98 protein-coding genes and 4 pseudogenes (1 of these 102 running past the window's edge) are annotated in these 114,303 nt (G+C 62.6%); 48 read left to right on the top strand and 54 right to left on the bottom strand.

All coding sequences use genetic code 11. The annotated features are described in order from the left end of the window. Window positions 1–622 carry the 3' portion of a CaiB/BaiF CoA transferase family protein gene (locus DM872_RS29275; RefSeq protein WP_179062664.1) on the top strand. The gene continues 566 nt to the left of window position 1, outside the view, so the window shows 622 of its 1,188 coding nt (coding positions 567–1,188); its start codon lies beyond the left edge, outside the window; it ends in the stop codon at window positions 620–622. Window positions 623–726: 104 nt separating this feature from the next. Here the strand turns inward: DM872_RS29275 and DM872_RS29270 are convergent, their stop codons facing one another. From DM872_RS29270 to DM872_RS29255, 4 genes are all read right to left on the bottom strand, one after another. Then, entirely contained in the window at window positions 727–1,362 is a 636-nt protein-coding gene (locus DM872_RS29270) for a TetR/AcrR family transcriptional regulator (protein ID WP_179062663.1), read from the bottom strand. Window positions 1,363–1,431: 69 nt separating this feature from the next. Beyond that, window positions 1,432–2,247, bottom strand: coding sequence for an SDR family oxidoreductase (locus tag DM872_RS29265; protein ID WP_179062662.1), 816 nt, complete (start codon window positions 2,245–2,247; stop codon window positions 1,432–1,434). A 91-nt stretch (window positions 2,248–2,338) separates the two neighbouring features. After that, window positions 2,339–3,094: an SDR family oxidoreductase gene (locus DM872_RS29260; protein WP_179062661.1), complete on the bottom strand. Its 756-nt coding sequence runs from the start codon at window positions 3,092–3,094 to the stop codon at window positions 2,339–2,341. Window positions 3,095–3,126: 32 nt separating this feature from the next. Next, window positions 3,127–4,347, bottom strand: coding sequence for a cytochrome P450 (locus tag DM872_RS29255; protein WP_179062660.1), 1,221 nt, complete (start codon window positions 4,345–4,347; stop codon window positions 3,127–3,129). A 184-nt stretch (window positions 4,348–4,531) separates the two neighbouring features. On the opposite strand from DM872_RS29255, the gene DM872_RS29250 reads away from it, so the two are divergent. After that, window positions 4,532–4,852, top strand: coding sequence for a 2Fe-2S iron-sulfur cluster-binding protein (locus DM872_RS29250; protein WP_179062659.1), 321 nt, complete (start codon window positions 4,532–4,534; stop codon window positions 4,850–4,852). Window positions 4,853–4,921: 69 nt separating this feature from the next. On the opposite strand, the gene DM872_RS29245 is transcribed toward DM872_RS29250, so the two are convergent. From DM872_RS29245 to DM872_RS29235, 3 genes are read right to left on the bottom strand one after another with little or no spacing between them, the layout of a single operon-like run. After that, window positions 4,922–5,752: an SDR family NAD(P)-dependent oxidoreductase gene (locus DM872_RS29245; RefSeq protein ID WP_179062658.1), complete on the bottom strand. Its 831-nt coding sequence runs from the start codon at window positions 5,750–5,752 to the stop codon at window positions 4,922–4,924. Window positions 5,753–5,769: 17 nt separating this feature from the next. Further along, the gene (locus DM872_RS29240) at window positions 5,770–6,630 is read right to left on the bottom strand and encodes a MaoC/PaaZ C-terminal domain-containing protein (protein WP_179062657.1); all 861 of its coding nucleotides are present in this window, start codon (window positions 6,628–6,630) and stop codon (window positions 5,770–5,772) included. A gap of 19 nt (window positions 6,631–6,649) precedes the next feature. Beyond that, entirely contained in the window at window positions 6,650–7,546 is an 897-nt protein-coding gene (locus tag DM872_RS29235) for an alpha/beta fold hydrolase (protein WP_179062656.1), read from the bottom strand. 173 nt (window positions 7,547–7,719) lie between these two features. Here DM872_RS29235 and DM872_RS29230 point away from each other — a divergent pair, with 173 nt between their 5' ends. The 4 genes from DM872_RS29230 (at window position 7,720) to DM872_RS29215 (ending at window position 11,901) form a co-directional block, all read left to right on the top strand. Beyond that, a complete protein-coding gene (locus DM872_RS29230) occupies window positions 7,720–8,871 on the top strand; it encodes a thiolase (protein ID WP_179062655.1) in 1,152 nt (383 codons plus the stop codon). A 52-nt stretch (window positions 8,872–8,923) separates the two neighbouring features. Next, window positions 8,924–9,742, top strand: a complete 819-nt coding sequence (locus DM872_RS29225; RefSeq protein ID WP_077523195.1) for an enoyl-CoA hydratase-related protein — start codon at window positions 8,924–8,926, stop codon at window positions 9,740–9,742. Between the two features lie 56 nt (window positions 9,743–9,798). After that, window positions 9,799–10,932 carry an epoxide hydrolase family protein gene (locus DM872_RS29220; protein WP_179062654.1) on the top strand — a complete coding sequence of 378 codons (1,134 nt, stop codon included), beginning with the start codon at window positions 9,799–9,801 and terminating at the stop codon, window positions 10,930–10,932. A 162-nt stretch (window positions 10,933–11,094) separates the two neighbouring features. Next, on the top strand, window positions 11,095–11,901 hold the full coding sequence (locus tag DM872_RS29215) for a metal-dependent hydrolase (protein ID WP_077523191.1): 807 nt from the start codon (window positions 11,095–11,097) through the stop codon (window positions 11,899–11,901). Window positions 11,902–11,958: 57 nt separating this feature from the next. Here DM872_RS29215 and DM872_RS29210 read toward each other — a convergent pair whose 3' ends face one another. Further along, on the bottom strand, window positions 11,959–13,044 hold the full coding sequence (locus DM872_RS29210) for a glycerol dehydrogenase (RefSeq protein ID WP_077523189.1): 1,086 nt from the start codon (window positions 13,042–13,044) through the stop codon (window positions 11,959–11,961). A 234-nt stretch (window positions 13,045–13,278) separates the two neighbouring features. On the opposite strand from DM872_RS29210, the gene DM872_RS29205 reads away from it, so the two are divergent. The 4 genes from DM872_RS29205 (at window position 13,279) to DM872_RS29190 (ending at window position 16,953) form a co-directional block, all read left to right on the top strand. Beyond that, on the top strand, window positions 13,279–14,073 hold the full coding sequence (locus tag DM872_RS29205; RefSeq protein WP_077523187.1) for an enoyl-CoA hydratase/isomerase family protein: 795 nt from the start codon (window positions 13,279–13,281) through the stop codon (window positions 14,071–14,073). A 6-nt stretch (window positions 14,074–14,079) separates the two neighbouring features. After that, on the top strand, window positions 14,080–14,976 hold the full coding sequence (locus DM872_RS29200; protein WP_077523184.1) for an alpha/beta fold hydrolase: 897 nt from the start codon (window positions 14,080–14,082) through the stop codon (window positions 14,974–14,976). After that, the gene (locus DM872_RS29195) at window positions 14,969–15,748 is read left to right on the top strand and encodes an enoyl-CoA hydratase/isomerase family protein (protein WP_077523182.1); all 780 of its coding nucleotides are present in this window, start codon (window positions 14,969–14,971) and stop codon (window positions 15,746–15,748) included. Before DM872_RS29200 ends, DM872_RS29195 begins: the two co-directional genes overlap by 8 nt. Window positions 15,749–15,888: 140 nt before the next feature. Beyond that, window positions 15,889–16,953, top strand: coding sequence for a dihydrodipicolinate reductase (locus tag DM872_RS29190; RefSeq protein ID WP_077523180.1), 1,065 nt, complete (start codon window positions 15,889–15,891; stop codon window positions 16,951–16,953). Window positions 16,954–17,110: 157 nt separating this feature from the next. Here DM872_RS29190 and DM872_RS29185 read toward each other — a convergent pair whose 3' ends face one another. From DM872_RS29185 to DM872_RS29170, 4 genes are all read right to left on the bottom strand, one after another. Then, window positions 17,111–17,605 (bottom strand): nuclear transport factor 2 family protein, encoded by a 495-nt coding sequence (locus tag DM872_RS29185; protein ID WP_077523178.1) that lies wholly within the window; start codon window positions 17,603–17,605, stop codon window positions 17,111–17,113. A gap of 69 nt (window positions 17,606–17,674) precedes the next feature. Then, a complete protein-coding gene (locus DM872_RS29180) occupies window positions 17,675–18,175 on the bottom strand; it encodes a hypothetical protein (RefSeq protein WP_077523176.1) in 501 nt (166 codons plus the stop codon). Between the two features lie 53 nt (window positions 18,176–18,228). After that, window positions 18,229–19,248, bottom strand: coding sequence for a Rieske 2Fe-2S domain-containing protein (locus DM872_RS29175; protein ID WP_077523174.1), 1,020 nt, complete (start codon window positions 19,246–19,248; stop codon window positions 18,229–18,231). Window positions 19,249–19,324: 76 nt separating this feature from the next. Then, the gene (locus tag DM872_RS29170) at window positions 19,325–20,605 is read right to left on the bottom strand and encodes an MFS transporter (protein WP_077523172.1); all 1,281 of its coding nucleotides are present in this window, start codon (window positions 20,603–20,605) and stop codon (window positions 19,325–19,327) included. A gap of 353 nt (window positions 20,606–20,958) precedes the next feature. Here DM872_RS29170 and DM872_RS29165 point away from each other — a divergent pair, with 353 nt between their 5' ends. The 3 genes from DM872_RS29165 (at window position 20,959) to DM872_RS29155 (ending at window position 25,667) form a co-directional block, all read left to right on the top strand. Then, complete coding sequence (locus tag DM872_RS29165; protein WP_371579079.1) at window positions 20,959–22,605, top strand: DUF1302 domain-containing protein; 1,647 nt, start codon at window positions 20,959–20,961, stop codon at window positions 22,603–22,605. 61 nt (window positions 22,606–22,666) lie between these two features. Then, window positions 22,667–24,016 carry a DUF1329 domain-containing protein gene (locus DM872_RS29160; RefSeq protein WP_158713770.1) on the top strand — a complete coding sequence of 450 codons (1,350 nt, stop codon included), beginning with the start codon at window positions 22,667–22,669 and terminating at the stop codon, window positions 24,014–24,016. A 94-nt stretch (window positions 24,017–24,110) separates the two neighbouring features. Beyond that, the gene (locus DM872_RS29155; protein WP_234358201.1) at window positions 24,111–25,667 is read left to right on the top strand and encodes an AMP-binding protein; all 1,557 of its coding nucleotides are present in this window, start codon (window positions 24,111–24,113) and stop codon (window positions 25,665–25,667) included. A 186-nt stretch (window positions 25,668–25,853) separates the two neighbouring features. Here DM872_RS29155 and DM872_RS29150 read toward each other — a convergent pair. The 8 genes and pseudogenes from DM872_RS29150 to DM872_RS29115 all read right to left on the bottom strand — a co-directional run. After that, window positions 25,854–26,024: pseudogene (locus DM872_RS29150) on the bottom strand (IS5/IS1182 family transposase); the annotation flags it as partial. Between the two features lie 6 nt (window positions 26,025–26,030). Next, window positions 26,031–26,864 (bottom strand): metalloregulator ArsR/SmtB family transcription factor, encoded by an 834-nt coding sequence (locus tag DM872_RS29145; RefSeq protein WP_077523166.1) that lies wholly within the window; start codon window positions 26,862–26,864, stop codon window positions 26,031–26,033. Between the two features lie 34 nt (window positions 26,865–26,898). Continuing rightward, the gene (locus tag DM872_RS29140) at window positions 26,899–29,106 is read right to left on the bottom strand and encodes an acyl-CoA dehydrogenase (RefSeq protein ID WP_077523164.1); all 2,208 of its coding nucleotides are present in this window, start codon (window positions 29,104–29,106) and stop codon (window positions 26,899–26,901) included. A 25-nt stretch (window positions 29,107–29,131) separates the two neighbouring features. Next, window positions 29,132–30,151, bottom strand: a complete 1,020-nt coding sequence (locus DM872_RS29135) for a Rieske 2Fe-2S domain-containing protein (protein WP_077523162.1) — start codon at window positions 30,149–30,151, stop codon at window positions 29,132–29,134. A 46-nt stretch (window positions 30,152–30,197) separates the two neighbouring features. Continuing rightward, window positions 30,198–31,751, bottom strand: a complete 1,554-nt coding sequence (locus DM872_RS29130) for a class I adenylate-forming enzyme family protein (RefSeq protein WP_077523160.1) — start codon at window positions 31,749–31,751, stop codon at window positions 30,198–30,200. Next, complete coding sequence (locus tag DM872_RS29125; RefSeq protein WP_077523158.1) at window positions 31,744–32,910, bottom strand: acyl-CoA dehydrogenase family protein; 1,167 nt, start codon at window positions 32,908–32,910, stop codon at window positions 31,744–31,746. The genes DM872_RS29130 and DM872_RS29125 overlap by 8 nt, the downstream gene beginning before the upstream one ends. Window positions 32,911–32,912: 2 nt before the next feature. Then, on the bottom strand, window positions 32,913–34,115 hold the full coding sequence (locus tag DM872_RS29120) for an acyl-CoA dehydrogenase family protein (protein ID WP_179062653.1): 1,203 nt from the start codon (window positions 34,113–34,115) through the stop codon (window positions 32,913–32,915). 33 nt (window positions 34,116–34,148) lie between these two features. Then, window positions 34,149–36,161 carry an oxidoreductase gene (locus tag DM872_RS29115; RefSeq protein ID WP_077523154.1) on the bottom strand — a complete coding sequence of 671 codons (2,013 nt, stop codon included), beginning with the start codon at window positions 36,159–36,161 and terminating at the stop codon, window positions 34,149–34,151. A gap of 472 nt (window positions 36,162–36,633) precedes the next feature. Here DM872_RS29115 and DM872_RS29110 point away from each other — a divergent pair, with 472 nt between their 5' ends. The 6 genes from DM872_RS29110 (at window position 36,634) to DM872_RS29085 (ending at window position 46,062) form a co-directional block, all read left to right on the top strand. Next, on the top strand, window positions 36,634–38,487 hold the full coding sequence (locus tag DM872_RS29110) for a DUF1302 domain-containing protein (RefSeq protein ID WP_373273750.1): 1,854 nt from the start codon (window positions 36,634–36,636) through the stop codon (window positions 38,485–38,487). A gap of 39 nt (window positions 38,488–38,526) precedes the next feature. Then, window positions 38,527–39,906, top strand: coding sequence for a DUF1329 domain-containing protein (locus DM872_RS29105; RefSeq protein ID WP_179062651.1), 1,380 nt, complete (start codon window positions 38,527–38,529; stop codon window positions 39,904–39,906). A 105-nt stretch (window positions 39,907–40,011) separates the two neighbouring features. Then, complete coding sequence (locus DM872_RS29100) at window positions 40,012–41,076, top strand: WD40/YVTN/BNR-like repeat-containing protein (protein WP_179062650.1); 1,065 nt, start codon at window positions 40,012–40,014, stop codon at window positions 41,074–41,076. A 35-nt stretch (window positions 41,077–41,111) separates the two neighbouring features. After that, the gene (locus tag DM872_RS29095; protein WP_179062649.1) at window positions 41,112–43,616 is read left to right on the top strand and encodes an efflux RND transporter permease subunit; all 2,505 of its coding nucleotides are present in this window, start codon (window positions 41,112–41,114) and stop codon (window positions 43,614–43,616) included. A 104-nt stretch (window positions 43,617–43,720) separates the two neighbouring features. Next, entirely contained in the window at window positions 43,721–44,515 is a 795-nt protein-coding gene (locus DM872_RS29090; protein ID WP_179062648.1) for an SDR family oxidoreductase, read from the top strand. Window positions 44,516–44,520: 5 nt separating this feature from the next. Then, a complete protein-coding gene (locus DM872_RS29085; RefSeq protein ID WP_179062647.1) occupies window positions 44,521–46,062 on the top strand; it encodes an AMP-binding protein in 1,542 nt (513 codons plus the stop codon). A 102-nt stretch (window positions 46,063–46,164) separates the two neighbouring features. Here DM872_RS29085 and DM872_RS29080 read toward each other — a convergent pair whose 3' ends face one another. After that, window positions 46,165–46,776, bottom strand: a complete 612-nt coding sequence (locus DM872_RS29080) for a cysteine hydrolase family protein (RefSeq protein WP_179062646.1) — start codon at window positions 46,774–46,776, stop codon at window positions 46,165–46,167. Window positions 46,777–46,896: 120 nt separating this feature from the next. Here DM872_RS29080 and DM872_RS30775 point away from each other — a divergent pair, with 120 nt between their 5' ends. From DM872_RS30775 to DM872_RS29065, 3 genes are all read left to right on the top strand, one after another. After that, window positions 46,897–49,239: an acyl-CoA dehydrogenase gene (locus DM872_RS30775; protein WP_179062645.1), complete on the top strand. Its 2,343-nt coding sequence runs from the start codon at window positions 46,897–46,899 to the stop codon at window positions 49,237–49,239. 21 nt (window positions 49,240–49,260) lie between these two features. Beyond that, entirely contained in the window at window positions 49,261–50,448 is a 1,188-nt protein-coding gene (locus DM872_RS29070) for an acetyl-CoA C-acyltransferase (protein WP_179062644.1), read from the top strand. 78 nt (window positions 50,449–50,526) lie between these two features. Then, a complete protein-coding gene (locus DM872_RS29065; protein ID WP_179062643.1) occupies window positions 50,527–51,261 on the top strand; it encodes an alpha/beta fold hydrolase in 735 nt (244 codons plus the stop codon). Window positions 51,262–51,445: 184 nt separating this feature from the next. Here the strand turns inward: DM872_RS29065 and DM872_RS29060 are convergent, their stop codons facing one another. The 5 genes from DM872_RS29060 to DM872_RS29040 all read right to left on the bottom strand — a co-directional run bounded on the left by DM872_RS29060 (window position 51,446) and on the right by DM872_RS29040 (window position 56,628). Further along, window positions 51,446–52,588, bottom strand: coding sequence for an acyl-CoA dehydrogenase family protein (locus tag DM872_RS29060; RefSeq protein ID WP_179062642.1), 1,143 nt, complete (start codon window positions 52,586–52,588; stop codon window positions 51,446–51,448). A 3-nt stretch (window positions 52,589–52,591) separates the two neighbouring features. After that, a complete protein-coding gene (locus DM872_RS29055) occupies window positions 52,592–53,791 on the bottom strand; it encodes an acyl-CoA dehydrogenase family protein (RefSeq protein ID WP_179062641.1) in 1,200 nt (399 codons plus the stop codon). Between the two features lie 104 nt (window positions 53,792–53,895). After that, window positions 53,896–55,098, bottom strand: coding sequence for an acyl-CoA dehydrogenase family protein (locus DM872_RS29050; protein ID WP_179062640.1), 1,203 nt, complete (start codon window positions 55,096–55,098; stop codon window positions 53,896–53,898). Between the two features lie 5 nt (window positions 55,099–55,103). After that, entirely contained in the window at window positions 55,104–56,210 is a 1,107-nt protein-coding gene (locus DM872_RS29045; RefSeq protein WP_179062639.1) for an acyl-CoA dehydrogenase family protein, read from the bottom strand. A gap of 10 nt (window positions 56,211–56,220) precedes the next feature. After that, window positions 56,221–56,628 carry a Zn-ribbon domain-containing OB-fold protein gene (locus DM872_RS29040; RefSeq protein ID WP_179062638.1) on the bottom strand — a complete coding sequence of 136 codons (408 nt, stop codon included), beginning with the start codon at window positions 56,626–56,628 and terminating at the stop codon, window positions 56,221–56,223. Between the two features lie 253 nt (window positions 56,629–56,881). Here DM872_RS29040 and DM872_RS29035 point away from each other — a divergent pair, with 253 nt between their 5' ends. Genes DM872_RS29035 through DM872_RS29025 form a run of 3 tightly spaced genes read left to right on the top strand, consistent with a single transcriptional unit; the run spans window position 56,882 to window position 59,098 of the window. Continuing rightward, window positions 56,882–57,577 carry an SDR family NAD(P)-dependent oxidoreductase gene (locus tag DM872_RS29035; RefSeq protein WP_179062637.1) on the top strand — a complete coding sequence of 232 codons (696 nt, stop codon included), beginning with the start codon at window positions 56,882–56,884 and terminating at the stop codon, window positions 57,575–57,577. Further along, window positions 57,577–58,320, top strand: a complete 744-nt coding sequence (locus tag DM872_RS29030) for an enoyl-CoA hydratase-related protein (RefSeq protein ID WP_179062636.1) — start codon at window positions 57,577–57,579, stop codon at window positions 58,318–58,320. Before DM872_RS29035 ends, DM872_RS29030 begins: the two co-directional genes overlap by 1 nt. A 10-nt stretch (window positions 58,321–58,330) precedes the next feature. Beyond that, window positions 58,331–59,098, top strand: a complete 768-nt coding sequence (locus DM872_RS29025; protein WP_179062635.1) for an enoyl-CoA hydratase-related protein — start codon at window positions 58,331–58,333, stop codon at window positions 59,096–59,098. Window positions 59,099–59,651: 553 nt separating this feature from the next. On the opposite strand, the gene DM872_RS29020 is transcribed toward DM872_RS29025, so the two are convergent. From DM872_RS29020 to DM872_RS29010, 4 genes and pseudogenes are all read right to left on the bottom strand, one after another. Continuing rightward, window positions 59,652–61,082: an IS1182 family transposase gene (locus DM872_RS29020; protein ID WP_179062634.1), complete on the bottom strand. Its 1,431-nt coding sequence runs from the start codon at window positions 61,080–61,082 to the stop codon at window positions 59,652–59,654. Window positions 61,083–61,454: 372 nt separating this feature from the next. Continuing rightward, window positions 61,455–62,262, bottom strand: a pseudogene (locus DM872_RS29015) (inositol monophosphatase family protein). Window positions 62,263–62,398: 136 nt separating this feature from the next. Next, the gene (locus tag DM872_RS30770) at window positions 62,399–62,701 is read right to left on the bottom strand and encodes a BPSL0761 family protein (protein WP_306296703.1); all 303 of its coding nucleotides are present in this window, start codon (window positions 62,699–62,701) and stop codon (window positions 62,399–62,401) included. 465 nt (window positions 62,702–63,166) lie between these two features. Then, entirely contained in the window at window positions 63,167–63,604 is a 438-nt protein-coding gene (locus DM872_RS29010; RefSeq protein ID WP_179062633.1) for a hypothetical protein, read from the bottom strand. A gap of 86 nt (window positions 63,605–63,690) precedes the next feature. Here DM872_RS29010 and DM872_RS29005 point away from each other — a divergent pair, with 86 nt between their 5' ends. Together DM872_RS29005 and greB are read left to right on the top strand one after the other, a co-directional pair. After that, a complete protein-coding gene (locus tag DM872_RS29005) occupies window positions 63,691–63,978 on the top strand; it encodes a helix-turn-helix domain-containing protein (RefSeq protein ID WP_179062632.1) in 288 nt (95 codons plus the stop codon). A gap of 150 nt (window positions 63,979–64,128) precedes the next feature. Beyond that, complete coding sequence (gene greB / locus DM872_RS29000) at window positions 64,129–64,602, top strand: transcription elongation factor GreB (RefSeq protein ID WP_179062631.1); 474 nt, start codon at window positions 64,129–64,131, stop codon at window positions 64,600–64,602. Between the two features lie 91 nt (window positions 64,603–64,693). On the opposite strand, the pseudogene DM872_RS28995 reads toward greB, so the two are convergent. The 3 genes and pseudogenes from DM872_RS28995 to DM872_RS28985 form a co-directional block, all read right to left on the bottom strand. Then, window positions 64,694–64,861: pseudogene (locus DM872_RS28995) on the bottom strand (transcription elongation factor GreB); the annotation flags it as partial. 34 nt (window positions 64,862–64,895) lie between these two features. Then, entirely contained in the window at window positions 64,896–67,400 is a 2,505-nt protein-coding gene (locus DM872_RS28990) for an ABC transporter permease (RefSeq protein ID WP_179062630.1), read from the bottom strand. Next, window positions 67,400–68,083, bottom strand: a complete 684-nt coding sequence (locus DM872_RS28985) for an ABC transporter ATP-binding protein (protein WP_179062629.1) — start codon at window positions 68,081–68,083, stop codon at window positions 67,400–67,402. Before DM872_RS28985 ends, DM872_RS28990 begins: the two co-directional genes overlap by 1 nt. A gap of 10 nt (window positions 68,084–68,093) precedes the next feature. Here DM872_RS28985 and DM872_RS28980 point away from each other — a divergent pair, with 10 nt between their 5' ends. The 3 genes from DM872_RS28980 (at window position 68,094) to DM872_RS28970 (ending at window position 70,073) form a co-directional block, all read left to right on the top strand. After that, complete coding sequence (locus DM872_RS28980; RefSeq protein ID WP_179062628.1) at window positions 68,094–68,699, top strand: arylesterase; 606 nt, start codon at window positions 68,094–68,096, stop codon at window positions 68,697–68,699. Window positions 68,700–68,755: 56 nt separating this feature from the next. After that, the gene (locus DM872_RS28975; RefSeq protein ID WP_077522992.1) at window positions 68,756–69,037 is read left to right on the top strand and encodes a hypothetical protein; all 282 of its coding nucleotides are present in this window, start codon (window positions 68,756–68,758) and stop codon (window positions 69,035–69,037) included. A gap of 73 nt (window positions 69,038–69,110) precedes the next feature. Continuing rightward, window positions 69,111–70,073, top strand: coding sequence for a L,D-transpeptidase family protein (locus DM872_RS28970; protein WP_179062627.1), 963 nt, complete (start codon window positions 69,111–69,113; stop codon window positions 70,071–70,073). A gap of 172 nt (window positions 70,074–70,245) precedes the next feature. Here the strand turns inward: DM872_RS28970 and oprI are convergent, their stop codons facing one another. Beyond that, a complete protein-coding gene (oprI, locus tag DM872_RS28965) occupies window positions 70,246–70,497 on the bottom strand; it encodes an outer membrane lipoprotei OprI (protein WP_003448337.1) in 252 nt (83 codons plus the stop codon). Between the two features lie 451 nt (window positions 70,498–70,948). On the opposite strand from oprI, the gene DM872_RS28960 reads away from it, so the two are divergent. Continuing rightward, window positions 70,949–72,223: a hypothetical protein gene (locus DM872_RS28960; RefSeq protein WP_179062626.1), complete on the top strand. Its 1,275-nt coding sequence runs from the start codon at window positions 70,949–70,951 to the stop codon at window positions 72,221–72,223. An 18-nt stretch (window positions 72,224–72,241) separates the two neighbouring features. Continuing rightward, window positions 72,242–72,526 carry a GNAT family N-acetyltransferase gene (locus DM872_RS28955; RefSeq protein ID WP_077522986.1) on the top strand — a complete coding sequence of 95 codons (285 nt, stop codon included), beginning with the start codon at window positions 72,242–72,244 and terminating at the stop codon, window positions 72,524–72,526. 59 nt (window positions 72,527–72,585) lie between these two features. Here DM872_RS28955 and DM872_RS28950 read toward each other — a convergent pair whose 3' ends face one another. After that, entirely contained in the window at window positions 72,586–73,659 is a 1,074-nt protein-coding gene (locus DM872_RS28950; RefSeq protein ID WP_179062625.1) for a 3-deoxy-7-phosphoheptulonate synthase, read from the bottom strand. Window positions 73,660–73,826: 167 nt separating this feature from the next. Further along, the gene (locus tag DM872_RS28945; protein ID WP_179062624.1) at window positions 73,827–74,237 is read right to left on the bottom strand and encodes a PilZ domain-containing protein; all 411 of its coding nucleotides are present in this window, start codon (window positions 74,235–74,237) and stop codon (window positions 73,827–73,829) included. Between DM872_RS28945 and DM872_RS28940 the strand changes: the two genes are divergently transcribed. The 5 genes from DM872_RS28940 to cysB all read left to right on the top strand — a co-directional run bounded on the left by DM872_RS28940 (window position 74,236) and on the right by cysB (window position 78,277). Continuing rightward, on the top strand, window positions 74,236–74,622 hold the full coding sequence (locus tag DM872_RS28940) for a thioredoxin (RefSeq protein WP_077522948.1): 387 nt from the start codon (window positions 74,236–74,238) through the stop codon (window positions 74,620–74,622). The two genes, DM872_RS28945 and DM872_RS28940, sit on opposite strands and share 2 nt — an antisense overlap. Beyond that, a complete protein-coding gene (locus DM872_RS28935; RefSeq protein WP_179062623.1) occupies window positions 74,623–75,576 on the top strand; it encodes a putative 2-dehydropantoate 2-reductase in 954 nt (317 codons plus the stop codon). 12 nt (window positions 75,577–75,588) lie between these two features. Continuing rightward, window positions 75,589–76,494, top strand: a complete 906-nt coding sequence (locus tag DM872_RS28930; RefSeq protein WP_179062622.1) for a 5'-nucleotidase — start codon at window positions 75,589–75,591, stop codon at window positions 76,492–76,494. A gap of 188 nt (window positions 76,495–76,682) precedes the next feature. Beyond that, a complete protein-coding gene (locus DM872_RS28925) occupies window positions 76,683–77,183 on the top strand; it encodes a universal stress protein (protein WP_077522945.1) in 501 nt (166 codons plus the stop codon). A 119-nt stretch (window positions 77,184–77,302) separates the two neighbouring features. Next, window positions 77,303–78,277, top strand: a complete 975-nt coding sequence (cysB, locus tag DM872_RS28920; RefSeq protein ID WP_077522944.1) for an HTH-type transcriptional regulator CysB — start codon at window positions 77,303–77,305, stop codon at window positions 78,275–78,277. 173 nt (window positions 78,278–78,450) lie between these two features. Here the strand turns inward: cysB and DM872_RS28915 are convergent, their stop codons facing one another. Both DM872_RS28915 and DM872_RS28910 read right to left on the bottom strand, forming a co-directional pair. Continuing rightward, window positions 78,451–78,744: a hypothetical protein gene (locus tag DM872_RS28915; protein WP_179062621.1), complete on the bottom strand. Its 294-nt coding sequence runs from the start codon at window positions 78,742–78,744 to the stop codon at window positions 78,451–78,453. A 3-nt stretch (window positions 78,745–78,747) separates the two neighbouring features. Next, window positions 78,748–79,482, bottom strand: a complete 735-nt coding sequence (locus DM872_RS28910; RefSeq protein WP_179062620.1) for a phosphoadenylyl-sulfate reductase — start codon at window positions 79,480–79,482, stop codon at window positions 78,748–78,750. Between the two features lie 192 nt (window positions 79,483–79,674). Between DM872_RS28910 and thrH the strand changes: the two genes are divergently transcribed. Next, window positions 79,675–80,292 (top strand): bifunctional phosphoserine phosphatase/homoserine phosphotransferase ThrH, encoded by a 618-nt coding sequence (gene thrH / locus DM872_RS28905; RefSeq protein WP_179062619.1) that lies wholly within the window; start codon window positions 79,675–79,677, stop codon window positions 80,290–80,292. A 178-nt stretch (window positions 80,293–80,470) separates the two neighbouring features. Here thrH and pabB read toward each other — a convergent pair whose 3' ends face one another. After that, window positions 80,471–81,820 carry an aminodeoxychorismate synthase component I gene (gene pabB, locus DM872_RS28900; RefSeq protein WP_179062618.1) on the bottom strand — a complete coding sequence of 450 codons (1,350 nt, stop codon included), beginning with the start codon at window positions 81,818–81,820 and terminating at the stop codon, window positions 80,471–80,473. A 165-nt stretch (window positions 81,821–81,985) separates the two neighbouring features. Between pabB and DM872_RS28895 the strand changes: the two genes are divergently transcribed. The 8 genes from DM872_RS28895 (at window position 81,986) to DM872_RS28860 (ending at window position 93,770) form a co-directional block, all read left to right on the top strand. Further along, entirely contained in the window at window positions 81,986–84,703 is a 2,718-nt protein-coding gene (locus tag DM872_RS28895; RefSeq protein ID WP_373273749.1) for a LuxR C-terminal-related transcriptional regulator, read from the top strand. Continuing rightward, window positions 84,700–87,411, top strand: a complete 2,712-nt coding sequence (locus tag DM872_RS28890; RefSeq protein WP_179062616.1) for a helix-turn-helix transcriptional regulator — start codon at window positions 84,700–84,702, stop codon at window positions 87,409–87,411. The genes DM872_RS28895 and DM872_RS28890 overlap by 4 nt, the downstream gene beginning before the upstream one ends. Before the next feature lie 230 nt (window positions 87,412–87,641). Then, window positions 87,642–88,094: a DUF6160 family protein gene (locus DM872_RS28885; RefSeq protein WP_077526271.1), complete on the top strand. Its 453-nt coding sequence runs from the start codon at window positions 87,642–87,644 to the stop codon at window positions 88,092–88,094. Between the two features lie 90 nt (window positions 88,095–88,184). After that, complete coding sequence (locus DM872_RS28880; RefSeq protein ID WP_077526270.1) at window positions 88,185–88,946, top strand: C39 family peptidase; 762 nt, start codon at window positions 88,185–88,187, stop codon at window positions 88,944–88,946. A gap of 37 nt (window positions 88,947–88,983) precedes the next feature. Then, on the top strand, window positions 88,984–89,988 hold the full coding sequence (locus DM872_RS28875; RefSeq protein ID WP_179062615.1) for a transporter: 1,005 nt from the start codon (window positions 88,984–88,986) through the stop codon (window positions 89,986–89,988). 18 nt (window positions 89,989–90,006) lie between these two features. After that, window positions 90,007–91,599, top strand: coding sequence for an outer membrane protein transport protein (locus DM872_RS28870; RefSeq protein ID WP_179062614.1), 1,593 nt, complete (start codon window positions 90,007–90,009; stop codon window positions 91,597–91,599). Beyond that, complete coding sequence (locus DM872_RS28865) at window positions 91,599–92,756, top strand: MalM family protein (RefSeq protein WP_179062613.1); 1,158 nt, start codon at window positions 91,599–91,601, stop codon at window positions 92,754–92,756. Before DM872_RS28870 ends, DM872_RS28865 begins: the two co-directional genes overlap by 1 nt. Window positions 92,757–93,020: 264 nt before the next feature. Further along, window positions 93,021–93,770 carry a class I SAM-dependent methyltransferase gene (locus tag DM872_RS28860; protein WP_179062612.1) on the top strand — a complete coding sequence of 250 codons (750 nt, stop codon included), beginning with the start codon at window positions 93,021–93,023 and terminating at the stop codon, window positions 93,768–93,770. A 136-nt stretch (window positions 93,771–93,906) separates the two neighbouring features. On the opposite strand, the gene DM872_RS28855 is transcribed toward DM872_RS28860, so the two are convergent. Beyond that, window positions 93,907–94,575, bottom strand: coding sequence for an SCO family protein (locus DM872_RS28855; protein ID WP_179062611.1), 669 nt, complete (start codon window positions 94,573–94,575; stop codon window positions 93,907–93,909). Between the two features lie 36 nt (window positions 94,576–94,611). Then, window positions 94,612–96,492 carry a multicopper oxidase family protein gene (locus DM872_RS28850; protein WP_179062610.1) on the bottom strand — a complete coding sequence of 627 codons (1,881 nt, stop codon included), beginning with the start codon at window positions 96,490–96,492 and terminating at the stop codon, window positions 94,612–94,614. A 324-nt stretch (window positions 96,493–96,816) separates the two neighbouring features. On the opposite strand from DM872_RS28850, the gene DM872_RS28845 reads away from it, so the two are divergent. Beyond that, window positions 96,817–97,527 (top strand): lipoate--protein ligase family protein, encoded by a 711-nt coding sequence (locus tag DM872_RS28845; protein WP_179062609.1) that lies wholly within the window; start codon window positions 96,817–96,819, stop codon window positions 97,525–97,527. A gap of 743 nt (window positions 97,528–98,270) precedes the next feature. On the opposite strand, the gene DM872_RS28840 is transcribed toward DM872_RS28845, so the two are convergent. The 13 genes and pseudogenes from DM872_RS28840 to paaA form a co-directional block, all read right to left on the bottom strand. Then, window positions 98,271–99,500, bottom strand: coding sequence for a DUF3422 domain-containing protein (locus DM872_RS28840; RefSeq protein ID WP_179062608.1), 1,230 nt, complete (start codon window positions 99,498–99,500; stop codon window positions 98,271–98,273). Between the two features lie 180 nt (window positions 99,501–99,680). Next, window positions 99,681–100,436 carry a methyl-accepting chemotaxis protein gene (locus DM872_RS31010; protein ID WP_373273756.1) on the bottom strand — a complete coding sequence of 252 codons (756 nt, stop codon included), beginning with the start codon at window positions 100,434–100,436 and terminating at the stop codon, window positions 99,681–99,683. A gap of 102 nt (window positions 100,437–100,538) precedes the next feature. Further along, window positions 100,539–100,697, bottom strand: a pseudogene (locus DM872_RS31005) (HAMP domain-containing protein); the annotation flags it as partial. Between the two features lie 1,173 nt (window positions 100,698–101,870). Then, complete coding sequence (locus DM872_RS28830; protein ID WP_179062606.1) at window positions 101,871–103,196, bottom strand: hypothetical protein; 1,326 nt, start codon at window positions 103,194–103,196, stop codon at window positions 101,871–101,873. Between the two features lie 474 nt (window positions 103,197–103,670). Then, window positions 103,671–105,731 carry a phenylacetic acid degradation bifunctional protein PaaZ gene (paaZ, locus tag DM872_RS28825; RefSeq protein WP_179062605.1) on the bottom strand — a complete coding sequence of 687 codons (2,061 nt, stop codon included), beginning with the start codon at window positions 105,729–105,731 and terminating at the stop codon, window positions 103,671–103,673. 122 nt (window positions 105,732–105,853) lie between these two features. Then, window positions 105,854–107,089, bottom strand: a complete 1,236-nt coding sequence (locus tag DM872_RS28820) for an OprD family porin (RefSeq protein WP_179062604.1) — start codon at window positions 107,087–107,089, stop codon at window positions 105,854–105,856. 33 nt (window positions 107,090–107,122) lie between these two features. Further along, on the bottom strand, window positions 107,123–108,769 hold the full coding sequence (locus tag DM872_RS28815) for a cation acetate symporter (RefSeq protein ID WP_179062603.1): 1,647 nt from the start codon (window positions 108,767–108,769) through the stop codon (window positions 107,123–107,125). Next, entirely contained in the window at window positions 108,766–109,071 is a 306-nt protein-coding gene (locus tag DM872_RS28810; protein WP_179062602.1) for a DUF485 domain-containing protein, read from the bottom strand. Before DM872_RS28810 ends, DM872_RS28815 begins: the two co-directional genes overlap by 4 nt. Before the next feature lie 166 nt (window positions 109,072–109,237). Next, window positions 109,238–110,314, bottom strand: a complete 1,077-nt coding sequence (gene paaE / locus DM872_RS28805) for a 1,2-phenylacetyl-CoA epoxidase subunit PaaE (RefSeq protein ID WP_179062601.1) — start codon at window positions 110,312–110,314, stop codon at window positions 109,238–109,240. A gap of 167 nt (window positions 110,315–110,481) precedes the next feature. Beyond that, window positions 110,482–111,015 (bottom strand): 1,2-phenylacetyl-CoA epoxidase subunit PaaD, encoded by a 534-nt coding sequence (gene paaD, locus DM872_RS28800; protein ID WP_179062600.1) that lies wholly within the window; start codon window positions 111,013–111,015, stop codon window positions 110,482–110,484. Next, complete coding sequence (gene paaC, locus DM872_RS28795; protein ID WP_179062599.1) at window positions 111,002–111,763, bottom strand: 1,2-phenylacetyl-CoA epoxidase subunit PaaC; 762 nt, start codon at window positions 111,761–111,763, stop codon at window positions 111,002–111,004. The genes paaD and paaC overlap by 14 nt, the downstream gene beginning before the upstream one ends. Window positions 111,764–111,773: 10 nt before the next feature. After that, window positions 111,774–112,055: a 1,2-phenylacetyl-CoA epoxidase subunit PaaB gene (gene paaB / locus DM872_RS28790; protein ID WP_016493150.1), complete on the bottom strand. Its 282-nt coding sequence runs from the start codon at window positions 112,053–112,055 to the stop codon at window positions 111,774–111,776. Between the two features lie 23 nt (window positions 112,056–112,078). Further along, window positions 112,079–113,071 (bottom strand): 1,2-phenylacetyl-CoA epoxidase subunit PaaA, encoded by a 993-nt coding sequence (paaA, locus tag DM872_RS28785; RefSeq protein WP_179062598.1) that lies wholly within the window; start codon window positions 113,069–113,071, stop codon window positions 112,079–112,081. Window positions 113,072–113,485: 414 nt separating this feature from the next. Here paaA and DM872_RS28780 point away from each other — a divergent pair, with 414 nt between their 5' ends. Then, window positions 113,486–113,881, top strand: a complete 396-nt coding sequence (locus DM872_RS28780; RefSeq protein ID WP_179062597.1) for a DUF4280 domain-containing protein — start codon at window positions 113,486–113,488, stop codon at window positions 113,879–113,881. The last annotated feature ends 422 nt before the right edge of the window (window positions 113,882–114,303 follow it).

Below are 114,303 nucleotides of genomic sequence, written 5' to 3'. Positions count from 1 at the left end.
TGAACGAACAGGGCAGGGCGCTGTAGTGGACAACTCTCTGTACATGGTGGGTACCTACCTGATGTCGCAATCCTTGCTGGCCATCAGTATCGGCGCACCGACCATCCCCGTGCAGGCCCAGGCGGACTGCGACTTTGCCTTGGCCAACAACTACCGGACCCGCGATGGGCGCTGGATCAGCCTGTGTCTGCTGATGGACAAGTGGTGGCCGGACTTCGTCGCCCACATCGAGCGTCCGGACCTTCTGCAAGATCCGCGCTTCGCGGATATCCAGGCGCGGCACGTGAATTCGCGGGCGCTGATCGCCGTCCTCAACCAGGTATTCGCCAGTCGCGATTACGCCGACTGGTGCGCTCGCCTGGCGACCCTGGAAGGCGTCTGGGCACCAGTTCAGAACCCGGCAGAAGTTCTGGCCGATGCCCAGGCGCTGGAGAATGGCTTCATCGCCCCAGTGGCGGACCGTTACATGACGGGCGTATCACCCGCTCAATTCGATGAACGGCCCGTGGGCGAACTCCGCATGGGGCCAGGATTCGGCCAGCACACGGATGAAGTGCTTCGCGAGATCGGGATAGGGGAGAGCAAGCTGATGGCGCTGCGCAAGCTAGGGGCGGTCAAGTAGCACGGCCCATCCCTGCCGGCTGCAAGCAATACGAAGCGGAGAGAAGCCCAACGAACGATAATCCAGGGGCGTTTGTTGGGCTTTGCGGCAACCCGGTTGCAGGACTACTTCCGAGATTTACCTGGTTTCCGAGACTTACCTGGTGCATAACCAGCAAGGAAGAACCGAACCAGTTCACGCAGGTGGGGTTCAACTTTCTCCTCGGGTATGACTACGCCCATCAGCCGTTCATGGGGCCGCCCGGTGAGGGTGGTGAAAATGATTGCGGCGTCCAGGGTGTCCCGAATGCGCACCACACCCTGATCGTTGAGCCACTGGAAGTAAGCGGTCAGAGGCCCCATGAAGCCCTTCATCACCTCGGCCCGGAAGGCCAGGATCAGTTCAGGAAAGCGATTGCTAATGAAGGCGCTCAACCGCGTCATGGACACCACCTTGGTGGTACTCAACTTCTCGTGGAACAGCAGCGCGAGGTCGTAGAGGGCATCCTCGACGGGCCGCGTATGGTCGAGAAAGCCCAGGTCCAGTTCGAAGTCCTTCGCCAGGTGGGAGAGGGTGGCCTCGAACAGCGCTTCCTTGCTCGGGTAGCGGCGGTACAGCGCCGGTTTGGTGGTGTTGCCCGCGGCGGCGATGCGTTCGATGTTGGCGTCGGTATAGCCATGTTCGAGGAACTCGGCTGCTGCGGCCTCTAGCAGGGCGACGTCGAGCTCCTTGCGGGGTCGCCCTCTGGTTTTGACGGACATGAAATGCCTTCTTCTTCTGAGAAATGTTACGTGGCGTACGACATTCTGCCAGCAAAGTACCACGGGTGCTCATCGCTCGGAGGCCCAGCGCAGCGCCGCGATGGTGCCACCGTCAATGAGCAGGTCGGTACCGGTGACGAAGCCCGCGGCGGGGCTCGCCAGCCACTCTACGCAAGCTGCGATGTCCTCTGGCGTGCCGATGCGGCCGACCGGGCAATCGCGTACCAATTGCGCAACTTGGGGTTGTTCGGCCACCTCCTGGCGGCCCTGGGCAGTGGAGATAATGCCGGGGCTGACAGAGACCAGTCGTCCGCCACGCCTGGCCCAGCGCAACGCCTCGACTTCGACTCGCAACTGGTTGCCTCGCTTGGCGACCATGTAGGCCTGGTTGGTGTCTTCCGAGCCTTCCCAGCTGGACGCCAACTCAGCAATGGACTGCGTGGGGGCGCTCGCCAGGGCCTGTTCCTGCTCCGGGGTCAGGCTGATGAACTGTCCGGCCATGCTGGCGATCACAACGCCCACAGAGCCAGGGGCAAGGAATGGCGTCAGCTGTTCCAGCAGACGTGCGGTGCCCTCCAGGTTGACCTGGTAGATAGTTCTTGCGCTGGCCTGGGTGGGAGACACTGCCGCCGTGTGCAGCAGTAGTCGCAGCGACGCGCCCAGGGACTCAATCCGGTCACCAAGGCGTTGTACCGCGTCGCTGGCCCCCAGGTCGAGTACGAGGCTCTCGACGCTGTAGCCGCCCTCAGCTAGTGCCTGTTCGGCCTCCTGCAGTCGCTCACTGGAGTTGTCCACCAGCAGCAGATGACGGCCCGTGCCTAGTCTACGGGCGCAGGCAAGGCCCATCGCGCCGAGGCCAGTGATGATCATCAATTCCTTGTTCATGTGTATTTTCCCCTGGATGTTTTATCGGACGATCCGGCTACCCGCACGAAGCAAGCGCTGCCTCGAGCGGGGCGATCCATGACGCGGCCCCTCAGGCCGGGCGCACCTCGAGAAAGTCGACGTTCGCCTCGCGAGGCAGGGTGATAGCCGATACCAATGCCCTAGCGACTGTCTGCGGCGCCATGCCTGCACCAACGAAGCGGCCATGTCCAGAAAGCTCGATCGCCTCGAGGAAGCGTTGGAGACGGCCCTCGGGCCAGGCGAGCACGCTGGTGTTGTCGCCGTTCATGTGCCCGGAGCGAAATACCGTGACCCGGATGTCGTCCGCCCGAAGCTCGTTGCGAAGTCCGGCGGACAGGGTTTCCAGTGCGCCTTTGGACGCGGCATAGGCAGCCAGTAGCGGGAAGGGAGCGCGTGCCGACTCCGATGAAACGTTGACGATGTCACCACCACCTCGCTGTCGCATCAGCGGGATCGCCTCGCGAATGCAGTAAGTCGGACCTAGCACGTTCACAGCGAAGGTGCTCTGCAACTCTTCGTCACTGGCCTCGTCCAGGGCGAACGCTCGGTAGACGGCGGCGTTGTTGACCAGGATGTCGACGCCGCCGAACGCCGCGACGATCTTGGCGAAGGCGTCCCTCACCTGTTGCGGGTCGGCAATGTCCGCCACTACTGGCAACACGTGTTGGCCCAGTTCGTCGGCGGCGCGCTGTAAGGTTGCGGCGGTACGTCCGAGAATGGCGACACGAGCGCCCTGTTCCAGCAACTGGGCGGTGACCTGGCGACCAAGGCCGAGCGCGCCGCCAGTGACCACGGCAACCTTGCCTTGGAGATTCGATGCAGTCATGGGTATGTCCTCTTGCTGTTATCCGGTATGGGTCAGGGGCGGCTGGTGGCGACGTTCCACTCGAGCTCAAGGCGTGGCATGGCCAGCACCATGCCAGGCTCCACTCTTAATGTTTGGCCGGGCTTGAGGCGGAACTCAGGAATGCGCTTGAGCCACTCTTCAAGGAATACGCGCACTTCCACGCGCGCCAGCATCGAGCCGATGCAGCGGTGCGCGCCGCTTCCGAAAGTGCCGTGGAACACCACCTTGCGCTCGAAGTCCACTGCCAGTGGCTCGTTGAACAAGCGATCGTCGACGCTGTGGGCGGAGGTCTGCATCAGTACCAGGTCGCCCTCGCGGAAACCGATGCCCTTGTATTCGTGATCCCGGGTTACCACGCGCACCAGAGTGGAAATCGGGAAACGCCGCATCAATTCCTCTGCTGCAGCGGGAATCCGCTCGGGGTGCTCGATCAGCTCGCGGCGCGCCTCGGGATTGGAGGCCAGATGGCGGACGATGAAGCTGAGCATGGCGGCCACAGTGTCCAGTCCGCCCAGCAACAGCAGGAAGAACATCCCTACTAGCTCTTCGTCATCCAGGAGCTTGCCGTCCACCTGGGCCTGGGTCAGTACCGAGAGCAGATCGCTGCCTGGTTCGGCTCGACGCTCTTGCAGTTTGCCGAAGGCGTACTGCATCAGCTGGTTGCCGGCTTCCAGGCTGCCCACCTGGGTAGGCCGAATCATTTCATCCACCCACTCCAGCAACTGCTCACGATCTGCCGCAGGCAGCGCGACCATGTCCATGAAAATGCCGATTGGCAGGCGGCGCGCGAATTCCGAGACGAACTCGCACTGGCCACGGGCGCGAAATCCCTCGATCAGTTCGATGGTTAGTGCCCGCGCTTTTTCGCCCAGAGGCACGACCGCCTTGGGGGAGAAGGCTGGAGTAAGCAGGTTGCGGTAGCGGGTATGGTCTGGCGGGTCCAGTTGGATCGGCTTGCTGACAATGGGCATGAGCCGCTCGCGCGGCACCACGTTGATGCGCGAAGAATAGGTCTCGGGGGTCTTCAGGACGTGATCGAAGTCTTCGCCCCGGGTCACTACCCAGTGGCCGCCATTGTGCCGGGTCCAAAATATGTCGGGCGTACCTGCGGCCTGCAGTTTGGTGAACCAAGTCTGATAGTCGTCCGTGCCCTCGATAGGCTCATAGAGGTCGAAGTGGCGAACCAGGTCGGCGGGTACGTGGCTGGGAAGTTCGCTGAGTGGAGCGATCATAGTGGGTCCCTCATGTTGTTGTTGTGAAGGGTAAGACTTCGTGATTTGCCGGCGTAACTAACTGTTGGTCGCCTTTCCATCCTGCGGGTGAGAGTTGGCTTGATTGTCAGCTTGGAAAACTGGCGAACACTTAGTTATATTACTCGTGAGGAACGAAAAACAACAACCCTAAGAGGATTTCCCCATGCCGACAATCACGTTCATCCAACACGACGGCACCGAGCACCGAATCGAGGCGGAAACTGGCCAGTCATTGATGCAGGCGGCCCTGGCCAACCTGGTACCGGGAATCCTTGGCGACTGCGGCGGCAGCTGCTCCTGCGCCACCTGCCACTGCTATGTCGAGGGCGCCTGGGCGGAAGCCCTGCCGGAGCCCGTCGAGGAGGAACGGTTGATGCTGGATTGCGCCTTGCACGTACTGCCGAGCAGCCGGCTGGCTTGCCAAGTAGTGTTGAGCGAGGCGATGGATGGACTGGTGGTGAAGCTGCCGGTATCTCAGCTCTAATGGCTGTGAGGGGCTACCAGGGCAGGAGGGTCGCAGGTCGGCAAGCGGGGTCCGACCTGCGCGAAGTTGTCACTTCGGTGCGTGGTAAAGGTCCCAGGCCCCAGACACCGGCGAACGTGTCCAGCCACTGGAGGCGATGGCGCCGCCGTCCACCGGCAGGGTCAGGCCGGTGACGAATGTCGCCAGGTTGGACACTAGGAAGATCACCACTCCCGCCAATTCATCTGTAGTGCCGACACGCCCCATAGGAATGTACCGGTCGCGAGCGGCGCGCCCGGCTTCGCCTGCCGCTTCGAAGTAGGGCGCATGCCCAGGCGTGAGGATCATGTCCGGAGCCAGGGCATGCACGCGGATATTGTGCTCGGCCAGTTCCAGCGCCATGGAACGGGTGAAACTGATCATCCCTGCCTTGCAGGCCGCATAAACGGCGAAGCCCGGCGCTGCCCGAAGCCCCTCGCTGCTGGCAATGTTGATGATGGTGCCGCCGCGGCCGAAGCCGACCATGGCCCTGGCCGCTGCCTGAGTCGCAGCGAGGGTGCTGATCAGATTGAAGTCGATGTGCTTGCGCCAGCTCTTTTCGGTCTGTTCCAGAAAGGGCCTTCTGCGCACGCCGCCCGCATTGTTCACGAGAATGTCGAGCCGCCCAAAGTGCCGTGCCGCCTCCTCGACAGCCGCATTGATCTGCTCGGTATGGTTGACATCGGTCTGCAAGAACAGCGCGTCCCCGCCCTGTTCTCGAATCTCTGCCACCAGGCGTTCGCCGCCTTCCACGTCGATATCGGCGATGGCCACCAAAGCGCCAAAATTAGTCAGGTTGCGGGCGATACCCGCTCCTATTCCACCAGCGCCTCCAGTGATAAATGCCACCTTGCCATCGAGTTGAATATCCTTGGGTGTCATGGAATATCTCCCTCAGTTCAGGCGCGTAGCTCGACGCGGCCGTTATTGATCACGATAACGTCGCGCTCCACGGCCCGAACTCGGAAGGCCAGGGTGCGACCGTCGACCCAGATTTCGGTACGGAAGGTTTCGCCTGGATAGGTTGGCGCGGTGAACCGGCCGAAGATCGAGGCAATGCGGCTGCCGTCGAAATCGCACACCGCCTGCATGATGGCGCGCCCGGCGATGCCCCAGGTCGCCAGGCCATGCAGGATGGGGCGCTCGAAACCAGCCTTGCGTGCGACTTCCGGGTCGGCGTGCAGCGGGTTCCAGTCGCCGTTGAGCCGATAGAGCAGTGCCATGTTCGGCAGGCTCGCCAGGTCTACGCAGTGGTCCGCGGGCCGCTCCGGGACCGTCGGGGGTGGTGCGACGCTACGTTGCGGGCCGCCAAAGCCGCCGTCACCACGGGCGAGCATGGTCTGGGTGATTGTGCACAGGGGCTCGCCGGTGGCGCGCTCGAGGATGCGTCGCTCATAGGTGATCAGCGCACCCTTGTCGGCACCCTTGTCGATGATGTCCACCACTCGCGACTTTCCTATCACTTGTGCTTCGGCCGGTAGCGGTTTGTGCAGGGTCAAGCCCTGTTCCGCGTGGACGATGCGTACCCAGTCAAGACCAGTGTTCATGGTCCTGGGCCAGTAGCCGGGGTGAGCAAGGACCACGCCCATGGTGGGGACAGCGCGCAGCTCAGCCTCATAGACCAGGGGCAACTGCCTGGCGTCCAGCGGGTCGCTGGCATAACCCAGGCTCAGGGCATAGAGGATGCTGTCCTTGTGGGTATAGGTCTGCTGGGTGTCAGGGATCTGCAGGTCGAGGAGTTTTTCGTAGTCGATGGCCATCTTGGTCTTCCTGTGGTCTTCAAGGTTGCGTGGCGAGGAGCGCGCGCAGGGTGCTGATCAGGGTCAGGGGCTGGTCGAACATCAGGTGGTGATGGCCGGCTGGAATGGCGATGGGGCCGCGGGCCTGGGGCAGGGCCTGGACGATGCGCTCGGCACGCTGCCGGCTGACCACAACGCTGCGCTCGCCATAGAGGTAATCAACCGGGCGAGTCACACGGGCCAGCATTTGTCCGCCGTCGGTCTCGCGGGCGCCACCCGGTGGCAGGCCGATATCGAACTTCCAGCGCCAGCCTTCGCCATTTCGCCGCAAGGAATGACCGGCGACATGTTCCACCAGGCATGCCATCGCGTCCGCCTGGGCGGGTATCAGGCGGAAGCGCGCGGCGCCGCTGGCGAGGTCCGGGTACTCGTGGTCGCCGCGGACCTTGATTGGCTCGGGAGGCAGGTTCTCGCCCTCGAACAGTACATAACTGTCGACGATCACCAGGCGCTGGAACAGTTCGGGTCGCTCGCCGCACGCCCTCAGCAGGCGCGATCCACCATAGCTATGGCCGATCGCGATTACTGGTGAATGGCTGATGTGTTCTGCGATGGCGGCGATGTCACGCCCCAGGGTGGTGGCGTCGTACTGCGTGCGGTGGTCGCTGTCGCCCATGCCGGAGAGGTCCATGGCCACGACCCGGTACTCCTCAGCGAACCAGGGTGCGATGAAGTCCCACCAATGGGCATGGCCGCGAAAGCCATGGACGAACAGCAGGGTGGGCTTGTGCGTGTCCTCAAACCCCCAAGAAAGAAAGTGCAGGCGAGAGCCATTGGCGTCGATGAAGTGCGAACGACCTGGCTGCGCCAGCGCCCACTCGACCCATTCGGGGCGGGTTGCGGAAAGGGGCGGGATATTGCGGGATAACTCGCTCATGCAATGGCCTTGTCCGTCTTGGAAACTGAAAGCTAGACATCTGTCCTGTTCTCGGTGCGACTTGCACCGGCTCCGAGCATGGAGTAGCTTAGCTGGAAACTGATACTATGTTAGTTATGTGGATCGAGTCCAGAACAATGCGGCCCTCGAAAGGTCGCCAGCGGAGTAGGGCAATGGAGCAATTTCCTCGTGGCCGCGTGGCCATAGTCGGTGCAGCCACCTATGGCATGGGCGAGTCCCCCGGCATGCGTCCCTTGGACCTGGCCGCGCAGGCAGCGGTGCTGGCGCTGAAGGACGCCAACCTGGCGCTGGCCAATGTCGATGCGTTGTTCGTCTGCACCCCGGACGATGCGCTGTCCGGGCTGAGCGCCGCGGAATACCTGGGGATCACCCCACGATTCACCGAGAACAACCGCACCGGCGGCTCGGCGTTCCATTCCCACGTGATAACCGCCAGCCTGATGCTGGAGGCCGGCTACTGCGATACGGCACTTATCATCTATGGCAGCAACCAGCGCACGGCTTCCGGCGGCCTGGTGTCCATGCGCCTGCCGTCCCCCTATGAGAAGCCTTACAAGCCGCTGACCCCCTTGTCGTCATACGCCCTGGCCGCATCGCGCCATATGCACGAGTACGGCACCACCCGTGAGCAATTGGCGGAAGTAGCGGTGGCCGCGCGCAACTGGGCTCGGCTTAACCCCGAAGCCTTCGCCCGTGACGAGCTGACCATCGATGACTGCCTGAAGGCGCGGATGGTCTCTGACCCGCTCAGCGTCCGCGACTGCTGCCTGGTCACCGACGGCGCAGCCGCCATAGTGCTGACCCGCGCCGACCGCGCGCGCGACCTTCACGCCCAGCCCATCCATGTACTGGGAGCGGCTGCCGCCACCTGGTATTCGGGCGTCGACCAGTCCGGTGACCTTACCGTCACCGCCGCCCGCGAATCCGGCCAGCGCGCCTACGCCATTGCCGGCGTCGGGCCGCAGGACATCGACGTGGTGCAGCTCTACGACGCCTTCACCATCAACACCATTCTCTTCCTCGAGGACCTGGGCTTCTGCCCCAAAGGCGAGGGAGGGCGCTTCGTTTCCGGCGGCAACATAGGCCCGGGCGGCTCGCTGCCGGTCAACACCAACGGTGGCGGCCTGTCGTGCTGTCATCCAGGCATGTACGGGCTGTTCACCCTGGTCGAGTCGTGCCTGCAGCTACGCGGCCAGGCCGGCGATCGCCAGGTGGCGGACGCGCGTCTGGCTCTGGCCCACGCCAACGGCGGAACCCTGTCCAGCCAGGCGACCATGATCCTGGGCACAGCCGACTGCCTCTGATCACTCTTCATAACAAGAAGGCCGCCGGCCTGATTACCGGAGAATTCCACCCATGAACATCCCTGCCAGCCTGCCCGAGTCTCGCCATGTGCGAGTCGAGATCCGCGAGCGCATCGCCACCGTCACCCTTGACCGCCCACCGGTCAACGCGCTGGACTCGGTGGCTATTCGCGAGTTGACAGCCACCTTCAATGCGCTGGCGCGTTCCACCGAAGCCAGCGTGATCGTCTTCACCGCTCCCGGAGAGAAGATCTTCTGCGGCGGCATCGACCTCAACGATTCGGCGCGCCGACATGCTCGCCATTTGGTGGAAGACGACAGCAGCATCGATCTGCTCGACCCGGGCGCCGTGGTGCGCGAATGCTTCTGGGCCATCCTCGAGTGCCCGCTGCCGGTGATAGCCGCTGTCAATGGCAAGGCTATCGGTGCCGGGCTGGTCCTGGTGGCCAGCTGCGACATGATCGTGTGCTCGGAGAACGCCAGCTTCTCCGTGCCCGAGATCAAGGCCGGAGTATTGGGTGGCGCCCGTCATCTGCAGCGTCTGGTCGGGCCTTTCAAAACCCGGCGCATGTTCTTCACCGGGGAGACGGTGCCTGCCCAGGAGTTCTATCGTCTGGGCGCGGTGGAAGCCGTGGTGCCGCCGGCGCAGCTGATGGACGCTGCCATGGAGTTGGCCGCGCAGGTTGCCCGGAATAGCCCCATCGGACTGCGCCTGGGCAAGGAGTCTCTGAGCCGGGTGGAAGACCTGTCCCTGAAAGATGGCTACCGCATCGAGCAGGACTACACCGGCCGGGTGACGCGCTATAACGACTCCCAGGAAGCGCGCAAGGCCTACATTGAAAAGCGCGATCCGGACTGGTCCTGGTCCTGATCGTCGAGGCTGCTCCGGCAGCCGTAACTCACCCCCTGAACAGGCAGACAATAAAAATGAAGAGTTTTCAGGTCGAGTGGACGCGCGACGAGATCGAACGTGTGATTGCCAAGGTTGCCGATTGCCGCTTGCCATCGGCGCCCGCCGGAGCCGGTTGGTCCCTTGGCTGCGATGCTGACTTCCTCGCTGGGTTGCAGCGCTATTGGGTCGAGTCATTCGATTGGCAGGCCTGCATGGCGGTCCTCAACCGCTATCCGCAGTTCCAGGTGGAGATCGACGGCCAATTGGTGCATTTCGTCCATGTGAAAGGCGAGGCCGAGGGACGTCGGCCGCTGCTGCTGACTCACGGCTGGCCTGGCTCGCACTTCGAGTTTTGGCAGTCAATCGAGCCGCTGGCCTATCCCTCGCGCCATGGTGGCAAGGCCGAGGATGCGTACGACCTGGTGATTCCCAGCCTGCCGGGCTTCGGTTTCAGTGGCAAACCGGGCGGGGTCACGTCCCAGCGCCAGACCGCCGCGCTCTGGAACAAATTGATGACCGAAGTGCTTGGCTACCCCCGCTACCGCGCCCAGGGCGGCGACTGGGGCGCCATAGTGACCTCCTGGCTCGGGCTGGACCATGGGGCCCATGTCGAGGCCATCCACCTCAACATGCTCGGCTTCCGTTCCCTGGTACCGCCACGGGATGATGCCGAGAAAACCTGGCAGGCGCGGGCCGAAGGTGCCCAGCGCGGTTACAGTGGCTATGCCGCTGTACAGATGACCAAGCCGCAGTCCATTGCCTGGGCCGCTGCTGACAATCCCATGGGCCAGGCAGCCTGGATTCTGGAGCGTTTCCACGACTGGGCCGATCTGCGCAAGCGTCCCTTCGAAGCGGTATTCAGCCTGGACAGCCTGCTGACCAACATCCTGATCTATGTGATGTCCGGCAGTTTCACCAGCGCCGCCTGGTTCTATCCGGGAGTGGTGAAGGACGGCTTCACCCTGCTGCCCGAAGGCAAGCGCTGTGAGGTTCCGACCCATTTCCTCGAATGCACTGGGGATGCGCTGTCGCCAGCACCGCCCCGAAGCCGGGTGGAGCTGGTCTACAACCTGGCTGGCTGGAGCAGTCTGGGGGAGGGCGGGCATTTCGCCGCCATGGAAAGTCCGGCGGCTTTCGTCGAAGACCTGCGCCTTTGGGGCAGGGGCTGAATCGCCAGACAACCGATCGTCGCCACGCAGATTGACGCGGGATAGGTATAAGCATACAACTGACTACTAGTCATTTATTGAGTCAGTCCAGTATCCCGCCACGACTGACGAGCATCCGTTCTCATACAGGATGCATCACATGACAACAAGAGGAACAGTGGGATGAAAGTCCGCCAACCCGCCTTTGATTTTTCCAGCATCCGTCCACACTGGGCGCCTGTGCGCGAGTTTGCCCAAAGCTATAACGCCTTCTCGACGGTACCTGCCCATATCGAGCCTTACCTGGTCAAGGTGATGATGAAGGTCAAGGACGTGCTCGGCGAGGAGCACCAGGCCTTGCGCGAAAGCATCGAGATTTTCAACAAGCAGGAAGTGCAGCACTGCAAGCAGCACGTGGCTTTCAACAAGATGCTCTACAAATCCGGCTATGCCGGTATGCAGGATCTGGAGAAGCCCTATCGCGACGACTACGCCAACTTCCTCGCCAACAGGTCCCTGCGTTTCAATGTGGCCTATTGCGAAGGATTCGAGGCCATGGGTTCATCCGCCGGACAGGTGTTCTTCGAGGAGCTCGAGGAGTACCTGGAGGGGGCCGACCAGGAAGCAGTAGACCTGTGGAAATGGCACCTGGCCGAAGAGTTCGAGCATCGCGAGGTCTGCTTCCAGGCCTACAAGGCGCTCTATGGCAGCGGCCCGTTGGCGTACTTGTACCGGGTGTGGGCCTTCATTTTCGCGGTCAAGCATATCGGCACCCACACCGCCAGAGTGGCTGCGTACCTCAATGGTGTGGACCGTGAATCCATGACGCCTGAAGAGCGCGAGCGCTCCATCGAGCGGCAGAAGACCCTCAAGGCGAAAATCTCAAAGGCCAGTCGCAAGCGTCTGCTGAAAGTGCTGTCGCCCTTCTACAACCCCGGCAAGATGGTGCCTTCGCCCGGCATGGCGGCGCTGCTGGCGCGATTTGGCTGATTGAGTCATCGCAATGAAAGGGGGAGCCTTGGCTCCCCCTTTTTATTGGTGCCTTGGTTATGCCTGAACCGTAGTAATGGCTTCTACCTGATGGATCGCCTCTTCCAACTGATCGGCGTCCACCGCCGGAGCGAAACGGGCGGCACTGGGGCTGACCATCGATTTCTCCGCCAGCTCGCGAATCTCCGCGACGGTAGGTTGCTCCAGGCCGAAATCCGCCAGGCGAGTGGGCAGGCCAACCTCCCGGTAGAAGGAGCAGAGTTCGTGGATGAAGTGTTCACTGCGCTGCTCCATCACTAGCTGCACCAGCAAGCCGTAGGCAACGTGGTCGCCGTGCAGAGTGCCTCGGGCGCGTTCCAGATACGAGAAGCCGCGTGCCAGGGCGTGCGCCAGTGACAGGCCGCCATTTTCGAAGCTCAGGGTACTGAGCAGCACCGTGGCTTCTACCAAAGCTTCCAGATCATCGTTGACCTCCTTGCGCTCCACCGCTCGCACGGCACCGGCCGCATGCTGGCGGATAATCCGGTAGCAGGCGTCAGCGGCCATTAGGCCAGTCAGAGAAGCCGGGGTGCCGAGCAGGGTAGTGGCGCCGGCTGCGGCGCATGCCTCCGCCTCGAACTTCTTGGAGATGGCGTCACCTATACCGGCGCGCAGGAAGCGCACTGGAGCATTGGCGATCACCTGGGTATCTGCCAGCACCAGCTCAGGGTTGCGCGGCAGGTGCAGGATGTCCTGCATGATGTGGTGCTCATCGTAGACGGCAATGGCGGCGCTGGCGGGTCCATCATTGGACGCGATAGTGGGCACGCTGACGCTGCGTGCTCCAAGCTTGAGCGCTACGCCCTTCGCGGTATCCAGCGCCTTGCCGCCGCCCAGGCCGACGATCATGTCCGCGCCGAAATCACGGGCCCGCCCAGCCAGCTCAGCGATGGCGGTATGGGTGATTTCTCCCGGGAATACCTCCAGCGAGCTCGCCATTTCCGCCGTTTCGAAACTGGCCAGTACGCGCGCACCCAGCAGCCTGGCCATATCCGCGTCGGTGATCACGAAGGCATGACTGCCCAGTGGCCTGCAGTGCCGGCCGAGGTCGTCCAGCGCGCCGGCGCCCTGAACGTATCGAGAGGTTGCCGCAAAGATTCGCATTTGTTGGTTCCTGGCTAGAGTGGAATATCAGTCAGTTATTTTTTCTTGTTCCTCATTTACCCAACTACATCGCCATCTCCCGCCATTTCAGCAAGGTTGGCTAAAGGCTTGACTTTGAGATCGATACTTCGAGTTGCTTGCCAGCCCATGTGTAGTGCTATACATTCTACACAGAACTGACCAAATGTCAGCTTTACGAAAAAACCAACAGCCCGCATGACCTGGAGAGCGACGATGAATTTCGCTGACTACAAGACGATGACTTTCGAACGCCGTGGCCGCGTTCTCAACGTTACCTTCAACCAGCCCGAGAAACTGAACAGCTTCGCCGGGGAATCGCATACCGAACTGTCCTGGCTGTTCTATGACCTGGTTGAGGACAAGGAGAGCGACATCATCGTCCTCACCGGCGCTGGGCGCGCCTTCAGTGCAGGTGGTGATATCGAGTACATGCAGTGGCTGCATGACAACCCGGCCGAGTTCTACCGCTGCGTTCGCGAAGCCAAGCGCATCGTCAACGGCATGCTGGAGTGCGACAAGCCGATCATCTGCAAGGTCAATGGCGATGCCATCGGACTGGGTTCGACCGTTGCCGTGTTCAGCGACGTGATCTTCGCCGCCGACACCGCGCGCTTTGGTGACCCGCACAACAACGTCGCCCTGATCAGCGGCGACGGTGGCCAGATCATGTGGCCCTACCTGATGGGCTACGCCCGCGCCAAGCACTACCTGTTCACCGGCGAGAAGCTGAGCGCGGCCGAGGCCGAGCGTTTTGGCCTGATCAACAAGGCCATGCCGGCCGCGGAACTGAACGACTACGTCGACGCCTACGCCGACAAGCTGGCCGCCATGCCGGTGCAGTCGCTGCGCTGGAGCAAGACCACCATCAACGTGCCGCTGCGCCAGATGGCCGCCAGCATGATGGACGTGGGTATGGCCTACGAGAACATCTCCTCGCAGCACCCGGACCACCTGGAGGCCATCGCGGCCTTCCGCGAGAAGCGCAAGCCTGTGTTCAACAAGAAGTAAGTACTGATGGGCATTGCACAGGAGCGTGAGCAGGTGGAAGTACACGCCTGGTTTGCCTGGGCAATGCAGCGTCCGGGCCGTCCATGCTTTCTTGAGGTGGACGGTCGGCGCCTGCATTACCTGAGTTGGGGGGAGGAGAGACCGGAGCGGCCTGTGTTGTTGCTGGTGCACGGCATGCGTGGCCACGCCCATTGGTGGGACGCCATCGCACCTTACTTCAGCGAAGATTACCGAGTGGTCGCTCTGGACCTATCTGGAATGGGCGACAGCGACCATCGCCAGAGCTATCCAGAGCAATTCGGTGCCCTGGATATCATCGACCTGGTCGAAGGTGCCGGATTCGGCCCCGTGATCGGCGTCGGTCACAGCTACGGTGGTTCGCGGGTGTTGCGCGCCTGCGCCGATCGTCCCGATTTGTTCAAACGTCTGCTGGTGCTGGACTCGTACATCGTCTTGCCCGGTGCCGAGGTTCCCGTCGATACCGCCAATACCAGCAGCAAGCGCTATTACCCGGATCTGCCCAGCGCCTTGCAGAGATACCGGCTGATGCCAGAGCAACCGAATCCGGTACTACCGATCCTGGCCAATATTGCCCGCCACTCGCTGCGTGAAGAGCAGCAGGGCTGGTGCTGGAAGTTCGACCTCAATCTGCCGATTGGTCTTGCCCACGAGGAGCTTGGCGTCAGCCTGCTGCCCCGCGTGCAGCGTCCAGTGGATGTGATCTATGGCGAATGCAGCCCGGTGGTCAGCCGTAAGGACGCCCAGCAGGCCGTCGAGCTGTTGCCCCTTGGCCGCGGCCCGTTCGGCATACCCGGAACCTACCATCACATGATGATTGACCAGCCTCTCGCGGTGATTGCGATCTTGCGCGGACTGCTGGCTTCTGGAGCGGAACATGAGTGAATTGGTCCTGCAGGAAAGGCACGGCGCGGTTGCCGTCGTCACCCTGAACAACGAGAAGACCCGCAATGCGCTGTCGCGGGACATGCTGTTTGCTCTGGCCGAGTGCCTTGAGACCCTGAACGACGACGCGGAGGTGCGCGCGATCGTACTCAGGGGCGCGAATGGACATTTCTGCTCGGGTGGCGATGTATCCGGCATGTCCGCCGAGCGGCCACTGCCGGTAGGGCGCGGTCGTATGGTACTCGGGCATCGGGTGATCCGTGCCGTGGTCGAAGGCACCAAGCCCGTGGTGGCCATGGTGGAAGGCTACGCCGCAGGCGCAGGCTTCTCCCTTGCGACGGCGGCTGATTTCGTGGTGGCAGCTCCCAGCGCCAAGTTCGTGTCGTCCTTTGCCAAGGTGGGCTTGATTCCAGACCTCGGTCTGCTCTGGACGCTGCCGCAACGTGTAGGCCTGGCCCAGGCCAAGCGAATCTTCTACAGCGCACGGGTGGTGGCCTCGACTGAAGCGGCTCAGCTGGGAATAGTGGACGAACTCCTGGAGGAGGGCGCCGACCTGCTGGCGCGGAGTCTGGAGATCGCCGCGGAGTTCACCGCCAACGCTCCATTGTCCGTCGCCCTGGTGCGCTCGGCCCTTGCTCGTGGCGTTACTTGTCTCGGTGATGCGCTTGATTACGAGATGGACAATCAGGCTGCCCTGTACCTCACCCGTGACCACCGAGAGGCGGTGGATGCCTTCCTCAACAAACGTGCGCCCGAATTCGTCGGCCTGTAGGCCAAGGCAACCGTAAACCCTGGCAGTCCGACAAGGCCCCGGTTCAGACAACCGGGGCCTTCGCTTATCCGGAGTTCGGATTCCGAGCCTTGCGCCGCTCGATGCGCAGGAGCGCGGTAAATACAGTAGGGAGATAACAGATGACCTTGCGAGTGATCGTTTGCTACACCGGCGGTGTTGGTCGTGAACTGGTGCGTCAGTTGCTGCGCAACCCAAGCTTCGAGTTGGTGGGTGTGCTGGTACACAGCGAGGACAAGGATGGACGGGATGTCGGCGAGATAGTTGAGACCGGCCCGATCGGCCTCGCGGCTACGCGTGATATCGCCGCGCTTACGGCCTTGGGTGCCGATGTAATGTCCTGGCACGGTCTGAAGTGGGAGCCGGAGATCATCGCCCGATTTCTCCGAGCCGGGACGAGCGTCTATTCCGGCATAGGTGGTTGGTATCTGCCGAGCCAGCCGGAACACCGGATGCTGCAGGAGGCAGCAGAGCAGGGTGGTGCGGCCCTGGTCGCCGGCGGCAACATTCCCGGCCTGATCAGCGATGTGTTGCCGCTGTTCTGTTCGGGCTATTCCAGCAATATCCGCATGGTCAGGGCCATGCAGCGCAACTACATACCCCACTATCCGTCCGCGATACAGATGGGGCAGTACCTGGGTATCGGCCAACCCTTGCCCGAGGTGCCTTTCGACCCTGCGGCGGCTCCTGGGCAGATCGACCAACTGTGGATGTGGGGCATCGCGCAGTCCGCCGCCCTGGTGGCCCAGGGGCTGGGTGTGGTGATGGATGAACTGCGTCTGACCAACAAGGAGTTTGGCGCATCGAAAGCCGATATGGTCCTGCAACCCAGCGGGCTTGCCGTGGCCAGGGGGACTGCTGCCGGTGTGCGCTGGACCTTCACCGCCTTCGCCCAAGGCGCGCCGTTCTATGAACTGGTCAATGAGCAGACCACGCGCCTGGATATCGGTCCGGGCTGGCGTGACTCGGAGGAAACACTCAATTGGCGGGTGGTCATCGAGGGCTCACCGAGCATTCAGTGCGAACTCGGGTTGCTGGCCGACCCCGATGCACCGGATCACGTCGCCGCCCTGAATGCCGCACGAGCCCTGAACTTCCTGCCGCGCATCGCTGCTGCTGCTCCCGGCTGGCGCAGCGTACTGGATCTTCCTGCCCCTGTCGGCGGCCTGGGGCGTCCCGGCTCGTGACGACGCCGTCCCTGTAAACTGTCGGCCGTATTATCCTTGTGGCGCGCTCTGCGAGAGGAGGGGCTGGGTGAATCACCCTCCACAGCCACCTCTTGAGCAGCAATACCTCGCTGGGCTCAATGCAAGTTACCGCCAACGCCGATGCCGGATGTGACGATCAGTCAAGATTGATCAGCAGTGGCCAGGGCGAGTAGTCATGCTTGAACGGGGGCACCTGGTAAGTCTTCCCCGTCGAAGGAATGCTGCCCCGGTAGAAGGGGACGAAACGTCGGCTGACGAAATGCCAGCCGCCCGGGTGGCGTTCCAGAACGTCCTCGTACAGGCCAAAGCAGCAGGCCAGTTCATCCTTGTCCCTGAAACGCAGCAGTTCGGTGATGGTCCAACTGGCTCGTGCCTGATCGCCGTCCACATCGATCACCCCAGCGGTGGACGTCTGGCAGATGAACTGGATGGGGGAGAGGGTCGTGGTGAGAATCTTGGCGATGGCCTGGCGGCCGATGATGTCGGGAGCGTAGAACGCGGAAAGGATGCCGTTTTCGGCGTAGGTGGCGGCGGCTGCTCGGGCGTCGAGACGCATGATCGCGTGGCTGTAGGCGGCCGTCAGTTTCTGGATGTTCAATTCGTCGATAAGGCGCTGTTCACTGGCTGTCATGGGCTTGCCTCATGGGGATTCGGTGCTGGGCGGGCTGTCTTCCGGCGCGTCGGGACCGACTCGAACGGTTCAGGTTTTGCGCACGGGGCCTGGCAAGGGGTTGGCATGACGGTCCGCCCGCCAGGCGGGCAGGCCGTTGAGTGCGGGCGTGGCCCCCATCCGTGCACCGCGTTCGGCGAGCAGTTGCTGAAAATGGGCCATATCCTCGTCGGCGAAAAAGGCGCGGCCATCGCCGTTGTAGATGATTCCCAGCAATTGGGCGCCCTCCGGGCCAGCCACCCAGGGGCCGAAAGTGTCTCCGTATTGCAGGTAGATATGACTGCCCTTGGTGCACCGAACGTCGCCCACCGTTATTTCACCTTCCAGCACATACACCACATGGTCGCCGTGATGGCCGTGGCGGGGGGCCAGAGAGCCGGGCTCCCAGGTGTTGTAGAAACTGAAGTAGCGTGGAGACATTTCCAGAAAGCGTTCCCACACAGAGGCTACGCGGCCGTCGTCGTACTCGATGCGCAGCACTTCGTTAGCGGGTTTGTTATCGATATGGGTGATTTTGGGTCCGCCGAGCATGATCGATTCCTTATGTAGAGACAGGGTGGCGGAGGCCACCCTGCGGGGCTGTCTTACATGTCGTCTTCCATGACCTGGATCGGTCCGCGCGGGTAGCCGGTGGCTTCGTAGAATTGCTGGCACCAGTCGCGCAGGGCCCGATAGCCGGCCACGTCGCGCTTGGCGAAGATAGGTTGCTGGCGGAACTTCTGGTGGCGCCACATGCGGGCGTCTTCTTCGAACAACTCGTCCGTCTGTCGTGCCATCTCCCGCAGATGCTCGGGCATCACCTCGGGTGAGGCCGGGTCGCGAGGGAAGAAGTAGGTGACACGCAGGTCGGACGTCTCTTCGTCAATGGGCGTGCACGAGAGCACAAGCCGACGGCCAAGTAACTTGTGCTGGAAAATGCTGAAGGCCAGCCCCACGCCAGCGTTACGCGCGTGTAGGCGCATGGCGATTTCCTTGGTGTGCTTGTTGAGGAAGCCCATCTCCGAACGCCAGACAGGGGTGCTGGTGTCGAAGTTCAGCAGCAACGGGTCCTCAGGGGCGCCATGGGTAAAACGGAAGTGGGCGGTGTCGGCAGCATTCTCGGTAATCAACTGCGGGTGGATGCGCTCATTGGGCTTGAACACGATGGCGTCCGGATAGCAGGGGTAGAAATCTGCAGGATCGGCAGGGAGTTCCGGGTGGGCGAATACGTCTGGCAGCTCCCAGCCTTCCCGCGGCTTGCCGCCCAGGTTCGCAGGATCGTGCCAGAGGAACATCATGCCGTGGCTTTCCACGACGTGCCATTTGCGCATCTTCTTCGGAATCTTGCGCTCTTCGCCCGGAATCAGGGTGTTGGCGCCATCGCCATTCCATTCCCAGCCGTGGTAAGGGCAGGCGATGCAATTGCCCTTTACCTTGCCGCCGTAGCCCAGGTGGGCGCCCATGTGCGGACAGTGCGCGTCGAGCACGGAGAGCTCTCCGCTTTCGGTGCGGAAGGCCACCATGTCATGACCGAAGTATTTCAGGGGTTTGACACCACCGGGCGCGATTTCCGCGCTCCAGCCGATCTGGAACCAGCCGGTGGGTTTCATCGAGAGATTGAGCATTGCAGCGTCCTCATAGCTAATTTCTCCTCGATGCGATGCTGTCGAGGCTTGTTGGGGATCGTAGTTGGGCCGATGGTCAGCAGGCAGGGTCCGATTTCGGCACGACGTCAGGCTGGCAGGCAGAGCTGGCGGACCCGAGGTCTGGATAGCGGCCCATGCATAGGAGGGTCAGCGGGCCTATGGTGAACACCACGGTGCAGATCCAGAGCATTGGCTCGTAGGAGTTCGTGGCGTCGTACAGTTCGCCGAAGGCGTAAGGGGCGAAGCAGCCACCTCCCGCCAGCAGCGCCATAAGCAGGCCGAACAGGCGCGGGTAGTCGCGCAGGCCGAAGTAGCGAGCGACGAGAAAGGCGGCGACGTCGATTTCGGCCCCCACGCCTATTCCCACCAGCATGGTTGCAACGGCCATGGCGGCTATCGAGGGTTCGGCGAACAGGAATATCAGGCAACCCAGCGCCGGCATGGCCAGTGTGATGCAGGCCACGCCGGGTGCCCACCAGCGGTCCATGAGAAAACCCACCAGCAGGCGGCCAAGGATCAATGCCACGCCATAGGTGCCGAAGATGCGGCTGGCAGTGGAAGAGGACAGGCCCTTGTCCTGCAGCATCGGCATGATGCTTATGAGCATCGCCCAGATGCCGAGAATCACCAGCACCAGTGACAGCGCCAGGAACCAGAATGCCGGCGTGCATATCCCGACGGTAAAGCTGACACCGCTACGCTCGCCTTCGGTGACTATCCCGGCGGCTTGTTGCGGGCCCTGATCATGCAGCCAGCGCAGGGCCAATGGCAGGGCAAGCAGTAGAGGTGGGAGCGCAAGCGCCACGAAGCCGGCCTGCCATCCCCAGTTCTGGACGGCCCAGGTGACGATCGCCGGCAGGAAGGTGGCGGCCATGCCTGAGCCGGTCAGGGTTATGGCAAGGGCCGCGCCACGACTCTGCACGAACCACAGGGTGATCAATTGCGTCCAGGTAACGTGCAGGGTGCCGACGCCGGCCAGGGTAATCAATGCGCAGCCAGCGTAAAGCATGGGCAGCGAGTCGATGCGGGTCAGCAACAGGTAAAAGGCAGCGAGCGCGACAAGCGACGCAAGGGTGATGCGCCGCAGGCCGAAGCAGGCGCTCAACCAGCCGGCAAGCTGCATGGTCACTACCGAGCCGATGGCGTAGAAGGTCATTGCAGACTGAATGTCACCGCGGCTCCAACCAAAGGTTTCCTGCAGCGGCAGCACCATGGCGCCGAAGGCGTACATGACCGTCACGCTGGCCGAGGTGGCCAAACCCACTAAACCTAGAAGAACGATATGCCAACCACGGCGGAATTCGCCGATGCTGATCGAAGTTACACGAGTGTGCATGTGTTCGTTCCTTTTTTATTCTTATAGATATTTGAATTCAGCTCCGGTCAGCGCGGATTTACATAGCCGAGGAGGACGACTGAACCTACGGTTGGAACTTAATTTCCGACTGAATCATGTGTCAAGAAAATACAGATGGAAGAATTGTGTATTGCATTAGTGGGGGCTAATGCGATTCGAGAATGTATCCGTTGATGTGTTTCTATGTGAATGATTTTATTGTGAAAAATTAAACATTAGTCATGACTAATTAGATGGATTTGACATTTAATTCATAGTGAAATTTACTCGCTTCTCGTTGCCCGCGTGTGGATTAAAGGGCTACTCCAATAAATATAAAAAAGGAGGCAATTGTGGTCGCATCTTCATATGTGCGTTCGCGTCTATTTATTTTTCCCAGCTGTTTGTCCGCTATTTGTCTTGGCATTGCCCCGGTGCAGGCCATGACATTCGATCTGGGAAATCCGGACTTTCGCCTCGACTGGGACACCACGGTGAAGTACACGGGCGGTGTCCGGCTGCATGAGCGTGATCACCGTCTGGCCGACTCGCCCAACCGCGACGAAGGCGACTACCGGGTGGACCGTGGAGACATGATCATGAACCGCGCCGACGTTCTTACCCAGATCGATCTCACCTATCAGCAGATCCACGGCGTGCGCCTGAGCGCCGCCGGGTGGTATGACTTTGGCTTCGACCGCAATGTCGAACAGAATCCGGAGCTGCGTAGCCAGGGTTGGCAGAGCAGCTACGAGAACGACCGCTATTCCGGCCTCGTCCAACGCTACTACAAGGGGCCGTCGGGGGAGATTCTCGACGCTTTCGCGTTCGGCTCGATGGAGGTCGGCGACACGCCGGTCAACTTGCGTTTCGGCCAGCACACGGTGTACTGGGGTACCTCGGTGTACGACCACTACTCCAACAGCATCGCCTATGGCCAGTCGCCGCTTGATGCACGAAAGTCGGCGATGGTGCCCGGCTCCACCGCCCAGGAAGTGTTTCTACCGGTGCCCCAGTTTTCGCTGCAGAGCCAGGTGACCCCCGAGCTATCCCTCGCCGGCGTGTACCAGTTGGACTGGAAGCCAACGCGCTTCTCCGAAGGCGGCACCTACTTTGCCGGTACCGATTATTTGTTCGCCGGCCCGGACCGGCGCCCGCTATCCCCGGGGGTGAGCATTCCGCGCCTCGATCCTCTGGAGCCGGACCACAAGTACGGCAGCTTCGGACTAAGTGCCTCGTGGACGCCGGAGTTCCTCGATGGCGAGCTGGCAGCCTATTACCGGCGTTTCGACGACCCCATGCCCTGGCTAGCGCCGCAGTCGGTCAAAGGCGGCTACCGCCTGGTGTATCCGGAGGACATCGACCTCTTCGGTCTTTCCCTGAACAGGTCCCTGGGCGACGCCAGTCTCGGCGTGGAGCTGTCGATGCGTCATGATGCGCCGCTCAACGCCCTGGGCGTGAGCATTGCGGACAATGAGGGGCCGCGCGGCGATACCCTGCACATGTTGGTCAACATGATCGGCGCACTGCCCAAGACTTCACTCTACAGTTCAGGCACATGGACCGCCGAGCTGTCGTACTCGCGCCTGCTCGATGTGACCGCTCACGAGGAGCTGTATCGCGGCGAGGACGATGGGTGTGCGCCCCTCGGCCTGGATGCCGACGATGGCTGCTCGACCCGGGACTTCGTCGGCGCCACCCTGCAGGTCACCCCGCAATGGCTGCAGGTGCTGCCGGGGGTGAACCTCGCCTTGCCGACCAATGTCCGCTACGGCATACATGGCAACGGTGCCACCTCCGCCAGCGGCCAGGAGGACACCTACACCCTGTCCATCGGCTTGCAGGCCGACATCCACGAAAGAGTCACCACCGCGCTCACGTACGTGACTACCTACGCGCCATACAGCCGGGTCACCAACGGTGTGGCCACCAGCGGCCGCGACGGCTTTAGCACTCGCGACCGAGACTGGATCGCTTTCTCCATTCAGACCAGCTTCTGACCGCCAGGCCCGTCAATGCGCCGGCCGGCCCTCGGCCGGCGCGGATTCCGAGGACATGACCATGACAAAAAGAATTAGCCTTGCCCTTTCCCTGATGGTGGCGGCCCAGTCCAGCTGGGCTGCAGTCAATGTCGAGGAGGCCAAGCAGTTGGGCACCACCCTTACTCGCTTCGGCGCCGTACAGGCGGCGAATGCCGCCGGCACGATTCCCGCCTACGATCCGGGGGCCGCACGAATCACTCCGCCTGCGGACTACAAGCCTGGCAGCGGCGTACGACCCAATCCGTTCCCCGAGGACCGGCCGACGCTGGTGATCACCGCCAGGAACATGGACCAGTACGCCGATCAGCTCAGCGAAGGCACCAAGACCATGCTCAAGCGATGGCCGACCTTTGCCGTCAAGGTGTATCCGACTCGACGCACCGCCTGGTACCCGGAATGGGTACTGGAGCGCACCCTGGCCAATGCCACTTCGGCACAGATGGTCGGTGAGAGCGATGGTGTCAGCGGCGCCCAGGGCGGTGTCCCGTTCCCCATTCCGAAGACTGCCGCTGAGGTGTTGTGGAACCACAACCTTTCATGGACACCGGAAGCCTACTTTCGCCACTCGCCGGGCTACCTGGTCGACACCTCAGGCAGCCGCATCGAGCTGACCACCCAGGACAACTATTACGAGTCCCCCTACTACAAACCTAATCAGCAGGCATCCTTCAGCGGCCCCTACATGAAGCTGTTCGTGCAAACCCGGTCTCCAGCACAGAGCAACGGCCGGCGCACCCTGATCCATTACTCGACCAATTATGCCGAGCAAGAGCAAAAGACTTGGATCTATACCCCTGGTCAGCGTCGAGTTCGGCTGGCACCCGACTTCAAGTACGACACCGCGGTTTCTACCTTCGGTGGCGCCATCTTCTACGACGAGGTGCTCCTGTACTCCGGGCGTCCGGACAAGTTCAACTGGAAGCTGGTCGGCCAAAAAGAGATGTTCGTACCAGCCAACAATTACGACTACTACGCGGCCAAGCCTGAACAGGTCCTGGGACCACAACACCTCAATCCTGATCTGGTGCGCTGGGAGTTGCAGCGTGTGTGGCAGATTGAAGGCACCCGCAAGGCCGGTGAACGACATGTCTACGACAAGCGCGTGTTCTATTACGACGGTGACACCTGGAAGCTGGTGCTGACCGACAACTGGGATTACTCCGGCACCCTAGCGCGTACCGGCCAGAACATCTGCGTGCAGGCCTACGATGCAGTGGAGCCGCAGTTCGCTTCCTGCGCCTCACAGGTGTATGACCTGCGTAAAGGCGCATACTCCAACGACAACGTCAGCTCGAAAATCATGGTGACGGCCGTACGCCCACCGCAAACCACTCAGCCGGCAACCCTGGCCGGACAGGGCGTGCGTTGACCATTGTCGCTTTGGCATTCACAACCCTTATCGCCGACCCACTGAACGGATGGCCTCTCGGTCTTCCAGGTCGGCCTACTCATGAGATATCGCGATGCTGATGACTTCCGAGGCTACCTTGCCGACGGCGCCAAGCTTCACCGCGTTGCTGCGCTACCGCGTGGCCGCTACCCCCGATGCACCCATGCTGCTCGATACTCAGGGTACATGCCTGAGCTTCGCCGAATACGCAGCGCAAGCCGAACGGATGGCCGCTTACTTGTTCGACCAGGGCGTACGCCCCGGAATGAAAGTGACGTGGCAGCTGCCCACCACGCTTGAGGCGGCGGTGCTGATCGCGGCACTGTCCCGCCTGGGGGTGGTGCAGAACCCTGTCATACACCTTTATCGTGAGCACGAGGTACGCCAGGTTTTGCGGCAGAATCGCCCCGCTTGCTTCATCGTTTCAGAGCGAGGGGAGGGCAACAGGCTGGCTGAAACCGTCCACCAGTCGGCCACCCGGGAGGGTCTTCGCTTGAAGGTTCTGGCATTGCCTGCGCGTCTTCCGAGTATGGGACGGGCCAAATTGCCGCTACCTCCAAAGGCTGACGACGTTCCAGCCTGGGTGTTCTACACCTCTGGCACGACTTCGGCGCCCAAGGGGGCATTGCACTGCGACGCCGCACTGATCGAGGCAGGCCGTGGCCTGGCCGAGAGCTACCAGTTCTCGCCGACGGACGTTGGCACAATCGCCTATCCCATCGCGCATATCGGCGGTCCCATGTACCTCGCCATGCTGATGATTGGCGGTGGTTCGGCGTTGCTGATGGAGCAGTTTTCTCCAACTGCGGCACGAGAGCTCTTCCAGCGCTACCGGGTGACCCTCAGTGGTGGCGCCACCGCACATTACCTGGGTTTTCTCAACGAGCAGGTGGGCCAGCCCGGCGAGCGGCTTTATCCAACGCTGCGCGTGCTCGGCGGCGGCGGCTCGGCGAGGCCGCCGGAGGTATTCCTGCGCGCTAGGAAGGAGTTGGGAGTGACTATCTGCCACAGCTACGGCATGACCGAATGCCCGGCATTGACCATCGCCCCGCTCCAGTCGAGCGAAGAGCAACTGGCCTTCACCGACGGCGTTCCGCGGAGTGACTTGGAAGTTCGCATTGTGCAAGCGGACGGTACATTGGCGCCTCAGGGCGTGGTCGGAGAGGTTAGGGTTCGGGGACGTGGCGTGTTTCTCGGTTATGCGGACCCGGCGCAGAATGCGGAAGCATTCGACGCCGATGGTTTCTACCGGACTGGAGATCTGGCGGTGCAGAGGGAAGACGGGTATTTGACGATCACCGGACGGCTTAAGGACATCATTATCCGCAAGGGCGAGAATATCTCCGCCAAGGAAATCGAAGACCTGCTGTGTGCCCACTCGAAGGTATCTGATGCTGCCGTTATCGGACTGCCGGATTTCGAGCGCGGTGAACGTATTTGTGCAGTGATCGAACTGCGTCCTGGCGCCGAGCCGCTGGAGTTCGAGGAAATGCGTGCCTACTTCGAGCAAGCCGCGGTAATGCGACAGAAAATCCCTGAGCAGCTCGAGATCATGGAGCGTCTTCCGCGCAATGACTCGCTGAACAAGGTGTTGAAGAACAAACTGCGCGAGATGTTCGCCGACAGTTGAAGAAGTTGTTGGTGGGGCGCTGTCGGGAGGCGTGCTAGGGATGGCCTGAAATAGCCATGTATTCCTGGCTGACTTCAGCGTCCGCCGATTTTTTGAAAGCGGTCAATTGATCAAAAACACTCGGATCATCAGCGCTTCCCTATCTTTTTCGCCGCCGCGGGCACCTCGCGACAGTCAGTTTCCGCATTACAGACGCACCTCACCTGTGGTTGCCAGCAAATGCCGACGTGCCATCCACAGGTTCGACAGGGCGAACAGCGTCACCAACTGCGCGGTGTTCTTCGCCAGTCCCCGGAAGCGCACCTTCACGTAACCGAACTGGCGCTTGATCACCCGAAACGGGAAGTCTTCTTCAGCGTTTCCCTAGTCGAGCTCTCGCTTGAGGTTGCGAAGCAGTGGGCGAAGTAGCTTGGCCAACTGCAAGCGCTCCTCCACGCTCATGCGATACACCGGCGAATGCTCGAGTTCGCGCTGTGAACAGAGGAGCCGGTGGATCAGCTCGCGACCGGATTCGGTAAGACTAATTAGTTGCGCATGGGCATCGGCTGGGTCGCGACGGCGACTGATCAGGCCAACTTGCTCGGTACGTTCGATGTGCCGCGAGGTTGCCGGCAAGGGGATAGGGCAGATCCGCACCAGATCGGCTTGGCTGCATTCCCGTGGCGCATCCGGGCGATCGAGTGTGGCCAGCAACAGCACCTGTGCGCTGCTCAGGTTGAAGCGGGACGCGGCTCGCTCCGAGAGACTTTCCAGGTAGGTGGCCACTAGGCGCAGGCGGACGATAATGCCCACCGATAGGCTGTCATGCTCCGGCCAGGCCTGCGCCCAGTGCTCCATGGTGCTGTCGATCTCGTCGAATTCGCGTTGCGTCGTCGGTGCGTGTTGCGCTTCTACCGTTTCCAACACCCTGTCCCGCAGGTCGCTGAATTGCAACGATAGCCTCTCCAGCACCGCTGGGTTTGCCGCATAGAGCCGCATACGGCCGAGGCGCCGCTCGAACACCAGATTGGCGAGCTTGAGCACCTTCAGGTGTTGGGATACCGCCGACTGAGTGACCGGCAGTTCGGCGGTGATCACTTTTACCGTCTTGGGGCCGTCCAGCAGCAATCGAAAGATCGCTCGCCGGGTGGCATCGGCCAGTGGACGGAACAGGACATCGCCTTGCAGACGGTCGTCGGCGGCATTCGAGGTCAGCATCGTGCAGGGTCTGTAAGGAATCGGTCCATATCGGTCACGTCCGGGAGCGGGGCATACCCAGCCCTTGTTCGGCAATCAGGCTGCGGTGGATTTCGCTGGTGCCACCGTAGATGGTCATGCCGATGGATTGGCGGTACCCCAGTTCGACCAGGCCGACACCGTGGTCGTCGCGGAGCAGCGAGTAGGGCGCGCATAGCTCCATCAGATCGACCGCATCGCGTTGATACTGCTCGGTGGAGAACAGCTTGGACATGGGCCCGTAGGCGGCGCGGTTCGGGGCTTTGGCCTGGACCGACCAGGTGGCGCGGTAGCAGAGGTCGCGAGCGATGGTGGTGTGCACCGCGACCTTGGCCAGGCGGCGGCGCACATCCTGCTCGCCCAGGCGGCCCTGTTCGCGGGCCCAGTCCACAGCGTGACGGTACATGTTCCAGAAGCTGATGCGGTACTGGTCGCCGCTGTGCTCCAGCTCCAGGGTCGCGGCCATCACCGAGGTGCCAGCGTTGACCTCGCCGACGCGGTAGCGGTCGGGCAGGCGCACGCCGCTCAGGTAGGTGATGTTGGTGCGCTCGTCCTGCACGGTGTACACCGGGTGCACCTCGATGCCCGGCAGGTCCATCGGCACCAGGAACAGGGTCAGGCCGGCGTGTTTCGGTGCGTCCGGATCGGTGCGTGCGAGCAGGAAACAGTAATCGGCCAGGTTCGCCGCGGTGGTGAAAATCTTCTGTCCCTCGATCAGCCAGTCGCCCTCGACGGTGCGGGTGGCGCGGGTCCTGGCTGCGAAAACATCGGAGCCGCAGGACGGTTCGCTGAAGCCGAGGCAGGCCAGGGCCTCGCCGCGGGCGAAGCGGGGCAGCGCCTCTTGCTTGGCCTCCTCGGAGGCGAAGCGCATGACGATCTGCGCCACCTGGTTGGTGATGGGGCCAGTGATGCGCTGCCAGTTGAACGACTCGAAGACCTCCTGCAGGGCGTGCATGTCAAAGGCGTTCTTGCCACGACCACCCCATTCTTCCGGCCAGTGCGGGTAGAGCAATCCGGCCTCGGCCAACTGGCGGTTGAAGCCCGCATGGTAGCCGTCCACCGAGTGGTGGGCGTGGGCCTTGAGGTCGTCGGTCAGGTTGGTCTCGAAGAAGGTACGTACTTCTTCGGCGAAGCGCGCCGCCGCGTCGCCGTAGCCGAATTCCAGGCTCACCTCGCCGGCTTCGGGCAGTGGTGTGTCGGACTCCGGATTCCAGAGACGATCGGCGATGGCGTCCAACTCCTGTACCGGATCGCCGGTCAGCAGGGACCAGGCGCGAGCGCGGCGATAGTACAGCTGGATGTCGTACTCCAGCGACACGCCGTAGCCACCGAAGCTGTGCAGGGCTCGGGCCACGGCACGGTTTGCGGACTGTCCGGACCACCACCAGGCCATGGGCACCAGGGCGGAGGCATCTGGCTCGTTGCGAGCGATGGCGGAGACAGCATGCCAGAGTAACAAGTGGGCACCTTCGATTTCGGTCAGAGCGTCAGCCAGGGGATGAGCGATACCCTGGAAGCTGCCTATGAGCTTGCCGAACTGCGAACGCTCGCAAGAATAGTCGGCGGCCAACTGGATAGCCTGGCGAGCCAGTCCGGCGAGCATGGCACCCTTGAGCAGCTTCCATTCTTCCACCGCCGCGAGAAAGGTGCGGCGCGCACCATCGCTGGAGGCCAGGTGCTGGCGCTCCAAACTGGCCAATTCGTTGATGTCCAGCACGACGCAGCTGTCGCTGCCTAGATTGACCTGTTGCCGTTGCAGGGCCTCTCCGCGCAAGGCAAAAATCCGCTTCCCCTCCATGGCCAGCACTGCCTCGGCGGCGCGCGCGCCCGGTAGCACCAACGGCGCTGTTTCGTCCAACGGCTGTGGTAGCAGGCTGACCACCGCACCTTGAGCGATACGCGACAGCAACTCGGCCGCTTCGGGACCGTCCAATTGGGCCAGCAGGCGTGCCGCAGGCAGACTTTCGGCTATGGGCGCGCTGACGAGATGGCGACCGGCTTCCTCGGCAACCAGCAGGGCTTCCAGCATTCCCATGTCGCTGCCACCGGCTTCGGCCGGGACCCGCATCATGGGGATGCCGAGCTCCACCAGCTTTTCCCATAGGTTCCGGTCGAAGCCGTCGGCTTCGGCTTCGCGCACGCGAGTCGGGGTGGATTCGCTGGCGAACAACCGAGCGACCGTGTCTCGCAGCATCAGTTGTTCTTCGGTAAACGACAAATTCATGGCAAAACCTCAATGCTGGTGGGGGTTACTGCTCGTCTTCCATCACCTTCAGCGGCCCCCTCGGGTAGCCTTCGGCCTCATAGAACTGCTTGCACCATTCACGCAGGGCGCGGTAGCCGGCGACGTCCCGCTTGGCGAAGATCGGTTGCTGGCGGAAGCGCTGGTGACGCCACATGCGCGCGTCCTCCTCGAACAGCTCCTCGGTTTGTCGGGCCATTTCACGCACGTGCTGGGGCATTACGTCAGGCGACTTCGGATCGCGTGGGAAGAAGTAGCTGACGCGCAGATCCGAGCTCTCGTCGTCCACCGGCGTGCAGGAAAGCACCAGTCGGCGGCCCAGCGCGCCGTGTTCGAAGATGGTGAAGGACAGGCCCACGCCAGCATTGCGCGCGTGCAGGCGCAGGGCGATTTCCTTGGTGTGCTTATTGAGGAAGCCCATCTGCGACTTCCACACCCTGGTACTGGTGTCGAAGTCCAGCAGCACAGGATCTTCCGGGGCATTGTGCGTATAGCGGAAATGCGCGGTATCCGCTGCGTTCTCAGTCATCAATTGCGGATGGATACGCTCGTCGGGCTTGAAGACGATGGCATCGGGATAACAGGGATAGAAATCTTTGGGATCCGCCGGAAGTTCCGGGTGTGCGAAGGTATCCGGCAGCTCCCAGCCTTCACGGGGCTGGCCTCCAAGGTTCGACGGGTCATGCCAGAGGAAGAGGATGCCGTGGCGCTCCACTACATGCCATTTGCGCATCTTCTTTGGAATCTTGCGCTCCTCGCCCGGAATCAGGGTGTTCTGCCCCTCAGCTCCCCACTCCCAGCCGTGGTAGGGGCAGGCTATGCAGTCACCCTTTACCTTGCCGCCGTAGCCCAGATGGGCGCCCATATGCGGGCAGTGGGCGTCGAGCACGGTCAGTACACCGGCGTCGCTGCGAAAAGCCACTAGCTCATGCCCGAAGTACTTCATCGGCTTGACGCCGCCTGGGGGGATTTCCGCACTCCAGCCGATCTGGAACCAGCCGGTGGGCTTCATGGACAGGTTGAGCATCTTTTTTCTATGCCTCTTCTTGTTGTTTTCAGCAGCATGCCGTGCTTCAGGGCTTGGCGTAGAGATTGCGCAATTCGATCTTGTTGACCTTTCCGGTCACCAGCTTGGGCAGGGCGTCTACGACTATGACCTTCTTCGGCTTCTTGTAGCTGGCGATAAGACTGCGGCTGTGCTCGATGAGATCAGCTTCACTGGCACTGTGGCCGGTCTTGAAGGTGATGACCGCACAGACGTTTTCTCCCCACTTGGCATCGGGGATGCCAATCACCGCGCATTCCGATACGGCAGGGTGCTGCAGCAGAGCTTCTTCCACTTCGCGGGAGTACACGTTCTCGCCGCCGGTGATGATCATGTCCTTCTTGCGGTCCACCAGGTACAGGAAGCCGTCCTCGTCGAAGCGGCCCATGTCGCCGGTATGGCACCAGCCGTCGCGCAGGGTCTCCAGGGTGGCGCCGTGGTTGTTCCAGTAGCCGCGGAACATGGCGCTGCTCCTGGCGAGGATTTCGCCGGGTTCGCCCATTGGGCACTCGTCGCCGTTCTCATCTACCACCTTGGCCAGCAGGTTGGGGTATGGCTTGCCCACCGAGCCGAGTCGCTTGCGATCCTTCTCGCTGCCATCCGGCCGGTGTTGTTCCGGAGAGAGGCAGAACATGCAGATCTCGCTCTGACCGAAGAGGTTGACGAAACCGCAGCCGTCAAATACCTCGATGGCGCGCTTGAGGACCGGTACCGGCATGGGCGCAGCGGAATAGATGATGGTGCGGACGCTGGAAAGATCGGCCTCGGCCACATACGGGTGGTCGAGCACCATCTGGACCATGGTCGGAGCGAGCAGCAGGATGCTGAGGCGTTCCTGCTCAATGGCCTTGAGCACGTCCAGTGGCTCGAACTGGCGCTGCAGGTAGGCGGCGCCACCACGCACGTGCTGGGACAGGCTGATGACCATGCCGCCCAGATGGAACATGGGCATGACGATCAGCGTGACATCCGGCTGCTGCATGTCGCACAACCAGGTATCCACCTGAGCCAGTTGGCGGTATTCGCGATGACCCCAGATCACGCCCTTGGGCTTGCCGGTTGTACCGCTGGTGTAAATCAGGCAGCAGATGTCTTCCTCGTTGGAACGAATCGGCGGGCCGGCCTCGTCCCCGGTGCTGAAGAAGTCCTCGTGATGCACGGCCCAGTCGGTTTCGCCTCCGATGCAGACGTAGGTCTGTACCGAAGGCAGCTCATGGCGCAGTTGCTCCATTACCGGCAGGTACTGGGCCTCGAAGAAGAACAGCTTGGGCGCGCCGTCGCGGATGATGCTGGCGATCTCCGCTGGCGCCAGGCGGAAGTTGACCGGCGCCAGGATGAAACCAGCCCACTGGGTGGCGGCCATTATTTCGCCGAACTCGATGGAGTTCATCGACAGGATGCCGACACGGTCCTGGCGGCGTACTCCAGCCCGATAGATGGCAGAGCCGATCAGCCTGGCGCTGGTCAGGAGCTCGCCGTGGCTGATGCGCCGCTCGTTCTGAATATAGGCCGGCTCATCGGTGTAGAAGCGGGCGCGCTGCTCCAGGTCGTCGGCGAAGGAAAGGGGCAGGTAGTCATGCATTGAGGGCACTCCGCAGGGGGCGACCATCGGCCGGTCTCAGGTCGGCGTTGGAGCGGTCGAGGTGGAATTCGCTATCGCCGAAGCGCTTGTCGTAGACCACTGCGGCCTTGTAGTGGTGGCCCACGGCGTATTCGTCGGTAGTGCCGATGCCGCCATGGAGCTGGATGCCCTGACCGCTGACGAAGTACTGGGCGCGGGACACCACCACCTTGGCACCGGAAATGGCCAGGCGGCGTTGCAGGGGATCGCCTGATTCCACTGCTCGAATGGCGCTGAACAGCATGGAGCGCGCCTGATCGGTCTCGACGAACATTTCCGCCATGCGGTGTTGCAGGGCCTGGAACTGGGCCAGGGGCTGCCCGTATTGCACACGGGTCTTGAGGTAATCGGCGGTCATGGCCATGACCTGCTCCATGGAGCCCAGGCACGCGGCGCTGGTAGCCAACACTGCGTGGTCGAGGGCTTCCTCCAGGATTTCCTGGGCTGCCTCGCCGCGAATGAGCAGGGCGCTTTCCGGAATTACTACATGGTCCAGGGTGATGTCAGCCGCGCGGGTTCCGTCGATCAGCTCGTAGCTGTCCAGCACCGCCCCCACCGGGTGACGCTCGACCAGGAACAGGGCGAAATCACCGGTGCCTTCGATTTCGGCACTCACCACCCAGTGGTCGGCGCTGGCGCCGTGGAAGACCCGGTGCTTGACGCCGGAAAGGCTCCAGCCGTTGGACACTGGACGGGCCTTGGTAGTCAGCTCGAAGTCGTACTCGTGGCGCATCTGCTGTTCCTGGTGCGCCAGCGCCAGTACCACTTCGCCAGTGGCTATCTGGCCGAGAAGGCGTTCGCGCAACTCGGGGTTGTCGCAGGCTCGCAGCAGGCGAGCGCAGAGCACGGCGGTGTCCACCAGTGGCTCGGCGACCAGGCCGCCTCCCAGCTGTTCCATCAGCAGAGCCAGATCATGGCTGCTGCCACCCAGGCCGCCGAATTCCTCGGGAATGTCCAGGGCCAACCAGCCCATTTCGGCGAAGGCGTTCCAGTGCTGGCGTGAAAAGCCTTCGGGGTTCTTGAACAGGTGCCGGCGGTCCTCGAAGGTGTAGCGTTCGCGGATGTAGCGCTCGGCGCTGTCGGCGAGCAGTTTCTGCTCATCAGAGAGATCGAAGTTCATGGTCAGAATCCGAACGCCAGTTTGGCGATGATGTTTTTCTGGACTTCCATGGCACCGCCATAGATGGTGCAGGCCCGAAGGTACATGAGGTCGGTGGTCACGCCCGCTGTATAGGCCGGCCAGAGTGGGTTGCCGGTCGGCTCGGCGTAGGCCTCGTCGCGGCGGTACTGGCGCAGGCTGCGCTGACCCAGGGCTTCCACCATCATCTCGGTGAGCTTCTGCTGCAGGCTGGAGCCGCGTACCTTGAGTACCGAGGCGCAGGCAGCGATAGGATGGCGGCTGGGGGCTTCGTGCATTACCCGCAACACTGACCATTCCAGGGCCTCTACCTCCAGACGCAAGGCGCCGAAGCGACGGGCGAAGTTCGGATCCTCCAGCAGTGGGCGGCCGTCCTTGAGTTCCTGGCTGGCAATGGTGCGAATGCGTTCCAGGTCGCCACGCGCCTTGTACAGGTCGGCGCTGGAGGTACGCTCGTTGGAAAGAAGGAACTTGGCCTGGGTCCAAGCGCTGCCCGGCTGACCGATCAGGTTCTCGCGCGGCACCCGGACATTGTCGAGGAACACCTCGCAGGTAGAACCCTCGCCATTGATCATGGGGATCTGGCGCACGGTGACGCCTGGCGTGCGCATGTCGATGATGATCATCGAGATGCCTTTCTGCGGACGGTCGCTGTTCTCGGTACGAACCAGGAAGAAGCCCTGCTCGCAGTACTGACCTTCGGTAGTCCAGAGCTTCTGGCCGTTGATCACATAATGGTCGCCGTCGAGCACTGCGTTGGTCTTGAGCGATGCCAGGTCGGAGCCTGCGCCCGGCTCGGAGAAGCCCTGGGCCCACATTTCCTCGCCCTTGAGGATGGCCGGCAGATATCGGGCCTTCTGCTCCGGGCTGCCGAAGGTATAGAGAACGGGCCCGATCAGGCGCAGACCCTGCCAGCGCAGCTCAGGGGCGCCCGCCAGCCAGGATTCGTACTCGAAGATGTGGGTCCTGAGGTGCGACCAACCGGTTCCGCCATACTCTACCGGCCAATGGGGAGCGGCCCAGCCTTTGTCATGCAGGGCCCGATTCCACCAGCGGCGGTCATCCTCGTTTGGCGGATGCATGCCGGTGCGGCTGCGGCGAATCACATCGCCGGGCAGGTTGGCCTTGAGGAAGGCGCGGACTTCGTCGCGAAACGCTTCGTCTTCCGGGGAGAGATTCAGTTGCATGGCAATTTCCTTCAACAGATTTCCTGTTCTCGATCAGCAGGCCAGAGGGCGCAGTGGCGCCGTTCCGGAGCAAAGGCTGTGGACCGCGCGGTAGGCGTCATGGACCGCATCGCCGATACGTCCACCGCGACGCGCGTCGCCGATCACGGTGACCGGCAACTGGGCCTCCAGCAGGCCGCGCAGTAGGCTCTCGTCAGGGCGTCGACCCTGGGCGATGAGTACGGCACTGGTCTGCAACTCGCTGCTGCTGCCGTCTTGGTGGCGCAGCAGCACGCGACCGTCGTCGTCGATGCGCTCGATGCTGGCGTTGTCCTGAATCTGGATGCGTGGGTTTTCCAGCAGGCGGCGCTTGAGTACGCCCCGGTAGATCATCTCCGCCGAGCGAGCGAGTTGTTCGGCCGGAGAACGGCTCACTAGCACGACCTCATGACCTTGTTCGCTGAGCAGTTCGGCGGTTTCACAACCGGTCTCTCCGCCGCCATAGACCAGCACCGGCCGCTCGCCGATCTCGACGGGCAGGCGCGCGCTGTCACCCATCAGCAGCTCGTAGGCGTCGCGTACGGCAGGGCCGTCCGCGCCCTGTATAGGCATACGGATAGGCTGGCCGCCGGTAGCCAGAAGGACGATGGCCGGAGCTTCACCTTGGGTGAGATCGGCCAGGCCTACCCGGCTTCCCAGGCGCACCACTACCTCGCTTCGCTCAAGCTGGCGGTGCAGGTAGTCCAGGTACCAGGTGAGCTTGTCCTTGAAAGGAGGGGCAGCCGAAGCTATCAGGCCGCCACCCAGTACAGAGCGAGACTCGTGCAGCTCGGTGGCGAATCCAGCCTGCTGGAGCATGAGCGCTGCGGCCATGCCGCCAGGGCCGCCGCCAATCACCACGGCGCGTTGGCCCCGTCGGCTACCAGCGTCCGGCAGGCTGTCCAACTCATGGCCGGTGCGCGGGTTTTCGGCGCATCCGATGGCCCCGTCGGCAGCCGAGCTGATGGCAACGCAGTAATTGCAGGACGTGCAGGGGCGGATGCAGTCTCGTTCGCCACGTCGGGCCTTGTTCGCCCACTCCGGGTCGGCCAACAGCGGCCGGCCGAGGGCGATCATGTCGGCGTCGCCGTCGCGAATAGCCCGCTCGGCGGTTTCCGGCCAGCGGATCTGGCCGACGCTGATTACGGGTATGCCGGTGGCGGCGCGAATGCGCCGGGAGTAGGGGAGGCGCCAACCTTCGGGGGTGGACATGGGTTCCACTACCTTGTCGAAACTGGTCCAGCCCAGGCCGATGGAAACGTGCAAGGCATCCACCCCGGCCGCGACAAGCTTGGGCGCGATGCGCTCCATGTCGTCGATGGAAAGGCCTTCAGGGGTGAACTCGTCCGCTGACAGGCGGAAGATCAATGGCCGGTCGCCGATGCTCTGTCGTACCCGCTGAATTACCCGACGCGGAAAATTGAGCCGGCGTTCCTCGTCCCCGCCCCAACGGTCGGTACGTTGGTTGGAGTAGGGCGAGAGGAAGGACGTCAGCAGGTAGCCGTGGGCGCCGTGCAGTTCGACGGCCTGGTAACCGGCCTGCACACCCAGTTCGGCAGCGCGGCCGAAGGCCTCGATCAGGCGCTCGACCTCGGCGTCGTCCATGGCGCGCGCCATCAGTCGACCAGAGCGCGTAGCGACATCACTGGGCGCGATGGGCATGCCATCTGCCAGGAGGTCGCGTTTGGCGCCGCGACCGCCGTGCTGCAGCTGCAGGCAGGCAACCGCGCCGGCGGAGGTAATGGCTTCCACCAGGCGCTGGTGCCCGGCCACCTGGGCTGGGGATTCCAGAGTCAGTTGGCGATGCTCGGAGCGGCCGGTCGCGCCTTCCACGCAGCAGAACTCGACGATGATCATCCCCGTGCCGCCGGCCGCGCGTTCGCGATAGAAGGCGATCTGCTCGGGGGTAACGAAACCATCCGTGCTGCCCAGGTTGGTGGACATCGGTGCCATCACTGTGCGGTTGGGAATTCGCAGGTTGCGCAGGACCAGGTCCTGGAACAAATGGGGGTAGGGAGCGTCGGGCATTGTTGCCTCCTTGTTTTACCGCTCTTGGCCTTCGCCTCTGAGGCAGGATCTCGCCTGACGTCGTCGAGGCGCGTCTGTTGATGATGTATAGCTGACGATATATCAGTTATAGCGACAGCGCTAGGGGCTATGCGAGAGAATGAAGTTGGAGGCCAAAGCAGGTGGAATGGCGCTGCTGCTGACGTTGAGAATGATGATCAAAGCGGAGTGGGGGAGGAGTAAGGAGCGCCGTTCGTCGCTGCAGCGGGGGTTCCGGCCCTGCCCTGATTACCCGCTTAAGCCGCTCTGGGTCGCTATTCTTGATGTGGCAACGCGTTTGCCTCGATAGAATTTTTTGCCAGCTGGCGGTCTTGGTTATTGCGCAGTCAACTCGCCATCAGGATGGTTAAGTTACTGATTGGAAACGGAAACCTTGGGGCTGATCATTTTTTCTGGGCGAAGGGGTTGCGCAAAGCTGACTGTATGTTAGCTTATGGCCCAGGAGTTCCGGTCGATAGGGCTTTACCGTGGGCCGGCCGACTCCTCCCTTGCCGATGTTCCGACCGCCTCCTGGCGTGCGGGACCGACAATAAAAACCGATCTGAATCGGAGATGCAGCCAAGTGAAAAGAACAAAAACAAGAAGTGCTTGCAGTGGTGTTTCTGGCCGTCCAAGCCCTTCCAAGCTGTCCTGCTCGATCGCGCTGATCCTGGGTGCGGCGGGAACCACTAGCGTACAGGCCATGCCCTTCGACACCGGTAATCCGGACCTCGAAGTTCGCTGGGACAACACCATCCGCTACAACGCCGGGTGGCGTATGGAGGGGCAGAACGACCATTTCAACCGTTCGCCTTTCTTCGATGACACCGAAAATAAATTCGACCGCGGGGACATGGTGACCAATCGCCTGGACCTGCTGACCGAACTCGATGTCGTCTGGCAGAAGAGGCACGGCTTCCGCGTCAGTGCTGCTGGTTGGTACGACGACGTCTACCAGGACAGTGCAGAGCCGAACGATGCTCTTGCGAGGAGCGGTAACTACACCAACAACCATTACAACTCCTACGCGACGCGTTATATCGCTGGTCCGTCCGGGGAGTTTCTGGATGCCTTCGTCTTCACCGGTTTCCAACTGGGCAACGTCGGGGTAGACATCAAGGCTGGCCAGCACAACGTCTACTGGGGCGAGTCGCTGTTCACTCTCGGCAACAGCATTGCTTACTCCCAGGGTCCGGTGGATACCATCAAGGCGGCCACCAGCCCGGGTTCGGAAGCGAAGGAGCTGTTCCTGCCGCTCGACCAGATTTCCACCACCATTCAGCTAACCGATGAGCTGGCACTATCGGCGCAGTATCTGCTCGACTGGAAACCCTTCCGCCTGGTGCCGGGCGGTACCTATTTCGCCCCGTCCGATGGTGCGCGCTCTGATCTGGGTTCGGCGCCTGCAGTGTTCCGCATTCCTAACGGAGACGACCTGGAGCCCGATAAGACCGGTGATTTCGGTGTGAACCTGCGCTGGAGTCCTTACTGGCTTGAGGGAACCGCCGGTCTTTACTACCGCAAGTTCAGTGAGAAGCTGCCCTGGAGCTTTACCCAGCTTGGTGTGACTCAGGTTGCGCCCGGCGTGTTCCGGCCGCTGCCCAACGCCATTCGTCTCAACTACGCCCGGGACACTGAGCTGTACGGCTTCAGTTTGACCAAGAACATCGGCACCGTCAGCGTCGCAGGTGAGGTTTCTTATCGCAAGAACACCGCCCTGAACTCGGTAGCTGGCTACACCGTACTGCCACGTGACAATGCCCAAGCAACTTATGATGAGGCAGAGGGTGCGCGGGGCAATAGCTGGCATGCCCTGGTCAACGGCATTTACCTGCTACCCAAGACTGCGCTCTGGGAAGGGGGCACACTGCAAGGCGAACTGACCTACAACCGCTTGGACAAGATCACCGAGAACGAAGCTCGCTTTAATGATCGCGCCCACGCCTGCGTCACTGCCTTCACCGAGAACTGCGCTACCAAGGACTCCTGGGGTATGCAGGTCGGTTTCACCCCCGAATGGCCACAGCTGTTCCCTGGCTGGGATGTGTCGATGCCGGTTACCGTGGCCTACGGCCTGGACGGCAACAGCCCGACCCTGGGTGGGACAGCCGAAGACGCTTACAACTACTCGATCGGTATCAGCGGCAAATACCGCCAGGTACACAACTTCACGTTGAAGTGGATCGATTCGTACGCCGACTATGACGTCAACCCGGCGCGTAACTACGTGACGAGCGACTACACCAACGGCGCGGCTGTGCAGAACAACCATGGCTGGTTGTCCTTCACGTATAAGGCGACTTTCTAGTCCGTTCCCCTTTTCCTGCCCGATGTGAGGGAATAGTTGATGAACTACAAGAAGATGTTGATGTTGGGTGCCACCGGTGTGCTGCTCGCAGGCCAGGTGGTTGCCGCACCTACGGATGAAGAGATCAGTCAACTCGGTAACACCCTGACGCCTCTCGGGGCGATCAAGGCTGCTAACGCAGACGGCACCATCCCCGCCTGGGACGGTGGTCTGTGCAGCGCTCCGGCTGACTACAAACCGATCATGGGTGCCAAAGGTGGCTCGCCCTATGTCGATCCCTTTGCCAGCGAAAAGCCGGTGCTCAGTATTACCGCGGCCAACCTTGCTCAGTATAAGGACAAGCTCGACGAAGGCACCCAGGAGCTGTTCAAGCGCTACCCGGACACCTTCCGTGTCGATGTCTATCCGACCCACCGGACTGCTTGCTATCCGCAATGGGTTTATGACAACACCATCAAGCGTGTGAAGAACCCCAAGCTGGTCGGCGGCGCTCCTGGTCTGGAAGGCGCACATGCGCAAATTCCGTTCCCCATCCCCAAGGATGGCTACGAGGCCATGTGGAACGCCAACGTCAAGTACGAGCTACCGTTCTCCGAGGGTACCCAGGCGGCCTACCTCATAGACAGTTCCGGCGGCGTGAGCCTGACCAGTGTCCAGAAAATCGAGAACCGCAACCTGTACTGGGACAACGACATCGAGAAGGTGCCGGACAACCAGCCGTACTGGGCGCTGATCGCGTCGACCAGCGAGCCGTCCTCTTCCGCTGGTGTCAAGCAGATGCGTTTCAACTTCCTGAACGTCCACGAGCGCGACGCGATGGCGTGGTCGTACGTGCCTGGTCAACGCCGCGTGCGCCTGGCGCCGGAGTTCAAGTACGACACCGTCAGTACCTCCAGCGGCGGCATCCTGCTGTTCGATGAAATCAACGGTTTCGACGGCAAGATGGACAAGTTCGACTTCAAGCTTGTCGGGCGTAAGGAGATGTACGTGCCTTACAACGCGTACAAGGCCTGGAGCGTCGATCCGAAGGTCGCCAATACGCCGAAACACCTGAACCCCGATGTGCTGCGCTGGGAACTGCACCGCGTGTGGGTAGTGGAAGCGACTCTCAAGTCGGGCGAACGCCATGTACAGAAGGTCAAGCGTTTCCTGCTCGACGAGGACAGCTGGAGCATCTTGGTCTACCACTCGCTGGATCAGGCTGGGAAGGTCCATCACCTGATGTACCAGCCGTCCATCCAGCAATACGAGAAGCCTGCGTATCGGAACGGCCAGTATGTTCTCTATGACATGACCAAGGGTGTATACGGCAACGGCTCCCTGATGGGCGCGCCGAAGATGACCGGTTTCTTCCAGGTCCCGCCGTACCCGGCAAGTTTCTTCACTTCCGGGGCGCTGGCGAGTGGTGGGGTGCGCTGAGCGCCCCACTGTAGGGTTTGAGCGTTGGGGGGAGAAATCCCCCTTTTTTTTCTGGCCGTTCAAGGATTGAATGCAAAAAAGGTCCGGCGCTGCTGTGAGGTTGAAATGGTTGCTGTACGTAATCTGCTCTTGATGCTCCTCCTTCCGTACTGCCTGCAGGCCGTCGCCGGGCAAGCAGTCGACTTCGTCGATCCGCTGGATCGACCTGCTTCCCAGGTGAGGAATCTGACGGCAGCACACCTTAATGCGGTGGCCGCGGCAGGAGATCGTCTGGTGGCAGTTGGCGCCAGGGGGCTGATCATGGTCTCCGACGACGCCGGGGCGACCTGGAATCAGGTCGACTCGCCAGTTTCCTCCGATCTTCTGGCGGTGCAGTTCCCAACGCCACAGCAAGGCTGGGCGGTGGGACACGAGGGGGCGGTACTGCACAGTGCTGACCAGGGAAAAAGCTGGGTCAAGCAGTACGACGGCCGGCAGGCCGCGAAAGAACTGGTGGATCACTTCACCAGACTGGCAGAGAGCGGGGACGCAGCCGCTCAGACGTACCTCGACGGGGTCAAACTGAACTACAAGGACGGCCCGGAGCAGGCGCTGATGGACGTCTGGTTCGTCGACGACCAGCGTGGTTTTGCTGCCGGCACGTTCGGCACCCTGCTGGCCACCCAGGATGGCGGCAAGACCTGGGAATCCTGGATGGAGCGGGTGGATAACCCGGAATTCCTGCACTACCTGGCGATTGCTGGTTCCGGCGAGCAGATCTTCATTGCTTCCGAGCGCGGCATCGTCTTCCGGTTTAACAAGTCCACCGGGCGTTTCGACCAGGTGGAAACCGGCTACACCGGAAGTTACTTCGGCATAGAGGTCACCCCTCAGGTCGTGATTGCCGCAGGCTTGCGTGGTACCGCCTACAAATCCCTGGACCATGGCGTGTCCTGGGCCCCACTGGAAACCGGGGTGAAAGTAGCCCTGAGCGATGTCCAGGTACTACCGGATGGGCGAGTCCTGCTGGCCAGCGTGGACGGCCGCGTCAGCATTAGTGACGCGAAGCTTGAAAGTTTCGCGCCAGTAGCCACCGGCCGGCCCGGACGATTCTCCAGCCTGGCATTTTTGCCAGGTGGCAAGGCGGTCACCGTTGGCTACTCCGGTGCACGCCAAGTAAGCCTGCAGTAGGCACCAGTCGCAATACAGAACAACAAGAGGCGAATATGGCTTTTTCAAGCGCACTCGACATGCCTGTCATTTCCGATCCGCAGCAGTTCGACAGAGCAAGCGGGAACTGGTTGGAACGCCTGGTGTTCAACCATCGCGGCGTGGTCATCCTGCTCTGTGCGTTGCTGACCCTGTTCTTCGGCTGGAGCGCGCTCAAGCTGCCGGTCAATACCAGCTTCGAGAAGATGATCCCGCAGTCCCACCCCTATATTCAGAACTACTTCAAGCATCGCGACGCCCTGCGTGGCATGGGCAACTCCACGCGCATCGTGGTGGAGAACACCCAGGGCGACATCTTCGACAAGGACTACCTGCTGGCACTGCAGAAAGTGAACGATGCCGTGTTCCTCATGCCTGGTGTCGACCAAGGCTGGATGCGCGGGCTTTGGACTAGCAGCCTGCGCTGGACCGAGGTCACGGAAGAAGGCTATCGCGGTGGCCCGGTTATCCCCGACCGCTGGGATGGCAGCCCGGCCTCCATGGAGCGTTTGCGGGAGAACATTACCCGTGCCGGCATAGTCGGCAGCTATGTGGCCAACAATCTGCGCTCCTCGATGATTTTCGTGCCTTTGCTGGACATCAATCCTGAGACCGGTAAGCCACTGGATTACTCTGAGTTCTCCAAGCAGTTGGAGAGCCAGGTTCGTTCCCTTGAGAACGACAAGATCAAGATTCATATCATCGGTTTCGCCAAGCTGGTGGGCGACCTCATCGATGGTCTGTATGACGTTATGGCCTACTTCGCCTACTCGGTGCTGATTGCCAGCGCCCTGGTGCTGGCCTACACCCGCTGCCTGCGCAGTACGCTCCTGCTGGTTTTCTGCGCGATGCTCGGCGTGGTTTGGCTTTTGGGGTTGCTCAGTGTTCTCGGCTACGTGCTCGATCCGTATTCGATCCTGGTGCCATTCCTGATTTTTGCCATCGGTCTGTCCCATGGCGCACAGAAAATGAACGGCATCATGCAGGACGTGGGGCGCGGAACCCATAAGTACATCGCCGCCCGCTATACCTTCCGCCGCCTGTTCATGGCAGGCCTTACGGCGCTGCTGGTGAACATCGTCGGCTTCGCTGTGCTGATGATCATCGACATCCCGGTGATCCGTGACATGGCGCTGACCACCAGCCTTGGCGTGGCAGTTCTGATCTTCACCAAGCTGTTCCTTATCCCGGTGCTGTTGTCCTACTTCGGCGTCAGCCCTGCTGCGGCAAAGCGCAGCGTGCAGTCTGCACAGGAGCTGGAAGCCGGACGCAGCCCGATGCAGACCGTGCGCACCTGGCTGATTCGCCTGACCGAACGCCGGCGCGCTACCGCAACCGTTTGCGCTGCGGTAGTGCTGACCGGGATCGGGCTTTCGATTAGCCAACATGTCAAATTCGGCGACCTCAATCCGGGAGCTCCCGAACTGCGGCCAGAGTCCCGCTATAACCGCGACGTCGCCTTCGTCAGCCAGAACTACGGCCTGTCTACCGACCAGTTTGTTGTGATGCTGAAGACGCCACTGGGCGAGTGCACCAAGTTCGCGTCGGTAGTCGAAGCGGATCGCCTGAGCGCACGCTTACGCGAGTTGCCAGGCGTGCAGACGACCTTCTCGCCGGCCGATGGTATTCGTCTGGCCACCTCGGGGACGTTCGAGGGCAACCCCAAGTGGATGACCATCCCGGTCAACGAAAGCAACCGCACGCAAGCCTTCAACATGTTCTCCACGGACCGCCCGGAACTGGCCGACCGTAGCTGCGCCATCACTCCCATAGTTGCGTACCTGGCTGACCACAAGGCCGCCACCCTTGACCAGGTAGTTCAGGAAGTGGAGCACTACGCTGCCGAGTACAACACGCAAAACCGGGAATTCATCCTGGCTGCTGGCAGTGCCGGGATCGAGGCCACCACCAACATAGTGGTCAAGCAGAGCTTCTGGACCTTGCACTTCGTGCTCTATGGCGCCGTCGCGTTGCTCTGTTTCATCACGTTCCGCAGCTGGCGTGCGGTTGTGGTGGCACTGATTCCGTTGATCATCACCTCAATACTTTGCGAGGCGCTGATGGTGATGCTCAACATCGGCATCAAGGTCGCGACCTTGCCGGTGATTGCGGTAGGCGTCGGTGTTGGGGTTGACTACGCCCTCTATCTGCTCAGTGTCCAACTCGGCATGCAACGTCAGGGCATTAGCCTGGCCAAATCCTATGAAGCTTCGCTGGATTTCGTCGGCCGCATCGTTGGACTGATTGGCCTAACCATGGCGGCCGGCGTGCTGCCCTGGATCTGGTCACCGATCAAGTTCCAGGCGGATATGGGCATCCTGCTCAGCTTCATGTTCCTCTGGAACATGCTGGGCGCGCTGGTATTGATTCCGGCCCTGTCCTACTTCCTCCTGCCCTCCGCCACCAGCGGTGAGCTGGCCCAGGTCGCGCCATCCGGGAGCGAGCCTCGGGAGACCACCGAGCCGGAGTCGGAATTGGCTGACGAGGATCGCCGAGCCCGACACTACCGGGCCACGGTCTGATAGAACGCCCGGGCGGCGAAGCAGGGTAGGGCGGGGCTCTTGCAGCAGGCCGTCCGGCCTGCTGTCGTGCGCCTGAAACCGCAATAATGCTTGGAAATCGAACCATGAAGCTTGGATTGGATGGACGTATTGCGTTGGTCTCGGGCGGCAGCAAGGGTATAGGCCGGGCCTGCAGCGAGATGCTCGCCGTCGAGGGATGTCGAGTAGTGGTGGTGGCTCGTGGTCAGCAAGCCCTGGATGAAACCGTGACGGCCATCCGCGCCAACGGAGGTATGGCTATCGGGGTGAGCGCAGACCTGACCCGCGAGGCCGACGTCCAGCGGGCCGTGGCCCTTGCTCGTGAGGCCTTCGGCGCACCGGATATCGTCATCACCAACGTCCATGGCGGAGATCCCGGGGACTTTCTGGAGGACAGCGCCGACGTTTTCACCGAGTCCTTCCAGGGCCTGGTGATGAGTGTGGTGCATCTGGCTCGGGCAACCCTGCCGCATATGCGGGAACAGCGCTGGGGGCGTCTGCTTACCATTGGCACGGCCGCTGCCAAGGAACCTGCGCCTGGGCTGCGCTTGATGGCAGCCAACACCGCGCGCGCCGGTGTGGTGACCCTTAACAAGCAACTGGCCGACGAGTTCGCTGCCTTCGGCATTACCGTCAATACCCTCGCCACCGGCTGGATCGCCACCGAGCATATGCGCGATCAGGTGGGCAAGATGGCCGCGGCCAAGGGCATGGCCCTGGACGACATGCTCCAGCGCTTGTCCCGTGGTGTGCCGGTGCAGCGAATGGGCCGCCCGGAGGAGATCGCGTCCCTGGCAACCTATCTCTGCTCAGAACTGGGTGGTTACCTCACCGGCTGCCTGATCCCGGTGGATGGCGGCGCACATCGCGCAGCCTGGTAAACATCATGGAACATCGACTCCTGGAAGCACCAACGCTCTGGGCACTGCTGCAGCGCCGAGTGGTGCTTACGCCCCAGGCCAACATGCTGATCGACGGGCGTCGCCGCCTACACCTAAGCTTCTCTCAAGGCCTGGATATTTCGGCGCGCCTGGCCGCCGGCTTTCAGCAGCGCGGTATCGGACCTGGCTCGGTGGTGACCTGGCAGTTGCCCACCGGGATAACTGCGGTAATGACCGCCCTTGCGCTGGCGCGCCTGGGGGCCGTGCAGAACCCGATCATTTCGCTCTATGGCGAGCGTGAAGTGCGCTGCATCGTGGAGCGCAACCGCTCAGACTTCCTATTGGTTCCAGGTGCAGCCGAGCGGGACTTTCCGGCAATGGCCGAGCGCATCCGCGACAGCCTGGAACGCCCCCCTCAGGTCATCGTCATGTCCGGCGACCTGCCCCAGGGCAAGGCCGCCGACCTTCCACCGGCCCCGGAAGACGGCGATGCGGTGCGCTGGGTCTACTACACCTCGGGTACCACTTCGGAACCCAAGGGAGCCTGCCACAGCGACCAGACGCTGATGATCGGTGGACGCAATCTGGCGCGGGCCATGGGAGTCGAATCCGCCGATGTGGGTACCGTGGCGTTCCCCTACGCCCATATAGGCGGTGCCATGTATACCGCCATGTTGCTTTCCAGCGGCATGAGCGCCGTGCTGCTGGATAGGTTCCAAGCGGTAGAAGCGTCGGCCATCTTCCGCCAGTTCGGTGTCACCACAACGGGTGGCAGCACTGCCCACTACGAAGCCTTGCTGGCGGAGCAGCGCCGCCAACCGGGCGAGCCACTGATACCATCGTTGCGCCTGCTCTGCGGCGGCGGCGCGCCCAAGCCGCCAGAACTCTACTACCAGGTGAAGGCCGAACTGGGCTGCGTGCTGACCCACAACTACGGCATGACCGAGGTGCCGCTGATCTGTGCCGGTTCCCCCGGCCATGGAGACGATCAGTTGGCCTTCTCCGAAGGTCTGCCCGTCGAAGACATAGAGCTGCGCATCGTGCGCCCGGACGGTAGTCTTGCTGCCGTGGGGGAGAGCGGCGAAATACGAGTACGCGGCCGTGGCGTGTTCAAGGGCTATACGGACAAGGCATTGGAAGCGGATGCGTTCGATGCTGATGGCTTCTTCCGCACCGGCGACCTCGGCCTGCTACGCACCGATGGCCGGGTGACGCTCACCGGGCGCCTCAAGGACGTGATCATCCGCAAGGGCGAGAACATCTCCGCGCGGGAGCTTGAGGATATTCTCTACGGTCATCCCAAAGTGCGCGCAGTCGCCGTGATAGGCCTACCCGACGCCGAGCGGGGAGAGCGGGTCTGCGCGGTAGTCGAGCCTGCCGAGGGCCAGCCGCCGCTTGCGTTCGAGGAAATGGTCGCTTACTTCTGGGCCAGCGGGATCATGGTGCAGAAGATCCCGGAGCAGTTGGAACTGGTGGAGCGCCTGCCGCGCAACGAGACCCTGAACAAGGTTCTCAAGCATGTCCTCAGGGAGCGCTTCGCCAGCTGAAGCATCGAGGGCGGTGGAAGCCCAATGGTCGTCCGGTAAATGTGGGGGACCAATTCATCCGCGAATGAACCCGCCCCCACGCAGAGCGCAGAGAGCAGGTCCTCAGCTTATCGCCTGCACCACTGCATCGCTGTCGCACACGGTGCTGTACAGGGGCAGCAGGTTGCGCAGGATGAATTCGTGGCTCTCTGCCGAGGCGCCGGCGATGCAGTCTTCGGGAACCACCACCTGGTAGCCGAGGTCCGAGCCGCAGAGAGATAGCCCGGAAATCGCCACATTGGTGGACACCCCAACCGCTACCAGCGTCTGCACGCCCATGTGGCGCAACATGGCGTCCAGTTCGGTGCCGTGGAAAGCCACCAGGGAAAAACTGCGAGCGTGAACAATATCTGTCGGGTGGGGCTGCAGTTCATCTACCGCCAGCACGTCCTGGCTGCCCGCGATCATTCGCTGGTCCTTGACCGAGCGGACGATGATCGCGCTGGTGCGGGGCAGGTCGGGGTAACCTGGTCGATGCGCCACGTGTAAGTGAATAACCGGCAGTTCTGCATCCCTGAAGCACTGTGCCAGGCGGGCGATGCGCGGCACGATATTTCGCGCCGCGGCTTGTTCGGCCAGGCTCTGGAACGGCGACAGAGCAGGGTCGATTACCCCTTGCTGGCATTCGCTGATCAGCAGCGCAGCGCGCTGTCCTTTATCCAACCCTCTGAGCATGGAACCTCCAGTTTCTACGTGTTGTTGTCGAGGCGAGCCTATTCCAACGCATTGACTTGTTGCGTCGCTGAGGCATTATAGCTGATAGTTTATCAGTTATTAAGCGGCGAGAAAGCTGAAATGAATGATGATACTGGTGTGGTGCGACTGCTCAAGGACTCGGTTAATGACTTCTTGGCTGGCAACCATGAGCCGGCCCGCCTGCGTGGCTGGATCGGGCGCGTACGTCCCCTCGAGCGCTGTCTGTGGCAGGGCATGTCCGACCTTGGCTGGACCTCGGTCATGCTGCCTGAACATTTGGGTGGAAGCGGACTTGGCCTGCGAGAAGCCTGCGAACTGGCAGAAGTGATGGGGGAACGGCTGTTGGCCGAGCCTTTCGTCGCCTGCTGCGTAATGCCGTCGGTACTGCTGGATGCCGCTTACGCCGAGGACGCGGCCAATGGCGTGGCGCAGCTAGCCGGCTGGTTGCAGGCGGCTGAACGTCCGCTCGCGCTGGCCTGGCAGGAAGGTGCAAGGCTACTGGAGCCTGGCCTGCCGACCTGCAGCGTCGAGAATGGTGTGCTGAGCGGCAGCAAGCAGTTCGTTCTTGGCTGTGAGGCCGACTCGGTGCTCCTGGTGTCCGCTCAGCTGGAGGGCCAGTTGGCCTTGGTGGCGGTCGCGGCTGATGCTCCTGGTGTCTGCATTGAAGCCTTCGCGGCCGGCATCGGCACGCAAGCGCACGTGCATTTCCAGCAGGCGCCGTTGCTATTCGCCGAACCGTTGCTAGTGGGCGAGGGTGCTGAAAAGGCGTTGCGCCAGGCGCTGGCCGCCGGGCGCTTGGCCCTCGGTGCCGAACTGGCCGGACAGGCAGCGGGTTGTCTGCGCCAGACCATCGACTATGTCAGCCAGCGGGTTCAGTTCGAGCGCCCCCTCGGCGCATTCCAGACCGTGCAGCACCGCTGCGTGGACCTGCATATTGAAATCTCCCTGGCGAACGCAGCATGGCGCCACGCCCTGACTTGTTATGAGCGTGCGCCGCTATCCGCCGAGACCCTGGCCTCCATTAGCGCTGCCAAGGCACGTTGCGCCACGGCGGCGCTGATAACCGGCAAGCAGGCGGTGCAGTTGCACGGCGCCATGGGCTTCGCCGAGGAAGTGGATATCGGCCTCTACCTGAGGTCGGCTTTGTTCGGCGCGGCCTGGCTAGGTTCGGTAGAGGCCCACCGTCGAGCCTTTGCCGCGGCGTATCCGTCCCTGCGCCAGGATCAGCTGGCCCGTGGCGACCGGCTGGACGTGGCTTTGAGCCTGTCCAGCGACCCGCGTGACTGGAGTGACGACGAGTTTCGCCTGCGTCTGCGGCGCTGGCTGGAAGAGTATTACCCCAAGCACTTGAAGCAGAATGACAGGCGCCCGTTCCTGCGCCTGCGCGGTGATGACCTGTGCAACTGGCTGCGGCTGCTCGACGATCATGGCTGGCGTGCCCCCGCCTGGCCTCGCGAACATGGCGGCATGGGAATTTCCTTCAGCAAGCAGTGGATTTACCAGCAGGAAATGGAACGCGCAGGAGTAGGGCGGATTATCGACAACGGTGAAACCCAGCTCGGCCCGACCTTGATCAAGTGGGGCAGCGAGGCGCAGAGGGCCTATTACCTGCCGCGCATCCTGCGTTGCGAGGATGTCTGGTGCCAGGGGTATTCGGAACCGGGCGCCGGCTCTGACCTGGCCAGCCTGCGCACCCAGGCGGTGCGCGAGGGCGACGAATTCGTCGTCAGCGGGCAGAAGATCTGGAGCACCCACGCCACCGATTGCACCCATATCTTCACCCTGGTGCGCACCGGCAAGTTCGAGAAGAAGCAGCAGGGCATCAGCTTCTTGCTGATCGACCTCAAGGCTCCCGGCGTGAGTATTCGGCCTATTGCCAACATTGCCGGCGAGAACGAGTTCTGCGAAGTGTTCTTCGACGCGGTGCGGGTGCCTGCCGAGAACCTGGTGGGAGAGTTGCACCAGGGTTGGAGCGTGGCCAAGGCACTGCTTGGCCATGAGCGTATCTGGCTTGGCAGTTCGGCCATGGCAGGCAGCGCGCTGGACCTGTCCGAGCGTCTGGTAGCACAACTGCAGCTTTCGACTGATCGGGGCGTACTCGATCGCCTGGCCGGACTACAGGCCGACCTGCACGACTATCGCCTGCTCTACGCCCAGCTATGTGATCGCATCGCCCTGGAAGGCATAGAGCCCGGCGCCGAGGCTTCGGTGCTGAAGGTCTATGTCTCCGAGCTGTTGCAGCGGATCACCGAGTTCAACCTGGAAGTCAGCGGCGAGTACGGCGGCATTGTGGGCGATGTCCAGTTGGGCGATCTGCATACCGACCTGCACTGGCCTCTGATGATGTCCCGGCCGGTGACCATCTATGCAGGCGCTAACGAGATTCAGCGGGACATCCTGGCCAAGGCCGTCCTCAACATGCCCAATGCACCCCGTGGCTGAAGCGGCCATCTGGAGAACCTCATGAGAGAAGCTGTCATCGTATCCACCGCGCGTACCCCCATAGGCAAGGCCCACCGTGGCGCGCTGAACGACATCAAGTCACCCTCGATGACCGGCCATGTGCTGCTGCAGGCTGCTCTGCGCGCGGGCATCGACCCGGCCGAAGTGGAAGACGTGATCATTGGTGCGGCCATGGGCGCCGGCACCGCCGGCCGCAACTTGGCGCGCGCCGCCGCACTGCGTGCCGGAATGGGCGTGAATGTCGCCGGCTCCACTGTCGATCGGCAGTGCGCTTCTGGGCTCATGGCGGTGGCCATCGCCGCCAAGCAGATCATGGTCGATCAGATGGATGTCGTGATCGGCGGCGGTTCGGAGAACGTCAGTGCTCTGACCCCCAGCTACCTCGAGTGGGCAGTACGTGAAAAGGACGAGGCGCTGGTGGAAGTCGTGCCACATGCCTACATGCCAATGATCGAGACCGCCGAGTTTGTGGCGAAGAAGTTCGGCGTCAGCCGCGAGGCACAGGACGTCTTCGCACTGGAAGCAAATCGTCGCGCTGCAACAGCCCAGGCCCTGGGGGTGTTCGATGAGGAAATAGTACCGCTGCAGGTCCGGCACAAGCTGGTGAACAAGGAGACCAAGGAGGTCAGCTACAGGGAGTTCCTGTTTGCCAAGGACGAATGTCTGCGCCTGGATACCACGGCCGAAGGCCTGGCCAGCCTCAAGCCGGTGCTGGAAGGTGGCAGCGTCACGGCCGGCAATGCCAGCCAATTGTCCGATGGTGCGTCAGCCTGCCTGCTGATGGAGGCACGACTGGCCGAACAGCGCGGCTTGCAACCCTTGGGGGCCTATCGCGGCTTCATGGTTACCGGCTGCGCGCCGGAAGAAATGGGCATAGGTCCGGTCACAGCGGTTCCCCAATTGTTGAAGAAGCATGGATTGACCGTCGGCGACGTAGGTCTCTGGGAACTGAACGAGGCCTTCGCCTGCCAGGCGCTCTATTGCCGTGACAAGCTGGGCATCGACCCTGCGCGTTTCAACGTCAATGGTGGTGGCATTGCACTTGGTCATCCTTTCGGCATGACCGGTTCGCGCCTGGTGGGCAGCGCGCTTCTGGAAGGCCGACGTCGTGGTGTGCGCTACGTGGTGGTAACCATGTGCGTGGGCGGCGGAATGGGCGCAGCCGGGCTGTTCGAAGTCTACGGCTGATTGCTTGAATGAATGGCCGGACATCCTGGAAATGGGATGTCCGGCCATGTTCATTTCTAGGCGAGAAGGAAACCCAGAATGGCAGACTTGATCTTCCTCCACGGCGGTCAGCATGGTTCCTGGTGCTGGGAGCCTCTGATCGCAACGCTGTGTGCGGGTGGTCATAACTTCGACCGTATTATCCTGCTGGATATGCCAGGCTGTGGGCGCAAGCGTCATCGCGATCCGCAGGACGCGACGCTGACCTCCATCACTCGGGAGCTGAATGACGAGCTTCGAGCCCTCGGAGTGTGCGGTGGCGTCCTGGTCGGTCACTCCATTGCAGGTGTGCTGCTGCCGATGATGGCTGTGGAGGACCCCTCGCTCTTCTCGCGTCTGGCCTACCTGACCACGGCCGTGCCGAAAGAAGGCCAGACCATCATGGAGATGTTGGGGACGGGACGGCAGGGAGACAATCCGGAGCAGGTGGGTTGGCCGGTTGATCTGGCGGCCACGTCACCCGAGGCGCTTAGTGTCGCTATCTTCGGTCGGGATCTCAGTCCGGCACAGCTCGAATGGCTGCTCAGCGAAGTCAGTCAAGACCAAACGCCACCCGCGGCTCAATTCGAGCCTGTGTCGAGGCGGGGTTACCGGGAGGTCGGGATAGTGGCGAGCTACGTCCTGACCTTACGTGACGATATCCTGCCACCACTCTGGCAGCGGCGCTTTGCCGAGCGGCTGGGGTGTGAGGAGGTGGTAGAGATCGATACGCCTCACGAGCCTTTTGTGTCCCATCCAGAGTTGCTGGCCGAGGTGTTGCGCCGGTTTGCTTGAGCAGTGCAGACGTCGCTCTCGGCGATGCTTCGATAAGTAGAGCGAGGGCCTGCTTGTTCCCCGCAAAAAAACAAGGCATGGCCGGACGAGCCCGAGCATGCCTTGTGAAGGAACACCCTCCAACGGCGTTGGAGGGTGCCCGATGTGCCCGGACAGCAATCGACGCCCGGGCTTCCACTCGTGCTCAGGCGACGGCTGATTTCTCTTGAGCCGCCAGCTGCTCGAAGTGATGCATGCTGCTTCCCAGGGCGCTATTGATCAGGGTCATGCGCTTGAAGTAGTGGCCAATTACGTACTCCTCGGTGACCCCGATACCGCCGTGCAACTGGATGGACTGGCCGCAGACGAAGTGACCGCTCTTGCCGATATGGGCTTTGGCCGCCGACAGCGCGCGGGCGCGTTCGGCCGAGCCTTTGTCCAGGCTGGATAGTGCGTAGTGCAGCATCCCGCGGGACAGTTCCAGCTCGATCAGCATCTCGCTCATGCGGTGCTGCAGGCTCTGGAAGTCGCCCAGCAGTTGGCCGAACTGCTTGCGGATCTTCAGGTAGTCGCGGGTGATCCAGAGAGAACGCTCCATGACGCCAACGGCTTCGGCACAGAGTGCAACCGTGGCCTGCTCGATGCCGTGGCGCAGGGCGGCCAGGCCGAGGCCGGCGACGCCCAGCAGGTTCTTCTGGCTGACTTCCACGTCGCGCAGGTAGATGTGGCTTGCCCAGCGATTGTCGATCAGGCGCACGTCTCGACGCTCCACACCCGGAGCCTTCGGATCCACCAGGAAGAGGCTAATGCCTTGCTCGTCGTCCTGGTTGCCGCTGGTGCGTGCGGAGACGATCAGCAGTTCGGCGACGTTTCCGGCGACCACCGCGACCTTCTCACCATTGAGGTGCCAACGGTCACCAGCGATGGCGGTGGCTCTGGTCTGCACTCGGGCTGTGTTGCCCCGCGCTTCGGCTTCCTCATGGGCCAGTACCGGCAGCACTTCGCCTAGGCAGAGAGCCTGGAGCAACGGCGCGGCCTTTGCGTCACGGGTGGCGATCAGGGTCTGAGCGGCCAAAACTGCTACAGCCCAGTAGGGTTCCACGCAGAGTACGCGGCCGATCTCTTCCATCACCAGGGCGGACTCCACTGCCGAGCAGTTCATCCCGCCGAACTCCTCCGGCACCGTCAGCCCCAGCAGTCCCAAGTCGGCCAGTTGTTGCCAGTGACTTGAATCGAAGGAGCCTTTGTCGACCACCGAGGCGCGCTTGTCGAATGCGCAGTTGTCCTCCATAAAGCGGCGGACGCTGTCCTGCAACATGCTCTGTTCTTCGTTGAGTTGGAAATCCATGGTTCAGAGCTCCAGGAATGAACGGGCGATGATGGTGCGCTGGACCTCGTTGGCCCCGCCGTAGATGGTGGTGGCGCGGCGATAGAAGTAGTCGGCCATGATGCCGGGCGCGTAGTCCGGGCCTGGGGCCCAGGCTTCCTCAAGGGTGGCGTCGCCCAGCGGGTCGGGATAGACGTAGCCGGCGTAGCAGCCAAGCGCTTCGACTTGCAGCTCACCGATCTTCTGCAGCAGTTCCGAGCCGCGGATCTTCAGCAGCGAGCCCACCGGCAGCCGGCTCTGACCGCCGGCCTTTTCGTGCAGGGCACGTAGGCTCAGCCAACGCAGGGCCAGGAGGTCGGTTTCCAGTTGCGCCAGGCGAGTGGCGAAGCCAGGGCGGTCGATCAGGCGCTGGCCATCGGCCTGCTTCAGGTTGAGGAACTTACGCAGGCGCGCCAGGTTGGCATTGTTGCGCGGCCACTCGGCACTGAAGGCGCGCTCGTTCTCCAGAAGGAACTTGGCGTAGGTCCAACCCTTGCCTTCCTCGCCTACCAGGTTCGTCAGCGGCACCCGAACATCGTCGAAGAAGACTTCGTTGAGGCTATGGCTCTCGCCAATGTCGTGGATCGGGCGGATGGTCACACCGGGTGCCTGGCGGTCCACCAGAATCATGGAAATGCCGCGTTGACGGGCCTCGGGGTCGGTTTTCACCAGGACGAAGATCATTTCCGCGGTCTCGACGAAGGACGTCCAGATCTTGCGGCCGTTGATCACGTATTCGTCGCCGACGCGGTCGGCACGGGTGCTGAGCGAGCCCAGGTCAGAACCTGCGTTGGGCTCGGAGAAGCCCTGGCCCCAGTACACATCGCCATTGAGGATGCGAGGGCCATACTCCTGTTTCATGGCTTCGCTGCCGAAGGTCATGATCACCGGGCCGATCATCTTGAACCCGGCGGTATCCACCGGCGGTGCGCCGGCGAGGAAGCATTCTTCATCGAAGATAAACTGGCGTACCGGCGACCAGCCAGTGCCGCCCCAGTGTTTGGGCCAGTTGGCGCCGGACCAGCCCTGTCGGTTGAGGATCTTCGTCCATTGACGGATGTCCTCGCGCAACGGGTGGTAGCCACGGCGGTTGCGCTCAGCCAACTCTGTCGGGAGGTTGTCCTTGAGAAAGGCGCGGACCTCCTGGCGGAAGTTTTCGTCTTCCTGATCCAGTGTGAAATGCATGGGTTCAGTCCTGTTTGCTGCGAGCGGTGGTTCCGCTCCTGTTATTAGCGGGAGTCGCATGCGCCGCCCGGTGGGGCGGCGCACAGATCAGCCGTGGCGTGGCCTCACTTGGGCGCGGCGTTGAAGGGGATGCCCTTGTCCGGTCGGTGGTCTTGGGGCAAGCCCAGGACCCTTTCAGCCAGGGTGTTGAGCAGCAGCTCGTCGGTTCCGCCGGCAATGCGCAGACTGGGATCCAGCCAGGCGCGCGCGAAGTCAGTTACCGCATGCCCGTGAGCGGCGAGTTGCGCACCATTGGCGCCCAGCATGTCCATGGCCATGGCACCCAGTGACTGTCGGGTGCGCCCCAGCAGCAGCTTACGGATAGCGCCCTCCGGTCCGGGAGCCTGACCGCGAGCGAAGGCTTCAAGGGCGCGACGGTGGATGGCACGCAAGCCTTGGCGCTCTACGAAGACTTCGGCGATGCGCGCGCGTACTTCGCCGTCTTCCAGCGCTGGCCGGCCGTTGAGACGGGCATTGCCAGCCAGGTCGACGAAGTTTTCCAGGGTGGGGCCGTAACCGGACTCGTCGGTGACGGCGTAGCGTTCGATCATCAGCGTCTCGACCGCCACCTTGAAGCCGCCGTTGATCTCACCCAGGCGTTGCTCGTCAGGGACGAAGACTTCATCGAAAAAGACCTCGTTGAGATCCTTTTCCTCGCCCAGGCGGTGAATTGGCTGGACGGTGATGCCCGGCGACTTCATATCGAGGAAGAAGTAGGTGAGGCCGGCGTGCTTAGGCAGGCTAGGGTCAGTACGGGCGACCACCACTCCCCAGTCGGCAATCTGCGCCCAACTGGTCCAGACTTTCTGGCCACTGAGCAGCCAGCCACCTTCCGTAGGCACGGCTTTCAGACGCAGGGAGGCGAGGTCGGAACCAGCCGAGGGCTCTGAGAACAACTGGCACCAGATTAGTTCACCGCGCACGGTGGCCGGCCCCAGTTTCTGTTTCCACGCGTCCGGCGCATAGCGCAGGAAGATCGGCAACGGATTGTTCAGGCTGATACTGAAGTAGACCAGGGGCAGGTCATAGCGCATTTCTTCTTCGCAGAAGATGACCTTTTCCAGCTCGCTACCACCTGCGCCACCGTACTCGCGGGGCAGGGTGATGCAACCGTAGCCATGGTGGACTTTGTGGGCCTGCCAGGCACGGGCCAGGGCCAGGTCATCTTCGAAGGGCAGGCCGTGACGGGCCTGGCCCGAGTAACGGGGGGCGTGCTCGGCTAGCCAGGCCCGGGCGCGTTCGCGGTAGAGCTTGAGTTCATGATTCATGTTGTTCACCCCACCAGCGCGGTTGCGGATTCGAGTCCAAGATCAGCCAAGAGGCGTTCACGCCAGTAGGCGAGGCTGCCCAGTTCCAGGGCCAGGCTGCGAGAGCGCCGGTAGAAGTGGTGGGGCATGGCTTCCCAGGTCACGCCCATGCCGCCGTGCACGTGGAGGTTCTCCTGGGCGGCCAGGTTGTAGGCGCGAATGGCGGCAATGCGCGCGGCGGAGGTCAGCTGCTGTCTCGTAGGCAGCTGTTGATCCCACGCATCCAGGGCGTCGCTAGCGCAACCGCGGGCGATTTCCAGCAGGCAGTAGATTTCCGCCAGCTTGTGTTTGATGCCCTGGAAACCACCGATAGGCTGGCCAAAGGCGCGGCGTTCGCGAGCGTAGTCGCAGGCCATGTCGAGGCAGGCCTGAGTGCCGCCAATCTGTTCGAAGGCAGTGGCCAGGGCGGCAAGATTGCCGATTTCGCCAATCAGTTCGGCGCCGCCGAGAGGGGTGACCTCCGCCTGGATGAACTGGAGAATCGCCGTTGCACGGGAGTTATCGAAGCCTTCTACCAAGCGACGCTGCACGCCCGGCTGGTCCAGACGCACGAGGTAGAGTCCATTGCCGCGTTCATTGCCGGCCTGAACAAGCGCAATGTCGGCGACGGCAGCAAAAGCAGCCAGGGCCTTCTCGCCGTTGATACGACCATTGCGCACCTGGGCTGAGCTGCTGCCGCAAAGGCCGCTTTCGGACGGGTCGGCCAGGGCCAGGCTGGCAATGGCGGCACCGTTGGCCAAGGCGTCAATCAGTTCCTGATGATCATCCAGGCCGGCCCTGAGCAAAGCATGGACGGCAAGGGTATTAGGAATCAGGGGCAGGGAGCCGGTGAGACGGCCCAGCTCTTCGCAGATCACGGCAAGACCGCTCCAGCCGAGTCCCAGACCCCCGGCACTTTCCGGTATGGCCACGGACAGCCAGCCCTGCTCGACGGCATGGCGCCAAAGCAGCTGGTCGAAGCTGCCAGGGTCGTTGAGCAGTGATTTCAGGTGCTCGGGTGTCGCCTGGTCCTGGAGCAGGCGTCGGGCCTGTTCGCGGATGCTGGCGAGGTCTTCAGCGTGATCGGCTTGCATGCGGACTCTCTCAGGCTGGAGTGAAGAGGGGGAGGTACACGTCCTCCGCCGCCTCGAAGACCACCTTCACCCGTTGGCCAATAAAGGCCGATTCGGGAGGGCAGCCAACAATGTTGGTCGTCAGTTGCAGACCTTGCTGCTCGTCGAGACTGACGATGGCGACGGCATAGGGCACTTCCTGGCCCGGACTCCAGGGTTGGTGGTTGACGGTGAGGGCTTCGATGGTGCCCAGGCCCGATACGGTCTCGGGGGCGAGGTTCCGACTGAGGCATTTGGGGCAGACGATTCCCGGCGGGTGCAGCCAGAAGCGGCAATCGGCGCAGCGCAGGAAGCGCAACTGGCCATCTGCGCCGCTAGTCCAGAAGAAGCGGTTCAAGTCGTCCAGCTCGGGAAGGATTCGGTTCGAAGCAGTGCTCATGGGGTTCTCCAGGGGGCGTTGGCGTTGCCTTGCATCATGCGTCAGGTTCCGCCCAGCCTTCTATGGCTCGCTCGCTTGGGATTAAAACTAACACAATGTTATTTTTATTGTATAGTTCCTTCCAAGGCAAGCGTTCTTCGAGCTGAGTCTGAATGATCGGTATCCCCTGCGCGTGCTGTGCTTCAGGCACTCTGCGAGGGGAATAATCAAGCTGACTATAGGTCAGCTATATATGGCGTAAGGAGGTTCATGAATGTCCAGTCTGGTCGTGGTTACGGGTGCCGCCGGTGCCCTCGGGCGCGCGGTTGCCCATGCCTTCATCGAGGAAGGCCATCCGCTGCTGCTGGTTGATTGCAACGAAGCAGTCCTGCGCTCGGCCTATGAAGGGGTGACCGGAACCCTGCATTTCCTGGTGGCCGATCTGACCGATGGCGCAGCGACCCTGGCGGCACTGGGCGGTGCCGTGGAAGTCCATGGTCCTGCGGCAGTGCTCTGCAATATCGCCGGCGGTTTTGCCATGGGTGTGGATGTGCACGACGCCGATGCTGCCGTGTGGGAGCGCATGATGGATATGAACGTGTCTACCACCCTGAATGCCTGCCGGGCTGTAGTGCCGGGCATGCTGGCGGCCGGCCGCGGCAAGATCGTCAACGTTTCGGCGGCTTCCGCCAGTAGCGGCAAAGGAAGCATGGGCGCCTACTGTGCTTCCAAAAGCGTTGTGGCGCGTATTACCGAGTCCATGGCCCAGGAGCTGCGGGAGCGGGGAATTAATGTGAACGCCGTTGCGCCCAGCATCATCGACACGCCGGCGAACCGTGGAGACATGCCGGACGCGGACGCCAGCAAGTGGGTGTCCACTCGCCAACTGGCGGACGTGATCACTTTCCTCGCCTCCGAACGCGCTAGCGCCATCCACGGTGCGGTGATCCCTGTGGTGGGACTGTCCTGATGGGCGGCGGAGTCCTGGTCATGCAGCCGGCGGATGGGGTCTGTCAGATCACCATCAACCGCCCCGAGCGGCGTAATGCGCTGGACGTGGCGACCTACTCGCAACTGGGGGCGGCATTGCTGGCGGCTGACCAGGACGACGCCATCAGAGTCATAGTGCTGAGCGGTGAGGGCAAGCACTTCACGGCTGGAAACGATCTGGCGGACTTCCGCCTGTTGAAGGACGCAGCGTCCGTGCCGGGCATCGACTTCCTGCGCATTCTCTCCGGACTGTCCAAGCCGGTGATCGCGGCGGTCGAAGGCTATGCCATCGGAATCGGCACGACCTTGTTGCTGCATTGCGACCTGGCCTATGCCGGCAAGGGCAGCACCTTCCGCCTGCCCTTCGTGGGACTGGGATTGTGTCCCGAGGGTGGTGCTACCTATTTGTTGCCACGGCTCTCGGGCAGCAAGGTGGCGAGCAACCTGTTGTTCTTTGGCGAACCTTTCCTGGCTGACCTTGCGCGGGAGATTGGCTTGATCAACGAAGTGGTCGAGGAGGGCGGGGCGCTGGGGGTGGCCATTAGACGCGGCGAGGCGCTGGCCCGACTGCCTGTCCAGGCGTTGAGGAAGACCAAGGCACTGCTGGCAAGTCATGGGCGCACCGAGTTGGACGCCGTTATGACTGCCGAAGAGCGAGAATTCCTGTCCTGCTGCGCATCGGATGAGGCCCAGGCTGCATTCGATGCCTTCCTCAACAAATAGGAGCGTTTGAATGTCCGTTCTACTGCGACGCCGCGAAGGTGTCGTCGAGATTCTGACTCTTAACCGACCAGCGCAGCGTAATGCCCTCAACCCGGAGCTGATGGAGGAACTGTCCTGCGCCCTTGAGGAAGTCGAGGCGAGCGAGGAGGTTCGGGTCGTGGTGCTGTCCGCCGCCGGTGACAAGGCCTTCTGCGCTGGAATGGACTTGAAAGCCTTTGCCGAGGCTCCTTCCATGCAGGGATCGCGATCGACTTCCTGCTTCGAGTCATTCCTGGAGGGGCGCTATTCCAAGCCCGTAATTGCGGCGGTCAATGCGACGGCGGTTGCAGGAGGTTTCGAGCTGGTCCTCGCTTGTGACCTGGTAGTGGTGGCGAACAACGCAAAGTTTGGGCTTCCGGAAGTAAAGTACGGTTTATTCCCGGCAGGCAGTGGCGTCCTGCTGCCTGCACGAATTCCCTTGGCCATCGCTCTGGAGCTGGGGCTGACAGGGGAGCTGATGGAAGCGGACAAGCTTGTTCAACTCGGGCTGGTCAACCGCGTGGTAGAGCCTGCCAGGGTGCTTGAAGCGGCGTTGGAGCTGGCGCAGCGAATCGCATCCAATAGCCCGCTCGGGGTTTTGACGACCAAGCGGCTGATGTGGTCGTGCGCGCAGCAAGGTGTTGAAGCAACAAGGCCGGCACTGAAGGCGTCGATCCCCACGGTTTTCAGCAGCGCTGATGCTCTTGAAGGGGCGTTGGCTTTTGCGGAGAAGCGGGTGCCTGTATGGAAAGGGCACTGACGTGCAACAGTACGTCACCCCGACTGGAAAAGTGCCGCAGCAAGTGGTTGGCCTTGCCGCGCATTTCTTCGCTGACCGATAAGTCCTGTTCTAGCTGCTTCAAGAACTCGTGGGCAGGCCAGACCCAGGAGCCGCGAACCAGAGACGGCTATGGGCAAGGCGAACGGTTAGAGGGATCTGCTCATCTTTGAAGCCCAGGTGAACCTGAAAGCTGCTCCTGTACCATCAGCATAACTCTGGTAGGTATCGCCGAAGCCACTCCCAGCCCTCCTGGTTTTTCGATTAGGACGGCTGAGCTTTTTCCGGTTTTTAAGCAGTGACGCCCAAATTACTGGGAAAGGGGACGGCTTTATATAGAGAACAGACCGTCCGCTTCTGGCCCAGGCCGTGTCAAAACGAAGCGGGTGATGGATAGCTGGATTTGGATGGTTTTAGCGGCGCCCAGCGGCCTTGTGGGCGCCTGGCGTGTCGATCCGAGGCATTTGGCTGATTCGGTGCAATTGTCGCTTCCGCGATGCTGAGCGACGAGTTCAGCGGGCCGCCCAAAGGGGTTTCAGGCCTTCATCGCCGCCATCAGCGCACTATTGCCCAGCAGGTTCAGCACCCGTTTGAAGTTGTAGGCGAGCACATGCAGGCTCATTTCCGTGCTCACCCGGTCGAGCGTCTTGGTGAGGAAATGAGTGGCGCCCATCCAGGCCTTCAACGTGCCGAACGGGTGCTCCACCGTCTGGCGGCGGATGCGCATCATCTCCGGTGCCTGATCCAGGCGGGACTGCATCGCGTCGAGCACTGACTCATGTTCCCAGCGACTCACCCGACGCTCTGAACTGGGTGTGCAGTGCTCCTTCAACGCACACCCTTGGCAGCTCGAACTCCAGTAACGGTGCATCTTCAGCCCTTTCTCGACGCTTGAGTAGCGCCAGGTCAGGCTTTGCCCTGCCGGGCAGCGGTACTCGTTCTTGGCTCCGTCATAGATGAAATCACCTTTGCCAAAGCGGCCGGCCGCTGTTGCTCCCGACGTCAGCGTCTTGGGCACGAAAGCGGTGATGCCAGCTTCGTGGCAAGCGAGGATTTCCTCGCTCTTGAAATAGCCCCGGTCGGCGACCACTGAGAGTTCCTCGACGCCCATGGCTTCCCGCGCCTGCGTGGCCATGGCACTCAGTTGGTCGCGGTCGACGCCGTCGTTGGTGACTGCGTGCGTCACGATCAGGTGATGCTTCGTATCGACTGCCGCCTGCACGTTGTAGCCAACTATTCCGCTGCCGCGCGTCTTCATCGTACGGGCATCGGGATCGGTCAGGGAGATCTGCTTGTCTGGGGTGGCCTCAAGCTGGGTCTCGATGGCCTGGAGTTCCTGCATCTTGGCTTTCAGCGCCGCGATCTTGTTGTGCAGGCGTTCGGCCTTGGCCTGCGCCACCGTCGGCTCCTGCCGATCGGCAGTGTCCAGGGCGGTTAGGTAGCGGCTGATGCTGGATTCGATTTCCTCCATCCGCCGTTGCAGCTTGGCGCTGGTGAAGTTGCGGTCACGATTGTTGACCGCCTTGAACTTGCTGCCGTCGATGGCCACCAGCGCCTCGGCGAACAGACCGAGCTGCTGGCACAGCACAACGAACTGTCGGCAGACACCGCGAATGGCTTTGCCGTTGTCCTTGCGGAAGTTGGCGATGGTCTTGAAGTCCGGCATCAGGCGCCCGGTCAGCCACATCAGCTCGACGTTGCGTTGTGCCTCGCGCTCGAGGCGGCGACTGGACTGGATGCGGTTGAGGTAGCCGTAGATGTAGATCTTCAGCAGGACGGCAGGATGGTAGGCAGGCCGACCGGTTTCTGCGGGGACAACCCCGTCAAAACCGAGTCGGCCGAGGTCGAGTTCATCGACGAACACATCGACCACCCGCACCGGATTGGTGTCCGCGACGTAGTCATCCAGGCTCTCGGGCAGCAGTGTGCTTTGGCCTCGATGTTCTCCCTGGATGAAACGCTTCATGGCTAGCCCTGCTGAGTTTGACTCCATCAAATCTCAGCAAGGTCGATGCCAATGTTTTTACACGGTCTGGGCCGAATGCAGTCGGTGGCAAACAATAGCTAACGGTCAGGAGGGGCTGCTGGTATCGCTGAAAGCCACCCATCAGCCACTGACTGAGTTGTCAGTCGTTCGTCACATTTCACTAGATTAAGGGACGGCTCTGTCGCGAGCCTTTCGGGCGCCCAACCGGAATTTAACTTCACATTTAATTTCACATTCTCTGCCCTGATCGGAAGCTGATAACCGATTTCCAGAAAACAACGAGTTGACAGCTGCTGACCGGGAGCTAACAAAGCAAGAGGCGCGGAGCGAGGTCGCTGGTGATGAGGGGCCTCACAAAGTGAACAGCCTGTCCCAGTCTCTCCGGGCGAGCTCCCGACATGCCTTTAGGGCACCGCCAAAGCACCTTGAGGATGCCCTCGCCATCCGTGTCTCAGATTCGTACGTGATGGGAAGTCCATCCTGGTCGAGCAACGCGCCGCGAGCTCCGATCAGCAACGCATGAGCTCCAACGACATCATGTGCCGACACCGGGACAAGGGACGCGCCTGCGACCGCGTCGCCCGCGGCTACACGGGCAAGGCGGTAGGCGATGCTCGGCATTGGAATGAATTCGGCAGGTGCACAGAGTTCAGCATTGAGTTCTGGCCTTTTGGCAGCGGCGGTGCTCACCAGCACTTGGCTGCCAGGGCTTAAATCGAGCTGATCCAGTCGGGCCTGTCTTATTTGGCCGTTTCGAATGACACCGCCAAGCCCCTCTGCCCAGGAGATGCAGTCGGGGCCAAGGGCGGGGGGTGACCGGTGCGTAGACCACGCCCAGAATGGGGATAGCGTTGCGTAAAAGACCGACTGAGACAGCTGAGCCTTTTCTGCTCAACAGGAAGTCACTGGTGCCGTCATTGGGATCGACGACCCAGCAGTACTTGTGATCGGTGAGGCGACTCCCGGTTTCCTCGCCCCAGAAGTCGCAATCCAGAAGTGCCAGAAGGCCTCGACGCAGCTCTGCTTCGATTTCGGCGTCGACTTCTGCCTTATCGCCATGACCTCTCGGCCCGCCTTGGCGGGCCCACTCTGCAATCAATAGTTTTCCAGCCGAAAGCACCAGTTCCGTGACTGACCTCAGCAAGTCTAAGCGGTCCATAGACCCTACCAGCGCCTCCAACCCGGTCAGATTGTCGGAGCTTAGCCCCTGCTCCGCGTTGCGGCGACATGGAACACCTCGGGAGGTGCGATCCCTCCTACCGGCATTAGGCCGCCAGTGGGCGTTATGAGGTCAGTCATTTTTGACAGTCCAGTAGGATGGCTGCCAATTTGCTGCAGAGCCTACCCCACAAGTGGCCATCCGAAGGGCAGCTAGTGGGGCGGTAAGTGGGGGTTGAAGCAAAAAATGGGGAGATACCAAGCGTTGCTGGGAGCTTTTCCTCGATCAGTCCTTGCAAAAGCACTTCAGCGCGAGTGGGGTAATGCCGCAGCAACTGGTTAGCCATGCCGCGCATTTCTTCGCTTACCGACAAGTCCCGTTCTAACTGCTTCAAGAACTCGTGGGTTTGTATGACTGCGCGGGTTCGCTCATGAGGCATCGTCATGTGACAACCTCCTCTTAACGATTCGTTTTTCATCAGCCAAAAAACAAACCCCCTGGTGCGCAGTGCGGGAAACATCCCGCCCGAGGCGTGGGGGTTATGGTCTAAACGGATGTTATTTGGCTGATCCAGCGCCGTCAACACGCCTCTGGCAAATGCACCAATGCTTGATCGAACAACGTCCTTGATGCGCCATGGCGGATCGGATCAGATAGGCATGGAACAAAAAAACGGGTCATCGCCGCCGTTTTTGGCCTACAGCTCGTCTTCTATGCGTCCTTCACGCAGGATATGGCGCAGCGGATCCGTAGCTTCCCTCCGCATTTCCTCACTTTGGCCTGTGCCTCGGGCGAGGTTCTCAAGAAATCGATGGGCCGTGGATCACGGCACGTGTGCGCTCATAAGGGACGGTCATGGGCGCAACTCCTCCTGGTGCTACGGTCTCTATCACCAACGGGCTATTTAGCCCAGTTTGTTGTCAGCCACGGCTGGATAGACGGTTCGCCATTGCTCCCGTGGAACTCCCGCCGAATAGGCATTCTCGTAGTACGTAACACCCGATTCGAGGTGGTAGGCATAGCATTTCCGCTTGCCGTGGTCTGACACTGAGATTGCCTCGAGAGCGTCCATTTTCCAATGACCGGTACCGTTTATGTGTCCGGGGCTGACCAACTGAACCTCCCTGAGGTCCCAGCCATGGGGGCCGGCCGCTGCCAATTCGAGAAGATCACACACGCTGTAGATGAGCAAAACAGTGGGACGGGTCGAATCCTCTTCTCGATCGAGTGCATCCACATGGAAATACGGAAAGGACGTGAGGTACTCGACGTATCGCCAGGAATGGCCGCCTTTGATGAGGGCGCCGACGGGGATCTCTGCGTGCTCGAAGGTCATGAACATGTCGGCTTCCTCCTAAAATGCACATCATAACGTGTAGCCTTAAAGTGTGCGCTAGCGCTTTATCGTTCCTTTTGCGGATATGGCAAATGGAACTGAACACAGCATTCGGGCTCATCCTCCGGCAGGCGAGGAAGGTTGCAGGCAAGACCCAGGAAGATTTCTCAGAAGTAAGCGGCAGAACTTACTTGAGTGCCCTTGAGCGGGGGCTTCAATCACCGACTTTAGAAAAGTTGGATGACCTTAGCAGGTCGCTGCAGATCCACCCCGTTAGCCTTTTGGCTGCCAGCTATTTGATTAAGGACTGCATGCCAGTCGACGACCTTCTGATCATCCTGAAGCGCGACCTGAGGGCTCTGGGCGTAGAGGGTATCTAGATTTCAGTCGGGCGCTGACGTTGAGGCATACCTAAATCGCCCGGGCGGCTGAGAGCGCTGGCCGATCGGTGGCCTGTCGTCAGTGTTCCTTCAGAACCGCCCGGAGAGAGTGGTGTGGCGTCAGTAGGTAACAGTCACAGGAGCGTTCGTTTGAGTACGAATCTGATCACGAAGCAAGGCCATGAAGCATTAAAAGGGGAGTTGGATCACCTGTGGAGGGTCTATCGCCCGGAAATCACCCAAAAGGTGGCTTGGGCCGCCTCCCTTGGGGATCGCAGTGAGAATGCGGACTACCAGTACAACAAGAAGCTGCTGCGAGAGATAGATCGCCGTGTTCGCTACCTGCGCAAGCGCTTGGAAGACATGCGGGTCGTCGAGTACGCCCCTGAGCAGGAAGGCCGTGTCTTTTTTGGCGCTTGGGTGGAGATCGAAAATGAAGAGGGGGAGGTGAAGCGGTTCCGCATCGTCGGTTATGACGAGATCTACGGTCGCAAGGACTACATCTCAATCGACTCGCCAATGGCGAGGGCGCTTCTCAAGAAGGAAGTGGGTGATGAGGCCATCGTGCGCACGCCCCACGGCGAAGCCTGCTGGTGGATCAACGTCATCGAATACGAGAAATAGTACGAAGATTCTGGTATGCGTACTATTTGTAATATATTGATTATTAATAATTTTTCGCTTTTTAGTATGTGCCCTGGGGGCACAACTCATTTTCGGCGTTCTCGGAGCGGTCGCCCTGGGCAGCCGCTTCACTCACGGCTTGCGTGACCTTGGGGCGGCGTACGTGCCAAAGCTCATGAAGCTCGGCGCGCAGTCGGGCCTCGCCTTCCGGGGTGATCAGAGGGGTTCCGGCGGTGCGGGGCGGGCGATAACGGCTCATGGCGGTCCTGCGGGGTTCTGGAAGGCGAAGCCTATCAAGCTTCGCGCAGGACCGTCAGTGGGCTGGCGTTGAGCGCGCGACGCGTCCCCATCACGCCTGCCGAACCCACGAGCAGGGCACCTAGCAATGGCAGCAGGAGCAGCCAGGGATGGGGTTGCCAATCCAGGTCGAAGGCGAAGCGATAGAGCAGGGCGCTGACCAGTTCGCAGCCCAGTGCAGCGAGCAGGCCGCTGCAGGCGCCGAGCAGGGCGAACTCCGCACGACGGGCTTTCAGCAGCAACTGGCGCTCGGCGCCCAAGGCGCGCAGTAGGGCGCCTTGGCGGATGCGCTCGTCCAGCGTGGATTGCAGCCCGGCGAACAGTACGGCCATACCGGCCGCGAGGACGAAAAGCAGCACGAACTCCACTGCCAGGGTGACCTGGGCGAGGATGCTGCGCAGCTGCGCGAGGATGGCTTCCACCTGCAGCAGGGTCACCGCCGGGAAGGCACGGGACAGTTCCACCAGATCGCGGTCATGGCGTGGCGGCAGATAGAAGCTGGTGAGATAGGTGACGGGAAGGTCGGACAGGGTGTCCGGCGCGAAGATCATGTAGAAGTTCGGCTGGAAGTTGTCCCAATCCACCTCGCGCAGGCTGGTCACTTCGGCGTCGCGTTGCAGGCCACCGACGCTGAAGCTGAGCTTGTCGCCCAGCTTGAGGCCAAGGCTTTCGGCAAGTTTGGATTCGACCGAAACGCCCGGCAGGGCGGATTTGTCCAGGTCGCTCCACCAGTGCCCGGCTACCAGGCGATTATCGCCGGGGAGCTCGGCGGACCAGGTCAGGCTGAGGTCGCGCTGCACGGCGCGTTCGCCCTGGGAGTCCTTGCTCACCAGTTGGCGTACCGCTTCTCCGTTAATGGCCGTGAGCCGGCCGGGCACTACCGGATAAAGCGGCGAAGGATGTGGCGACAGGCTGGCGAGGCGGCTGGCGAAGGCGTCTTTCTCCGCCGGCAGCACGTTCAGGGCGAAATGGTTGGGCGCGTTCTCGGGTAGCTGGTTCTGCCAGGTGTCCAGCAGTTCGCCCCGAAGCAATGCGATCAGCGCCATGGCCAGCAGAATCAGGCCAAAGGCGAGGGACTGGCCGGCTGCCGCCAATGGGTGGCGCAGCAGTTGGCCAAGGCCGAGTCGCCAGGGCAGGGTGGCGTTGGCCAGGGCCTTGCGCAGTCCCTTCAATCCGGCCAGCAGCAGGCCGCCCAGCAGCAGGGCCGCGATCAGGCCGCCACCGAGCAGGGCGAGCGTCAATTTCAGGTCCAGGCTCAGTCGCCACATGATCAGGCCGAGGGCCAGCAATGCCGCTCCATATATAAGCCAGGCACTTGGTGGCAGCGGTAGCAGATCGCGGCGCAGGACGCGCAAGGGTGGCACCCGGCCTAGCGCGGCCAGCGGCGGCAGGGCGAAACCGGCCAGGGCGAGCAGGCCGGTGGCGATCCCGGCCAACGCGGGTACCAGGCCGCCGTCAGGAATTACTGCAGGCAGGAGTCCGCCCAGCAATTCGAACAGCACGACCTGCGCCAGCCAGCCGAGCAGGGCGCCCAGTGCACTGGCAAGCAACCCCAGCAGAGCCAGCTGCAGACCAAATAGAAGGAGGGCTTCGCGGCGGGACAGGCCAAGGCAACGCAGCAGGGCGCTGGCGTCGTAACGACGTGCGGCGAATCGGGCCGCAGACAGCGCCACGGCGACACCGGCGAGCAATACGGCGGCGAGGCTGGCGAGGTTCAGGTAGCGCTCGGCGCGACCAAGGGCGCCACCGATCTGGCGGTTGCCTTGCCTGGCATCTTCCAGGCGCTGGTGCGCTGCCAGGCCGGGTTCAACCTCCATCCGGTATTGCGCCAGCGCTTCATTCGAACCCCTCCACAGTTCCCGGTAACGCACCCGGCTGCCGGGTTGCACGATGCCGGTGGCATCGAGGTCATCCAGGCTGATCAGTACCCGTGGGGTAAGACTGTAGAAGTCACCTGCACGGTCGGGTTCATAGGTGAGCACGCGCGTCAGGCGCAGGGTTTTCTGCCCGACATCGATACTGTCGCCGGGCTTGAGGTTCAGCGTTGCGAACAGCCTCGCTTCTGCCCAGGCTTCGCCCGCTTTCGGGCCGCTACCGGTGGTTTCCTCGCCATAGGGCTGTGCGGCGCTCTTCAATTCGCCGCGCAGCGGATAGGCTGCGTCGGCGGCCTTGACGCTGGAGAGCTGGATACCGTTGTCGGTGGCGATAACGCTGGAGAATTCCACCGCGCTGGCATGTTTCAGGCCCAGCCGGATGCCGCTTTCGACTTGACCGGCGCTGGCCGGTGACGAGCCGCTGAGCAGGAGATCGGCACCGAGGAATTCCGTGGCACGCAGCAGCATGGCGCCATTCAGGCGGGCGCTGAAGTAGCCGATCGCACTGCTGGCGGCGACGGCAACCAGCAGGGAGAAGAACAGCACCCGCAATTCGCCGCTGTGGGCATCGCGCCACAGTTGGCGGGCGGCCATCGTCAGCAGGCGAGCGAGTGGCAGGCGTCGCATCAGGGCTCCACCTGTTCGACCAGGCGGCCGCCTTCGAGGCGGATAAGGCGGCGGCAGCGATGCGCGAGGCGTTCGTCGTGCGTCACCAGCACAAGGGTGGTGCCGCGCTCCTGGTTGAGTTGGAACAGCAGATCGCTGATGCGCTCGCCGGTGTGGCTGTCGAGGTTGCCGGTGGGCTCGTCGGCGAACAGCACATCGGGTTCGGCGGCAAAGGCGCGGGCAATGGCGACGCGTTGCTGTTCACCACCGGAGAGCTGGCGCGGGTAATGGCTGAGGCGCTGACCCAGTCCGACCCGTTCGAGCAGGTGGCGAGCACGTGAGCGCGCATCGCGGTTGCCTTCCAGTTCCAGCGGCAGCATGACGTTTTCCAGGGCGTTGAGGTTGTCCAGCAACTGGAATGACTGGAAGACGAAGCCAACATGCTCGGCGCGCACCCGGGCCCGCTGGTCTTCGTCCAGGCTCGACAGGGCGCGCCCTGCCAGGTGCACCTCGCCGGCGCTGGGCAGGTCGAGCCCGGCGAGCAGGCCGAGGAGGGTGGATTTGCCGGACCCGGAGCTGCCGACGATGGCCAGACTGTCGCCCTTGCCGAGGTCGAAGGAGAGGTCGTGCAGGATGGTCAGCTCGCCTTCCGCGCTGGGAACCACTTTGCTAAGGTTCCGCGCATCGAGAATGCTTGCGCTCATGGAGAATCCAATGCGTGCCTGGTTGTTGGGCGGCTGCCTGTCACTGTTGCTGTTGGCGCAGGAGGCCATGGCGGGGACCGTGCTGGTCGTCGGCGATAGTATCAGCGCTGCTTTCGGGCTGGAATCCAGCCAGGGATGGGTCTCGCTGCTGGAAAAACGCCTTGCGGAAAAGGGCTACGAACAGCGTGTGGTGAATGCCTCCATCAGCGGTGACACCAGTGCTGGCGGGCTGTCCAGGCTGCCGGCGCTCCTGGCCGAGCACAAGCCGGAGCTGGTGATCATAGAGCTTGGCGGCAACGATGGACTGCGTGGTCAGCCACCTGCGCAATTGCAACAGAATCTTGCCGCCATGATCGACAGCGCCAAGGCGCAGGGTGCTTCCGTGCTGCTGCTCGGTATGCGTCTACCGCCCAACTACGGCGCGCGCTATACGACGGCATTCGCCAATGTCTATAACAGCCTGGCAGCGGAAAAACAGGTGCCGCTGGTGCCCTTCTTCCTCGACGGGGTCGGGGGCGTGCCTGAAATGATGCAGGCCGATGGCCTTCACCCTCGCGCGCAGGCCCAGCCACGGCTGCTGGACAACCTCTGGCCGACGCTGGAACCCATGCTCTGACGCTTTTCCCGGGGCTCGCTTTCGGCTAATGTTGCGCACCCTCCCTGGAGTCCTCCATGCCGCGCCCCGCCTGGTCCCTGTTTGGCTACAAAGTCATTGAGCCCGACGAGCAACTCGACCTGTTCGCTTGCCGCGAGATTCGCCTGCACCTGGTGGCGCGACAGCTTGAACTGGACGGCTTCGCGGATCGGACTCTTTGCGGCGGTTTGCTGCCAGCGCAGCCGCGCTGGAGTAGCCTGGAACAGGAGTTGCTGCGTGATCGGCGACTGTGCTCCAACTGCCGTTCCACCCTCGATGCACACCGCAAGGGGCAGCACTCGGTCTGGTCGGAGGCCTGAGGGCTCCCGGCGCGGCGCGCGCCGGTGTAGAATTCTGAGTCTTTTAATCAGTCAATTTGCCAAGGATTCCCGGATGTTGCCGCGCTTTACAGCCGTCGCCCGCTCCCTGTCGTTAGCGTCCCTGCTGGTGGCGGGCCCTGTCGTAGCCCTTGAGCTACCCCTGCCGCCGCCCGGCGAAGATATTGTCGGCCAGGTCCAGGTAATCAAGGCCAAGTACGAAGACACCTTCGCCGATATCGGTGTAGCCAATGACCTGGGTTACCTGGAGATGGTCGCCGCCAACCCTGGCGTCGATCCCTGGCTTCCCGGCGCGGGCACCGAGGTCATCCTGCCGACCCGCTATATCCTCCCGGCCGGGCCGCGCGAAGGCATCGTCATCAACCTTGCCGAATACCGGATGTACTACTTCCCGAAAGGGCAGAACGTGGTGCATACGTATCCGCTGGGTATCGGTCGTGAAGGCTGGGGCTCGCCGATTGCGCACACCACCATTACCGCCAAGACCTCCAACCCGGCCTGGTATCCGCCGAAGTCGATCCGCGAAGAGCATGCAGCTGATGGCGATCCGCTTCCTAGCGTAGTGCCGCCGGGTCCTGACAATCCCCTGGGCCCGTTCAAGTTCAAGCTGGGCGTACCGGGCTACCTGATTCATGGCTCGAACAAGAAGTTCGGTATTGGCATGCGCGTCAGTCATGGTTGCTTCCGCATGCTGAACAACAACGTTCTGGCGCTGGCCGCCATGGCGCCGGTGGGCACTCCGGTGCGCATCATCAACGAGCCCTACAAGTTCGGCGTGAGCGGCGGCAAGGTCTACCTGGAAGCTCATGCCCCGCTGGATGATCATGGTGATCCGTCCGTAGTGGACAAGCACACTGCCGTGATCAATGCGCTGCTCAAGCGCGAAGAGTTGGTCAACACCATCCGCCTGGATTGGGATGTGGTGCGCGAAGTAGTCGCGGCCGAGGACGGCCTGCCGGTAGAAATCGCCGAGCCCAACTCGGCGGTTGCGGCCACTATCCCCAATACCGAGCTGTAAGCGCCGGTCGTTTCAAGGAAGCCCGCTGAGCGATTCGCCAGCGGGCTTTTCTTTTGCCCGTGAATTGGCGATGCAGCGGCGATTGAAAGTAACTCGGAACAGAAGGGGGGAAAGTGCGGGCAATAAAAAAGCCGACCCAGCGAACTGGATCGGCTCTATAGCCCGAGAGCTATTACTTGCGGCTGGCTTTTTCCAGCATACGCAGGGCGCGCTCGTTAGCCTCGTCAGCGGTCTGCTGGGCTTTCTGAGCGGCGGCCAGAGCTTCGTCAGCCTTGCGGTAGGCTTCGTCAGCACGGGCTTGAGCGCGAGCAGCTGCGTCTTCAGTCGCAGTCAGACGAGCTTCGGTTTCTTTGGATACGCTGCTGCAACCGGTGGCCAGAACTGCGGCCAGAGCCAGAGCAGAGAATTTCAGAACGTTGTTCATCGTGTTCCCCTTAAGGTGGACATTTCCATAAAGCAATTCCCCGAGCTTGGGAAATTAGCCGGCGTACATACTACCCATAACTTGTAGTAAGTAAACTGACCTTGTGCAAGGCAGGCACATTTTTTTCAGCTTGCCGGCTAGTTCACGAGCAACTAACGAGGTCGCTGATCAAAAAACGGTCAGGCTGATTGTTCTTTGATCAGTCGAAATTCCAAGTGTAGGCCCTGCCCGGCACTCTGGGCCCTTTCCCTCCCATAATCTGACAAGCGTTACCTCGAGCCAGGGCAAGGGCATTCGTGCGCAAATCGTGCATTGAAAAGGGAACTTTTTCAGAGAACCGTGAATTATCACTCTCTATACAAAGAGCGGCCGTAGTAGTGCCTGTGGGCCGCTGATAAGCTTGCACGGCTTCCGATATCCGTAGCGAAGCGCAGACTTCAAGGACGTCACTATGTCGAAGATTCTCAAGTGGGGAGTGCTCTCGGTTCTGGCCGTGGGGTTGATCATCAAGTTGTCACTTTGGTGGTCGGTCAGATCGATCATGGATGACGCAATCAGCAAGTTGTCACCGATGGTGGATATCACCTATGGCGGCATTACTTCTTCCTTCGATGGCCGGGTTGGCCTCGAGAACCTTCAACTTCGCGTCCCGGTCATGGGAGATAGCCTGCATGTGCAGCAGGCTGAACTGAAGTTCAAGAGCTTGCGCGAACTCCTCAGCTTCAAGGAACGGCTTGCCGAGGGCAAGTTTCCCGAGCAGATGGCGCTCAGCCTGAAGGGCATGGCGCTGGAAGTGCACGGGCCGTTCATGCAGCAGCTGTACAACACGCCCGCCGAGCGCAGTGTATTCACCGCAATGAGCGAAGTGGCGTGCGGCACGGTGCGCAATATCGGCACTGACGAACTGCTGGAGATGGGCTATCGCACCCTCGAGTCCGACGTCGAGTTCTCCTACCTGTTCCAGCCGGGCGCGCAGAAGCTCAACCTGAACCTGACTTCCGATACCCGGGACATGGGCGAGGTGCGTCTCAGCCTGTCGTTGTCTAACATGTCGGAGAAGCCGGGCGACCTGCGGGTCAATCCGCCGCAACTCTCCAGCGTGATCTTCGAGTTGAATGACAACCAGTACCAGCGCAAGGTGCAGCAGTTCTGCGCCGGTAAGCTTGGTCAGACGCCGGACCAGTACCTGAAGGGCGCGGTTCAGCAGTTCGATACCGCACTGCGGAGCCAGAAGGTCGCCCTCGGGCAGTCGATGCTGGATGCTTATGGACGTTACCTGAAGGACCCGCAGTCGCTACGCGTCGAACTCACCCCGAGCGAAGGCATGGCGTGGGATGGCCTGCAGTTCTTCGAGGCCAAGGATGTGGTTGCCATGCTGCGTCCGGCGGTATTGGTGAACCAGGAGCTGGTCCAGCCGGTCGAATTCAGCTGGGTTGACCCCTCGGCTGCGCGCAACGAGCAAGTTGCAATGGAGAAGGTCACCGCAGAACCGGAAAACGATGGCGACGGACGTGCCGTGCAGCAGTATGAGTTCGTCAATGTTGCCGACCTGCCGGGATATGCCGGCAAGCGACTGCAGTTCATCACCTTCGATGGCGCCTATTACCAGGGTGTATTACACAAGGTGGAGAACGGGAAGGCGTACCTCAGCGTGCAGTTCGGTTCCGGCACGGCAGAAATGTTCCTTCGGTTGGAAAAGATCGATAAGGTACGCGTAAGGTTTTAGATCCTCAGAGGAGTAGTGATGAGCGAGGCATTGTCCATCCACCATGACCAGGCTGGTCATCAGTTCGAGACCACCGTGGAAGGTCATCGTGCATACCTGGCCTATATGGACCTGGGTAAACAGACGTTGGACATCTATCGCACTTTCGTGCCAAACGTCCTGCGCGGCCGCGGGATTGCCGCAGCATTGACCGAGTCGGCCCTGGAATATGCCGAGGACCACGGCTACACCGTGATCCCATCCTGCTCCTACGTCGAACGCTATATCGAGCGACGTCAGCGTCAGGCCCAGCGCAACGGCTGAGCTTATGCGCAAAGAAAAACGCCGGGCAATTGCCCGGCGTTTTCGTTTCCAGCTTTCGATCAGCGCTGGCGCTTGGGCAACACGTCCTTGAGCTTGGCGTGCATGCTGCGCAGGGCTTTCTCGGTGGCTTCCCAGTCGATGCAGGCGTCGGTGATGGACACGCCGTACTTCAGCTGGTCGAGGTCTTTCGGGATCGACTGGCTGCCCCAGCCCAGGTGGCTTTCCACCATCAGGCCGACGATGGAGTTGTTGCCTTCGAGGATCTGGTTGGCGACGTTGTCCATCACCAGCGGCTGCAGGGCAGGGTCCTTGTTGGAGTTGGCGTGGCTGCAATCGACCATGATGTTCGGGCGAATGCGCGCCTTGGTCAGTTCCTGTTCGCAGATGGCGACGCTGACCGAGTCATAGTTCGGCTTGCCGTTGCCGCCACGCAGAACCACGTGGCCATAGGCGTTGCCCTTGGTGGTGACGATGGACACGCCACCTTCCTGGTTGATGCCGAGGAAACGGTGCGGGCTGGAAACCGATTGCAGGGCGTTGATCGCTACGGTCAGGCTGCCGTCGGTGCCGTTCTTGAAACCGACCGCCGACGAAAGGCCGGAAGCCATTTCGCGGTGAGTCTGGGATTCGGTGGTGCGGGCGCCGATGGCCGACCAGCTGATCAGGTCCTGCAGGTATTGCGGGGAGATCGGGTCCAGGGCTTCGGTGGCGGTGGGCAGGCCCTTTTCGGCCAGGTCGCGTAGCAGCTGGCGGCCGATGTGCAGGCCGTCCTGGATCTTGAAGGAGTCGTCGAGGTACGGGTCGTTGATCAGGCCTTTCCAGCCGACGGTGGTGCGCGGCTTCTCGAAGTACACGCGCATCACCAGGAAGAGGGTATCGGACACTTCAGCGGCGAGGACCTTCAGGCGGTCGGCATACTCGTGAGCGGCCTTGATGTCGTGAATGGAGCAGGGGCCCACGACCACGAACAGGCGATGGTCCTTGCCATCGAGAATATTGCGGACCACCTGGCGGCCATTGGCTACGGTGCCCAGGGCTTCATCGGTCAGCGGAATTTCGCGCTTCAACTGCTCCGGCGTGATCAGGGTCTCGTTGGAGGCAACGTTAAGGTCGTCGATCTGTAAATCAGCCATCGTGCTTTTCATCGTTCAGGTCGTCAGGTCACGGGTGCAGGCCGCCAGCGATCCCCGTTTGGCGGAGAGCACAGCAGTAAAAACGCGGCGGGGACGGGAACCTTAACGCTTTCCACGTAACCTCGACAATGGCGAATGCATGCGCCGAACGTGGAATTTGCACGAATTCAGACGGGGGCGAAGTCGGCCGCGTGCAGGGTGATCCATTCCTGCGCCACCTCTTCCGGCGCCAGGGCATGGCCAACCGTCTCCTCGCGCTGCTTGCGGTACTGTTCGATCAGGCAGATCTGCTCGACCATGCGTGCGCGGAACATGTTTTCTTCATCGGTGAACGCGATGCCGATCATGTAGTCGTCGACCTGCTTGCGGCACCAGGCGACGGTCCCGGAAAAGCGTGCCTGGTCGCCCAGCAGCGGGATGCACAGTTCGATGGAGGTGCCGCGCCGGAACGCCCGGACGGAGTTGCATGCCACCCCACCCAGGCTGATATCGTGCAGCCGCTGCGGGGGCATGTGCCTGCCCTTGCGCGGAACCAGCTCCACGGGCATCTCCGTGGGGTGACGCAGGAATTGACGCATGACCGCGAACTCCAGATGCCTCGAACCCGGCATCGCACCAGACACTATAGTGCCCGAGGTGGAACTGACTGACCTCGATGCCGATCGCCGCCTGCTCGACCTGCCCGGCACTTCACTGGTGATATTCACCAGTATCGGCTGCGCCAGTTGTCGCTGGGCTCGCGGGCATCTGCCGGGAGCCGGCCTGCCGGTGGACCGATTGTGCTGGATCGATGCCGGCAATAATGGTGGGCTGGTCGAGCGCTATGAGGTATTCCACCTGCCTGCGTTATTCGTGGTTCAAGATGGCAACTTCCATGGCGCGCTGCACTCCAGCCTGCGGCGCGACGATCTGACAAAGTCCCTGGAACGGGCCTTGGCCCGGCCGGCAGAGGAGCTTCCTTAAATGAGTACGAGCAAACCGCGTATCGGCATCATCGGTACCGGCGCCATTGGCGGCTTTTATGGTGTGATGCTGGCGCGTGCCGGCTTTGATGTGCACTTCCTGCTGCGCAGCGAATACGACGCCGTCGCCGCGCGCGGCCTCCAACTGAACAGTGCGGTGCACGGCGCCCAGGCGCTGTTCCCTGTCCAGGCCTACCGTGATGCCGCTGACATGCCGCCTTGCGACTGGCTGCTGGTAGGTGCCAAGACCACCAGCAATGCCGCGCTCTCGCCGGCCATTGCCCAGGCTGCTGCACCGGGCGCGAAAGTGGTGCTGCTGCAGAACGGCCTGGCGGTGGAGGACGAACTCCGTCGGCTGCTGCCAAGCTCGCTGCATCTGCTTGGCGGTCTCTGCTACATCTGCGTCCACCGCTCGGCGCCAGGCGTGATCGAGCACCAGTCCCTGGGTGCGGTGAACCTCGGTTATCACTCTGGTCCGGCAGTTGGCGACGCTGAACGTCAGGCGCTGACGGAGGAGGGCTCTGGTCTGTTCAAGGCTGCCGGTATCGATTCCGCGGCGGTCGCCAACCTGGACCAGGCACGCTGGCAAAAGCTGGTGTGGAACGTGCCCTACAACGGCTTGTCGGTGCTCCTGGATGCCGGCACCACTGCGCTCATGGGCAACGCCGATACGCGGGAACTGATCCAGGCGATCATGCAGGAAGTGGTAGACGCGGCGACCGCCATCGGGCATCGCATTCCGGATAACTTCGCTGCAAAGCTGCTGGCTTCCACCGATCGCATGCCCGACTACCTGCCGAGCATGTACCACGACTTCGCACAGAAGCGCCCGCTTGAACTCGGTGCCATCTATGAAGCCCCTCTGGCGGCGGCTGCAGCCATCGGCTTCGAGATGCCGCGTATCCGTGCGCTCTATCAGGCGCTACGCTTCATCGACGCACGCAATCAGGGCTGAGGGCGGACCTTCATGGGCAAGGGGCTGGGTGACAAGCTGGTATTGGCAATCTCTTCGCGGGCGCTGTTCGACCTCGACGAAAGCCACCGGGTCTACGAGGCGGAAGGCATAGAGGCCTACCGCCAATACCAGATCGACCATGAAGATGAAGTGCTCGCTCCTGGGGATGCCTATCCGCTGGTGGAGAAGCTGCTTGGCTTGAACGAGCAACTGGGCCACCAGCGAGTGGAGGTCATCCTGGTGTCGCGCAACAGCGCTGACACTGGCCTGCGGGCGTTCAACTCCATCCAGCACTACGGCCTCGGCATCTCCCGCGCCGCCTTTGTCGGGGGCCGCAGTCCTGAGCCGTATCTGCGCGCCTTTGGCTGTCACCTGTTCCTGTCTACCCATGCCGAAGACGTGCGTCGCGCCCTGCAAACCGGATACGCCGCAGCCACCATCCTCTCTGGAGGACCGCGCCGCGCCGCGAGCAACGAGCTGCGGATTGCTTTCGACGGCGACGCGGTGCTGTTTTCCGACCATTCGGAGCGCATCTACCAGACTGGCGGCCTCGAGGCCTTCCAGGCCCACGAGCGCGATTCGGCGCGCGAACCGCTGGACGGTGGGCCCTTCAAACCTTTCCTTTCGGCGCTTAACCGGCTGCAGCAGGAGTTCCCGCCGGAGGCCTGCCCGATTCGCACGGCGCTGGTAACCGCGCGCTCCGCACCGGCACATGAACGGGTCATCCGTACCCTTCGCGATTGGGATATCCGGCTGGACGAATCCTTCTTCCTCGGCGGGCTGGAAAAGGCCGCCATCCTCGAGACCTTCGGCGCGGATGTGTTCTTCGACGATCAGGCCGGGCACTGCGAAAAAGCCCGTGATGTTGTGGCTACCGGGCACGTGCCGCATGGCGTGAGCAACGAATCGCAGTTGTGACCAGGTTCTGCGCCAGAATTGCCTGCGCATCGGCGATGCGTCGTCAAAAATCGCTTCGGAATACTCATTAACAGCTCGTTAACTCCGCTTCCTCAGCGATTTTTTCCTCGCCTGACCATCGCTCGACGACTTTTCGTACAGAACCTAAGCTCTGGTGAGGCCAGCCATGCAAGGCGGTAGGAGGCCTCATGATTCGCTCCATTCTCTATGCCACGGACCTCGGTCTCTATGCCCCATATGTTCTGCAACACGCCCTGTCTCTCGCTCGCGCCTACAACGCCCAACTGTATGTAGTCCATGCGGTGGAGCCCCTCGGGCTGTTCGCCGAATCGGTGCTGCAAACCTATCTGGACGACGACACCCTGAAGGAGCTGCGGGCCAAGGGGCTGGGCACCGTGATGTCGAGTATCGAGCAGCGGGTGCTGGAAGGATTTCGCGATGAGATGGGCGAGGCCGTCCAGGATCTGGACATGATCCGCGCGGTGCGGGTGGTCCAGGGGGACCCGCCACTGGTCATTCTCGAAGAAGTGCAGAAGCTGTCCGTGGACCTCCTCGTCGTAGGAAGCCACAGCCACGGGACTTCGCTGGATACACCGCTGGGTCGTACGGCTGCCAGATTGGTGCAGCTTTCCGAGGTGCCGGTGTACCTGGTGCCGATGCTCCAGCATCGCGGACACAACGACTTCTGATCACCGCTGGTCGCTGGTTGTGCAAAGCGCAAAAAAACGTCTAGTTTTATTCAGCAAACCATTAATATGGTTATAAACGCCGCCGACATCCTGCGGCGTAATCGCTTTGAGGATTGCCTATGAAGCTCCAGCAATTGCGCTACATCTGGGAAGTAGCGCACCACGACCTTAACGTGTCCGCTACTGCCCAAAGTCTCTACACATCGCAGCCGGGCATCAGCAAGCAGATCCGTCTGCTGGAAGACGAGCTGGGCGTCGAGGTTTTCGCTCGTAGCGGCAAGCACCTCACCCGTGTCACTCCGGCCGGTGAGCGCATCATCACCACCGCGGGCGAAATCCTGCGCAAGGTCGAAAGCATCAAGCAGATTGCCCAGGAGTTCTCCAACGAGAAGAAAGGCACCCTGTCCATCGCCACAACCCACACCCAGGCGCGCTATGCACTGCCGCCGGTGATCGGTGGATTCATCAAGCAGTACCCGGATGTCGCCCTGCACATGCACCAGGGCACGCCCATGCAGATTGCGGAGATGGCTGCCGATGGCACCGTCGATTTCGCCATCGCCACCGAAGCCCTGGAGTTCTTCGGTGACCTGGTGATGATGCCGTGCTACCGCTGGAACCGCTGCGTCATCGTTCCTCAGGGCCACCCACTGACCAAGTTGCCCAAGCTGACCCTCGAAGCGCTGGCCGAACATCCCATCGTGACCTACGTGTTCGGTTTCACCGGGCGCTCCAAACTGGACGAGGCGTTCAGCCATCGCGGCCTGACTCCCAAGGTGGTCTTCACCGCGGCCGACGCCGACGTGATCAAGACTTACGTTCGCCTGGGGCTGGGTGTTGGCATCGTCGCGAAAATGGCGGTGGACCCCAAGCTCGACAGCGACCTCGTGGTGCTGGACGCCAGCGAACTGTTCGAGGCGAGCGTGACCAAGATCGGCTTCCGTCGCGGTACTTTCCTGCGCGGTTTCATGTGCGACTTCATCGAGAAGTTCGCCCCGCACCTGACCCGCGACGTCCAGGCTCGCGCCGTGCAGTGCCATAACAAGGCGGAGCTGGATGAACTGTTCCACGACGTGGAGCTGCCGACCTACTAAGGGATACGGCAAGAAAAAGCCCGGCGGATGCCGGGCTTTTTTATGGGCGGTGCCTATGAATCATGAGGCTGGGAGCTGTTGGGTTTCGCTTCGCTCTCCCACAATCTACCGGCATTCCGAGAGGTCTCGTAGGTTGGGCTGAGCTCCGCGAAGCCCAACGCTTTGGCTGCAACCTACGACGATTGATCGGAGGCGGAGGCCTGCAGCACATCGCGGACAAAGGCCAGGAAGACGGTGTAAACCTGTTCGCGGCCATCATCATGTCGCACCACGAAGAACGGCGCGGTGTCCACGCCGTAGTGCTGCGCCGCCATCCAGCCGGCGCTGCCCGGGTTGCGCTCGTCGGCCACCAGGATACGGTCGATCCGCTGCAGGTGGCCGCCGCGCTCCAGGCGTTCCATCACATCCCGGCATTTGCGGCAATCCTGGCCATCGGCGAGGACTTTCTTGACCAGGGTGATGCGCATGGCTCAGGCCTTGCTGATCAGGTTGCCGGCGTGCAAGCCGCATTCCTTCTGGGTGGCTTCCTCCCACCACCAGCGGCCTTCGCGTTCGTGCTGGTTCGGCAGCACCGGACGAGTGCAGGGCTCGCAGCCGATGCTGATGAAACCGCGCTCGTGCAGTGGGTTGTAAGGGATCTCCAGCATGCGGATATAGGCCCAGACTTCTTCGCTGCTCATCTGCGCCAGCGGGTTGAACTTGTACAGCGGTTTGTCTGGAGTGGAGAAGGCGCCATCCACTTCCAGCACGGCCACCTGGGAACGGGTGCCCGGGCTCTGGTCGCGGCGCTGGCCGGTGGCCCAGGCCGTCACGGTAGAGAGCTTGCGGCGCAGCGGTTCGATCTTGCGGATGCCGCAGCATTCGCCATGGCCATCCTTGAAGAAGCTGAACAGGCCCTTTTCCTTGACGAAGGGTTCCAGCAGGCGCGGGTCCGGCGACAGCACCTCGATGGCAATGCCGTAGTGCTCACGGACCTGCTCGATGAAACGGTAGGTTTCCGGATGCAGGCGGCCGGTATCCAGGCTGAACACCTTGACGTTCTTGTTCAGCTTCCAGGCCATGTCGACCAGGACGACGTCCTCGGCGCCACTGAAGGAAATCCACAGGTCGTCGCCGAAATGCTCGAAGGCGAGCTTGAGAATGTCCTGGGGGGACTTGCTGGCGTAAGCCGTCGCGAGTTCGGCGACGTCGAAGGGGTGGCTCATCAGGCAGGCTTCCTTTTAGGGGTGGCGCTGGGCGCGCTCTATGGCGCGCATATTAACAAAGGGGGAGTTATGCCCCTAAATAACCAACAGGAAGTACCACTGTGATGTTTGGGTATAAGTGCCGCGTTGCACGGTCCCGGTCGAGTCGTTAGAGTGCCGCCTCCAATCAAAAGCCATGCGGGGAATTTGCTCGTGGAAATCGCCTGTCTCGACCTTGAAGGTGTACTGGTTCCGGAAATCTGGATCGCTTTCGCGGAAAAAACCGGAATCGAAGCGCTGAAGGCGACCACCCGGGACATCCCGGACTACGACGTGCTGATGAAGCAGCGCCTGCGCATCCTCGACGAGCACGGCCTGAAGCTTTCCGATATCCAGGAAGTGATCGCCACCCTGAAGCCGCTGGAAGGCGCCGTCGAATTCGTCGACTGGCTGCGTGAGCGCTTCCAGGTCGTCATCCTCTCCGACACCTTCTACGAGTTCTCCCAGCCGCTGATGCGCCAACTGGGCTTCCCGACGCTGCTGTGCCACCGCCTGATCACCGACGATACCGATCGTGTGGTGGACTACCAGCTGCGCCAGAAAGACCCGAAGCGCCAGTCCGTGCTCGCCTTCAAGAGCCTCTACTACCGCGTGATCGCGGCCGGCGACTCCTACAACGACACCACCATGCTCAGCGAAGCCCATGCCGGCATCCTGTTCCATGCGCCGGAAAACGTGATCCGCGAGTTCCCGCAGTTCCCGGCGGTGCATACCTACGAAGACCTCAAGCGCGAGTTCATCAAGGCCTCCAACCGCCCGTTGAGCCTCTGAGCCCCGCCCATGAAAAAGCCCGCGAAAGCGGGCTTTTTCATTTTTGTTGGCAGAAGGGATCTATGAATCCTTGTGGGGGCGAATTCATTCGCTAAGGGGAGCGAAGCTGCCCCAGGTTGTTAAAGGGGCAGGCCTTCGGCCTGCATAGCGATTGAAATCGCCCCCACAGGTGAACGGTTCACTTCCCCATCCCCTCCAACGCCTGCATCAACACCTTCACCTTGGTGATGGACTCGCGGTACTCCTCCTGCCAGTCGGAGTCGGCGACGATGCCACCGCCGCCCCAGCAACTGGCCTGCCCGTCCTTCACCAGCACGGTGCGGATGGCGATGGAGCTGTCCAGCTCGCCGCGAACATCCAGATAGAGCAGGGACCCGCAGTAGATCGAGCGTCGCGTAGGTTCCAGCTCGTCGATGATCTGCATGGCGCGGATCTTCGGCGCGCCGGTGATGGAACCGCCGGGGAAGCTGCCGGTAATCAGGTCCAGCGCGTCCTTGTCGTCGGCCAGGCGGCCAGTGATGGCGCTGACCAGGTGGTGCACGTTGGGGTAGCTCTCCAGGGCGAACAACTCCGGCACTCTCACCGAACCGATGGCACAGCTGCGTCCCAGGTCATTGCGCAGCAGGTCGACGATCATCAGGTTCTCGGCGCGGTCCTTGTGGCTGGCCAGCAGCTCCTCGGCCTGTGCGCGGTCTTCCGCCGGCGTCTGGCCGCGCGGTCGGGTGCCCTTGATCGGGCGGGTTTCCACCATGCCCTGGCTGACCTTGATGAAGCGCTCCGGCGACAGACTGAGGATGGCACCGCCATCGTCCAGCGCCTGATAGCCGGCGAATGGGGTTGGGCAGGCCGCGCGCAATGCCTGGTAGGCCGACCACGGATCGCCTTCGCAAGGAGCCTGGAAGCGCTGGGTGAAATTCACCTGATAACAGTCGCCGGCCTGGATATAGGCCTGCACCTGTTCGATGGCGTTGCGGTACTGCTCCTGGTCCAGGTTGGCGCGGAAGGGCGCCAGCAGGTGGAACGGAGTGGTCGCCGGTTCGGCAGGCTCGTTGAACAGGGCAATCAGGCGAGCGCGTTCGGCTTGCGCGAGGCTCGGATGGAACACCAGCTGGCTGGTGCGCAACTGGTGATCGCTGACCAGCGCCCAGGCATAGAGGCCGAGTCGGGCGTCGGGCAAATTCAGGTCGTCGACGGCTTGTTCCGGCAGTTGTTCCACCCTGCGACCGAAGTCATAGGACAGGTAACCGATCAGGCCGCCGACGAACGGCAACTCGATTCCAGCGGGCAGGCTCGCCTCGCCGAGGCTGGCCAGAGCCTTCCGCAGGCGCTGGGCGAAGTCGTTGGCCGATTCGCCCGGAGAAGCTGCAAATGCTGCCAATGGCCAAGCGCTGAATAGGTCATAGCGTCCACGCTCGGCGACCGGGCGGCCAGCGTCCAGCAGCACGGCGCCAGGCGCCTGGCGGATGCGGGCGAAGCGTTCGCAGGGAGATTCCTGATAGGGAAGTGCGTGCAAATGACAGTCAGGCATGGGGGCGGCAGGGGCTGAATGCAGGAGCGGATTCTAGTCTGCCTGTAGTGGCGATCCTAGAGCCTTTTCTGACGTTTACGTAGGAAAAACATTCTGATACTTATGTACCAATCCCACGGAGATGTACCTCCGAACCACAACGATAACGACACAGGGATTCAGGCAGTGGACGCAGTTCTCAACCCCGCAGCCGGTAGCCGCCAGCGCTCCAAACTCGTGACACCCCAGGCATCTGCCGATTATCTGCCCAGACCCCAGGTTCAGGCGGCACTGGCCGCCCATCCTCATGCACGCCTCCTGCTGTTCTCGGCACCCGCCGGGTTCGGCAAGACCACCGCCCTTGCGGCCCTGACCGAGCAGCGTCGCGCCGCCGGCAGCGCGGTGGCCTGGTTCTCGCTGGAGAGCGAGGATGACGACCCCGCGCGATTCTTCCAGCAACTGATCAAGACCCTCGGCGAAGCCGTGCCCGGAGTCGGCGACTACGCCCGGGGCTACCTGCACAACACCATGCAGGTGCCGGTCAACGCCGTGCTGGAAAGCCTGCTGGTTGACCTCGCCCGGCACAATGGTCCGCTCCTATTGGTGCTGGACGACCTGCACCTGCTCAAGGACCCGGAACTCTTCACCGCCCTCGGTCGCCTGGTGCGCCTGGCCCCCGCCAGCTTCACCCTGGCCATCGGCAGCCGCTCCCTGCCGCCGCTGAGCCTGGCCACCTTGCGGGCCAAGGGCTGGTTGCTGGAGATCGGGCTCGACGAGTTGCGCCTGTCCGTCGAGGAAACCCGCGACTACCTGGCCCGTACCGGCCTGCAACTGGATGATGCCGTACTGGCCGCCCTGCATAGCCATACCGAAGGGTGGGCGATTGGGGTGCAGCTGGCGAGCCTGTGGCTGCGCCACCAGCCTCAAGCCACCGAGCAGATGGAATGCCTGGGCAGTGACCAGGCCACCGTAGGCCAATACCTGCTGGCCAGTGTTTTCGAACAGCTGTCCGCCGATCTGCAGGACGCCCTCTTGGCCCTCGGTGTCGCCAGCCAGCTCAGTGGCGACCTGGCCAACGCGCTGACGGGACGGCAGGACGGCCAGGCCTTGCTGGAGCGGCTGGAAACCATGCAGCTGTTCCTCCTTCCACTGGATCGCGAGCGCCAGTGGTACCGTTTCCACCACCTGTTCGCCGATTTCCTGCGCGGTCGCCTCAAGACCCATGACCCGGAACGCCTGAAACAGCTGCACTTCAACGCCAGTCTGTGGTTCACCAACCACCACATGCAGAACCTCGCCATCGAGCACGCCAGCCTGGCCGAGGACCCGGACATGCTGGCTGCGCTGGTGGATGGCTGCGGCCTGGAGCTGATCAACCGCGGCCAACTGAACAAGATCTACCGCTGGCGGCAGAAGGTGCCGGACGACATCGCCGCGCGTTACCCGACCCTGATCCTGGCGGATGTCTGGAACCGCGCAACCGAGATGGCCCTGCCGGAAGCCAACCAGATGCTCGACGAGTTGCTGGCCCGCTGGGGTGGTACCCGCGCCGAGGCGCAGATCAGCGACAAGTACCTGGCCACCCTGGCGGTGAAGGCGGCCCTCGCCCTGCAGAAGGACGACCTCGAACTCTGCGTCACCATCGCCCGCAGGGTGGAGGCGCAGCTCGGGCGCAACCAGGCCTTCCTCGAAGTCGCCATCCTGGTGATCGGCGCCATGGCGCTGGTGACCCTCGCCCAGCCGGATCAGGCGCGCCGCCTGCTTTCCCTGGCGCAGCAGCGCAACCATTTCCTCCAAGGCCGTTACCTGGACATGCAACTGGCCAACGTCGAAATTCTCCTCGCCCTGGAGCAGGGGCAGGTGCGGCAGGCACAGATGCTCTTCGACCAGATGCGCGCGCAAGTCATTCCTCATCTGGGTGAGAAGTCCCGCGCCATGGCGCTGCCGGTCATAGTCGAGTCCCTGATCGCATACCAGCAGGGGCGCCTCGATGGACTGGAGGAGCGCCTCGGCGCCGCGCTGACCCATATCGACGTCATCCGGCCGATCGACATCTATGCCCAGGGCATGCTTTTCCTCGCGCGCATCCAACGCATGCAGGACAAGCCGAAGGAAGCGCAGGCGACCCTGGTGCTGATGCAGAACCTCGCTGCGCGCAACCAATCCTGGCGCTTCTATGCGCGAGCAGTGGCGGACGAAATCTCGCTGATGCTCCAGGAGCCCGGTACGGATCGCATCAAACGTGCAGAACAACGCTTCAAGGGCGTGGACTGGAACAAGCTGGCCAATGGCGGCGGCACCCAGCACGGCGCCAACTCGGCGCTCTGGGTACAGGGGCTGATTCGCGTTCGCCTGCAGCAGGCGCGGGGCCACTTCAGCGAGGCCCTGCACGAGATCACCCAGCTGCGCGGCAAACTCCAGACCAACTGGCATGGCATGCAACGCCTGCGCCTGGACCTGCTGGCCGCCCTCAGCTACCAGCGCCTGGGTTATCAGGAACGTGCCCAGAGCCTGCTGGTGCAGTGCCTGCTCTGTGCCGAACGGGAAGGCGTACGCAGCCTGTTCATAGAAGAGGGCGAGGCCATCCGCCAACTGCTCCAGCAACTGGAAGCGGCCGAGCGTCAGCCCGCCCTGCAAGGTTTCATTCGCGACCTGCTGGCGTCCTGGCCCGGCAACGACGCACGCAAATCCCTGGATGTGCTCGAAGAAGGACTCACCGACCGCGAGCGCGAGGTGGTCTGCCTGGCCGCCAAGGGCATGTCCAACGAGGAGATCGGACAGCAGTTGGCCCTGGCGCTGGGGACTGTCAAATGGCACCTGCACAACATCTACGAAAAGCTCAAGGTGCGTAACCGGACCCAGGCGATCCGGCGTGCCCGCGAGCTGGGGCTGCTCGAACCATGACCGACCTCTGCCTGTCACGCCCGCACCAGATTCCCTTGCTGCGCACCAAGCTGTTCCCGGCCGATGCCGGTGGCCGACCGGTGCTGCCGCGCCGCGCCCTGATCCAGCGCCTGCGCGGTGCACGGAATCGCCGCGTACTGGTCCTCAGCGCTCCGGCCGGGTTCGGCAAGAGCACGGTGCTCAGCCTGTTCCGCCAGCACCTCCAGGCCGATGGCGCGCACGTCGCCTGGTTGTCCTGCGATGAGGCCGACAGCGAGCCGCAGCGCCTGCTGCAATACCTGGTCGCTGCGGTGGATGCCACATTGCCCGGCTTCGGCGGCAATACCGTCGGCCTTCTGCAGGGGGACATGAACTGGCCCATCGAAGCGGTGATCGATGCCTTCGTCGGCGACCTGCAACGCATCGAGGGCGACCTCTACCTCATGCTCGACGACTTCCACCGCATCCGCCATGCCGCCCTCGACCAGGGCGCGCGCTACCTGATCGAGAACCTGCCGGCCAATGTCCACCTGGTCAGCAGCACCCGCTTCACGCCGCGGCTGTTGTTCAGCGAGGCGGAATCGCTGCTGCTGAAAGCCGAAGACCTGCGCCTCAGCCTCGACGAAACCGAGGCCTATTTCCGCGAGGTGCGCCAGCTGCCGCTGGCCAGCGACGAAGTGCGCCTGCTGCACACCCGCACCGAAGGCTGGATCACCGCTCTGCACCTGGCGAGCCTGGCGCTCACCCGGCATCCCGACCGCGCCGCGTTCCTTGCCAGCCTCAGTGGCACCGAGCGCAACATCGCCGACTACCTGACCGAAGACGTGCTCGAAAGCCTGCCGCAACCGTTGCAGCAGTTCCTTGACCAGACCTCGGTGCTCGACGAGTTCTGCGCCGACCTCTGCAATGCACTGACCGGTCGCCGCGACGGACTCGACATGCTGATGCGCCTGCAGCGCGAGCAGCTCTTCATCATTCCCCTGGACGAGCAGGGCGAGTGGTTCCGCTATCACCATCTGTTCGCCGAATTCCTCCAGGGCCGTCTGGCGCGCCAGACCGATTCGGCAACCCTGCTGCATGCAGCGGCGCGCTGGTGCGAAGGGCACGACATGCCGGATCGGGCCATCAAGTACGCCCTGCGTGGCCGGGATTTCGCCTTCGCCGCCCAGATGCTGGAGCGTCAGGGCGCGCGACTGATTGCCGGCAACCGGGTCTACGGCATCCTTTCGATGCTCAAGGGGGTGCCCGCCGAGGTCATCCGCGAACACCCGGTGTTCCAGATCTTCTATGCCTGGCAGCTGGCATTCGAACAGCGCTTCGCCGAGTCCGAGGCGCTGATCGAGGAAGTCAGCACGCGCCTGCTGCAGGGGCGCGGCAAGGTGATCCACTTTGGTCTCGGCGAACTGCTGGCTGCCTCCCAGGTGCTCAAGGCCCTGGTGATGCTCTACCAGGACAAACTGGAGGCCTGCCTCAAGGTCGCCCGCCAGTGGCTCTCCATGGTCCCGGACAACCAGCCGGTGTTTCGCGCGAGCCTGGCCTGTGTGCAGGCGGCGGCCTACGCGCTGATGGGGGAGTTCGGCGAAGCCGCCAAGGCCATCGCCGTTGCCCGCGACAACCTGAAGCTGGTGGACAGCGAATACCTGCATGTCATGACCAGCCTGATCGAAGCACTGATCTGCAAGGAGAGCGGCGAACTGGAACGCGGCCGCGCCATCGCTGAAACCGCCCGCGCCCGGGTGGAACGGGTGTTCGGCCGGCGCAGCCGGGTAGGCGGGCCGCTGGCCCTGGCCTATGCCGACCTTCTTTATGAGCAGGATCGCCAAGCCGCGATCCTCGCCGAATTGCCCCTGGCGACCACCTGGCGCGATGTGGCGACACCCGTGGAGCTGATCAGCCGCGGCCAGTTGGTGATGGCGCGGGCGCGCTTTTTCGCCGGCGAGCCGGAGCAGGCGCTGGTCCAGCTCGACGAATGGTTGGCTGGCCTGCAGGGCGCGGGCTACGAACGGGTCTTCGCCCACGGCATGGCCTGCAAGGTGCAGTTCCTGCTCTGGCTGCGCCGGCCCAATGAAGCGGAGCGCATCTGCCTGCAACTGCAGCAGCACCTCGCGGTGCTGCCGTTGGCGCGCTACTCCGATGCCCACACGGTGCTGGCCCTGACCGAAGCGCGCCTGGCGCTGACCGAACGCCGCCCCGAGCGCGCCCAGGCGAGCCTGGAGAATTGCCTCGCACGGCAACAGGATGAGCACCAGCGTGACCGTCGCCTGCGCCTGTCGCTGTTACTTTCTGTGGCGTATTGGCGCAAAGGTAACAGCGAGAAGGCCTTCGCCCTGTTCCAGAACACCCTGGAAGAGGCCTGGAACCGTGGTTACCGCCGGCTGTTCCAGGACGACGCGCTCTGGCTGCTACCGCTCTGGGATGCCTGGCGTGCGGCCGAACCGAAGCGCGCCGGCGCCTGGCAAGGCGTGGCTGAAAGCCTGCGCGAGCAATGCCGCCGGCTGGCCGTAGATCCTGAAACTTTCGATGAAAATCAAGACGTTAGCCATCGTGAGCGGGAAATCCTGCGGTATGTCGCGGCGGGTCTTTCCAACCGCGATATCGCCCAGGCGGTGCACCTGTCAGAGGCCACCATCAAGTGGCATCTGCACAACCTGTTCGCGAAGTTGGGGGTACGCAGCCGTACCCAGGCCGTGTTGAAGGGCAAGAGCCTGGGCCTGTTGAGCGAGGCCTGAGGTGGGAGTCCCGCCGCCCCTCCATCCCTTGGATGGGCTGGCAGCGGGGGAGGGGCTCAGTAGTTTTGTTCCCAGGTCGAGAAGCATGGTGCTTCACGAATCCTCGCCGGATGCGACTAAGGAAGCAGCGTCCGGCCAGGAGATCGGCGTCAGCCGGTCCAACTGCCGATGACAGGAGTCGACGGCAGGCCCCGGGGGCAACCCACCTGTGAACTTTGGAGATAAAAAGAATGAAAAGCTTCAAACAACTGGCTCTGGCCGCTGCTGTGCTCGCTGCTCCGTTCATGGCTCAGGCCGACCTCAAGGCCATGGACGATTCCGCTCTGTCCGGCGTGACCGGTCAGGACGGCATCAGCATCTCCGGTAGCTTCAACGGCTCCATCGGCAGCATCGTCTACACCGACTCCGAAACCTCCGGCAGCACCACCACCGCCGGTACCCTGCGTCTGGAAACCGTGTCCTTCACCGGCTTCGACATCCTCGACAGCGACCCGCTGAAGATCGACGTGATCGACGGTGGCGCCGGTGGCAGCGACAAGCTGCAGATCAGCCTGCCGTCCATCACCGGCCAGCTCTCGGTTGGCGCCATCCGCGTCGGCGACTCCAGTGCTGCCAGCATCGGCTCGCTGGCCGTCAACAACATGAACATGTCCGGCTCCACCCTGAAGGTCTGGGGTCACTGACAGCTGCGTTGATCCTGTAACCCGGAAAGCCTCGCCGACCTGGTCGGCGAGGCCTTTCCCCGCGAAAAGAGTCGAGTAGTCGGAACGGCAATGATCGAAATCCTGATTGGCAGTTTGCTCGGTCTGTTCGGCTTCACCCAGACGGTGGACACCAAGCCGCAACCGCAAGGCGCGGTGAACATCAGCCAGCCGCTCTCGCCCAATGGCCCGTACCGTGAAACGGCGGTCGTCGAGCCGATGAGCCAGCTGCAATTCCGCAACGTCATCCGCCAGGCCTACGACTACAGCTGCGGCTCCGCGGCGCTGACCAGCCTGCTGGACTACTACCTGGGCCGCAACCTGGAAGAACGCCAGGTGATGGAAGGCCTGCTGCGCTACGGCGAGGCCGACAAGATCGTCGAGCGCCGTGGCTTTTCGCTGCTGGACATGAAGCGCTTCGTCGGTGCCCTGGGCTACAAGAGTGGCGGCTTCCGTGCCGAGTTCGGCGACCTCGACGCCCTGGAGCACCCGGCCATCGTTCCGATCCACTACGGCGGCTTCAAGCATTTCGTGGTGGTGCGCGACGTCTACAACGACCACGTATTCGTCGCCGACCCCGCACTCGGCAACATCAGTTTCACCCGTGCCCGTTTCGAAGAAATCTGGGACCAGAACGTCCTCTTCGTGATCTTCCCCTCGGGCAACGAACCGCAAAACGCCATGGCCCTCACCGAGCGCGACCTGCGCCTGGTGGATGACCGCATCGTCAGCCTGCTGGCGTTCAAGGAGTTTCCGCAGATCACCAAGTTCACCCAGAACGAAATCGACGAACTGGGTTCGGGGGGCGACATCCGCTACATCCGCCGCAAGTGACACCCGCTCATAACAAGAAAGACCTGGGGATAGCACCATGGGACCAAGGGAATACGCATGGCTGGCCATGCTGGTGCTCTGTACCAGTCTGCCGCTGCACGCCGAGGAGAGCTCGGTGGACGAGGCGCGTGACGCGCTGAGCAAGAAGGAAGACGACGCCGACAGCGCCAAGGCGCTGGAAGAGGTGTTCCAGGCCTCCGAGAAGAGCTACACGCTGCTGAAGAAAGGCGAGCGCACGCTCACCTACGGCTTCGACTATTCGCTGGTGCGCGATACCCAGATCGAAACCTTCCGCACCGGCAGCAACGTCTACAGCGTGCTCAGCCAGAGCGAGGCCCAGCACACCTTCACCAACTCCTTCACCTTCGACTACGGCGTGTGGGACAACCTGACCTTCAGCGTGCGCCTGCCCTTCGTCGCCAAGTACGACACCGAGCGCGACCTGAACGTCTACAGCCTCGGCGACATCTCCGCCTCCCTGCGCTGGCAGCCCTGGGCCTCGACCCGTGGCCGCCCGGTCACCACGCTCTTTGCCACCCTGGGCCTGCCCACCGGGGAAAGCCCATACGACATCAACAGCGAGAACGACCTCTCCACTGGCAACGGCTACTACAGCCTGGGCGTCGGCGCCAACATGTCCTACGTGATTGACCCGGTCGTGCTGTTCGGTTCGGTGGGGTACACCTACAACATGCCGGTGCATGACATTCACCAGATGCGCGGCGGGCGCATCCTGGAAGACGTGGAACCGGGCGACACCCTCAACTTCAGCATGGGCTTCGCCTATGCGCTGTCCTACGACGTGTCCCTGGCCACCTCCTATCAGATGGCCTACACGACCAAGCCGACCTACAAGTTCGAGACCGCCAACCTGGAGGGCACCGAACAGACCAGTTCGATCATGAACTTCTCCCTCGGCCTGCGAACGTCGCCGGACTACATCATCAACGTCAACGCCGGCTTCGGCATGACCGAGGACTCGCCGGACGTACTCCTGGGGCTCTCCGTGCCCCTCGACATCAAAGGCCTCAAGGCCCAGTAACCGGCGAGAGATCACCTCATGAGCACGCACCTTTCGCCGCTTGCGCGGGCGATCGCCGGGGTCGGCCTGTGCTGGGCGGGCCTGGCCCAGGCCCAACTGGCCAACGACCTGACCATCGGCAACCCCAAGGCGATGGCCATGGCCAATGCCATTACCGCCGATTCCTCCGGGATCGACGCCGTGCACTACAACCCGGCCGCACTGACCAAGCTCAAGGGCCGCCAGACCACGGTGAAGTTCCTCACCGGCGTGATGGACATCCGCGCCAAGTTCGAAGCCCCCGAGGACTACGGCTTCCTCGGTTACGACGACGACCCGGTGGCGAACTCCAGCAGCCGCACGCTTACGCCAGCCATGTACCTGCCGGGCATGGGCGGCATGACCGAAGTGCCGGTGCTGTTCGCACCGCTGGCGGGTCTCTCGATCAATCCACCGGGCTCCAAGTTCACCTTCGCCACCAACGTCTACGCGCCCATGGCACTGGGTTACTCGCGGGATTCCGACAGCGATCCGGCGCGCTACCAGGGGCGTGAAGTCGCCTTGCAGCGCATCACCTACTTCTCGCCCTCGGTCGGCTACCAGATGAACGACGAACTGGCGGTGGGCCTGTCCATCGGCTTCTCCCACCAGGCGATGGCACTCAACCAGGACTTCCGCAACCCCGGCTTCCTGACCGGTCTGACCCGGCTGTTCAACGAGTTCCTCTGCCTGCCGGGAATGGGCGAAGTCGTCTCCGGGATCATCAACGTCTGCGGCGGCAAGATCGGCCCGTTCGACACGCTGGCCAACATGGACCTGGACCTTCAGCAGTCGCTGTCGCCCACCTGGAACATCGGCTTCCTCTGGGAACCCACTGACTGGTTCGCCTGGGGCGCCACCTACCAGAGCGAGGCGCGCATGCACCTGCAGGGCAAGTACCGGGTCGACTACAGCAAGGACTGGCAGGGCTTCTGGTCCGGCATGCAGTCCTCGCTGTTCGGCCAGGTGTTGAGCCCGCTGTTTCCCCTCGGCAACGTCGACGAAGAGCAGGGCAACGCGTCATTGGACATGACCTACCCGGACAACTTCTCCACCGGCATCAAGATCGTTCCCTTCGACCGCTGGCAGTTCAACTTCGACTTGAAGTGGAGCGGCTATAGCGACTGGAACGAGTTCGAGATCGAATTCGACCGCGAGCTGGACCTGCTGCGCATCGCCAAGAACTTCGGCGGCGGCAATGCCACCGACCGCAGCATCATCCTCGACCGTGGCTACCGCGACACTTGGAGCTGGGCACTCGGCATGCAGTACCAGTGGACCGACCGCCTGGCCGTGCGCGCCGGCTACGAATGGCGCCCCTCGGCCATTCCGGATGACAAGGCCGACGTGCTCGCACCCATCGGCGACGCCCACCTGTACGGCCTGGGCCTGGGGTACCGCTGGGACAAGGACACCAACATCGACATCGGCTTCAACTACTTCACCACCAAGCAGAGCACCAAGGCCGATACCAGCTGCAACCTCAACTGCAGCGGTATCGACAACCTGGTCTACAACCCCTACGCCGGCCAGAACGTCTCGACTTCGGTGAAGGCGTACATCCTGGCCCTGACCTACCAGACGACCTTCTGATGAAAGCGCCCATCCTGCTCATCGCCCTGACCCTCGCCGGCACCGCCCAGGCCAGCAGCGGCCGCTACCTCACCTGGATCGACGATCAGGGGCGGGTGCACAACACCTTCGTCGACAGTCGCTACAGCGAACAGCAGCGTCAGGCGGCCAGGCGCGTCGTCCAGAGCGACCAGGCACGCCTGAAGGACAGCGACGACGCCCAGTGGCCCGGCAGCGCCAAGGCCGGAGAAAGCAAGCGGCGCTATTTCACCTGGGTGGATGCCAGCGGCAACCTGCAGAACAGCTTCTACGCGGCCGGTCAGGTGGATTCGGGACAGCGCGACTTCGTGCTACCCAACGGCCAGCGCTCGGAGGAGTACGTCGACTCGGACGTCCTCGAAGGCCGTGGCTACTCCCGCCCGGAACAGGGGCCGGCGTACTTCACCTGGGTCGACGAGCAGGGCCGCACCCATAACTCTCCGGTGCCGGCGCGAGGCAAGGAGACGGATGGGGATGATGCGCGCCCCGGTCCCGTCGCCTACACCGAAGCCCGCGAGATGGAGTTCAAGCGCAAGGCCGCGCTGTTGCCCTCACTGGACGGGCAGCCCACCGCCGCCATGAAGGCCCTGCTGGAGGGCAGCGAAGAGCAGGGCGAGGCGCTTTACCAGAGCCTGGTGGACCGCTGCTGTGGCCAGTTGGCGGATGCCGCCTTCACCGAAGTCTCGGTCGAGGAGCCGCGTTACGAGGAGCTGAACAACCTCTCGCCAAGCTTCGACTTCCCCATGGGCCGCAGCTACTACAGCGCCCTCAAGCTGCCGCGCTCGCAGCACAGTTACGGCTTGCGCATCCGCAGCTTCGCCAATCGCCAGGTGGTCTATCCCTCGCTGCTGTTCCTCGACGAGGCCAAACGGCCCACGCGATTGGTGAGCGATGCGATCTACCAGCTCCACGGTGAAACCTGGTACCGCTATGCCTTCATCGAAGGCACCGTGCAGGTCCGCGCCAATCAGGGCGAACGCTATGTGCTGCTGCTGACCACCGATGAAGACCGCAGCCTGCAGACCCTGGACAACAAACCCTTCAAGCGCCCCCTGCAGGACCTGGCCCTGAGCGAGGCGGGCATGCAGGTGCATGAGCACGCGGACCAGGGCTCGTTCGAGCTGGCCATTGTGAAATGAGGCAGGGACTGCTCTTCATTTGTGGGGGCGAATTCATTCGCTAAGGGCAGCGCAGCTGCCCCAGCTCTTCCGGCAGGCCTTCGGCCTGCTCAGCGATTGAAATCGCCCCCACAGGAGGTGCACAGGACTTGGTGCCTGCGCGCTTTGCTCCCCTCTCCCTTCGGGAGAGGGGCCGGGGGTGAGGGAGGGCGGTGAAACCTTCGCAGGGTGTCTTGATCGCGCGCTATGCTGGCAACCCCAGCGACCCGAAGCGGATTTCCTGCCATGTCCGACACCAGTGCGCTCTTCACCCGCAACTCCGACGCCTACCGCGCCAATCGTCCCACCTACGATCCCGCCCTGATCACCTGGCTCAGCCAGCAGGCACCGGACCTTGCCCTCGCCTGGGATTGCGGTTGCGGTTCCGGCCAGGCGACCGTCGACCTCGCGCGGCATTTCCAGCGCGTGGTGGGGACCGATGTGAGCGCGCAGCAACTGGCCAAGGCCGAGCCGGCGGCCAATATCGACTACCGCTGCGAGCCGGCGGAGCAGACCTCGCTGGCCGACGCCAGTGTCTCCCTGACCCTGGTGGCGCAAGCGCTGCACTGGTTCGACCTGGAGCGCTTCTACGCGGAAGTGCGCCGCGTGAGCCGGCCGGGCGGGTTGCTGGCGGTGATCTCCTACAACCTCACGACGATCACGCCCGAAGTGGATGCATTGGTCAGTCACCTCTACAACGACATCCTCGGCAGCTACTGGGCCGAAGAGCGCCGGCACGTGGAGCAGGGCTACCGCACCTTGCCGTTCCCCTTCGAACGCATCGAGGTGCCGCCCTTCACCCTGGATGCCGAATGGGATCTGGCGCGGCTGCTGGGTTACCTGGAAAGCTGGTCGGCCGTGGGCACCTACAAATCTGCCCACGGTACCGACCCCCTCGACCCGCTGCGCGAACGCTTCCAGCAGGCCTGGGGCGACCCGGCCAGCACCCGCCGGGTGAGCTGGCCGTTGGTGGTGAATTTGGGGCGGATTTCCTGAAGTCGGGCCATTCCTTTGTGGGGGCGAATTCATTCGCTAAGGGCAGCGCAGCTGCCCTTGGCTCCCTGGCAGGCCTTCGGCCTGCTCAGCGATTGAAATCGCCCCCACAATGTATGTCGACCGACGAGCCTCACCCTCAAGCCGGCAAGCTCGCATCCTTCCCATTGTGCGAAGTGAAGTCCACCGACCGGTCCACCATGTTGATCGCCGCCACCAACTGCTCAGGCTGAGAGCGGGCCGAGGCCATGGTCCACTGGTCATATCGGTCGTTGCCGATCCGCACCATGCGGATATGGGTGGTGCGGTCGGCGTCGACCACCGGGTCCGGATCGAAGAAACCCAGCTTGCGCCGCAGCTTCTCCAGGTCCGTTGGGTCGCCGGTGAGGAATAGCCAGCCCGGACCGACATGGTGGGACTCGGCGTACTCCCTGAGGATTTCCGGCGTATCCAGCTCCGGTTGCAGGGTGATGGAGTACATGAAGACATTCTTCCCGGCGCGGTCGCCCAGCAGCTTCTGGGTGCCGCGCAGGTTGGCGGTCATGGTGGGGCAAAGGCCGCCGCACATCGTGTACATCATGTTGAAGGCCACCACCTTGTCGCGCATGAGGTCGTCGTAGAGCTTCACGCGTTTGCCCAGGTGCGTGTAGAGCGTGAGGTTTGGGAAGTAACGGGCGCCGAAGCTGTCGCCCTCCGCGTACTCGGGTTCCGGGGCGGCCCAGTTGCGGCCCACCAGGCCGGCGCCCAGCGCGGCCACGCCTGCGGCAGCCACACCGGCGCCGAACAGCAGGTTTCTGCGAGTGTTCATCTGGCATCTCCAGTCACGATCAAGGTTGGCTTTGGCTCAGCTGACGCCGCACTCGGCGGGCGCTTCGGGTGGCGTGTCGTCCTCGATGTCCCAGCGCATCATCATGCCGTGGTCCTCATGGATCACGTTGTGGCAGTGCATGACGTACTTGCCGGTGAAGTCGCGGAAGCGCAGGAACACCCTGACCGCCTCGTTCTTGCCGAGCACGTAGACGTCCTTGCGTCCTCGCTCGTGTTCCGGAATGGCCACGGGTATGCCGTTGACCGTCTTGCTGAGGATGCGGCCCTCCTCGAAGTGGATATGCACCGGGTGCTGCCAGCCGCCACTTTCGTTGACCAGCTCCCAGATCTCGCACTCGCCCTTGTCGATCTTGGCGCTGGTGTCGAGGATGTTTTCCGGCTTCCCGTTGACGGCCCATTCGCCGCCTTTGCGGTCGAACACCCAGCGGCGCACTTTGGCCCGTTCGATCTCCTCGTCGCACAGCGGGCGCAGCGGCCGCAACACGTCCGGCACCTGGCTCAGGTCCTGTTCCGGCGGATCGCGATCCACCAGCAGCTTGAGCACCTTGGTGCCGGATCCGTCGACCTTGTCCGGACCCTTGGTGGTGTCCTGGATCAGGCGGTTGGTGAGGAACAGCTCGGTGCCAATGGGGTACTTGGAGAAATCCACCACCAGGTCCGCGCGTTCGGCGACGCCCAGGTGCACCTTGCCCATGTTGCGGATGGGCGCGGGCAGCAGATTGCCGTCGTTGGCGATGTAGGTGAAGGTCTGTGCCTTGCCCTTGCTGTCGTGCAGATAGAATTCGTAGAAGCGCGACGGGCCGGCATTGAGCAGGCGCAGCCGGTATTTGCGGCGGGCGACCCGCAGCACCGGTTCGATCTTGCCGTTGACCAGGGTCTTGTCGCCGAGGGTGCCGTCGGGGCTGAAGCGGTCGAAGACCAGCTGGCCCTTCGAGTCGAAGCGCATGTCGTTGAAGCTCAGCATGTAGTCGTACGGGAAGCTGGGCAGGCGCAGCGCTTCGGGGCTCGGGTCCTTCTCGTTGCCGGAATCCAGGTGATCGAAGATGACGTAGAAGCCGAACATCCCGCGCACCACGTTCTGCGAGGTGGCCTGCCAGGTGTGGTCGTGGAACCACAGCGTGCCGAGGGCCTCACGGTAGTCGCCGATGCCGTTCTGCATCTCGTCCAGGCCGGCGTAGACGTTGGGGTAGAAGTGGTCCTTGTACTCGCCCTTGTAATCCATCGTCAGGCCCTGCTTCTGGGCACTGAAGAAGTCGCCGGGAAAACCGTCACTTTCCGAAGGGCAGTGCAGGTTGTGCAGGTGCACGGAGATATAGGGAACGCCGACGCCGACGTGGTCCTTGGGCAGCTTGCAGTGGAAGCGGCACAGCACCGGCTGGCCGTAACGGGCAAAGATGATCGGGCTGAAACTGTCCGGGGTGGAGTCGGCCGCGCGGTAGCTCCAGACCTTGATTTCCGGCAGGTCCGGGTGAGCCTTCCAGGGGCGCTCCACCACGTTGATTTCGTACATCGTCGGGTTGACGCCCAGTTCGTCATAGCGCTGGTGCGGCTTGCGGCCGCATTCGCCGTGTTCTGCGTCGGCGGTTGCGGAAGGCGGGGCCACCTGCACGCCGTCCGCGCCATGCAGCACGCTGACCGGGTTCAGCGGACTCATCTGGTTGGGAAGGAATTCCTTCCACGGTGTGGTTCTCGGGCTGGTGATTTCCGAGGTGTCACTGTCCTTGGCCTGACTGTCGCTTTCCGCGAGCAGAAGGGGCAGGGCGCTGGCGGCAGCGGACCATTTGAGGAACGAGCGGCGATTGGTGTTGGCGGGTTGTTCTGGTTGTTGGTGGCTGTCACCGGTGGCATTACTGGCGACAAGCGAGGTTCCCCTGTACAGCAAGCGAGAGATATTCACGGCTGCGGTCCTCCACAGCTTGATTGACGGTGAATTTTCGATCGCTCTGACTGCTTCAGAAGCACCTCGTACCGGTCGGCCTTATTGGCTCTGTAGTGATCTCCGGTCGAAGCCTGTATCGCGCTTTTTGAAACAGGTTGAAACAAACTTATAGGAGGCAATTCCGCAGTGCCATCATTCAACTGAGTGAAAACCGCCTTTGGCGGACTGGCGGCTGAACTACGGATACGAACGGTATAAAAGTGCAAATGAATGAGTGACTTATCGCGGCAAAGCGTTGGCGCTTGAAGGCCGCTGGAAAGTTGACACTGTGCGGGAGGTGAGATGCATCAGGTTTCACACTATGCGGTAGGCGAAGGACTGGACGCGGAACGCGAGCTGCTGGATCGCATCCAGCAGGGCGAAGGGGAGTGCGGCTTGCTCCTGTGGCGACCACGGGAAGCTGCGCTGGTCATGCCGCAGCGCATGAGTCGCTTGGCCGGATTCGCCGCCGCCGGTTCGGCGTGCCAGGCGCTGGGCTGGCCGATCGCCTTGCGTGACAGCGGCGGCGAGCCGGTGCCGCAATCGCCGGCGGTTCTGAATGTGGCGCTGGTTTACGCGCTGCCGTCCCGTGAGAGCGAGCTGACCCGGATCGAGAACGCCTACCTGCGACTCTGCCAACCGATGCTCGACTGGCTCGCCGGCATGGGGCTGGAAGGCGGGCTGGGCGAGGTGGACGGCGCGTTCTGCGACGGCCGTTACAACGTCACCCTGGAGGAACGCAAACTGGTCGGCACCGCCCAGCGCTGGCGACGCCGGCGTGACGATGGCCGGCACGTGGTACTGGCCCATGCCGCCGTGCTGATGGAAAACCAGCGCGAACCCATGGTCGAGGTAGTGAATGCCTTCTATCAGGGCTGCGAGCTGGAAAATCTCTGCCGCGCCAGCAGCCATATCGCCTTGGACGAATGCGTGGGGCAGGTGTGGAGCCGGCTTGATTCACTGCGTGATTGCTATCGCCGGACGCTGGCGGAAGCGGGGCTGAATCTGGAATGAGCAGGACGAGGAGGGAGGCCATTCGTCAGTGAATAGAAGTAATTCACATTTGGTATCGAATATCGCTTGACTGAAAAATGAGAATCATTATTATTCCAATCACTGGCCTCGCGGCCAGCTGGATAAGCTGACAAGCCCAAGTTTCGGACTCATCAGATTATCTCCTCATCAGGCTAATCACGGTTATTGACCCGGCAAATTGCCGGGTCTTTTTTTGCCTGCGATTTAGTCCCGCCGTAGGTTGATCCGAGGAACGGGGCCCAACAGCGGACTTCCGGGAATCGTTGGGTTTCGCTGCGCTCTACACCAACCTACGGGTGTAGGAGCTAGCTTGCTAGCGAAACGGGGCCATTCGCTGGCAAGCCAGCTCCTACGGGCAGTCCCGCCGTAGGTTGATCCGAGGAACGAGGCCCAACAGCGGACTTCCGGGAATCGTTGGGTTTCGCTGCGCTCTACACCAACCTACGGGTGTAGGAGCTAGCTTGCTAGCGAAACGGGGCCATTCGCTGGCAAGCCAGCTCCTACGGGCAGTCCCGCCGTAGGTTGGTCCGAGGAACGAGGCCCAACAGCGGACTTCCGGGAATCGTTGGGTTTCGCTGCGCTCTACACCAACCTACGGGAGGTTTGAGTGGTGTGTAGGGTGGATCACGCTTCATCGATCCACCATCGGTGCTGGATCCGGAAATCCCCGGTGGATGTGAAGAGCGACATCCACCCTACAGAACGACGCGGATGGCGCCAGACTAATGCCCCTTCGCCTTCCTGATCCGCAGGACGATCGCGCCCAGGATCAGCATCACCACCGGCGTCATCACCAGAATCGCGGTCTTCGGTGATATGTCCAGGCCGATGGTGTGCAGGCCGCCGTAGAACAGCTTGAACAGACTCAGCAGGTAGTAGCTGATGGCGATGATCGACAGGCCTTCCACCGCCTTCTGGATCTTGATCTGGGTATCGGCGCGGGCGTTCAGGCTGCGCAGGATCTCCGAGTTCTGTTCTTCCACCTCCACATTGACCCGTGCCCTCAGCAGGTCACTGAGGTTGGCCACGCTCTGGCCCAGGCGCACGAGGCGCTGGTCGGTGGCTGCGCAGTAGCGCACGGTGGGACGGAAACGGCGTTCGATGAACACCCCCAGGCGCTGGCAATCATCGATGTGGGATTCGCGTAGCTCATTGATTCGCTCGAAGACGATCTGCGCGTACGCCTCCGTGGCGCTGAAGCGCTGGCGGGTGCGGGCGGTGCTGCGCACGATGCGGGCGGAGAGGGCGGCGATATCCGTCGACAGCTCCTTGGCGCTGCCTTTGCCCTCGGCGTTGCGGTCGGAAAGCCGGGCCAGTTCCTTGTCGTATTCCTTCAACTGCACGCTCACCGCCTGGGCAACCGGCAGGGTGAGCGAGGCCATCATGCGGTACGTCTCGATTTCCAGCAGGCGGCGGATCATCCGGCCCAGGCGATAGGCATTGAGCCGGCGGTTGACCAGCAGGATGCGGTTCACGCCGTCTTCGCTCAGACGGAAGTCCGACCAGGCGATGGCATCGCCGCCGCCCAGGGTGGAACCGGATGGGTCTTTGAAGCCGTACGCAGCGGTGTCGCCCGCCCAGTTCGTATCCGACTCCACCAGCACCTGGTCGGCATTGATCAGCAGGTGGCGATGGTCGGCCACCAGGCTCTCCAGTGCTGCCGGCAGAGGTGGCCAGAAGTCATCGCCCGCGTTGCGCGGTACCACCAGGGTGAGGGTGAAGAACTCGGTATGGCGTTCCCATTTCAGGGTGTTCTCGCCCATGCGCAGCAGGCCCTGGGAACCATTGCTGGCCAGTGGCGCGTCGGCGGTCTGGTTGAGGCGCTCGACCAGCGCGTCGCAGACGTCCTCGGCGTCGGAAAAGGCGAAGTGATAGACGTTAGCCGGATCACGGAAATAGATCGACGGCCGCGAGTGCAACTCGTTATGCAGGGCTTTGCGAAGTGGATGCATGGGGACTTCTGCGAGCAGGGAGGTTTTCTTCGATGACGCGGCCAGATCATGGCGCGGTCACACTCGCGAAGAAGTTGCGACAGGAGCCACCGACCAGTCGGGGCGGGTAGCCCTTCAGGCCGGTGGCGACGGGGAGTGGCGACGAAGTCGCCTGATGACGCTCCTGAGTCTTGTGGACCCCTAGGCGCGAAACTGTTGCATCAGCCCCTGCTGATGGTTGGCCAGTTCGTTGAGCTGGCGACTGACCTGGGCCGATTGATCGGCCTGTCCGGAGAGCGATTCTGTCACGTCTCGGATGGCTTCGACGTTGCGATTGATCTCGTCTGCGACGCTGCTCTGTTCCTCGGCGGCACTGGCAATCTGCAGGTTCATCTCGGTGATCAGGTTGACGGCATCGCTGATGCGCTCCAGGGCGGCCACAGCCTGTTGCACCTGGCTCACGTTCTCCTGGGCCAGGCCGTGGCTGCCGTGCATGGCCTGGGTCACGTCGCGGGTGCCGTTCTGCAGGTTGTCGATCACCTGGCGGATTTCCTCCACCGAATCCTGGGTGCGCCGCGCCAGGCTGCGCACCTCGTCGGCCACCACGGCAAAACCGCGCCCGGCGTCGCCAGCGCGTGCGGCCTCGATGGCGGCATTCAGTGCCAGGAGGTTGGTCTGCCCGGCGATGGAGAGAATCACCTCCAGCACCGAACCGATCTGCTCGCTGTTCTGGGCCAGCGTCTGCAACTGGCTCATGGCTTCGCTCATGTCCCGCGCCTGGGCGTGGATGGCGCTGGTGGTGCGGGTGATCACCTCCAGGCCTTCGCGACTGGCCTGGTCGGCGTTACGCGCGGCATCGGCGGCCTGGGCCGCACTCTGTGCCGAGGCGTTGGCCGTGGCGGACATCTCGTGAAGGGCAGTGGCCACCTGGTCGATCTCACGGAACTGCTGCTGCATGCCTTCGCTGGTCTGGCGTGCGATCACCGCCGACTGGTCTGCGGTGTCACGGGCGTCGCGCACCAAACCCTGGACCTTGGCGATCACGGGTTGCAATTTGTCGAGGAAGCGATTGAAGGCCAGCGCCAGGCGGCCCAGTTCGTCACGGCGGGCGTAGGTCAGGCGGCGAGTGAGGTCGCCTTCACCGTCAGCGATGTCTTCCAGCATGCCGGCCAGTCGCAGCAACGGACGCGTCACACCACGGGCAGCCAGCCAGATCATGGCAACGCCCAGCAGCGCCGCGACGGAGCCGAGGATGAATTCCAGTGCCGAGCTTTGCAGGCGTTCGTTATCCATTTGCACTTTCAGCGCCTCGGCGGGCGCCAGCAGCACCCGCTGCGGCACGCCCAGCAGCACGCCCCAGGGCTTGGCCCCGGCGATGGGAGAGAGGGGTTCGAGCACACTGATCTGCCCCTTGTCGATAAAGGCGTGGGGCTCGCTACGGCCGAGGAAATCGAGGACTTCGGTGGCCTGGTCCGGTAGCACCGCCTGTAGGCGCTTGCCCAGCTGGGCGGCATCCTGGCTATGGCCGGCGACCACGCCGGATGGGCTGATGATGCTGACGCGGCCATTGCCCTCATAGAGTTCACGGCTGCTGGTCAGCGCGTCCTGTTGCAGGCTGTCGAGACTGATATCGAGGCCGATAACCGCCAGCACCTTGCCATTTTCCAGCAGCGGGAACGCGATGCTGGTGACCAGCCTGCGAGCGCCCGAAGATTCGTCGAAGTACGGCTCCAGCAAGCACAGATGCCCGCTGTCGCGCGGGCAGGTGAAGAAGGCGTTGAAGGGCGCGCCGCTTGGACCGGGAGAGGTATCGGCCAGCAGCTTCTCGTCGCCCGGCACGGCTTGTAGTTCGCCCGGCTTGGCTTGCAGCCAGTACAGCGCGAAGCGCCCGGTGTCGTTGCTGCCGAGGTCGCCGCGGCCTATGAACTCGGCGTCACGACCATCGAGGGCATCGGGCTGGAAAATCAGGAACAGCCCGAGCAGCTCCGGACGCTGCTCCACGGCCTTGCGCAGTTCCCCGGCCAGTTCGCCCCGCAGGGTTTCCGCACTGATCTCGCCGCGTGCCGCACGCTCGCGCAGGTAGAGCAGGTGCCGCGCCAGTCCGAGGCCATATTCGTGGGTGCGGGTGAAGCTGCGCTGGATCTGCAGGGCCTGGACCCTGCCCTGAGCCTCCAGATTGAGGCGCGCGGCTTCGGCGAGCATGCGCCCGCTGGAATCCTTGACCCGTTCGGTGCTGGCGCGGGTCTGGTAGAGCGACAGGCCGACCAGCAGTCCAACCACCAGGATCAGGCAGAGGCTCGCCAGGAGGGTGATCTTGCTTTGAATGCTGAGGCTGGGGCTGGACATGGGCGCGATCGCTTGGGAGGCCGGGGCGTTGCCGCCCCGGAAAGGTCAGAAGACGGTGACGAACACCAACTGGCTGTAGAGGTTGCTGTCGTCGCCGCCGAGCTGGGTGCCGCCTTCTTCCGCGCTGCGGTCAGGTTTGTAAAGACCGACCAGGGGCATGACGATGAGGTTGTCGCTCACCGCCCATTCGGCGTAGAGATCCAGTTCGCGGCCGTCGGTATTGCCCAGGTCTCGGTCCAGGGTGTTGAAGTCGAACCACAGGGCGCCGAGGCTCAGGTTTTCCAGCGGCGACACCTTGAAGGCGACGTGGTGGACCTGGGTGTTGGTGTTGAACGGGCCGGCGTAGTTGGCCGCCACTTCACCCTGGAACCAGGTGCCGTAGCCACGGCTGAAGCCAGTGAACAGCGCGTCGTAACCTTCCGAGAAGCGGCTGTAGCGGTAGCTGACATTTGGACTCCAGGCCACATCGGAGAAGGTCCAGCCGGCTTCCAGGTACCAGGCGTTCTCGTCGTCGACGTCCTTCTTGTCCTGCCAGGCGTATTCACCGGAGAGGAACAGGTTTTCCACCCCGGCGTTGCCTTGGCCGCGCACGCTATAGGTCTTCATGCCGTCGCGCTCGGCCTGGAAGGGCGATGCGAATTCTTCGTCGACATCGCTGATGTCGATCGCGGTCAGGCCCAGGGTGCCGGCTTCGGATACATGCTCCAGGTTTCCGACCACCATCTCGGTCTTGGCCTGGGCGCGGTTGTCGGATTTCAGCCACATCAGGTCGCCGCGCAGGCCGTCCTTGCCGCCGAGGCGCAGCACGGCGGTCTGGTCGAACGCCTTGCGTGCAGCCAGCCAGTAGGCGCCACCGCGGTTGAACTCGCCATCGGCAAGGCCGTTGCCGAGGTTCAGGGCATCGCCGTTGATGAGGAAGCCGTCGCCGATCATCAGGTTCTGGCGGCCGAAGGAGAAGTCCACGCCGTCTTCGCCCAGAGCGTCGAACAGCTGGCCGGAACGCCAGCCGAGGTAGGCGTCTTCGATCTTGGTGGTGCGCTCGGAGCCGTCGGTGAAGCCAGCCGCATCACCGTCACCCCAGGTGCCCGAGCTGAGCATGTTGAAGGCGCCATAGCTGGTGCCGGCCCCCGCCAGCCCCTGGTCGAAACTGATGCCGTACTTGGCATAACCCTCGCGCCAGGACGACGAACCCTCGCTCTTCGAGCCAGCGATGGCGTAGTTCTCCTGGCTGTGGAAGAAGCCATACACGGCCTCCAGGGTTGCATTCAGATGGGTGTCGTCGTCGGCGTACAGCTCGTAAGCACCCGCCTGAGTAGCGGCACCTACCAGCAGCGCCAGGGTTGAGAGTCGGAACAGGTTCGACCGGAACATCGCGAGGCATCCTTCTTTTTGGAATTGGCAGCGGAGCGTTTCTGCGTCCGGATACTAAGGAGTTGCCGCGCGCTGGCCTTGTGCCTGCTTGCCAAGGGCTTGAGGCTGCGTGCCAGAATCAGCAGGGACTGCCGGTGTGGCTTTTGTTGTGGGGGCGAATTCATTCGCTATGCGGGACGTAGTCCCGCCGTAGGTTGGTCCGAGGAGCGAGGCCCAACGAGGGGAGCTCGCGTTGGGCTTCGCTTCGCTCTGCCGCAACCTACGGCCGCACGCGATGTACTGGCACTCATTTGTAGGGGCGAATTCATTCGCCAAGCGGGACGCAGTCCCGTCGTAGGTTGGTCCGAGGAACGAGGCCCAACAGCGGACTTCCGGGGATCGTTGGGCTTCGCTCTTCCGCAATCTACAACGGTCCGAACAGGCCAAAAAAAAACCGGCCCTAAGGCCGGTCATAAACTCACGCAGCGACTCGGTTCACACAGCCTCGGGGCGTTTCAGCACCAGGGTCAGGATGTCGTAGCTGGCCACCAGCTCACCGTTCTGGTTGGTGACTTCCACGTCCCAGGCCACCACACCTTGCGGCTCGCCCTTCGGGCTCTTCTTGCCCTGGTCGATCTTGCGCTTGCAGGTCAGGCGCGCCTGGATGGTGTCGCCAATGCCCACTGGCGTGATGAAGCGCAGGCTGTCCAGGCCATAGTTGGCCAGTACCGGGCCAGGGGCCGGGGAGACGAACAGGCCGGCGGCGGCGGAGAGCACGAAGTAGCCGTGGGCGATGCGCTTGCCGAACTGGGATTCCTTGGCGGCCAGCTCATCGAAGTGCATGTAGAAGTGGTCGCCCGACAGGCAGCCGAAGTTGACGATGTCGGCTTCGGTGACAGTGCGACGGTGGGTCAACAGAGACTCGCCGACCTGCAGCTCGTCGAAGTAGCGGCGGAACGGGTGCACTTCGGTCTCGACCACCTTGGCGCCACGCACGTATTCGCCGGTGACGGCGGCCAGCATGGTGGGCGAACCCTGGACGGCGGCGCGTTGCAGGTAGTGCTTCACCGCGCGCAGGCCGCCCAGTTCTTCACCGCCACCAGCGCGGCCGGGGCCGCCGTGTTTGAGTACCGGCAGGGGCGAGCCGTGTCCGGTGGATTCGGCGGCGGATTCGCGGTCGAGGATGTGCAGGCGGCCGTGAAGGGCGGCGGCTTGCGGTACCACGCGGGCGGCGACGGCCGGGTCCTTGGTGACCAGGCTGGCCACCAGGCTGCCCTTGCCACGGGCGGCCAGGGCGATGGCTTCGTCGATGTCGTCGTAGGCCATCAGGGTGCTCACCGGGCCGAAGGCCTCGATGTCATGGGCGCCGCCTTCGGCGTGCGGGTCACGGGAGCGAAGCAGGGTCGGGGCGAAGAAGGCGCCTTCGTTCACGCCGTCGCCGCGCGGGGCGAAACCGTCACGGGCACCGAACAGCAGGTCGCTGCTGGCAAGCAGGGCGTCCAGGCGCTCGGCTACGTCGGCCTGCTGGGCATGGGATGCCAGGGCACCCATCTTCACGCCTTCCACGGCCGGGTCGCCGACCACCACCTTGGATAGGCGATCACGCAGGCGTTCAGCCACGGCGTCGATGTGCTTGGACGGAACGATGGCGCGGCGGATGGCGGTGCACTTCTGGCCGGCCTTGACGGTCATCTCGCGGGCCACTTCCTTGACGAAGAGGTCGAATTCCGGATCGTCCGGGGTGATTTCCGGGGCGAGGATGGCGCAGTTCAGCGAGTCCGCTTCAGCATTGAAGGGCACGGAGTTGCGAATCAGGTTGGCGTTCACGCGCAGCTTGGCGGCGGTGTCGGCGGAACCGGTGAAGGTCACGACGTCCTGGCCTTGCAGGCGGTCCAGCAGGTCGCCGGTGCTGCCGATGATCAGTTGCAGGCTGCCTTCCGGGAGCAGGCCGGACTCGTGCATCAGGCGTACGGCGGCTTCGGTCAGGTAGCTGGTAGCGGTGGCCGGTTTTACGATGCAGGGCATGCCAGCGAGGAAGCTGGGGGCGAACTTCTCCAGCATTCCCCAGATCGGGAAGTTGAAGGCGTTGATGTGCACGGCCAGGCCGCCACGGGGCACCAGGATGTGGGTGCCGGCGAAGGTGCCTTGCTTGCCCAGCGGCATGGCCGGGCCTTCGTGGACGATGTTGCCGGAGGGCAGCTCACGGGCGCCGACGCCGGCATAGCTGAACAGGGTGGCAGCGCCGCCCTCGATGTCGATCCAGCTGTCGGCGCGGGTGGCGCCGCTGTGGCGGGACATCGTGTAGAGCTGTTCCTTGTGTTCGGTCAGGTACAGCGCCAGGGCTTTCAGGCGTGCCGCGCGTTGCTGGAAGTCCATGGCCATGAGGCTGGCTATGCCGCGCTTGCGGCCATGTTCTACGGCTTCGGAGAAGTCCAGGGCTTCCTCGTGGGTGCGGAAGAGGTCGCTGCCGTCGATGGCGCTGCGCAGTGCCTGGGAACCGTGTTGGCCGATCCAGCGGCCGCCGATGAAGCTTTGCAGCGTGGGGGCGTTACTCATGAGGAAATCTCCGTGAAGGGGGCCGGCGCAGAGCATCGGCGTTCATTCTTGGTTCGTAGGAGCGAGCTTGCTCGCGAATCGCGGTTGTTCGCGTGCAAGCCCGCCCCCACAGGTTGGGTGCCTTACCAGAGGGCCAGCGTGTAGCCGAGGATCAGGCGGTTTTCATCGATATCGGTATTCAGTCCGTTGCCGGACCTGAAGGTGACGTTGCGCCAGCGCAGGCTGAGGCCCTTCACCGGACCGCTCTGGATCACGTAGGCGAGGTCGCTGTCGCGTTCCCATTCTTCGCCTTCGTCGCCGGTCGCGGTCTTGACGTTGCTGCCGTCGACGTAGCGGGTCATGAAGGTCAGGCCCGGGATGCCGAGGGCGGCGAAGTCGTAGTCGTAGCGCAGTTGCCAGGCGTCTTCCTCGGCGCGGGTGAAGGTATTGAAAGTCACCAGGTTGACCACGTAAGGGTCGCCGCCGTTGAGGAAGGGGAAGGCGCTGTCGCCGGACATGCGCTGGAACGCCGCGCTGAACCGGTGGGCGCCCTTGCCCAGGCTGAACATGCCGTTGAAGTTGCGGTTGTCGATCTCACCCGCACGCTCGACGCCATCGCCTCGGCTGTCGAAGTAGCGGATGTCGCTCTTCAGATTGAAGCCCCCGGAGAGCGGTAGCGTGTGCACCAGGCCGACGAACTGCTGGCGGTAGATCTCGTCCAGCAGGCCGTAGTAGTAGCTCACCGCCAGCTGCGGGTTGATGGCATAAGTGCCGCCGGCGAAGTCGAAGGCATCGCTGGTGGCGGCACCTAAACCGATGTCGTCGCGGCCGGAGGAGTCGCGCAGGTTGGTGCGGGTCAGGCGGCCGCCGTTGAAGGTCAGGCCGGCCAGCTCCTGGCTGGTCAGCATGCCGCCCTGGAATGTGGAAGAGAGCAGGCGGGTGTCGTTATAGGAGGCCACTGGCAGCAGCGGCTGCAGGGTGCCCAGGCGCAGGACGCTTTTCGACGCACGCAGTTTGGCCGTCAGGCCCAGCTCGCTGTAGTCGTCCACCGGCTCTTTGGTCGCCGGGTCGAACGGCAGCAGGCCGGTGCCACGGCGGTCACGACTGGAATCCAGCTTCACGCCCAGTTCGCCGATGGCATCCAGGCCGACGCCCACGATGCCTTCGGTGAAGCCCGACTCGATGCGCGCGGTAAAGCCCTGGCCCCATTCCTCAGCCTTGGACTGGGCGGCGCCGTCCTGGCGGAAGTCGCGATTGATGTAGTGGTTACGCAGCTCCAGGCTGCCCTTGCTGTCTTCGATGAAACCCGCCAGCGCCGAGGTGGCAAAGGGCAGGGTGAGCGCCGCAACGAGCGGCGCAGTGGTACGGCTTTGGGTCATTGTTCTTGTATCCATCGTCCGGTCGTTCTGGGCTCAGTGGCGGCTGGCGGCGGCTGCGCCGATGCCGGTCATGGAGCGAATGAACTGAGCCAGGTAACGGCCGCGCTCTTCCTTGGCACGCTCGGAGGCGTCGGTCACCGAAAGCAGCCAAGCACTGAAGAAGGCCAGGCCCATGGAGAACAGCGCCGGATTGGAATACGGGAACAGCGCCGTGTCGTGATGCAGCACGTTGACCCAGACGGCGGGGCTCAACACTAGCAGGACGATGGCGGACAGCAGGCCGGCGACGCTGCCGGCGACGGCGCCCCGGGTGGTCAGGCCTTTCCAGAACATGGAGAGGAACAGCACCGGGAAGTTGACCGAGGCGGCGATGGCCAGCACCAGGCCGGAGAGGAAGGCGATGTTCTGCGACTCGAACAGCAGGCCGAGGATCACCGCCATTACGCCGATGCAGAGGGTGGCGATACGCGAGACGCGCATTTCCTCACGCTCGCTGGCCTTGCCCTTGCGGATCACGCAGGCGTACAGATCGTGGGACACCGCCGAGGCACCGGACAGGGCCAGGCCGGCCACCACCGCCAGGATGGTGGCGAAGCCCACGGCGGAGATGAAGCCAAGGAACAGGCTGCCGCCGACCGCGTGGGACAGGTGCACCGCAACCATGTTGCCGCCGCCGATGATGGCGCCGGCCGCGTCGCGGAACTCAGGATTGGTGCCAACCATCACGATGGAGCCGAAGCCGACCACGATCAGCAGCAGGTAGAAGTAGCCGATGAAGCCGGTGGCGTAGAACACCGATTTGCGGGCTTCCTTGGCGTCGCTCACGGTGAAGAAACGCATCAGGATGTGCGGCAGGCCGGCGGTGCCGAACATCATGCCGAGGCCGAGGGAGATCGCGTCGATGGGGTTCGACAGCAGGCCGCCCGGCGCCATGATGGCCGCACCCTTGGCGTGGACGGAGGCAGCAGCGGAGAACATGGCTTCGGTGCTGAAGCCGAAATGCTTGAGCACCATGAAAGCCATGAAGGTGGTGCCGGACAGCAGCAGCACTGCCTTGATGATCTGCACCCAGGTGGTGGCCAGCATGCCGCCGAAGGTCACATAGCAGACCATCAGCACGCCCACCAGCATCACGGCCTGGGTGTACGAGAGGCCGAACAGCAGTTCGATCAGCTTGCCGGCGCCGACCATCTGCGCCACCAGGTACATCAGCGCCACGGTCAGCGTGCCAAACGCCGCGGTAATGCGGATCGGGCTCTGCTGCAGGCGGTAGGACACTACGTCGGCGAAGGTGTACTTGCCGAGGTTGCGCAGGCGTTCGGCGATCAGGAACAGGATGATCGGCCAGCCGGCGAGCACGCCCAGGGCGTAGAGGAGGCCGTCGTAGCCGTTCATGAACATCATCGCGGAAATGCCGAGGAAGGACGCCGCGCTGATCATGTCGCCCGCGATGGCGAGGCCGTTCTGGAAGCCGGTGAGGCCGCCGCCGGCGGTGTAGAAGTCCGCGGCCGAGCGAGTGCGCAGTGCGGCCCAGCGGGTGATGCCGAGGGTGAAGAGCACGAACGCCAGGAACATGTAGATGGCGTTCCAGTTCAGCGGGCGGGCCGCGGCATCGGCCGCGAAGGCGCCCTGGGAGACCACCAGGCCGGTAGCGAGCAGCAGGGAGGCGAGCGCTTTCATTGGCCGCTCTCCTGTTTCAGCTTGTCGTTCAACGGATCGAGGACGTTGGTGCGCTTCACGTAGATGCCGGTGAGCGCGAAGGAGAGCAGGATGATGACCACGCCCACCAGCATGCCCACGCTGGTGACGCCTCCATTGAGGGACTGGCCGAGCACGCCGGGTGCGAAGGCCACCAGCAACACGAAGCCGTAGTAGATCACCAGCATGGCGGCGGTCAGCGTCCAGGTCAGGCGCTGTTTGCGGCGGACCAACTGGATGAAGTCCGGGTTCTCCCGGATACGATCGAGGTCTTGCGGGGTCATGGTTGCTCTCTCTTTTTGTGATTGTCGAGGCGCCCGTTCAACGGCCGACGGCAAGGCTGCTTGTGTCGAACGGGGGTATTGCTGGTGCTGCTTGTAGGAGCCAGCTTGCTGGCGAACGGGTTCGGCCAAAAAGCTTCGCGAGCAAGCTCGCTCCTACGGGTGTCGCTTACAGTTGGTCGAAGTCGAGGACCACTTTTTCGCTGATCGGGAAGGTCTGGCACGACAGCACGTAGCCAGCGGCCACTTCGTAGTCCTCCAGGGCGAAGTTGCTGTCCATTTCCACCTCACCTTCGACCACCTTGCACTTGCAGGTGGAGCACACGCCGGCCTTGCAGGAGTAGGGCAGTTCCATGCCCTGGGCGTTGCCGGCGTCGAGCACGCTGACGCTGTTGCGCGGCAATTCGAAGGTCATTTCGCGGCCATCGCTGATCACGGTGACCTGGCTGCTGGCGCCGTCAGTGGCGCGGGCGGCTTCGCGGGCTTCACGCTTGGCGCTGCTGCCGGCAGCGGCGAACAGCTCGAAGTGGATGCGCTCGGCGGACATGCCGTTGGCCTTGAGCTGATCGCGCACGGTTTCGGTCATGGCCTGCGGGCCGCAGATGAAGGCGGCGTCCAGGGCCTTGACGTCGATCCAGCGGGAGAACAGCTGACCGCACTTGTCGGCGTCGATCCGGCCGTTGTAGAGGTCAACGTCCTGCTGCTCGCGGCTGAACACGAAGATCAGATTCAGGCGTTGCAGGTAGGTGTTCTTCAGGTCTTCCAGCTGCTCGCGGAACAGTGCCGAAGCGCTGGAGCGGTTGCCGTAGATCAGGGTGAAGCGGCTGTGGGGCTCGCTTTCCAGGGTGGTCTTGATGATCGACAGGATCGGCGTGATGCCGCTGCCGGCTGCCACTGCCAGGTAGTTGCCGTGACGTGCGGTATCCAGCTCGACGAAGAAGTGGCCGGACGGCGGCATCACTTCCAGGCTCTGGCCGGCTTTCAGGCTTTCATTGGCAAAGGCGGAGAAACGGCCGCCGGCCACGCGCTTGATCGCCACCCGCAGCTCGCCGTCATTGACGCCGGTGCAGATGGAGTAGGAACGGCGGACTTCTTCACCGTCCATCTGGGTGCGCATCACCAGGTGCTGGCCCTGAGTGAAGCGGAACGCCTCGGTCAGGTCGGCGGGAATGTCGAAGGCGATGGACACCGCATCGCGGGTTTCCGGGCGCACTTCTTTGATCTTCAGGCTGTGGAACTTGCTCATTGTTCTTCTCCTGCGGCATTGCCGCGCGGAGGGCGAATACAAACGTCGCGAGCGAAGGTCAGGCTAGGCGGAAGCAGCCGAGGAAGCGGAGTTTACGTCTGTAAATGAGCATTCCGAGGCTGTTTCCAACGACGCATGGCCGAGCGCAGTAGTTTGTGTTCGTCCTCCTAGATGCACTTGAAATAGTCGAAAGGCTCGCGGCAATCGATGCAGCGGTACAGAGCCTTGCAGGCCGTGGAACCGAACTGGCTGAGCAGTTCTGTGTGGGCGCTGCCGCACTGCGGGCAACACACATCGCCGGCGTCGCCCATCAGGCTGCGCTTGCTGGTGCTGCCGGCCGGCGGGGCGATGCCGTAGGCGCGCAGGCGCTCGCGGCCGTCGGTGCTGATCCAGTCGGTGGTCCAGGCCGGCGTCAGGCGGCGCTCCAGTTTCGGCGCGGTGAAGCCAGCACCTTCCAGGGCCTGCTCGATGTCGTGCTCGATCACTTCGGTGGCCGGGCAGCCGGAGTAGGTCGGGGTGACCACCACATGCAGGTGGCCATCCTGCCAGTCAAGGCCACGGACGATACCGAGGTCGACCACGCTGACCACCGGCACTTCCGGGTCCATCACCTCGCCCAGCACCGACCACGCGCGCGCCAGATCATCTGGCGCGCCGGGCCTGGCGCCACGGTCGCTGGTAATCAGCTCACCAGGACGCATCGGGGTGGGCCCGCTGGAGGAATTGCATTTCGGCCAGCAGCAGACCGAGGTGCTCGGTGTGCAGGCCCTTGCGGCCGTTCAGGTAGAAGTAGCTGGCCGGCTCAGGCATCGGCAGGGTGGCGCTGGCGAAGATGTCGGCAACCTTGGACTTCCAGGCTGCGGCGATCTCCACAGGGTTCGGCGCAATGCCGGCCTCGAACAGGCGTTGTTCCACGTCGTCGCCGTTCACCAGCTCGACGGTGAAGCGCCAGACATCACTGATCGCCGCCAGCATGCGCTTGTGGCTTTCCTCGGTGCCGTCGCCCAGACGCTCGACCCACTCGCTGGAGCGGCGCAGGTGATAGGTGACTTCCTTCAGAGCCTTGGCGGCGATGCCGGCAACGCGCTCGTCACTCGACTGCGAGAGGCCGTGCAGCACCTGGAAGTGCCAGGCGTCGAAGAAGAACTGCTTGGTGATGGTCACGGCGTAGTCGCCGTTGGGCTGTTCCACCAGCAGCAGGTTGCGGTAGGCGCGCTCATCACGGCGGAAGGCCAGATGATCGGCGTCACGGCCGTCTTCCAGCAGTTCGGCGGCGTAGTCCAGCCAATTGCGGGCCTGGCCCACCAGGTCGAGGCCGACGTTCATCAGCGCCAGCTCTTCTTCCAGTGCCGGGGCGTGGCCGCACCATTCGCACAGGCGCTGGCCCTGGATCAGGGCGCTGTCGCCGAGGCGCAGCAGGTATTGAATGAGGTCTTCGCGTTGAGTCATGGCAGCGGCCTCACATGTGGCCGACTTCGGCCGGCAGCTCGTAGAAGCTGGCGTGGCGGTAGACCTTGTCCTGGGACGGGTCGAACAGCGGTTCTTTCTCGTCCGGCGAGGAAGCGGTGATCAGCGCGGACGGCACGACCCAGAGGCTCACGCCCTCATTGCGGCGGGTGTACAGCTCGCGGGCGTTCTCGATGGCCATGCGCGCATCGGCGGCATGCACGCTGCCGACATGCTTGTGGTTCAGGCCGTGCTTGCTGCGCACGAAGACTTCAAAAAGGGTCCACTCAGACATGATTCTTATCTCCTCGAGACGGCTTACGCGGCGTCGCGTTTCTGTTGTTGTTTGCGGGCATGGGCGACAGCGGCTTCGCGGACCCAGGCGCCGTCTTCGATGGCCTTGCGGCGGGTGGCGATGCGCTCGACATTGCACGGGCCGTTGCCCTTGAGCACTTCGTAGAACTCTTCCCACTGGATGTCGCCGAAGTCGTAGTGGCCGCGTTCCTCGTTCCACTTCAGGTCCGGGTCCGGGGCGGTGCAGCCGAGCAGTTCCAGTTGCGGAACGGTCTGGTCGATGAAGCGCTGACGCAGTTCGTCGTTGCTCTGGCGCTTGATCTTCCAGGCCATGGACTGGGCGCTGTTGGGGGAGTCGGCGTCGCTTGGGCCGAACATCATCAGCGACGGCCACCAGAGGCGGTTGATGGCGTCCTGGACCATGTCCTTCTGGGCCTGGGTGCCGTGACGCATCATGTGCAGGAGGATTTCGTAGCCCTGGCGCTGGTGGAAGGATTCTTCCTTGCAGATGCGGATCATGGCGCGGGAGTAGGGGCCATAGGAGGTCCGCTGCAGCACCACCTGGTTGACGATGGCGGCGCCATCCACCAGCCAGCCCACGGCGCCCATGTCAGCCCAGCTCAGGGTCGGGTAGTTGAAGATGCTCGAGTACTTGGCCTTGCCGCTGTGCAGCTTGGCGACCTCGGCGTCGCGGTCGGCGCCCAGGGTTTCCATGGCGCTGTACAGGTAGAGGCCGTGGCCGGCTTCGTCCTGGATCTTGGCCATCAGTTGCAGCTTGCGTTTCAGGGTCGGGGCGCGAGTTACCCAGTTGCCTTCCGGCAGCATGCCGACGATCTCGGAGTGGGCGTGCTGGGAAATCTGGCGGATCAGAGTCTGCCGGTAAGCGTCCGGCATCCAGTTCTTCGCTTCGATCTTGATCTCCGCGTCGATCTTTTCCTGGAAGGCGCGTTCTTCGGAGGACATCTCCTCCAGCGCTTTCACGCGCTTCACGCCGGTCTCAACCAATTGTGCGTACATGCCGTTCTCCAGCCATGCAGGGTTCGTGGGGTGGCTTGGCCATGGCGCTATTTTTAAATGATACGAAATCAAATATCAAACACTAAAACGTGTATCGAATAGAGTTTTTGTATCGCTTTGGGGAAAGGCGAGGGTGTGCTTCTGGCATAAGGCGCCAGGCGAAAGCCCTTTACCTGTAGGAGCGAATTCTTTCGCGATATCCCTTGGCTTTCGGAGGTAATGCCCGTTTCAGAGCGCTCGCGGTCACACATCGCGAATGAATTCGCTCCCACAGGGAATGCGCGCGATCCTGTATCTCGTGATGTGATACAGGAAGGTTGAGGTGACTGGTTACGATGTGAAAGGTTGTCGTGCCAGGCGACAATCGGGAGGCTCGTCTAGAGTTTCAGGCGACGAATGGAGGAGGGTGGGGCCATGGGATGTCCGCAGGTGTGCAGCGGTGCGACGCTGCAATGCAGTTTCGGTGTAGCGCCGACGGTACTGAACGTGTTGCCGGTAAACCGCACCCTGACCGGTGGAATGCCGGCGGCCAACATCATGGATCACATCCCCCTGGTGAACATTCCCACCTTCGGCATGTGCCAGAGCCTGGCCAATCCCACCGTGGCGGCCGCCACCGCTGCCGCCCTTGGCGTGTTGACCCCGATGCCCTGCATACCGGCCACGGCGGCGCCCTGGATTCCTGGCGGCGCACCCACTGTGCTGCTGGGCAATATGCCGGCGCTGGATTCCAACAGCACGCTCATGTGCAGCTGGGCGGGGGTGATCAAGATCGTCATGCCCGGTCAGGTGCAGATGCTGATTCCCTAGGCCGGCGCCCGCTTCGCGAGCAAGAACGGGGCCGGGCGGTGACGCGTGCATGTAGGAGCCGGCTTGCCGGCGAATGGTCGGTCCGGTTCGCGAGCAAGCTCGCTCCTACAGGGACGGGGTCGGGCGGTGACGCGTGCATGTAGGAGCCGGCTTGCCGGCGAATGGTGGGTCGCGGTTCGCGAGCAAGCTCGCTCCTACAGGGACGGGGCCAAGACGGCACGCGTATGTAGGAGCCGGCTTGCCGGCGAATGGTCGGTCCGGTTCGAGAGTAAGTTCTCTCCTACAGGGACGGGGCCGGGCGGTGACGCGTGCATGTAGGAGCCGGCTTGCCGGCGAATGGTGGGTCGCGGTTCGCGAGCAAGCTCGCTCCTACAGGGACGGGGCCAAGACGGCACGCGTATGTAGGAGCCGGCTTGCCGGCG

It is taken from the genome of Pseudomonas taiwanensis, from assembly GCF_013393345.1.
GTDB classification, from domain to species: Bacteria; Pseudomonadota; Gammaproteobacteria; order Pseudomonadales; family Pseudomonadaceae; genus Metapseudomonas; species Metapseudomonas resinovorans_C.
This window is presented reverse-complemented; position numbering and strand designations above follow the sequence as displayed.

Bases quoted from the DNA above. Each gene is read 5' to 3' on its own strand.
- DM872_RS29270 (WP_179062663.1), bottom strand. From the start codon at position 1,362: ATGTCCGTCAAAACCAGAGGGCGACCCCGCAAGGAGCTCGACGTCGCC.
- DM872_RS29265 (WP_179062662.1), bottom strand. From the start codon at position 2,247: ATGAACAAGGAATTGATGATCATCACTGGCCTCGGCGCGATGGGCCTT.
- DM872_RS29260 (WP_179062661.1), bottom strand. From the start codon at position 3,094: ATGACTGCATCGAATCTCCAAGGCAAGGTTGCCGTGGTCACTGGCGGC.
- DM872_RS29255 (WP_179062660.1), bottom strand. From the start codon at position 4,347: ATGATCGCTCCACTCAGCGAACTTCCCAGCCACGTACCCGCCGACCTG.
- DM872_RS29250 (WP_179062659.1), top strand. From the start codon at position 4,532: ATGCCGACAATCACGTTCATCCAACACGACGGCACCGAGCACCGAATC.
- DM872_RS29245 (WP_179062658.1), bottom strand. From the start codon at position 5,752: ATGACACCCAAGGATATTCAACTCGATGGCAAGGTGGCATTTATCACT.
- DM872_RS29240 (WP_179062657.1), bottom strand. From the start codon at position 6,630: ATGGCCATCGACTACGAAAAACTCCTCGACCTGCAGATCCCTGACACC.
- DM872_RS29235 (WP_179062656.1), bottom strand. From the start codon at position 7,546: ATGAGCGAGTTATCCCGCAATATCCCGCCCCTTTCCGCAACCCGCCCC.
- DM872_RS29230 (WP_179062655.1), top strand. From the start codon at position 7,720: ATGGAGCAATTTCCTCGTGGCCGCGTGGCCATAGTCGGTGCAGCCACC.
- DM872_RS29225 (WP_077523195.1), top strand. From the start codon at position 8,924: ATGAACATCCCTGCCAGCCTGCCCGAGTCTCGCCATGTGCGAGTCGAG.
- DM872_RS29220 (WP_179062654.1), top strand. From the start codon at position 9,799: ATGAAGAGTTTTCAGGTCGAGTGGACGCGCGACGAGATCGAACGTGTG.
- DM872_RS29215 (WP_077523191.1), top strand. From the start codon at position 11,095: ATGAAAGTCCGCCAACCCGCCTTTGATTTTTCCAGCATCCGTCCACAC.
- DM872_RS29210 (WP_077523189.1), bottom strand. From the start codon at position 13,044: ATGCGAATCTTTGCGGCAACCTCTCGATACGTTCAGGGCGCCGGCGCG.
- DM872_RS29205 (WP_077523187.1), top strand. From the start codon at position 13,279: ATGAATTTCGCTGACTACAAGACGATGACTTTCGAACGCCGTGGCCGC.
- DM872_RS29200 (WP_077523184.1), top strand. From the start codon at position 14,080: ATGGGCATTGCACAGGAGCGTGAGCAGGTGGAAGTACACGCCTGGTTT.
- DM872_RS29195 (WP_077523182.1), top strand. From the start codon at position 14,969: ATGAGTGAATTGGTCCTGCAGGAAAGGCACGGCGCGGTTGCCGTCGTC.
- DM872_RS29190 (WP_077523180.1), top strand. From the start codon at position 15,889: ATGACCTTGCGAGTGATCGTTTGCTACACCGGCGGTGTTGGTCGTGAA.
- DM872_RS29185 (WP_077523178.1), bottom strand. From the start codon at position 17,605: ATGACAGCCAGTGAACAGCGCCTTATCGACGAATTGAACATCCAGAAA.
- DM872_RS29180 (WP_077523176.1), bottom strand. From the start codon at position 18,175: ATGCTCGGCGGACCCAAAATCACCCATATCGATAACAAACCCGCTAAC.
- DM872_RS29175 (WP_077523174.1), bottom strand. From the start codon at position 19,248: ATGCTCAATCTCTCGATGAAACCCACCGGCTGGTTCCAGATCGGCTGG.
- DM872_RS29170 (WP_077523172.1), bottom strand. From the start codon at position 20,605: ATGCACACTCGTGTAACTTCGATCAGCATCGGCGAATTCCGCCGTGGT.
- DM872_RS29160 (WP_158713770.1), top strand. From the start codon at position 22,667: ATGACAAAAAGAATTAGCCTTGCCCTTTCCCTGATGGTGGCGGCCCAG.
- DM872_RS29155 (WP_234358201.1), top strand. From the start codon at position 24,111: ATGCTGATGACTTCCGAGGCTACCTTGCCGACGGCGCCAAGCTTCACC.
- DM872_RS29145 (WP_077523166.1), bottom strand. From the start codon at position 26,864: ATGCTGACCTCGAATGCCGCCGACGACCGTCTGCAAGGCGATGTCCTG.
- DM872_RS29140 (WP_077523164.1), bottom strand. From the start codon at position 29,106: ATGAATTTGTCGTTTACCGAAGAACAACTGATGCTGCGAGACACGGTC.
- DM872_RS29135 (WP_077523162.1), bottom strand. From the start codon at position 30,151: ATGCTCAACCTGTCCATGAAGCCCACCGGCTGGTTCCAGATCGGCTGG.
- DM872_RS29130 (WP_077523160.1), bottom strand. From the start codon at position 31,751: ATGCATGACTACCTGCCCCTTTCCTTCGCCGACGACCTGGAGCAGCGC.
- DM872_RS29125 (WP_077523158.1), bottom strand. From the start codon at position 32,910: ATGAACTTCGATCTCTCTGATGAGCAGAAACTGCTCGCCGACAGCGCC.
- DM872_RS29120 (WP_179062653.1), bottom strand. From the start codon at position 34,115: ATGCAACTGAATCTCTCCCCGGAAGACGAAGCGTTTCGCGACGAAGTC.
- DM872_RS29115 (WP_077523154.1), bottom strand. From the start codon at position 36,161: ATGCCCGACGCTCCCTACCCCCATTTGTTCCAGGACCTGGTCCTGCGC.
- DM872_RS29110 (WP_373273750.1), top strand. From the start codon at position 36,634: ATGGCCCAGGAGTTCCGGTCGATAGGGCTTTACCGTGGGCCGGCCGAC.
- DM872_RS29105 (WP_179062651.1), top strand. From the start codon at position 38,527: ATGAACTACAAGAAGATGTTGATGTTGGGTGCCACCGGTGTGCTGCTC.
- DM872_RS29100 (WP_179062650.1), top strand. From the start codon at position 40,012: ATGGTTGCTGTACGTAATCTGCTCTTGATGCTCCTCCTTCCGTACTGC.
- DM872_RS29095 (WP_179062649.1), top strand. From the start codon at position 41,112: ATGGCTTTTTCAAGCGCACTCGACATGCCTGTCATTTCCGATCCGCAG.
- DM872_RS29090 (WP_179062648.1), top strand. From the start codon at position 43,721: ATGAAGCTTGGATTGGATGGACGTATTGCGTTGGTCTCGGGCGGCAGC.
- DM872_RS29085 (WP_179062647.1), top strand. From the start codon at position 44,521: ATGGAACATCGACTCCTGGAAGCACCAACGCTCTGGGCACTGCTGCAG.
- DM872_RS29080 (WP_179062646.1), bottom strand. From the start codon at position 46,776: ATGCTCAGAGGGTTGGATAAAGGACAGCGCGCTGCGCTGCTGATCAGC.
- DM872_RS30775 (WP_179062645.1), top strand. From the start codon at position 46,897: ATGAATGATGATACTGGTGTGGTGCGACTGCTCAAGGACTCGGTTAAT.
- DM872_RS29070 (WP_179062644.1), top strand. From the start codon at position 49,261: ATGAGAGAAGCTGTCATCGTATCCACCGCGCGTACCCCCATAGGCAAG.
- DM872_RS29065 (WP_179062643.1), top strand. From the start codon at position 50,527: ATGGCAGACTTGATCTTCCTCCACGGCGGTCAGCATGGTTCCTGGTGC.
- DM872_RS29060 (WP_179062642.1), bottom strand. From the start codon at position 52,588: ATGGATTTCCAACTCAACGAAGAACAGAGCATGTTGCAGGACAGCGTC.
- DM872_RS29055 (WP_179062641.1), bottom strand. From the start codon at position 53,791: ATGCATTTCACACTGGATCAGGAAGACGAAAACTTCCGCCAGGAGGTC.
- DM872_RS29050 (WP_179062640.1), bottom strand. From the start codon at position 55,098: ATGAATCATGAACTCAAGCTCTACCGCGAACGCGCCCGGGCCTGGCTA.
- DM872_RS29045 (WP_179062639.1), bottom strand. From the start codon at position 56,210: ATGCAAGCCGATCACGCTGAAGACCTCGCCAGCATCCGCGAACAGGCC.
- DM872_RS29040 (WP_179062638.1), bottom strand. From the start codon at position 56,628: ATGAGCACTGCTTCGAACCGAATCCTTCCCGAGCTGGACGACTTGAAC.
- DM872_RS29035 (WP_179062637.1), top strand. From the start codon at position 56,882: ATGTCCAGTCTGGTCGTGGTTACGGGTGCCGCCGGTGCCCTCGGGCGC.
- DM872_RS29030 (WP_179062636.1), top strand. From the start codon at position 57,577: ATGGGCGGCGGAGTCCTGGTCATGCAGCCGGCGGATGGGGTCTGTCAG.
- DM872_RS29025 (WP_179062635.1), top strand. From the start codon at position 58,331: ATGTCCGTTCTACTGCGACGCCGCGAAGGTGTCGTCGAGATTCTGACT.
- DM872_RS29020 (WP_179062634.1), bottom strand. From the start codon at position 61,082: ATGAAGCGTTTCATCCAGGGAGAACATCGAGGCCAAAGCACACTGCTG.
- DM872_RS30770 (WP_306296703.1), bottom strand. From the start codon at position 62,701: ATGCCTCATGAGCGAACCCGCGCAGTCATACAAACCCACGAGTTCTTG.
- DM872_RS29010 (WP_179062633.1), bottom strand. From the start codon at position 63,604: ATGTTCATGACCTTCGAGCACGCAGAGATCCCCGTCGGCGCCCTCATC.
- DM872_RS29005 (WP_179062632.1), top strand. From the start codon at position 63,691: ATGGAACTGAACACAGCATTCGGGCTCATCCTCCGGCAGGCGAGGAAG.
- DM872_RS28990 (WP_179062630.1), bottom strand. From the start codon at position 67,400: ATGCGACGCCTGCCACTCGCTCGCCTGCTGACGATGGCCGCCCGCCAA.
- DM872_RS28985 (WP_179062629.1), bottom strand. From the start codon at position 68,083: ATGAGCGCAAGCATTCTCGATGCGCGGAACCTTAGCAAAGTGGTTCCC.
- DM872_RS28980 (WP_179062628.1), top strand. From the start codon at position 68,094: ATGCGTGCCTGGTTGTTGGGCGGCTGCCTGTCACTGTTGCTGTTGGCG.
- DM872_RS28975 (WP_077522992.1), top strand. From the start codon at position 68,756: ATGCCGCGCCCCGCCTGGTCCCTGTTTGGCTACAAAGTCATTGAGCCC.
- DM872_RS28970 (WP_179062627.1), top strand. From the start codon at position 69,111: ATGTTGCCGCGCTTTACAGCCGTCGCCCGCTCCCTGTCGTTAGCGTCC.
- oprI (WP_003448337.1), bottom strand. From the start codon at position 70,497: ATGAACAACGTTCTGAAATTCTCTGCTCTGGCTCTGGCCGCAGTTCTG.
- DM872_RS28960 (WP_179062626.1), top strand. From the start codon at position 70,949: ATGTCGAAGATTCTCAAGTGGGGAGTGCTCTCGGTTCTGGCCGTGGGG.
- DM872_RS28955 (WP_077522986.1), top strand. From the start codon at position 72,242: ATGAGCGAGGCATTGTCCATCCACCATGACCAGGCTGGTCATCAGTTC.
- DM872_RS28950 (WP_179062625.1), bottom strand. From the start codon at position 73,659: ATGGCTGATTTACAGATCGACGACCTTAACGTTGCCTCCAACGAGACC.
- DM872_RS28940 (WP_077522948.1), top strand. From the start codon at position 74,236: ATGACCGCGAACTCCAGATGCCTCGAACCCGGCATCGCACCAGACACT.
- DM872_RS28945 (WP_179062624.1), bottom strand. From the start codon at position 74,237: ATGCGTCAATTCCTGCGTCACCCCACGGAGATGCCCGTGGAGCTGGTT.
- DM872_RS28935 (WP_179062623.1), top strand. From the start codon at position 74,623: ATGAGTACGAGCAAACCGCGTATCGGCATCATCGGTACCGGCGCCATT.
- DM872_RS28930 (WP_179062622.1), top strand. From the start codon at position 75,589: ATGGGCAAGGGGCTGGGTGACAAGCTGGTATTGGCAATCTCTTCGCGG.
- DM872_RS28925 (WP_077522945.1), top strand. From the start codon at position 76,683: ATGATTCGCTCCATTCTCTATGCCACGGACCTCGGTCTCTATGCCCCA.
- cysB (WP_077522944.1), top strand. From the start codon at position 77,303: ATGAAGCTCCAGCAATTGCGCTACATCTGGGAAGTAGCGCACCACGAC.
- DM872_RS28915 (WP_179062621.1), bottom strand. From the start codon at position 78,744: ATGCGCATCACCCTGGTCAAGAAAGTCCTCGCCGATGGCCAGGATTGC.
- DM872_RS28910 (WP_179062620.1), bottom strand. From the start codon at position 79,482: ATGAGCCACCCCTTCGACGTCGCCGAACTCGCGACGGCTTACGCCAGC.
- pabB (WP_179062618.1), bottom strand. From the start codon at position 81,820: ATGCCTGACTGTCATTTGCACGCACTTCCCTATCAGGAATCTCCCTGC.
- DM872_RS28890 (WP_179062616.1), top strand. From the start codon at position 84,700: ATGACCGACCTCTGCCTGTCACGCCCGCACCAGATTCCCTTGCTGCGC.
- DM872_RS28885 (WP_077526271.1), top strand. From the start codon at position 87,642: ATGAAAAGCTTCAAACAACTGGCTCTGGCCGCTGCTGTGCTCGCTGCT.
- DM872_RS28880 (WP_077526270.1), top strand. From the start codon at position 88,185: ATGATCGAAATCCTGATTGGCAGTTTGCTCGGTCTGTTCGGCTTCACC.
- DM872_RS28875 (WP_179062615.1), top strand. From the start codon at position 88,984: ATGGGACCAAGGGAATACGCATGGCTGGCCATGCTGGTGCTCTGTACC.
- DM872_RS28870 (WP_179062614.1), top strand. From the start codon at position 90,007: ATGAGCACGCACCTTTCGCCGCTTGCGCGGGCGATCGCCGGGGTCGGC.
- DM872_RS28865 (WP_179062613.1), top strand. From the start codon at position 91,599: ATGAAAGCGCCCATCCTGCTCATCGCCCTGACCCTCGCCGGCACCGCC.
- DM872_RS28860 (WP_179062612.1), top strand. From the start codon at position 93,021: ATGTCCGACACCAGTGCGCTCTTCACCCGCAACTCCGACGCCTACCGC.
- DM872_RS28855 (WP_179062611.1), bottom strand. From the start codon at position 94,575: ATGAACACTCGCAGAAACCTGCTGTTCGGCGCCGGTGTGGCTGCCGCA.
- DM872_RS28845 (WP_179062609.1), top strand. From the start codon at position 96,817: ATGCATCAGGTTTCACACTATGCGGTAGGCGAAGGACTGGACGCGGAA.
- DM872_RS28840 (WP_179062608.1), bottom strand. From the start codon at position 99,500: ATGCATCCACTTCGCAAAGCCCTGCATAACGAGTTGCACTCGCGGCCG.
- DM872_RS31010 (WP_373273756.1), bottom strand. From the start codon at position 100,436: ATGCAGCAGCAGTTCCGTGAGATCGACCAGGTGGCCACTGCCCTTCAC.
- DM872_RS28830 (WP_179062606.1), bottom strand. From the start codon at position 103,196: ATGTTCCGGTCGAACCTGTTCCGACTCTCAACCCTGGCGCTGCTGGTA.
- paaZ (WP_179062605.1), bottom strand. From the start codon at position 105,731: ATGAGTAACGCCCCCACGCTGCAAAGCTTCATCGGCGGCCGCTGGATC.
- DM872_RS28820 (WP_179062604.1), bottom strand. From the start codon at position 107,089: ATGACCCAAAGCCGTACCACTGCGCCGCTCGTTGCGGCGCTCACCCTG.
- DM872_RS28815 (WP_179062603.1), bottom strand. From the start codon at position 108,769: ATGAAAGCGCTCGCCTCCCTGCTGCTCGCTACCGGCCTGGTGGTCTCC.
- DM872_RS28810 (WP_179062602.1), bottom strand. From the start codon at position 109,071: ATGACCCCGCAAGACCTCGATCGTATCCGGGAGAACCCGGACTTCATC.
- paaE (WP_179062601.1), bottom strand. From the start codon at position 110,314: ATGAGCAAGTTCCACAGCCTGAAGATCAAAGAAGTGCGCCCGGAAACC.
- paaD (WP_179062600.1), bottom strand. From the start codon at position 111,015: ATGCGTCCTGGTGAGCTGATTACCAGCGACCGTGGCGCCAGGCCCGGC.
- paaC (WP_179062599.1), bottom strand. From the start codon at position 111,763: ATGACTCAACGCGAAGACCTCATTCAATACCTGCTGCGCCTCGGCGAC.
- paaB (WP_016493150.1), bottom strand. From the start codon at position 112,055: ATGTCTGAGTGGACCCTTTTTGAAGTCTTCGTGCGCAGCAAGCACGGC.
- paaA (WP_179062598.1), bottom strand. From the start codon at position 113,071: ATGTACGCACAATTGGTTGAGACCGGCGTGAAGCGCGTGAAAGCGCTG.
- DM872_RS28780 (WP_179062597.1), top strand. From the start codon at position 113,486: ATGGGATGTCCGCAGGTGTGCAGCGGTGCGACGCTGCAATGCAGTTTC.